Source organism: Nitratireductor sp. GZWM139 (assembly GCF_030068685.1).
Classification (GTDB): domain Bacteria; phylum Pseudomonadota; class Alphaproteobacteria; order Rhizobiales; family Rhizobiaceae; genus Nitratireductor; species Nitratireductor aquimarinus.
On the sequence record NZ_JAMQML010000010.1, the window covers coordinates 1 to 112,609 of the forward strand.

Annotated in this window: 107 protein-coding genes and 1 riboswitch (1 of these 108 cut by a window edge); of the genes, 50 read left to right on the plus strand and 57 right to left on the minus strand. The window is 62.3% G+C overall.

Annotated features, from left to right (window positions below; all coding sequences use genetic code 11):
* Nucleotides 1-99: 99 nt before the first annotated feature.
* Nucleotides 100-243 (minus strand): sugar phosphate isomerase family, encoded by a 144-nt coding sequence (locus NDI72_RS13275; RefSeq protein WP_283800672.1) that lies wholly within the window; start codon nt 241-243, stop codon nt 100-102.
* Nucleotides 234-965 carry a DeoR/GlpR family DNA-binding transcription regulator gene (locus NDI72_RS13280; RefSeq protein WP_283800673.1) on the minus strand — a complete coding sequence of 244 codons (732 nt, stop codon included), beginning with the start codon at nt 963-965 and terminating at the stop codon, nt 234-236. The genes NDI72_RS13275 and NDI72_RS13280 overlap by 10 nt, the downstream gene beginning before the upstream one ends.
* A 225-nt stretch (nt 966-1,190) precedes the next feature.
* Between NDI72_RS13280 and NDI72_RS13285 the strand changes: the two genes are divergently transcribed.
* From NDI72_RS13285 to rbsK, 6 genes are all read left to right on the plus strand, one after another.
* Nucleotides 1,191-2,237 carry an autoinducer 2 ABC transporter substrate-binding protein gene (locus NDI72_RS13285; protein WP_206994574.1) on the plus strand — a complete coding sequence of 349 codons (1,047 nt, stop codon included), beginning with the start codon at nt 1,191-1,193 and terminating at the stop codon, nt 2,235-2,237.
* Nucleotides 2,238-2,337: 100 nt separating this feature from the next.
* Nucleotides 2,338-3,834, plus strand: coding sequence for a sugar ABC transporter ATP-binding protein (locus NDI72_RS13290; protein ID WP_283800674.1), 1,497 nt, complete (start codon nt 2,338-2,340; stop codon nt 3,832-3,834).
* Between the two features lie 9 nt (nt 3,835-3,843).
* Nucleotides 3,844-4,821, plus strand: a complete 978-nt coding sequence (locus NDI72_RS13295; RefSeq protein ID WP_113156821.1) for an ABC transporter permease — start codon at nt 3,844-3,846, stop codon at nt 4,819-4,821.
* An 11-nt stretch (nt 4,822-4,832) separates the two neighbouring features.
* Nucleotides 4,833-5,843: an ABC transporter permease gene (locus tag NDI72_RS13300; RefSeq protein ID WP_283800675.1), complete on the plus strand. Its 1,011-nt coding sequence runs from the start codon at nt 4,833-4,835 to the stop codon at nt 5,841-5,843.
* A complete protein-coding gene (locus tag NDI72_RS13305) occupies nt 5,840-6,946 on the plus strand; it encodes an aldose 1-epimerase family protein (protein WP_283800676.1) in 1,107 nt (368 codons plus the stop codon). Before NDI72_RS13300 ends, NDI72_RS13305 begins: the two co-directional genes overlap by 4 nt.
* Nucleotides 6,947-6,949: 3 nt before the next feature.
* Complete coding sequence (gene rbsK / locus NDI72_RS13310; RefSeq protein WP_206994572.1) at nt 6,950-7,894, plus strand: ribokinase; 945 nt, start codon at nt 6,950-6,952, stop codon at nt 7,892-7,894.
* 39 nt (nt 7,895-7,933) lie between these two features.
* Here rbsK and NDI72_RS13315 read toward each other — a convergent pair whose 3' ends face one another.
* On the minus strand, nt 7,934-8,368 hold the full coding sequence (locus NDI72_RS13315; protein ID WP_206544924.1) for a YbaN family protein: 435 nt from the start codon (nt 8,366-8,368) through the stop codon (nt 7,934-7,936).
* A 296-nt stretch (nt 8,369-8,664) separates the two neighbouring features.
* Here NDI72_RS13315 and NDI72_RS13320 point away from each other — a divergent pair, with 296 nt between their 5' ends.
* The 10 genes from NDI72_RS13320 to NDI72_RS13365 all read left to right on the plus strand — a co-directional run bounded on the left by NDI72_RS13320 (nt 8,665) and on the right by NDI72_RS13365 (nt 16,470).
* Nucleotides 8,665-9,417, plus strand: coding sequence for a GntR family transcriptional regulator (locus NDI72_RS13320; RefSeq protein WP_206544923.1), 753 nt, complete (start codon nt 8,665-8,667; stop codon nt 9,415-9,417).
* Nucleotides 9,414-9,935 carry a cupin domain-containing protein gene (locus NDI72_RS13325; protein WP_206544922.1) on the plus strand — a complete coding sequence of 174 codons (522 nt, stop codon included), beginning with the start codon at nt 9,414-9,416 and terminating at the stop codon, nt 9,933-9,935. Before NDI72_RS13320 ends, NDI72_RS13325 begins: the two co-directional genes overlap by 4 nt.
* Nucleotides 9,935-10,252 (plus strand): NIPSNAP family protein, encoded by a 318-nt coding sequence (locus NDI72_RS13330; protein ID WP_206544921.1) that lies wholly within the window; start codon nt 9,935-9,937, stop codon nt 10,250-10,252. The genes NDI72_RS13325 and NDI72_RS13330 overlap by 1 nt, the downstream gene beginning before the upstream one ends.
* 12 nt (nt 10,253-10,264) lie before the next feature.
* Nucleotides 10,265-11,170 carry a 3-hydroxyacyl-CoA dehydrogenase NAD-binding domain-containing protein gene (locus NDI72_RS13335; protein WP_206544920.1) on the plus strand — a complete coding sequence of 302 codons (906 nt, stop codon included), beginning with the start codon at nt 10,265-10,267 and terminating at the stop codon, nt 11,168-11,170.
* Nucleotides 11,170-11,727 carry a TRAP transporter small permease gene (locus NDI72_RS13340; protein WP_222510470.1) on the plus strand — a complete coding sequence of 186 codons (558 nt, stop codon included), beginning with the start codon at nt 11,170-11,172 and terminating at the stop codon, nt 11,725-11,727. The genes NDI72_RS13335 and NDI72_RS13340 overlap by 1 nt, the downstream gene beginning before the upstream one ends.
* Nucleotides 11,728-11,729: 2 nt before the next feature.
* Entirely contained in the window at nt 11,730-12,995 is a 1,266-nt protein-coding gene (locus NDI72_RS13345; RefSeq protein ID WP_206544918.1) for a TRAP transporter large permease, read from the plus strand.
* Nucleotides 12,996-13,017: 22 nt separating this feature from the next.
* Nucleotides 13,018-13,992: a TRAP transporter substrate-binding protein gene (locus NDI72_RS13350; RefSeq protein ID WP_206544917.1), complete on the plus strand. Its 975-nt coding sequence runs from the start codon at nt 13,018-13,020 to the stop codon at nt 13,990-13,992.
* A 70-nt stretch (nt 13,993-14,062) separates the two neighbouring features.
* On the plus strand, nt 14,063-14,896 hold the full coding sequence (locus tag NDI72_RS13355) for an alpha/beta fold hydrolase (protein ID WP_206544916.1): 834 nt from the start codon (nt 14,063-14,065) through the stop codon (nt 14,894-14,896).
* 6 nt (nt 14,897-14,902) lie between these two features.
* On the plus strand, nt 14,903-15,655 hold the full coding sequence (locus tag NDI72_RS13360) for an SDR family oxidoreductase (protein ID WP_206544915.1): 753 nt from the start codon (nt 14,903-14,905) through the stop codon (nt 15,653-15,655).
* On the plus strand, nt 15,652-16,470 hold the full coding sequence (locus NDI72_RS13365) for an aspartate dehydrogenase (protein WP_283800677.1): 819 nt from the start codon (nt 15,652-15,654) through the stop codon (nt 16,468-16,470). Before NDI72_RS13360 ends, NDI72_RS13365 begins: the two co-directional genes overlap by 4 nt.
* On the opposite strand, the gene NDI72_RS13370 is transcribed toward NDI72_RS13365, so the two are convergent.
* Nucleotides 16,443-17,369: a LysR family transcriptional regulator gene (locus NDI72_RS13370; RefSeq protein ID WP_283800678.1), complete on the minus strand. Its 927-nt coding sequence runs from the start codon at nt 17,367-17,369 to the stop codon at nt 16,443-16,445. The two genes, NDI72_RS13365 and NDI72_RS13370, sit on opposite strands and share 28 nt — an antisense overlap.
* 231 nt (nt 17,370-17,600) lie before the next feature.
* Between NDI72_RS13370 and NDI72_RS13375 the strand changes: the two genes are divergently transcribed.
* A complete protein-coding gene (locus NDI72_RS13375; protein WP_283800679.1) occupies nt 17,601-18,488 on the plus strand; it encodes a serine hydrolase in 888 nt (295 codons plus the stop codon).
* A 51-nt stretch (nt 18,489-18,539) separates the two neighbouring features.
* Nucleotides 18,540-20,132 carry an ABC transporter substrate-binding protein gene (locus NDI72_RS13380; protein WP_283800680.1) on the plus strand — a complete coding sequence of 531 codons (1,593 nt, stop codon included), beginning with the start codon at nt 18,540-18,542 and terminating at the stop codon, nt 20,130-20,132.
* Between the two features lie 69 nt (nt 20,133-20,201).
* Here NDI72_RS13380 and NDI72_RS13385 read toward each other — a convergent pair whose 3' ends face one another.
* From NDI72_RS13385 to wecB, 5 genes are read right to left on the minus strand one after another with little or no spacing between them, the layout of a single operon-like run.
* A complete protein-coding gene (locus NDI72_RS13385; RefSeq protein ID WP_283800761.1) occupies nt 20,202-22,493 on the minus strand; it encodes a bacteriophage N4 adsorption protein A in 2,292 nt (763 codons plus the stop codon).
* Nucleotides 22,493-24,634 carry a glycosyl transferase family protein gene (locus NDI72_RS13390; RefSeq protein WP_283800681.1) on the minus strand — a complete coding sequence of 714 codons (2,142 nt, stop codon included), beginning with the start codon at nt 24,632-24,634 and terminating at the stop codon, nt 22,493-22,495. The genes NDI72_RS13385 and NDI72_RS13390 overlap by 1 nt, the downstream gene beginning before the upstream one ends.
* A 14-nt stretch (nt 24,635-24,648) precedes the next feature.
* Nucleotides 24,649-26,394 carry a cellulose biosynthesis cyclic di-GMP-binding regulatory protein BcsB gene (locus NDI72_RS13395; protein ID WP_283800682.1) on the minus strand — a complete coding sequence of 582 codons (1,746 nt, stop codon included), beginning with the start codon at nt 26,392-26,394 and terminating at the stop codon, nt 24,649-24,651.
* A complete protein-coding gene (locus NDI72_RS13400) occupies nt 26,337-26,888 on the minus strand; it encodes a hypothetical protein (RefSeq protein ID WP_283800683.1) in 552 nt (183 codons plus the stop codon). Before NDI72_RS13400 ends, NDI72_RS13395 begins: the two co-directional genes overlap by 58 nt.
* 37 nt (nt 26,889-26,925) lie before the next feature.
* Complete coding sequence (gene wecB, locus NDI72_RS13405; RefSeq protein WP_283800684.1) at nt 26,926-28,059, minus strand: non-hydrolyzing UDP-N-acetylglucosamine 2-epimerase; 1,134 nt, start codon at nt 28,057-28,059, stop codon at nt 26,926-26,928.
* 422 nt (nt 28,060-28,481) lie between these two features.
* Here wecB and NDI72_RS13410 point away from each other — a divergent pair, with 422 nt between their 5' ends.
* A complete protein-coding gene (locus NDI72_RS13410; RefSeq protein WP_283800685.1) occupies nt 28,482-29,201 on the plus strand; it encodes a helix-turn-helix transcriptional regulator in 720 nt (239 codons plus the stop codon).
* 62 nt (nt 29,202-29,263) lie between these two features.
* On the opposite strand, the gene NDI72_RS13415 is transcribed toward NDI72_RS13410, so the two are convergent.
* From NDI72_RS13415 to NDI72_RS13425, 3 genes are all read right to left on the minus strand, one after another.
* Entirely contained in the window at nt 29,264-30,724 is a 1,461-nt protein-coding gene (locus NDI72_RS13415; RefSeq protein WP_113156836.1) for a glutamine synthetase family protein, read from the minus strand.
* Nucleotides 30,725-30,815: 91 nt separating this feature from the next.
* Entirely contained in the window at nt 30,816-32,051 is a 1,236-nt protein-coding gene (locus NDI72_RS13420; RefSeq protein WP_206548570.1) for an NAD(P)/FAD-dependent oxidoreductase, read from the minus strand.
* Nucleotides 32,048-32,368, minus strand: a complete 321-nt coding sequence (locus NDI72_RS13425; protein ID WP_224873290.1) for a 2Fe-2S iron-sulfur cluster-binding family protein — start codon at nt 32,366-32,368, stop codon at nt 32,048-32,050. The genes NDI72_RS13420 and NDI72_RS13425 overlap by 4 nt, the downstream gene beginning before the upstream one ends.
* A gap of 341 nt (nt 32,369-32,709) precedes the next feature.
* Between NDI72_RS13425 and NDI72_RS13430 the strand changes: the two genes are divergently transcribed.
* Entirely contained in the window at nt 32,710-34,068 is a 1,359-nt protein-coding gene (locus NDI72_RS13430; protein ID WP_206544905.1) for an aromatic ring-hydroxylating dioxygenase subunit alpha, read from the plus strand.
* Between the two features lie 96 nt (nt 34,069-34,164).
* Here NDI72_RS13430 and NDI72_RS13435 read toward each other — a convergent pair whose 3' ends face one another.
* The 8 genes from NDI72_RS13435 to NDI72_RS13470 form a co-directional block, all read right to left on the minus strand.
* Nucleotides 34,165-34,554 carry a RidA family protein gene (locus tag NDI72_RS13435; RefSeq protein WP_283800687.1) on the minus strand — a complete coding sequence of 130 codons (390 nt, stop codon included), beginning with the start codon at nt 34,552-34,554 and terminating at the stop codon, nt 34,165-34,167.
* A 115-nt stretch (nt 34,555-34,669) separates the two neighbouring features.
* Nucleotides 34,670-35,836, minus strand: a complete 1,167-nt coding sequence (locus tag NDI72_RS13440; protein WP_206994561.1) for a hypothetical protein — start codon at nt 35,834-35,836, stop codon at nt 34,670-34,672.
* A gap of 122 nt (nt 35,837-35,958) precedes the next feature.
* A complete protein-coding gene (locus tag NDI72_RS13445) occupies nt 35,959-36,819 on the minus strand; it encodes an ABC transporter permease (protein WP_206544902.1) in 861 nt (286 codons plus the stop codon).
* 8 nt (nt 36,820-36,827) lie between these two features.
* Nucleotides 36,828-37,655, minus strand: coding sequence for an ABC transporter ATP-binding protein (locus tag NDI72_RS13450; protein WP_206544901.1), 828 nt, complete (start codon nt 37,653-37,655; stop codon nt 36,828-36,830).
* A 34-nt stretch (nt 37,656-37,689) separates the two neighbouring features.
* Nucleotides 37,690-38,937: an NAD(P)/FAD-dependent oxidoreductase gene (locus NDI72_RS13455; protein ID WP_283800689.1), complete on the minus strand. Its 1,248-nt coding sequence runs from the start codon at nt 38,935-38,937 to the stop codon at nt 37,690-37,692.
* Nucleotides 38,938-38,978: 41 nt separating this feature from the next.
* Nucleotides 38,979-40,373 (minus strand): FAD-binding oxidoreductase, encoded by a 1,395-nt coding sequence (locus NDI72_RS13460; protein ID WP_283800690.1) that lies wholly within the window; start codon nt 40,371-40,373, stop codon nt 38,979-38,981.
* Nucleotides 40,370-41,668 (minus strand): cytosine deaminase, encoded by a 1,299-nt coding sequence (locus NDI72_RS13465; protein WP_283800691.1) that lies wholly within the window; start codon nt 41,666-41,668, stop codon nt 40,370-40,372. The genes NDI72_RS13460 and NDI72_RS13465 overlap by 4 nt, the downstream gene beginning before the upstream one ends.
* Nucleotides 41,665-42,459, minus strand: a complete 795-nt coding sequence (locus tag NDI72_RS13470) for a creatininase family protein (RefSeq protein ID WP_283800692.1) — start codon at nt 42,457-42,459, stop codon at nt 41,665-41,667. The genes NDI72_RS13465 and NDI72_RS13470 overlap by 4 nt, the downstream gene beginning before the upstream one ends.
* Nucleotides 42,460-42,656: 197 nt before the next feature.
* Here NDI72_RS13470 and NDI72_RS13475 point away from each other — a divergent pair, with 197 nt between their 5' ends.
* From NDI72_RS13475 to NDI72_RS13485, 3 genes are all read left to right on the plus strand, one after another.
* On the plus strand, nt 42,657-43,154 hold the full coding sequence (locus NDI72_RS13475; protein ID WP_206548575.1) for an ureidoglycolate lyase: 498 nt from the start codon (nt 42,657-42,659) through the stop codon (nt 43,152-43,154).
* Entirely contained in the window at nt 43,151-46,522 is a 3,372-nt protein-coding gene (locus tag NDI72_RS13480) for a hydantoinase B/oxoprolinase family protein (protein WP_283800693.1), read from the plus strand. The genes NDI72_RS13475 and NDI72_RS13480 overlap by 4 nt, the downstream gene beginning before the upstream one ends.
* 106 nt (nt 46,523-46,628) lie before the next feature.
* A complete protein-coding gene (locus tag NDI72_RS13485; RefSeq protein ID WP_113156849.1) occupies nt 46,629-47,408 on the plus strand; it encodes an IclR family transcriptional regulator in 780 nt (259 codons plus the stop codon).
* An 18-nt stretch (nt 47,409-47,426) separates the two neighbouring features.
* Here NDI72_RS13485 and NDI72_RS13490 read toward each other — a convergent pair whose 3' ends face one another.
* The 10 genes from NDI72_RS13490 to NDI72_RS13535 all read right to left on the minus strand — a co-directional run bounded on the left by NDI72_RS13490 (nt 47,427) and on the right by NDI72_RS13535 (nt 58,637).
* The gene (locus tag NDI72_RS13490) at nt 47,427-48,152 is read right to left on the minus strand and encodes a GntR family transcriptional regulator (RefSeq protein WP_283800694.1); all 726 of its coding nucleotides are present in this window, start codon (nt 48,150-48,152) and stop codon (nt 47,427-47,429) included.
* A 3-nt stretch (nt 48,153-48,155) separates the two neighbouring features.
* On the minus strand, nt 48,156-49,442 hold the full coding sequence (locus NDI72_RS13495) for a TRAP transporter large permease (protein ID WP_283800695.1): 1,287 nt from the start codon (nt 49,440-49,442) through the stop codon (nt 48,156-48,158).
* Nucleotides 49,435-49,959 (minus strand): TRAP transporter small permease subunit, encoded by a 525-nt coding sequence (locus tag NDI72_RS13500; RefSeq protein ID WP_283800696.1) that lies wholly within the window; start codon nt 49,957-49,959, stop codon nt 49,435-49,437. The genes NDI72_RS13495 and NDI72_RS13500 overlap by 8 nt, the downstream gene beginning before the upstream one ends.
* 46 nt (nt 49,960-50,005) lie before the next feature.
* The gene (locus NDI72_RS13505) at nt 50,006-50,995 is read right to left on the minus strand and encodes a TRAP transporter substrate-binding protein (RefSeq protein ID WP_283800697.1); all 990 of its coding nucleotides are present in this window, start codon (nt 50,993-50,995) and stop codon (nt 50,006-50,008) included.
* Between the two features lie 44 nt (nt 50,996-51,039).
* Complete coding sequence (locus tag NDI72_RS13510) at nt 51,040-52,701, minus strand: hydantoinase B/oxoprolinase family protein (protein WP_283800698.1); 1,662 nt, start codon at nt 52,699-52,701, stop codon at nt 51,040-51,042.
* Complete coding sequence (locus NDI72_RS13515) at nt 52,698-54,779, minus strand: hydantoinase/oxoprolinase family protein (protein WP_206552829.1); 2,082 nt, start codon at nt 54,777-54,779, stop codon at nt 52,698-52,700. Before NDI72_RS13515 ends, NDI72_RS13510 begins: the two co-directional genes overlap by 4 nt.
* Before the next feature lie 156 nt (nt 54,780-54,935).
* Nucleotides 54,936-56,153, minus strand: a complete 1,218-nt coding sequence (locus NDI72_RS13520) for an alpha-hydroxy-acid oxidizing protein (RefSeq protein ID WP_283800699.1) — start codon at nt 56,151-56,153, stop codon at nt 54,936-54,938.
* On the minus strand, nt 56,154-56,831 hold the full coding sequence (locus NDI72_RS13525; RefSeq protein ID WP_283800700.1) for an RraA family protein: 678 nt from the start codon (nt 56,829-56,831) through the stop codon (nt 56,154-56,156). It lies immediately after the preceding gene.
* A complete protein-coding gene (locus tag NDI72_RS13530) occupies nt 56,828-57,763 on the minus strand; it encodes an NAD(P)-dependent oxidoreductase (protein ID WP_283800701.1) in 936 nt (311 codons plus the stop codon). The genes NDI72_RS13525 and NDI72_RS13530 overlap by 4 nt, the downstream gene beginning before the upstream one ends.
* Complete coding sequence (locus tag NDI72_RS13535) at nt 57,732-58,637, minus strand: NAD(P)-dependent oxidoreductase (protein ID WP_283800702.1); 906 nt, start codon at nt 58,635-58,637, stop codon at nt 57,732-57,734. The genes NDI72_RS13530 and NDI72_RS13535 overlap by 32 nt, the downstream gene beginning before the upstream one ends.
* A 267-nt stretch (nt 58,638-58,904) precedes the next feature.
* Between NDI72_RS13535 and NDI72_RS13540 the strand changes: the two genes are divergently transcribed.
* The 4 genes from NDI72_RS13540 to NDI72_RS13555 all read left to right on the plus strand — a co-directional run bounded on the left by NDI72_RS13540 (nt 58,905) and on the right by NDI72_RS13555 (nt 62,759).
* On the plus strand, nt 58,905-59,861 hold the full coding sequence (locus NDI72_RS13540) for a tripartite tricarboxylate transporter substrate binding protein (protein ID WP_283800703.1): 957 nt from the start codon (nt 58,905-58,907) through the stop codon (nt 59,859-59,861).
* 167 nt (nt 59,862-60,028) lie between these two features.
* Complete coding sequence (locus NDI72_RS13545) at nt 60,029-60,487, plus strand: tripartite tricarboxylate transporter TctB family protein (protein WP_162742435.1); 459 nt, start codon at nt 60,029-60,031, stop codon at nt 60,485-60,487.
* A gap of 1 nt (nt 60,488) precedes the next feature.
* The gene (locus tag NDI72_RS13550) at nt 60,489-62,003 is read left to right on the plus strand and encodes a tripartite tricarboxylate transporter permease (RefSeq protein ID WP_206548586.1); all 1,515 of its coding nucleotides are present in this window, start codon (nt 60,489-60,491) and stop codon (nt 62,001-62,003) included.
* A gap of 111 nt (nt 62,004-62,114) precedes the next feature.
* Entirely contained in the window at nt 62,115-62,759 is a 645-nt protein-coding gene (locus NDI72_RS13555; RefSeq protein WP_162742436.1) for a GntR family transcriptional regulator, read from the plus strand.
* A gap of 44 nt (nt 62,760-62,803) precedes the next feature.
* Here NDI72_RS13555 and NDI72_RS13560 read toward each other — a convergent pair whose 3' ends face one another.
* From NDI72_RS13560 to NDI72_RS13605, 10 genes are all read right to left on the minus strand, one after another.
* A complete protein-coding gene (locus NDI72_RS13560; RefSeq protein ID WP_283800762.1) occupies nt 62,804-63,808 on the minus strand; it encodes a linear amide C-N hydrolase in 1,005 nt (334 codons plus the stop codon).
* A 201-nt stretch (nt 63,809-64,009) separates the two neighbouring features.
* Complete coding sequence (locus tag NDI72_RS13565; protein WP_113156865.1) at nt 64,010-64,405, minus strand: CBS domain-containing protein; 396 nt, start codon at nt 64,403-64,405, stop codon at nt 64,010-64,012.
* Nucleotides 64,402-64,572, minus strand: coding sequence for a (Na+)-NQR maturation NqrM (gene nqrM, locus NDI72_RS13570; protein ID WP_113156866.1), 171 nt, complete (start codon nt 64,570-64,572; stop codon nt 64,402-64,404). The genes NDI72_RS13565 and nqrM overlap by 4 nt, the downstream gene beginning before the upstream one ends.
* Before the next feature lie 9 nt (nt 64,573-64,581).
* Nucleotides 64,582-65,559, minus strand: coding sequence for an FAD:protein FMN transferase (locus tag NDI72_RS13575; protein ID WP_283800704.1), 978 nt, complete (start codon nt 65,557-65,559; stop codon nt 64,582-64,584).
* A 3-nt stretch (nt 65,560-65,562) separates the two neighbouring features.
* Nucleotides 65,563-66,783 (minus strand): NADH:ubiquinone reductase (Na(+)-transporting) subunit F, encoded by a 1,221-nt coding sequence (nqrF, locus tag NDI72_RS13580; protein WP_283800705.1) that lies wholly within the window; start codon nt 66,781-66,783, stop codon nt 65,563-65,565.
* Nucleotides 66,780-67,391, minus strand: a complete 612-nt coding sequence (gene nqrE / locus NDI72_RS13585) for an NADH:ubiquinone reductase (Na(+)-transporting) subunit E (RefSeq protein ID WP_113156870.1) — start codon at nt 67,389-67,391, stop codon at nt 66,780-66,782. The genes nqrF and nqrE overlap by 4 nt, the downstream gene beginning before the upstream one ends.
* Complete coding sequence (locus tag NDI72_RS13590) at nt 67,388-68,053, minus strand: NADH:ubiquinone reductase (Na(+)-transporting) subunit D (protein ID WP_206544884.1); 666 nt, start codon at nt 68,051-68,053, stop codon at nt 67,388-67,390. Before NDI72_RS13590 ends, nqrE begins: the two co-directional genes overlap by 4 nt.
* A 3-nt stretch (nt 68,054-68,056) precedes the next feature.
* Nucleotides 68,057-68,857 carry an NADH:ubiquinone reductase (Na(+)-transporting) subunit C gene (nqrC, locus tag NDI72_RS13595; RefSeq protein ID WP_206548590.1) on the minus strand — a complete coding sequence of 267 codons (801 nt, stop codon included), beginning with the start codon at nt 68,855-68,857 and terminating at the stop codon, nt 68,057-68,059.
* Nucleotides 68,850-69,626 (minus strand): RnfABCDGE type electron transport complex subunit D, encoded by a 777-nt coding sequence (locus NDI72_RS13600; RefSeq protein WP_283800706.1) that lies wholly within the window; start codon nt 69,624-69,626, stop codon nt 68,850-68,852. The genes nqrC and NDI72_RS13600 overlap by 8 nt, the downstream gene beginning before the upstream one ends.
* Entirely contained in the window at nt 69,623-70,894 is a 1,272-nt protein-coding gene (locus NDI72_RS13605) for a Na(+)-translocating NADH-quinone reductase subunit A (RefSeq protein WP_283800707.1), read from the minus strand. The genes NDI72_RS13600 and NDI72_RS13605 overlap by 4 nt, the downstream gene beginning before the upstream one ends.
* 119 nt (nt 70,895-71,013) lie before the next feature.
* On the opposite strand from NDI72_RS13605, the gene NDI72_RS13610 reads away from it, so the two are divergent.
* The 14 genes from NDI72_RS13610 (at nt 71,014) to NDI72_RS13675 (ending at nt 86,390) form a co-directional block, all read left to right on the plus strand.
* Complete coding sequence (locus NDI72_RS13610; protein WP_283800708.1) at nt 71,014-72,213, plus strand: cytochrome C; 1,200 nt, start codon at nt 71,014-71,016, stop codon at nt 72,211-72,213.
* 120 nt (nt 72,214-72,333) lie between these two features.
* Complete coding sequence (locus tag NDI72_RS13615; RefSeq protein WP_113156875.1) at nt 72,334-73,473, plus strand: M20 aminoacylase family protein; 1,140 nt, start codon at nt 72,334-72,336, stop codon at nt 73,471-73,473.
* Entirely contained in the window at nt 73,473-74,381 is a 909-nt protein-coding gene (locus NDI72_RS13620) for a LysR family transcriptional regulator (protein WP_283800709.1), read from the plus strand. Before NDI72_RS13615 ends, NDI72_RS13620 begins: the two co-directional genes overlap by 1 nt.
* Before the next feature lie 110 nt (nt 74,382-74,491).
* Nucleotides 74,492-75,379, plus strand: coding sequence for an NAD(P)-dependent oxidoreductase (locus tag NDI72_RS13625; protein WP_283800710.1), 888 nt, complete (start codon nt 74,492-74,494; stop codon nt 75,377-75,379).
* On the plus strand, nt 75,372-76,916 hold the full coding sequence (locus NDI72_RS13630) for an aldehyde dehydrogenase family protein (RefSeq protein ID WP_283800711.1): 1,545 nt from the start codon (nt 75,372-75,374) through the stop codon (nt 76,914-76,916). Before NDI72_RS13625 ends, NDI72_RS13630 begins: the two co-directional genes overlap by 8 nt.
* Before the next feature lie 86 nt (nt 76,917-77,002).
* Nucleotides 77,003-77,827 (plus strand): DUF3100 domain-containing protein, encoded by an 825-nt coding sequence (locus NDI72_RS13635; RefSeq protein ID WP_283800712.1) that lies wholly within the window; start codon nt 77,003-77,005, stop codon nt 77,825-77,827.
* Between the two features lie 2 nt (nt 77,828-77,829).
* Complete coding sequence (locus NDI72_RS13640; protein WP_113156880.1) at nt 77,830-78,306, plus strand: hypothetical protein; 477 nt, start codon at nt 77,830-77,832, stop codon at nt 78,304-78,306.
* A 280-nt stretch (nt 78,307-78,586) separates the two neighbouring features.
* Nucleotides 78,587-79,801, plus strand: a complete 1,215-nt coding sequence (locus NDI72_RS13645; RefSeq protein ID WP_283800713.1) for an ROK family transcriptional regulator — start codon at nt 78,587-78,589, stop codon at nt 79,799-79,801.
* Nucleotides 79,798-81,057, plus strand: coding sequence for a M20 family metallopeptidase (locus tag NDI72_RS13650; RefSeq protein WP_283800714.1), 1,260 nt, complete (start codon nt 79,798-79,800; stop codon nt 81,055-81,057). The genes NDI72_RS13645 and NDI72_RS13650 overlap by 4 nt, the downstream gene beginning before the upstream one ends.
* 40 nt (nt 81,058-81,097) lie before the next feature.
* Nucleotides 81,098-82,156 (plus strand): substrate-binding domain-containing protein, encoded by a 1,059-nt coding sequence (locus NDI72_RS13655; protein WP_283800715.1) that lies wholly within the window; start codon nt 81,098-81,100, stop codon nt 82,154-82,156.
* Between the two features lie 164 nt (nt 82,157-82,320).
* Nucleotides 82,321-83,385 carry a substrate-binding domain-containing protein gene (locus tag NDI72_RS13660; protein ID WP_245447825.1) on the plus strand — a complete coding sequence of 355 codons (1,065 nt, stop codon included), beginning with the start codon at nt 82,321-82,323 and terminating at the stop codon, nt 83,383-83,385.
* Nucleotides 83,386-83,443: 58 nt separating this feature from the next.
* Nucleotides 83,444-84,403 (plus strand): ABC transporter permease, encoded by a 960-nt coding sequence (locus NDI72_RS13665; RefSeq protein ID WP_283800716.1) that lies wholly within the window; start codon nt 83,444-83,446, stop codon nt 84,401-84,403.
* A 22-nt stretch (nt 84,404-84,425) separates the two neighbouring features.
* Complete coding sequence (locus NDI72_RS13670; protein WP_283800717.1) at nt 84,426-85,631, plus strand: alanine racemase; 1,206 nt, start codon at nt 84,426-84,428, stop codon at nt 85,629-85,631.
* A 3-nt stretch (nt 85,632-85,634) separates the two neighbouring features.
* Nucleotides 85,635-86,390 carry an ATP-binding cassette domain-containing protein gene (locus tag NDI72_RS13675; RefSeq protein ID WP_206544875.1) on the plus strand — a complete coding sequence of 252 codons (756 nt, stop codon included), beginning with the start codon at nt 85,635-85,637 and terminating at the stop codon, nt 86,388-86,390.
* Nucleotides 86,391-86,457: 67 nt separating this feature from the next.
* Here NDI72_RS13675 and NDI72_RS13680 read toward each other — a convergent pair whose 3' ends face one another.
* Nucleotides 86,458-87,798, minus strand: coding sequence for a sodium-dependent transporter (locus NDI72_RS13680; RefSeq protein ID WP_283800718.1), 1,341 nt, complete (start codon nt 87,796-87,798; stop codon nt 86,458-86,460).
* Nucleotides 87,799-88,186: 388 nt separating this feature from the next.
* Here NDI72_RS13680 and NDI72_RS13685 point away from each other — a divergent pair, with 388 nt between their 5' ends.
* Together NDI72_RS13685 and scpB are read left to right on the plus strand one after the other, a co-directional pair.
* Nucleotides 88,187-89,140 (plus strand): DUF1403 family protein, encoded by a 954-nt coding sequence (locus NDI72_RS13685; RefSeq protein WP_283800719.1) that lies wholly within the window; start codon nt 88,187-88,189, stop codon nt 89,138-89,140.
* A 4-nt stretch (nt 89,141-89,144) separates the two neighbouring features.
* A complete protein-coding gene (gene scpB, locus NDI72_RS13690; RefSeq protein ID WP_206544872.1) occupies nt 89,145-89,807 on the plus strand; it encodes an SMC-Scp complex subunit ScpB in 663 nt (220 codons plus the stop codon).
* A 10-nt stretch (nt 89,808-89,817) separates the two neighbouring features.
* On the opposite strand, the gene eutH is transcribed toward scpB, so the two are convergent.
* From eutH to NDI72_RS13705, 3 genes are read right to left on the minus strand one after another with little or no spacing between them, the layout of a single operon-like run.
* A complete protein-coding gene (gene eutH / locus NDI72_RS13695; RefSeq protein ID WP_113156890.1) occupies nt 89,818-91,050 on the minus strand; it encodes an ethanolamine utilization protein EutH in 1,233 nt (410 codons plus the stop codon).
* A 58-nt stretch (nt 91,051-91,108) separates the two neighbouring features.
* The gene (locus NDI72_RS13700; RefSeq protein ID WP_283800720.1) at nt 91,109-93,568 is read right to left on the minus strand and encodes a GcvT family protein; all 2,460 of its coding nucleotides are present in this window, start codon (nt 93,566-93,568) and stop codon (nt 91,109-91,111) included.
* Nucleotides 93,565-94,476, minus strand: a complete 912-nt coding sequence (locus NDI72_RS13705; protein WP_283800721.1) for a phosphotransferase family protein — start codon at nt 94,474-94,476, stop codon at nt 93,565-93,567. Before NDI72_RS13705 ends, NDI72_RS13700 begins: the two co-directional genes overlap by 4 nt.
* Before the next feature lie 162 nt (nt 94,477-94,638).
* Here NDI72_RS13705 and NDI72_RS13710 point away from each other — a divergent pair, with 162 nt between their 5' ends.
* The 5 genes from NDI72_RS13710 (at nt 94,639) to NDI72_RS13730 (ending at nt 98,762) form a co-directional block, all read left to right on the plus strand.
* Complete coding sequence (locus NDI72_RS13710; RefSeq protein WP_283800722.1) at nt 94,639-95,400, plus strand: DeoR/GlpR family DNA-binding transcription regulator; 762 nt, start codon at nt 94,639-94,641, stop codon at nt 95,398-95,400.
* Nucleotides 95,401-95,516: 116 nt separating this feature from the next.
* Nucleotides 95,517-95,629, plus strand: a riboswitch (TPP riboswitch).
* Complete coding sequence (locus NDI72_RS13715; RefSeq protein ID WP_113156894.1) at nt 95,623-96,231, plus strand: YkoF family thiamine/hydroxymethylpyrimidine-binding protein; 609 nt, start codon at nt 95,623-95,625, stop codon at nt 96,229-96,231. It overlaps the preceding riboswitch by 7 nt.
* A 4-nt stretch (nt 96,232-96,235) precedes the next feature.
* Nucleotides 96,236-97,024 carry an ABC transporter permease gene (locus NDI72_RS13720; protein WP_113156895.1) on the plus strand — a complete coding sequence of 263 codons (789 nt, stop codon included), beginning with the start codon at nt 96,236-96,238 and terminating at the stop codon, nt 97,022-97,024.
* The gene (locus NDI72_RS13725; RefSeq protein WP_283800723.1) at nt 97,021-97,776 is read left to right on the plus strand and encodes an ABC transporter ATP-binding protein; all 756 of its coding nucleotides are present in this window, start codon (nt 97,021-97,023) and stop codon (nt 97,774-97,776) included. The genes NDI72_RS13720 and NDI72_RS13725 overlap by 4 nt, the downstream gene beginning before the upstream one ends.
* Complete coding sequence (locus tag NDI72_RS13730) at nt 97,773-98,762, plus strand: ABC transporter substrate-binding protein (RefSeq protein ID WP_283800724.1); 990 nt, start codon at nt 97,773-97,775, stop codon at nt 98,760-98,762. The genes NDI72_RS13725 and NDI72_RS13730 overlap by 4 nt, the downstream gene beginning before the upstream one ends.
* Nucleotides 98,763-98,826: 64 nt before the next feature.
* Here the strand turns inward: NDI72_RS13730 and NDI72_RS13735 are convergent, their stop codons facing one another.
* The 8 genes from NDI72_RS13735 to NDI72_RS13770 form a co-directional block, all read right to left on the minus strand.
* Entirely contained in the window at nt 98,827-99,750 is a 924-nt protein-coding gene (locus tag NDI72_RS13735) for an esterase-like activity of phytase family protein (RefSeq protein WP_283800725.1), read from the minus strand.
* A gap of 78 nt (nt 99,751-99,828) precedes the next feature.
* The gene (locus NDI72_RS13740; RefSeq protein WP_283800726.1) at nt 99,829-101,442 is read right to left on the minus strand and encodes an inorganic phosphate transporter; all 1,614 of its coding nucleotides are present in this window, start codon (nt 101,440-101,442) and stop codon (nt 99,829-99,831) included.
* A gap of 31 nt (nt 101,443-101,473) precedes the next feature.
* Nucleotides 101,474-102,262: a polyphosphate polymerase domain-containing protein gene (locus NDI72_RS13745; protein WP_113156900.1), complete on the minus strand. Its 789-nt coding sequence runs from the start codon at nt 102,260-102,262 to the stop codon at nt 101,474-101,476.
* 23 nt (nt 102,263-102,285) lie between these two features.
* Nucleotides 102,286-102,867 carry a DUF4956 domain-containing protein gene (locus NDI72_RS13750; RefSeq protein WP_113156901.1) on the minus strand — a complete coding sequence of 194 codons (582 nt, stop codon included), beginning with the start codon at nt 102,865-102,867 and terminating at the stop codon, nt 102,286-102,288.
* A gap of 235 nt (nt 102,868-103,102) precedes the next feature.
* A complete protein-coding gene (msrA, locus tag NDI72_RS13755; protein ID WP_206544863.1) occupies nt 103,103-103,609 on the minus strand; it encodes a peptide-methionine (S)-S-oxide reductase MsrA in 507 nt (168 codons plus the stop codon).
* Nucleotides 103,606-104,052: a peptide-methionine (R)-S-oxide reductase MsrB gene (gene msrB / locus NDI72_RS13760; protein ID WP_113156903.1), complete on the minus strand. Its 447-nt coding sequence runs from the start codon at nt 104,050-104,052 to the stop codon at nt 103,606-103,608. Before msrB ends, msrA begins: the two co-directional genes overlap by 4 nt.
* Before the next feature lie 147 nt (nt 104,053-104,199).
* Entirely contained in the window at nt 104,200-104,964 is a 765-nt protein-coding gene (locus NDI72_RS13765) for an anti-sigma factor family protein (RefSeq protein ID WP_283800727.1), read from the minus strand.
* 37 nt (nt 104,965-105,001) lie between these two features.
* Nucleotides 105,002-105,493: an RNA polymerase sigma factor gene (locus NDI72_RS13770; RefSeq protein WP_113156905.1), complete on the minus strand. Its 492-nt coding sequence runs from the start codon at nt 105,491-105,493 to the stop codon at nt 105,002-105,004.
* Between the two features lie 110 nt (nt 105,494-105,603).
* Between NDI72_RS13770 and NDI72_RS13775 the strand changes: the two genes are divergently transcribed.
* Nucleotides 105,604-107,085, plus strand: coding sequence for a S8 family serine peptidase (locus NDI72_RS13775; protein ID WP_283800728.1), 1,482 nt, complete (start codon nt 105,604-105,606; stop codon nt 107,083-107,085).
* A gap of 116 nt (nt 107,086-107,201) precedes the next feature.
* Nucleotides 107,202-107,645 (plus strand): PACE efflux transporter, encoded by a 444-nt coding sequence (locus NDI72_RS13780; protein WP_283800729.1) that lies wholly within the window; start codon nt 107,202-107,204, stop codon nt 107,643-107,645.
* A 6-nt stretch (nt 107,646-107,651) separates the two neighbouring features.
* Here the strand turns inward: NDI72_RS13780 and NDI72_RS13785 are convergent, their stop codons facing one another.
* The 5 genes from NDI72_RS13785 to NDI72_RS13805 all read right to left on the minus strand — a co-directional run.
* Nucleotides 107,652-108,575, minus strand: coding sequence for an NAD(P)-dependent oxidoreductase (locus NDI72_RS13785; protein WP_206544858.1), 924 nt, complete (start codon nt 108,573-108,575; stop codon nt 107,652-107,654).
* Between the two features lie 21 nt (nt 108,576-108,596).
* The gene (locus NDI72_RS13790) at nt 108,597-109,439 is read right to left on the minus strand and encodes a fumarylacetoacetate hydrolase family protein (protein WP_283800730.1); all 843 of its coding nucleotides are present in this window, start codon (nt 109,437-109,439) and stop codon (nt 108,597-108,599) included.
* Nucleotides 109,440-109,467: 28 nt separating this feature from the next.
* Entirely contained in the window at nt 109,468-110,202 is a 735-nt protein-coding gene (locus tag NDI72_RS13795) for an SDR family NAD(P)-dependent oxidoreductase (protein ID WP_283800731.1), read from the minus strand.
* Between the two features lie 123 nt (nt 110,203-110,325).
* Entirely contained in the window at nt 110,326-111,117 is a 792-nt protein-coding gene (locus NDI72_RS13800; protein WP_113156910.1) for a GntR family transcriptional regulator, read from the minus strand.
* 113 nt (nt 111,118-111,230) lie between these two features.
* On the minus strand, nt 111,231-112,609 hold the 3' portion of the coding sequence (locus tag NDI72_RS13805) for an IlvD/Edd family dehydratase (protein WP_283800732.1). The gene runs 439 nt beyond the window's last position; 1,379 of the gene's 1,818 nt are visible here — the last part of the coding sequence; its start codon lies beyond the right edge, outside the window; it ends in the stop codon at nt 111,231-111,233.

Genomic DNA, 112,609 nt, shown 5'->3' on the forward strand with positions numbered 1-112,609 from the left:
CAGCCAAAACAGATGTCCCATCCAAGCCTCCAAATCACTGATTTGGCGAATTGAATCTGATTTGCTGCGTCAAATCAATGCTATCAACGGGTTTTGACCCTAATCGCTCTCCGGCTTGCCGATCCAGAGTTCGAACTCGTCCAGCTGAGCGAATGTGGCGGGGCGCAGCTTGCCCCATTTGGAGGCGTCAGAGACGAGGAAACGCTTTTGGGAGCGCGCCATGGCGGCGCGCTTCACGGCCACTTCGTGGANTCGCTCTCCGGCTTGCCGATCCAGAGTTCGAACTCGTCCAGCTGAGCGAATGTGGCGGGGCGCAGCTTGCCCCATTTGGAGGCGTCAGAGACGAGGAAACGCTTTTGGGAGCGCGCCATGGCGGCGCGCTTCACGGCCACTTCGTGGAAGTGAAAACAGGTCACGCCTTCGTTTTCATGAATGCCGGCGGCGGAAAAGAAGCCTTTGGTGATGTTGATCTCCTGAAGCATCTTGAGCGCCGTGTCGGAGCTGAAACTGCCGCTTTCCGGGTGATAGAGACCGGCGAGCAGAACCAGTTTCACCCCATTCAGCCGTGACACGATCTCGGCGATGTTCAGAGCCTGCGTGACGACGGTGATGTTTGCATTCTGGGGCACGTTGGCCGCCAGATGCTGAAGCGTGGAGCCGCAGTCGACGAAGATGGTGTCTTCGGGTGCGACCATGGCGACCGCCTGTCGCGCAACGAGGGTCTTGGCCTGTGTGTTGGTGCCCTGCGCGTGGGAGAGCGAATAGCGCTCGCCCTTTTCGCTGGCGGACATGATGTAGCCGCCCAGGCACAGAATGCCGTTTTCGCCGTCACCCAGGTCGCGGCGAATGGTTATCTCGGATGTGTTCAGCTTCTGCGCCGCTTCGGCGATGTGCAGAATGGCGCCTGACGCGCAGAGCTTCCTGAGTGCCTCAATCCGCGCTGCCCGCCCTGATGGTCTCGCCACATGATTCTCCAAGCCTTTGAGGTTTCAACAATACTTCATGGCGCAAGCCGTTGTCCGCAAGTGTGATGAATGCATTTGCAAAGGGTTGCAGGTTTTGATTGGATATGATCATATTGAATGGAATTGATCAATATTAGCGCATAATATTGAGTTAATTCAATCATATGCGTTCCCGCCACGCTGTCTCGTTCAGGGTTTCGGCGGAACCGAGGAGGAGGAAAACCAATGAAATCTCTGCTGACCGCAGCTTCTTTAGCGCTCTCTTTGCTGGGGACATCCGCGCTGGCCGACCAGATTGTGGATACGTCGAACCTCAATGAGGAGCTGATCGCAACGAAGGACGACAAGAAATACACCATCGCCACGGTCGTGAAGGTTGACGGCATCGCCTGGTTCGACCGCATGCGTGACGGTGTCGAGCAGTTCAAGGGCGATACGGACCATGACGTCTGGATGGTCGGCCCGAGCCAGGCTGACGCAGCCGCGCAGGTGCAGCTCATCGAGAACCTGATCGCACAGGGCGTCGACGCCATCACCGTTGTGCCGTTCTCCGTTGAGGCGGTGGAGCCGGTGCTGAAGAAGGCGCGCGACCGCGGCATTGTGGTGATCTCGCACGAGGCGTCCAACCTGCAGAACACCGATTACGACCTCGAAGCCTTCGACAACCTCGCCTATGGCGCCAACCTGATGAAAGAGCTTGGCAAGTATACGGGCGGGAAGGGCAAATACGTCACGACCGTCGGCTCGCTGACTTCCAAGAGCCAGATGGAATGGGTCGACGGCGCTGTTGCCTACCAGAAAGAGCATTTCCCGGACATGGAAATGGTCGGCGACCGTCTCGAGACCTATGACGATGCGGCCACCGACTACACCAAGCTGAAAGAGGCAATGACCACCTATCCCGACATCACGGGCATTCTCGGCGCGCCGATGCCGACGTCTGCCGGTGCGGGGCGCCTGATCGCCGAAGGCGGTCTCAAGGACAAGGTGTTCTTTGCCGGTACGGGCCTGCCTTCGGTGGCTGGCGAGTATCTCGGCAATGGTGACATCCAGTACATCCAGTTCTGGGATCCGGCCGTGGCCGGCTACGCCATGAACATGCTGGCCGTTGCTGCCCTTGAGGGCAAGGGCGACCAGATCAAGTCGGGTCTGAACCTCGGTCTGACGGGCTACGAGTCCCTCACGACGCCGGATGAGGCGAACCCGAACCTGCTTTATGGCGCAGGCTGGGTCGGCGTTACGGCTGAAAACATGGACAAGTACGACTTCTGATTTCGTACGAAACTGACGCCCGGTTCCGGGCGTCAGTTTTCAACCGTGCCGGAGCCCGGGTTCTGACCCCGGGCGACCATTTCAGCCTGCCGGGAAAATCATGTCCGAATATCTGATCGAGCTGAAGAACATCAGCAAGCGCTTCGGTGGCGTACGCGCACTGGACGGCGTCTCCATTTGCATCCGTCCCGGCGAAATCCACTGCCTTGCCGGCGAGAACGGCTCCGGCAAATCCACCGTCATCAAGGTGATGTCGGGAATCTACACACCCGAAGAGGGTGGAATCCTGATCGATGGCACACCAGTCTCGCGGCTTGACCCGATCATGGCCGTGCAGAAGGGGGTGCAGGTCATCTATCAGGACTTTTCCCTGTTCGGGAATCTGACCGTTGCCGAGAACCTCGCGCTCAACACCTATCTTCTGGAGGGGCGTTCCAGAATGGACTGGCCCCGCGCCCGCGAGATGGCGCGCGAGGTTCTGGCCCGCCTCGATGTCGAGATCGATATCGACGCCGAAGTCGAGACGTTGCCGACTTCGGGAAAGCAGATCGTCGCGATTGCGCGCGCGCTTCTTGCCCGCGCCCGGCTGATCGTCATGGACGAGCCGACCACGGCGCTCACCGGCCATGAGGTCGATGCGCTGTTCGGCATCGTTCGCGATCTCCAGAAACAGGGTATCGCGGTCCTCTTCGTCAGTCACAAGATGCGCGAGATGCTGGAAATCTCGGAACGCCTGACCGTGTTCCGGAATGGCAAAAAGGTTGCCGAAGGCGCGATGAGCGAATTCGACGAACCGGCCATCACCCGCGCCATGACGGGCCTTGAACTGGACGACGAGCCCTATGAGCCCGAAATCCCCGCCGGCGCGGCGCCCGCGCTGGAGGTTGAGGGGCTCACTGTTTCCGGAAGCGTCGATGATGTGAGCCTGACGCTGCGGCCAGGAGAGATTGTCGGCATTTCCGGCCTGATCGGTTCCGGCCGAACCGAACTGGCGCGGGCGCTGTTTGGAATGGAAAACGCCAGTGCCAGACGGTTTCGCGTTGCGGGAAAGGATGTTCTTCCCCGTTCTGTGCAGGAGGCGATCAGCCTCGGCATCGCCTATGTGCCGGAGGACCGGCTGAGCGAGGGCCTTTTCCTGACGCAATCCATCGAGCGCAACATGGTTGTGAGCATTCTGGACCGTCTGCGGCGTGGCCTCTTTCTCGACCGTGATGCGATGCGCGGGAAGACGGAAGAGATGTTCGCGGCCATGCAGATTGCGGCCCCGTCGCCTGAAACGGCGGTGGGCAATCTGTCCGGCGGCAATGCGCAGCGCGTCATGCTGGGGCGCTGGCTCCTGACCGGCGCGAAGGTGCTGATCCTCAACGGTCCGACGGTGGGCGTCGACGTCGGCTCCAAGGCCAAGATCCACCACATCATTCGCGATCTGGCGCGCGAGGAAGGCGTTGCCGTCCTGATGATTTCGGATGACGTGCCGGAGCTGACCGGCAACTGCAATCGCATTCATGTCATGCATGAGGGGCGTTTTGTCGGCGCATTCTCTGGCGCGGAGATGACCGAAGACGCCATCAACGACAGCCTCAAGGCACTCAAGTAAGGCGGTATGATGAAAAGGTTCCAATCCACGGAGGCCGTGATTGCCCTCGTCCTGCTGGCGGTGATGGTGCTGATCGGCCTGATCAATCCGGCTTTCTGGGGCGTCGCCAATCTGTTCAGCCTGGCGAAGGCCAATGTGGTCATCGGCATCATGGCGCTCGGCGTGCTGCTGATCATGATATCCGGCGGCATCGACGTTTCGTTCCCGGCGATTTCGGCGGCGGCCCTCTACATCACGGTGCGCACCATGGTCGCGCTCGATTATGACGGCGTCCTGCTGCCATTCATCGCTGCGTCGGTGATCGGTGTGCTGCTCGGCGCGTTCAACGCCTTCATCATCGACCGGTTCAAGATGATCCCGCTGATCGTCACGCTGGGCACCGCCTCCATCATTCGCGGGCTGGTGCTGGGCCTGCTCGGCACCTCCATCGTGAACATCAACAAGATGCCCGATGCGCTGATCGAATTCGGCAAGCAGGATCTGACGACCGTCACCGCGCAGAACGGGGCGACGGTCGGGCTGACGGCAATGATACTGGTCTATCTGGCGATTGCGCTGGTGATCCACATCATCCTTCGCCACACCATGACCGGCCGTTCTGTCTACGCCTATGGCGGTGATCCGGAATCGGCGCGGCGCGCCGGCGTCAACACGCGGCGCACCATCTTCTTCGTCTATTGCACGGCGGGCCTTCTGGCGGGCTTTGCGGGGCTTCTGCACAGTTCGATGATCTGGCAGGCCAACCCGCGCGACTTCATGGGGCTGGAGCTTGATGTGATTGCGGCCGTCGTGCTTGGCGGCGCGTCGATCTTCGGCGGGCGCGGTTCCGTGCTCGGCACGATGATCGGCGTGTTCACGCTCGTCATGGTCAAGAACTCGCTGATCCTGATGAAGGTGGACACCACCTGGCAGCGTGTCGTCGTCGGCATGATCATCATCGCAGCGACCGCCATCACCGCATGGCGCGACCGGAAGAAACTGGCTTGAGGGGAGACGATATGACTGCCAAAGCCGAAGAGAAGAGCCTGGTTCAACGGCTCCTTGGGAATGACGCTTCCATCGCGCAGCTGGCCATCATCACCGTGGTGATCTTTGTGCTGATGGCCGGGCTCAACCCGGACAAGTTCCTGCGCTACTACAATTTCGAGTCCATCACCTACATCATGCCCGAGCTGGGCATTCTGTGCATTGCCATGATGGTGGCCATGCTGACGGGCGGCATCGATCTGTCCATCGTCGCTATCGCCAATATGGCTGCGATCACGGCGGGGGTCTATTTCCGCCATCCCGTTGTCGCCGAGGCGCTTGCGGCGGGCGGCGTCGGTCTTGTGCTCCACACGGCGATGGGCGTGATCATCGCGCTTCTGGTGGGGCTCGCGGCGGGGCTGGTCAATGGCGTCCTGATCGCGCGACTGCGCATCATTCCCATTCTGGCGACGCTCGGCACCGGGCAGGTGTTTGCGGGCCTCGCGCTCGTTCTGACCGGCGGTCCGGCCATTGTCGGCTTCCCGCAGACCTGGAACTGGATCGGCACCGGCAAACTGCTTGGTGTGGCGACGCCGTTCTGGATCCTGATCGTCGTGGCGTCCGTGGTGGCCATTCTCTTGCGCCGCACGCATCTGGGCGTGAACCTGATGCTGATCGGCACCAATGCGCGCGCCGCCGTTTTTGCGGGCATCCGCAGCTCCCGCATGATCCTCTACAGCTACGCGTTGACCGGGCTCATGGCGGCGATTGCGGGCATTCTGCTCTCGGGCCGCACCAACTCGGCCAAGGCGGATTTCGGTGCGTCTTATCTGTTGCAGGCCGTTCTCATCGCTGTGCTTGGCGGCACGAACCCAGCCGGCGGCAAGGGGCGTGTTCTCGGGGTGCTTCTGGCGCTGGTGGCGCTCATGTTCCTCTCGTCCGGCATGCAGATGATGCGCGCCTCCAACTTCCTGATCGATGCGATGTGGGGCGGCTTCCTGGTTCTGGTGATTGCAATCAACTATCTGAGGTCGTCGAAATGAGCGCTCGTGACAGCGATACCGTCTTCAACCTTTCGCCCGAAATGTTCCCTGCACGCGGCGACCTTGTGCTGGCCACGGGCGACGGGTTCACTGTAACGGCGTTCCGCTATCCTTCGTCCGTCGAGGGGCTGCGGATCGAGAACCGGCGCGGGCAGGTTACGGTTCTGCCCTATCTGGGGCAGATGATCTGGGATGCCGTGTTCGACGGGCGCAGGCTCACCATGGGGAATGTGTTTCCCCATCCGCGCAAGGGCGCGTCGATCATCGAGACCTATGGCGCTTTCGCCTACCACGCAGGCGTTCTGCGCAATGGCGCACCCGGCCCGGAAGACGATCATCCCCTACATGGCGAAATGCCGGTCGCCGGCATGGACAGCGCGCATCTGCGCTTCGGGTGCGATGATGCAGGCGCATTTGTCGAGCTGTGCAGCGAGACCGAATATGTGATGGGCTTCGGGCCGCATTACATCGCAAGGCCGCGGGTTCGGCTGCGCGCGGACAGCGGGCTGATCGAGGTCGAGATGGCGGTTGAGAACCTGTCGGCGCATCCGATGGAGCTCATGTACATGCTGCACGCGAATTTCGATTTCGTGGCGGGCGCGCAGATCCATCAACCGGCGGCGTTTTCACCGGAAGGCACGGTCGTTCGCAGGACCATCCCCGGTCATGTGACGCCCTCGCAGGCGTTTCTGGATCTTCTGGATGACCTTTCGGGAAACCCCGCGCGCATGCAGACGCTGGACGAGCCGGCGCTCTACAGCCCGGAGCAGGTGTTTTACGTGCGCGGGCTTGGAACGAATGCCGAAGGCAGAACCCGGCTGGTGATGGCGCTTCCCGAGGGTGACGCCTGTTCCGTCAGCTACCGCCCGGAAGATCTGCCGCACTGTGTGCGCTGGATCCTGAACGATGGCGATGCGCAGGTCGCAGCCTTTGCGCTGCCCTCCACCTGCGAGCCGGAAGGCTACACCGCCGAGAAAGCCAAGGGGCATGTGCGCATTCTGCCGCCGGGTGAGACCGCGCGTTTCCCCGTGACGCTTGGATATCTGAGTGCGCAGGAAGCGCCCGCCGCAATTGCCGAAGTCAACCAGATGAGCAAGGACTGAGCCATGACGTCAAACAGCAGAACCGGTCGCATTGCCGTTGTCGGCTCCAACATGGTCGATCTGATCACCTATGTCTCCCGCATGCCGGCGCCGGGCGAAACGCTGGAAGCGCCAAGCTTTGAGAGCGGGTGCGGGGGCAAGGGTGCAAACCAGGCCGTTGCGGCTGCGAAGCTCGGTTCGCAGGTGAGCATGGTCTCAAGGGTTGGCGATGATCTGTTCGGCGACAACACGCTCCGGAATTTCTCCGATCACGGGATCGATATCCGTCATGTCGCCAAGGTCGCCGGAAAGTCATCCGGCGTTGCCCCCATTTTTGTCGATGAAAGCGGTGAGAACTCCATTCTCATCGTGAAGGGTGCGAATGAAGACCTGCTCCCGGCCGACGTCGATGCCGCAGAAGATGTGCTGCGCGATGCGGACCTCATTCTGATGCAGCTGGAGATCCCGCTGGAGACGATCTACCACACGGTTCGCCGCGCGGCGGAATGGGGCGTGCCGACCATCCTGAACCCGGCGCCCGCGACTTCGGCGCTGAGTGTTTCTGACCTCAAGAGCCTGAGCTTCCTCGTTCCAAACGAAAGCGAGCTTGCGCTTCTTTCAGGCATGCCCACGGACACGGAGGAAGAGATCATGGCGGCCGCGCGCAGCCTGATAGAGAAGGGCATTGGCACCGTCATCGTGACACTCGGCTCGCGTGGCGCGCGCCTTGTGACAGCGGACCGTTTCACGACCATCGAGCCTGTGAGCGTCACCCCGGTGGACACGACTGGCGCGGGCGACGCCTTTATCGGCTCTTTCGCGCATTTCTTTGCAGCAACGGGCGAGACCGAGACGGCGCTCAACCGCGCGGCCCGCTATGCAGCCTATTCCGTGGGCCGGCGCGGGACACAGAAGTCCTATGCATCGGCCGACGATTTCGACGCGTTCTGCGAAGCGCTTCCACAATAGTGCCTCTTGCGCAGTCGGGCAGATGACTGCCCGGCCGGCTCAGCCCTCCGGGCGGCTCACGATCCACACGGCGATGGCGGCCATCGCCACGGCGAGGGCGATCGCGAGGGGCAGGCCCGGCTGATAGGCAAAGAGGGAAATGACGTAGCCGCAGCTGATGCCGGTGACTGCGAAGAGCTTCGCGCGGCGCGGGACGATGCCGTGATCGCGCCAGCCGCGCAGAACCGGACCGTAGCTCGGATGTTCCATAAGCCTGCGCTCAAGCCTCGGCGATGAGCGCGCGAAGAACCATGCGGCGAGGATCAGGAAGATCGTGGTCGGCATGACGGGAAGAAACGCGCCGATCACGGCGAGCAATAGCATCACCAGCCCCAGAAGGAGCAATATTGCACGCTTTGCATTCTCGAATGCGGGCGCAATTCTCAATGACCGATCTCCGTCGACAGGCAGATCCGCAGACCTTTCCACCTCCATTCCGATACACCGAAAACTGCGGAAATCCTATGACCGCAGCAGTGCGCTTCATTGAAGCATGTTCGTGGTGATGGGGGCGCGTTGACCGGATTCACAAGGGGGTCATGGTCGCACGAATCCGCTTTCACGATCTCCAGGCAGGCTGCCGGATCGAGAGTTTCAACGAACCGAAGCAAGGAGAATTTTCCGTTTTATTACAATCCATTAGGAGGCGTCAGCATGACATTTTCAGACTGTATTTGCATTAAAAACAAAACTGTATATAGTTTGCCGCGAGCATTGGGAGGATGTTGCAAATGACGTCTAAGGGAGAGAAGGCGACCAGCCGGCGCAAAAGGCCCGGCACGATGGTTGGTTTGATCCACGACCATCTGCGCTCGCTCATCATTGAATTTCAGTTGCGGCCCGGTGATCGTATCAACGAGGTTGAGCTGACCGAGCGGCTGAAAGTCAGCCGCACGCCGCTGCGCGAAGCGATCAATCGCCTGCTCGCCGAGCAGCTTGTCGAGTTCCGTCCCAATCAGGGCTTTTACATCCGCCGCGTCGACGTCAACGAGATCGTCAATCTCTTCGAGGTTCGCACCATTCTTGAAACGTCCATGATGCGGCTGGTTGTCGAGCGGGCAAGCGATGAAGAGCTGCAGAGCCTGTCCGCGTTCTGGGAAGACGTCATGGGACGGTATTACAAGACCGGTTCCGAGGCGCTGGTTCACTCCGACGCCATCTTCCATGAGCGGCTGGCCGAGATCGCCAAGAACCCGTCTCTGCTCTCCTTCCTGCAGGACATCAATTCGCGGATCCATTTCGTGCGCTGGGCCAATCTCTATGGCGAGCATCGCAAGAGCACCTTCAGCGAGCACGAAACGATCCTGAAAGCGTTGATGGAACGCGACGCCGAGAAGGCCGCGAGCCTGATGGAAGAGCATATTTCCCATCGCAGTGGCGGGCTTCAGCGCGCAATCGCCGATGGCCTTCTTCACGGGATGTCCAAGCCCACCGGCCCGATCCCGCCAATCAATCTCGAAAATCCCGGAGAGACCATCAAATGAGTGAAGCCAAGACGGGCGAGGTGCTTGTGCGCCACCTGGAAGACGGTGACAGCTTCTGGCAGCCAGTGCCGGCCAACGGTTTCGTGCGCTGCCTTCTGTCGAGCGCCGAAGTGGGCGCGGAGAACAATTTCTCAATCGGCACGCAGACCATCGCGCCGGGCGGCTGCTTCGTGCGCCCGCACGCCCACGATCGCCATGAAGAGGTTATCTTTTTCATCTCCGGCAGCGGCCGCATCGAGCTTGATGACGCAGAAACGGTGCATGACGCCGCGCATGGCACCATTGTCTATCTCGGCAAGAACCGCCGCCATTCCTTCGTCAACACCGGCGATGAGCCGCTGACCTTTCTGTGGCTTCTGATGCCTGAGGGCATCGAGAAATTCTTTGCCGAAATCGGTCGTCCGCGCACGCCCGGTCAGGAAGCGCCCACGCCGTTCCCACGCCCCGAGAACATCGCCGAAATCGAAGCACGCACAGTGTTTGCCGTTGCAGGCAAGGCGCAGGGAAAGAACGACTGATGCGGGTTATCGAAGAACGCGACTACACCATCAAACCGGGTCGGTCGGGCGAGTTTGTGGCGCTTTACGAGGCGCATGGGCTGGAGATCCAGAAAGAGCTTCTTGGCGAGTTCCTTGGCTATTTCATCTCGGATGTGGGTGAACTCAACCACGTCGTGGCGCTGTGGGCCTATGACAGCCTGGATGAGCGGATGCGCCGCCGGTCCGAGATGATGAAGGATCCGCGCTGGCAGGACTATCTGGACAAGGTTCTGCACCTGATCGACAGCCAGCAGACCCGCTTCCTGCTGCCCACCGGCTTTTCGCCGATCAAGTAGGAGGGACTGGCATTGCGTATCGGGATCATCGGTTGTGGCATCATTGGCTCGTCCTGGGCCTCTGCGGCGCTTGCGGCCGGACATGATGTGCTTGCGTTCGAAGCGTCGCGAAAAGAGACGACGCTTGAGACGCGGCTGGAAGAGGCCTTCGCCAGAAGCGGGCTTGATCCAAGCGGACGGGGCAGGCTTGTCGTCGCCGAAAACCTGAGCGCATTCGCCAGCGGCTGCGATTACATCCAGGAATCCATCATTGAGGATCTGGAAATCAAGAAGGCGCTGCATGCCGAACTGGACGCGATCGTCGATGGTGGCACGATCATCGCCACATCGTCTTCCGCCATGCCGGCCAGCACTCTGATGAGCGAACTGAAGCAGCGCAGCCGTTGCATCGTCTCTCATCCGGCGGCTCCGCCGCATGCCCTCCCGGCCGTTGAAGTGGTGCCCGCGCCCTTCACCGATCAGGCGGTCACGGAACGCACCATTGAAATCCTGACGGCGCTTGGCCAGAAGCCGGTTCTTCTCAACCGCGAGGTTCCCGGTTTCGTCATGAACCGGCTGCAGGGCGCAATGCTGCTGACCATGCTGCAAATGGTGCGCGACGATGTCGTTTCACCCGAAGCCGCAGACACGCTCATCCGTGACGCCTTCGGCATGCGCTGGGCGCTGCTCGGGCCGCTGGAGGGCGTTCATCTCAATGCGCCCGGAGGCATCGCCGACTACTTCACCAGCTACCGTTCCATGTTCATGGAAATGATCGAGGCTCCCGCGCCAGATGAGAGCGTTCTTGCTCCAGAGGTTCTGGAAAAGTTGCAGGCTGCCTGCGCGGGGCCGGTGCCGGTCGACCAGATCGCAGCACGCCGTGAATGGCGCGATGCCGCCCTTATGGGGCTGCGCAAATGGCGCGGGCAGGCCGGATGATGAAAACACTGGCAGACACATTTCTCACCCTGACCGATTGGCTGAACAGGCTCGTGGGCCTGCTGCTCGGTCTTCTTCTGATGGTCATGACGGTCGCCACCTTCGTGCAGGTGCTGGTGCGCTTCGTGTTCACCGCAGCCGGCATGAACCTCTCGGCCCCCTGGACCGAAGAGATCGCCCGCTATGCAATGATATGGGTGATCTTTCTCGGCATGGGGCTCGGCTTTCGCTATGGCGCGCTGATTGCCCTGACATTTCTCAGTGACAGTCTCGGCCGCGTTGTCGGGCAGGGCATCAAGTATTTCGCCTACATCATCAGCGGCATATTCGTTGCCATTCTCGTGAAACTCGGTCTCGACTTCGTCGCTTTCGGTGCGGTGGAGCGCTCGCCTGCGCTGTCCATGCCCAAGGTCTATGTCTACTGGGCCATGCCCGTGGGCGCTGTGCTGTCGATCATCAACATTCTCGCGCTGTTCGTTGAAACCGCCCGCAACGGTGGAGACATCCGCCTTCCCGGCGAGGTCGATGCGGCCGGACCGGACAGCAAGGCAGATTGATCATGGCTCTCACCCTCATTCTCATCCTCGTCCTGTTCTTCATCAGTGTTCCGATTGCGCTTGCGCTTGGCATCGCGCCGCTGGCGGCGCTGTGGGAGCGCGGCATGCCGCTCATCGTCGTGCCACAGACGGTTTTCGAGGCGCTCGACAGCTTCGCCCTGATGGCCGTGCCGTTCTATGTGCTCGCCGGCAAACTGATGGATCAGGCGGGCATTGCGCAGCGCCTCATCAACTTCGCCTATTCGCTGGTGAACTGGTTCCGTGGCGGGCTGGGAAGCGCTTCGGTGCTCTCCACGATGTTCTTCTCCACGATTTCCGGCTCGTCTTCGGCAACGGCGGCGGCAATCGGCACGGTTCTCATCCCGCGCATGAAGGCTGTCGGTTATCCAAAGCCATTTGCTGCGGCCATTGTCGCGTCGTCTGCCGAGCTCGGTGTTATTCTGCCGCCTTCGGTGCCGATGATCATCTATGGCGTGGTGACGGGCGTCTCGATCACCGACCTGTTCATCGCCGGCATCATTCCCGGCATCATGATCGGCGTATCCCTGATCCTCACCGTGGCGGTTGTCGCGCGGCTGCGCAAATACGGAAAAGCCGAGCGCATGGGCAAGCGCGAATGGGCCGGTAATGTGTGGGCCTCGTTCCGCAAGGCGCTGCTTTCGCTCTGCATGCCAATCATCATTCTTGGTGGCATCTATCTCGGCGTTTTCACCGCCACCGAGGCGGCCGTCGTTGCGGTGGTCTTCGCCTTCATGGTCGGTAAGTTCGTCTACGGCTCGATCGCCTGGCGCGATCTGCCGGGCATCTTTTCGTCTGCCGCGCTCACCTCGGCCGTGGTTCTGGTGATTGTCGGGTTCGCTGCGGTGCTCGCCTATGCACTGTCGCTGTTCCGCGCGCCGCAGCAGGTGGCGGAGCTGATGCTGTCGGTCTCTGAAAACCCGCTTGTGTTCCTGCTGCTGGTCAACATCCTGCTGCTGGTCGTGGGCATGTTCATGGAGACCTTCGCCGCGATCATCGTGCTTGCGCCGGTTCTTGCGCCGGTTGCCGCGCTCATGGGCATCAACCCGATCCATTTCGCGCTGGTCATGATCACGAACCTTGCCATTGGCATGGTGACGCCGCCTGTTGGCGTCAATCTATTCATCGCCTGTTCTGTCGCTGGAATACGCGTTGAAGAAATAGTGAAACCGCTTCTGATCTTCCTGGCGGTTTTGCTGGCAAACCTAATGGTAATTACTTACGTGCCGATGTTCGGTTTGCCGTTCTGACAAAAGGAAAAAGGGGAAAATTGTGAACAAACTGAAATACGCCCTGGCCGGTCTCGGCCTTCTCGGAACCACCTTTGCGGCGAATGCGCAGACCGAACTGAACATTGCTCACGTTCTGGGAGAGACTTCCAGCTACGAAGTTGCTTCCCGCAAGCTTGCCGAACTGGTGGCTGAAAAGTCGGGCGGCGAGCTCGTCATCAATGTCTACAATCAGGGCGCGCTGGGCGGTGAGCTGAAGCTCACGCAGGGACTGCGCACCGGAACCGTCGATCTCGCGTTCATCGCAACCGCATCGCTGGAGAACACGGTGCCGGAACTGAAGCTCTTCTCGCTTCCGTATCTCTTCGATTCCCATCCGCAGGCGCTGGAAATTCTCGGCAGCGATGTGGGGCAGGAACTGCTCGGAACGCTTGAGCCCTACAACATGATCGGTCTCGGCTGGGGCGCGGTGTATGAGCGCTCCACGCCTTCCATTCCCGCGATCAAGTCGGTCGAAGATCTTGAGGGCACCAAGATCCGCGTGATCCAGTCGCCCGGTTATGTCGCTACCTATGAGGCGTTTGGCGCACAGGCCACGCCGCTGGCCTATGGCGAACTGTTCCTCGCGCTGCAGAACGGCATTGTTGACGCCGCCGAACTCGCGCCGGACCAGACCATCGGCGACGGCTTTGGCCAGGTCATCAAGAACTACACGCTGACCCGTGTGCACCAGTTGCCGAGCATGCTTCTGGCTTCTCCGGCGCTGAAGGCGCGCCTGAGCGATGAAGAGTGGGCGATGATCGTGGAAGCTGCTCCCGAGGCGCTGGACGCGGCCATCAAGGCGCATGCCGAGGCTACCGCAGCTGGCCTTGAGGAGATGCGCAAGCTCGGCATCACCGTTCACGAGCCGGACCTCGCGCCTTTCAAGGAGAAGGCCCGCGGCTCCTGGGAAACGGTGATTGCCGACATCCCCAACGGCCAGGCGCTCGTCGACAGCATCGAAGCAGCCAAGAAGTAACCTGCTTCAGGAAAGACATGCGGGCGGCGTCCTTGGCGCCGCCCGCGTTCTCCAGTGAATTGATTGCGAAATGTCAGAATTCGGTATCGCAGAGATCAATGGCGGTGCGATCCGCTACAGGTTAACCGGGGAGGGCGCGCCGCTGCTTCTCGTGTCCGGTCTCGGCGGCACGGCCGGATTCTGGGATCCATTCTGCGATGCGCTGCAGGGGCCATGGCGCATTCTTCGGTTCGATCAAAGGGGCTGTGGCCAAAGCCCGCCTCCGAAGGGCGCGGTTTGCGTCTATAAGCTCGCCGGGGATGCGCTTGCGGTGGCGGCACATGTTTTCGGCGCTCAACCCTTTCATGCAATGGGCCATTCCACGGGCGGCGCGATTGTGCAGGCCATGAGCCTCAGGGCTCCTTCTCTGCTGCGCGCCTGTGTTCTGAGCGGCACCTGGATCAGAGCGGATGCCTATATGCATGCGCTGTTCGCCCTGCGGCAGGATATTCTGCGCAAAGCCCCCGAACTCTATGCTCCGCTGACAGCGTTGAGCGCTCGCGCGCCCCGCGCGGATGATGATCCCCATCTTTGGCAAAAGGCGGTTGCTGGGCGGGAAAACGCTCCGGATGCAAGCTTCGTCGCGGTGATGCAAGAGCGCATTGCTGCACTTCTCGCCTTTGATGGAACCGCCGCTGTGGCTGCGCTTGAAGCGCCGGCGCTGGTTCTGGGCGCGCGCGATGACGGCATCGTTCCATCCTATCACCAGCAGGCGCTGCATGAAGCGCTGACCGGTGCAGCGCTTCACATGTTCGATGATGGCGGACACTTCTTTCCCGCCACCCGTGCTGCCGATACGGCGGCGGTGGTCGGGGACTGGCTCTCGCGGCAAGCGGCCGCAAACGGATCCCACGACAAGGAATGACCTTAAATGAAATTAACGGGTAAGACGGCGCTCATCACCGGGGGCGCTCAGGGCATCGGCTATGGCATTGCGAGCCTGTTCCATGCCGAGGGCGCGCGGATCGAGGTGCTCGACCGCAATGGGGATCAGCTGGCAAAAGCCTTTGCAGACAAAGAACGCGTCGGCCTGCACGTGGCTGACATGTGCAGTGAGAATGATCTGGCTGCGGTCTTCGAAAATACAGGGCGCGTTGATGTGTTGGTGAACTGCGCCGGCATGGTGCTGAACGGAAACATCGAGGCATGCAGCCGTGCGGAACTGGAGCAATCCCTGTCCTTGAATGTTGTCGGCTCCTATGAGGCGAGCCGCGAAGCGATTGCCCGCGCCGTGACTGATGAGAAACCGCTCTCGATCATCAATATCGCCTCGATCATTTCGTCGGTAAGCGCTGCGCCCAACCGCTTTGCCTATGGAACGAGCAAGGCGGCCATGATCGGCATGACAAAGTCGATTGCAGTCGATTATGTGCGCAAAGGCGTTCGCTGCAATGCGATCTGCCCAGGTACCATCGACAGTCCTTCGCTGCAGGCGCGCATCGCCGATGCGGCAGAAGCGCATGGTGGTCTGGACAAGGCGCAGGCCTATTTCAATGATCGCCAGCCTATCGGCCGTCTGGGCACTGTTGCAGAAGTTGCCGATCTCGCGCTTTATCTCGCGTCTGACGGTTCAGGCTTCATGACTGGTGCGGTTCTCAATCTTGATGGAGGCTTTTCGCTGTGACGCAGAGTGCTCCCATCTCGGTTACCATCGCAGGGCTCGGGGCGATCGGGTTTGCCGTCGCGCGGGCCATTGATGAAGGCAGGGTGCCGGGTGCTCGGCTTGCCGCTGTCAGCGCCAGTGATCTGGAAGGCGCAAAGGCGCGCCTGTCCGGCTTCCGCACGCCGCCGGCGATCCTGCCGCTCGACGAGGCCGTCTTGCAGGGCGACATCGTGGTCGAGTGCCTTCCGCCGGCGCTTTTCCGTGAGGTGGCGGAGCCTGTGCTCAAAGCCGGGCGCACCGTTCTTGCCGTCAGCGTCGGGGCGCTTCTCGCCAATGACGATCTGCCGCAGATTGCTGCCCAGAATAGTGGAACGCTGCTCTTGCCGAGCGGTGCGGTGGGCGCGCTGGATGCGGTTCGCGCGGCCTGTCAGGGTGATGTGCGCGATGTGCTGCTGACCACGGAGAAACCCGTCTCCGGTTTCCAGCAGTCGGATTATCTGACTGGCAAAGGCATTCAGCTGTCTGAGATTGCCGAGCGCACCTGCCTCTTTGAAGGCTCCGCAAGGGAAGGCATCGCGCATTTTCCGAAGAATGTGAATGTCGTGGCCGCGCTGGCGCTCGCGGGCATTGGGGCAGACAGGACGCGCCTGTCGCTCTGGGCCGATCCGGCGCTGTCATCCAACTGCCATTCCGTGCGCGTTGAGAGCGCTGCGGCTGAAGTCAGTTTCCGCATCTCCAACCTGCCTGATCCGGCAAATCCGCGCACAAGCGCGCTGACCGCTCATTCCGTCGTGGCGGCGCTGTGCAATCATGTTTCGGCGATGCGTTTCGTATGAACCTGAAGCGCATCGTCCGGGCGTTTGCCGGCTTCCGCCTGCAAAAGATGGTTCAGAAGATCCATCACCGTGGCGCTCAGGGGCTCGTCACGCCGGTAGAATGCGATGATCGAGATGTCCGATAGGTCGCTGATGGGGCGCCAGGTCAGACCCGGCGTCGCAAGGTTTCTTGCTGTCATCGCATCGACGATGCCCACCCCGCCGCACGCACGCACCAATGCGCATACATTCGCGCAGTATGGCGCGGTGCAGACCGGGTCGTAATGCAGATCCCGGGCTTTGAAGGCCGCGCGTATATGCGCCCCCATGGGTGACCAGTCGGCATCATAGCAGACCAGCGGATGCGCTGCGATTGCCTTGCATTTGAGCTGCTTTGCTCGGGCGAGCGGGTGGTTCTCGCCCATGATCGCGACCAGCGAGCTGCGCCCGACCATATGGGCCTGAAACTCCGCCTTCGGCGGCAGGGCCATCTGTAATCCGAGATCCGCCACGCCGTTGCGAAGATCTTCCTCCGGCGCGTGAATGCGCAGGTCGAGACGCTTCTTCCAGTTTGCATAGCCGGCTTTGACCAGAAGGGGACCGAGAAACCCCTCCACCAGAGCCGGTGTCGCGGAAATCACGGCTGGCCGTGAGGCGTGATCCCGCAGGGATGGCAGCTTGGCGCGGACCTGCGAATGCGTGGTGAAGATGGGACCGGCCAGAGAGAAGATTTCGCGGGCCTCGCGGGTGGGTTCAAGCCGGTTGCCCGCGCGGTGAAACAGCGGAATGCCCAGCTTGCTTTCCAGCCGTTTCAGCTGCGCACTGACGCCTGGCTGCGAGATGCCGAGCAGGCGTGCGGTTTCGGTCGTCGTCCCGACCCGCATCAACGTTCCGAAGAGTTCCATTTCACGCAGGTTCATTATCAGCTCAGTAATAGATACCCATCTATTTATCATTATTCCTATGCTTCGCCCTTGTCTAACCTGAACTCCGGATTGCAGATGCGTCTGCCTCTGGCCTGCCTCGGGCGTAGAAGGGCAGGCGGGCGATGCGGAGCGCGGTTTGTGCTTTTTCCGGCAAGTTTGGCGAAGAAAGAAGCCTTGATGTTTTTTGAACGGGATGCCGCGTGGACACGCCGGTGCGAAGCGGCGGTGTCGGAGATTTTTGACAGGTTCGGTTCCTTTGGACTGACGGACGAGACGTTTGGCCTTGTCGCACTGCAGGAGCGTGCAGATGGCGGCAGGCCCGCAGGATTTGCGCTCAATGGCGACTGGCGGTGCTATCCGTGCAGTGTCGTGAAGGCCTTCCATCTGGTTCACGCGCTCAACAGGATCGAGCGGGGGCAGATGGCGGTTCCCGATGATCTGGATCAGGCGCTTAGCGACATGATCACCTGGTCGTCGAATACGGCGACCAATTACGTGATCGACCTTCTGACCGAAACCACCGGCGACACGCTTCTGGAGCCTGAAGCCTATCGCGAATGGTCTCACAGGCGTGAAGGGCTCAATCGCTTCTTCCGGGATCTGGGCTGGCCCGAATGGGACGGCTGCAACATCGCGCAGAAGCTGATGGGCGATACGCGCTATGGACGCGAAGCGCAGTTCGCGGGCAGGGACGGAAGCTATCTGAACGTGCTCACGCCGCTCGTTTCCGCGCGGCTTTTCCTGGAACTTTTTGCCGGCACCCTGCCGTTGAACCCGCAGTCGCAGAAACGGGCGGAGGAGATCCTCCTGCGTGACCGCAGCCGCGCGGATTCACATCTTCTGAGCTTCCAGATTGATGAGTTCCTTGGCGGTGGTGTTCCCGCAGAGGCGCAGGTCTGGAGCAAGGCCGGCTACACGTCCTGGACGGGCAACCCGCGCACATCCTACTACCGTCATGACCTGATCCGCATCGCCCTTCCGGGGGCAGCGCCGGTCATTCTCTCGGTCATGACGCAGGGAAAGAAGATCACGGAAAACGCCGCAACCGTTTTCCCCGGCATCGGGCGCGCGCTCTGCGACAACCTGCTCGCCGCAGAACCGGTTCCGGCATGAGGCGCGCTGTGCGCGCGGAAGTCACGACTTGCAGATGAAAGGGAGAAACCAATGTCCATGAAACTGAAAATCAGCGCCATCGCGCTGCTTGCAGCACTTGGAACGGCGCCTGCCGTCGCCAAGACGCTGGTCTATTGCTCCGATGCATCGCCGGAAGGGTTCGACCCGGCGCTCTATACCTCGATCACCACGTTCGATGCGTCGTCGCGCACGGTGTTCAACCGGCTCGTGGAGTTCGACACCGGCACCACCAATGTCGTGCCGGGGCTGGCAGAAAGCTGGGAAGTGTCCGACGACGAGCTGGAGTACACGTTCAATCTCCGCAAGGGCGTGAAATTCCACGCCAATGACAGCTTCACGCCGAGCCGGGATTTCAATGCCGACGATGTGATCTTCAGCTTCAATCGCCAGCGGCTGGAAGACCATCCGCATCACAAGACTTCGGGCGGCGGCTGGACCTATTTCGGCGCGATGGGGATGGGCGATCTCATCAAGGACATCGTGAAAGTCGATGATTACACGGTGAAGTTCGTTCTGAGCCGCCCGGAAGCGCCAATGCTTTCCAATCTGGCGATGGATTTCGCGTCGATCCAGTCGAAAGAATATGCCGACCAGCTTATGGAGGCCGGGAAGCCCGAAGAGCTCAATCAGGCTCCCGTGGGAACCGGCCCCTTCACCTTCGTTGCCTACCAGAAGGATTCGGTGATCCGCTATGCGAAGAACCCGGATTACTGGGAAGGCGCTACGCCGCTCGACAATCTGGTGTTCGCCATCACGCCGGATGCTTCCGTGCGCTATCAGCGTCTGAACGCCGGCGAGTGCCACATCATGCCCTATCCGAACCCGGCCGATCTGAAGGCGATGCAGGCCGATCCGAACATCAAGGTGATGGAGCAGGAAGGTCTCAATCTCGGTTACCTGGCCTACAACACCAAGGTGGCGCCGTTCGACAATCCGAAGGTGCGCAAGGCGCTGAACATGGCCATCGACAAGGAGGCGATCATGGAGGTCGTCTATCAGGGCTCTGGCCAGATCGCCAAAAACCCGATCCCGCCAACCATCTGGTCGCACAATGACGAGGTGCAGGACGATCCCCACGATCCGGCAGCCGCAAAGGCCATGCTGGAAGCCGAAGGCGTGACGGACCTTTCCATGAAACTGTGGGCGATGCCCGTGGCGCGTGGCTATAACCCCAATGCACGCCGCATGGCCGAGATGATGCAGGCCGATCTGGCCGCCGTCGGCGTCGATGCCGAGATCATCTCCTATGAGTGGGGCGAGTATCTGGACCGTGCGCGCGACATCGACCGCGATGGCGCAGCGCTGCTGGGCTGGATCGGCGACAATGGCGATCCGGACAACTTCCTTGCGGTGCTTCTGGGCTGCGATTCCGTGGCTGCGTCGAACACGGCGCAGTGGTGTCACGAGCCTTATGAGAAGCTGATCCAGAAGGCGAAGGTCACCTCGGACGTTGAAGAGCGCACGCGCCTTTACAAGGAAGCCCAGGTCATCGCCAAGGAGCAGGCCCCGATCATGCCGATTGCGCATTCGGTCGATTTCATGCCTATGTCGCCGAAGGTCTCCGGCTACAGGATCCACCCGATGGGCACGCACATCTTCTACGGTGTCGATATCGCCGAGTAAGGCGACATGGCGGCGTCCGTTTGGGCGCCGCCAGTTTCAAAGGCAGGTGTCGATCAACCCCGGCCTCGATCAATAGGAGAGGCTTATCCCGGCGAACAGGCCTTCGCCCCTGTTGTCTCCGGCCAGTCTGGCGCGATACTGAACCGTCAGGTCGATATAGGACATGGGAGCCGTGTATTTGTCTTCCCGGAACCAGTAGCGCGCGTTAAGGCCCGGCCCGGCGCTCAGCGTGAACTGGTCCGCCAGTTCGCTGTCATAACCCGCATTGACGCCGATATAGGGGGTAAGGACCAGCCGGTCATCGATTGCATCCATGCGGAAGCTGCGGCCGATGCGAATGTCGTCGGAAGCGATGGTCTGGCCGGATTCCAGATAATGCCCGATCTCGCCATAATACTGCGCCATCCACCAGGACGGCACATCCACACGCAGATCGGAGCCGATGCCCTTGGAGAAGGCGGCGCGTATCAGCGTGTTGTTGCGGCTGTGCTTGCCGACCTTGAAGAGCTTGCTCGCCTCGAAAACGAGATTGTGCTGCGCGAAGGGTTTCCAGCGCGCGCCGACACTGCCCTGCGTCGTCGAAGAGCCGGTCGCACCATCCAGTGAATCTCTGAGCGTGGTGAACTGGCGCGCAAACAGTTCGAACGTCGCGCCGTCCCGGTAGCCGATGCCCTGCGGCCGCCAGTAGATCTCCGAACCGAGTTGCATGGATTCGCCACTGCTGCCCTGCGGCAGGAGCGAGTTGCTGGCAATGCCCATGCCGCCATGGGTCAACGAGACATAGGCTCCATATTCGCGCTTCAGCTCGGCCACTTCCCGGCGCAGGCCGAAAAGCGCCTGCGGCGCCAATGAGAAGTCACCGCGTTCTTCCGCATCAATGGCGCGGTGCATCAGAGCGATTGCATCATCGTTCTGATAGGCCCGCCGCGCCGCATAAGCGGCATCAATGAACTGGCGACCGCTAAGTGCGCCATTTCTGTCGGCGGCCTGAAACCGGTCATAAGCCATGGTTCTTTCGCCGGCCTGCCCGGCGAGATAGGCAAGGTCGAGATCGCTCATGGACGCAAAGCGTCCCTCATCGAGCGTTTCCAGGAAGAGCCGGGATGCCTCGGCTTTCCTGTCCTCATCGTTCAGGAGGCGCACGCGCGCCGCAATGGCCTGATCCTGCTCGCGCGGGTTCGCGGTGGTTGTTTCCGCCAGAGCAAATGCGTCGTTCGCGCCTGCGAAATCCTTCATGGCCTGCAGCGCTTGGCCCCGCTTCATCCAGACCGCGTGATCGGCGCGCCGTCCCAGCGGGGCAAGCGCTTCATACGCCTGTTCCGGCCGGTCGGTGGCAAGCGCCGCCTCGGCAAGGGAAAGGCGCAGGAAACGTTCGTCCGCCGGTGAACTGGAATAGCGCAGCGCAGCGCTGAAATCGTCGAACGCTGCGTTCTGGTTGCCCATTGACGCCTGCAGGACACCCCGTTGCCGCAACAAAGCGGCATCACGGCCGAAGCGCTTCATGGCGCGGTCGGTCTCGCTCAGGGCCTCGGATTGCAGTCCGTTCTGCACGAGCGTCTGGATCAACAGAAGGCGGAAGCTGCGATTGCCCGGGGCCTGTTGAACAGCCCTGCGCGCCAGACGAAGGGCTTCGCCATAGCGTTTTGCGCGTATGGCGTCATAGGCCATGTTGGCCGCGCCTGCGCCCGGTGATGCGTTCGAACCCTGTTTTACGGACTGCTGTGCGCTGGAAAGTTTCTGCGCCGCAAGAGCGTTGTCGAGCAGGCTCCGATAATCCCGATTGCCCGGTGTCAACCGCAGTGCTTCTTCGGCTTTTGCGACCGCCGTATCGTAATCGCCCCGGTCATAGGCTCGATAGGCTGCATCTGCCGCCAGATAGGCGGGATCCGACTGCGAGACCGCTTCGCTGGAGGCTGCAAGCGCAGTGGCGAGTGCGGCAAGCTCCTCACGGGCCGTGTCGGTCAGGCGCTTATCCTGCGCGCCTTCCTGCGCAGCGCTTCGCGCTTCATCTTTTTCGCCTGATGCATCAAGCGCACGGACGAGAAGGGTTCTGAGACGCCCGACATCCGGCCGCTGCCGCACGGCTTCGCGGGCTTTCTCTGCCGCGACTGCATAGTCTCCATTGGCATAGGCCTCGTAGGCTTCGGTTGCCACTTCGTAGGCTGAACCCACCAATGGGCGCTCTTCGCCAGTGTTTTCCGCAGGCGCGCTCTGCACTGGTGCGGGATCGGATGTCTGCGCGCCGGCAGGCAATGCCCCCCATGCAAACTGAAGGGCAAGCAGCCCTGCCGTGCCGCGCAGCCAGCGGTTCCGGGCGCTGGTCTTGCGCCCTTGGCTTCCGTGGCGTCCAACAATCGTCATCACGCGGCTTTTCCCTTAAGTTCGTTTGCGGCAGCTTCTGCGAGCCTGCGCTGTTCATCCAGCGCCCACTGCAACAGGTTCTGGTCAATGGCGTTCTGCGCCACGAGATAGCTGCCCACCGGACCGTCCGTGTCGGGTGAATAGTTCGCCATGGCCTCTTCAAACGCCTCATGTGAGATGTCGCCGCGCTGTGAAAGCAGATCGCCAAGAAGCGGCACGCGTTCGCCGAGCTGTTGCGGATTGTCTTTTCCCTGCGCGGCAAGCAGGCGCAGGCCGGCCGTGATGTCCCGGTCGCGCACGATGAAGAGCGGCGGCATGTGGCCGAGTGCCTTGCGGATCTGTTCACTCGCGCGCTCGGACAGCGGAGCGGCTGCGGCAAGCCGAATTGCGCCATTTTCACTGTCTTTCATCGCCAAAACGCGCCAGCGAATGCTCAAATCGACGGGAAACGCGTCTTTTGCGGCAAGAATTTCGGCTTCACTGACAGACGTGATTTCGAGCCCGGACTGGAAGGCGACGGCTTCTGCCAGAACCTCTTCCGTCAGCCATCCTTCCTGCACGAGAATGCGGCCGAATGGCTGTTTCCTCTCGCTCTGCTTGTCCAGCGCTTCCTGAAGGTGGCCCTGATCAATGGCCTGCCACGAGACAAGCAACTCACCGAGCCTTGCGCGCTCTTCCACCAGCCCGTCCGCCGACGGGAAGTCGTGCATCGTCTTGTCCCAGGCAAGGCGCGTTCCGAAAATGAGATGCGAAAGATACTGTTTCCACGCGCGCGCCATGGCCATGAAGTTCACGAAATTGCCGATGATCATGCGCGGGATTGACAGGATGCCGTGACGCCAGCCGAAAGTGCGGGCGGTGAAGTAATAACGCTGGGTCACACGCAGGATGAACGCGATGCCGTTCAGTCCAAGCAGAACGGCGATCCATCCATTGGTTGCGATGAGGGGCGGGTAACTCATCGTCAGCAGGCCGGTCGTGAAGGCGAGCTGAAACAGGATGTACTGTACAACCAGAATGTAAGCGAAAATCGCCACGAATGCGGTCACCGCGCCCTTGCGGTCGCGCAGCAGAAAATAGCGGTCGACGATGGAGCCATGCCAGCCGAAATAGGCCCAGCCCTGAAAGCAGATGCCCAGCGACCAGCGGGCCTTCTGACGATAGGATGTGCGGAACGTGTTGGGGAAGAACTCGCGCACGCTGAGCGGCATTTGGAGCGTTTTTTCCTGCACCGCATGGCCCTTGAACCAGGACGTTCGTTTCACGCGGTATTCGACCGGAAACCGCGCCAGAATTGAGTGCATGCCGTGTGCTGCAAGCCGCACACCGATGTCGTAATCCTCGGTGAGCGTTTGCGTGTTGAAGGGCTGATTGTCCGTCTCGGATGCAAGCGTTAGAAGGGCGCGGCGCGAGAAGCAGGTGCCGACGCCGGCCGAAGGCACCGTCTTGGCGAGGCTTTCGCGCACGACGATGTCCTTGCCGTGGGACTCGGCAAATTCGTCCATGTAGACGCCGGCGACCAGCTCGTACCACTCGCGCTCCAGCGAGCCGACGGGGATCTGGATGAGATCCTTGCGCGGCAGAAGATAGTTGAAGAACTGCAGTTCCAGCGGATGCAGTACATCTTCACTGTCGTGCAGGACAACACCTGCAAAGCTGATGTTGTGTCGGGCTTCGTGGGCGAAGATCGCCTGCACGATCCAGTTCAGGCAATCGGCCTTGCAGGTGGGACCGTCATGGGGAACCTCCACACGCACCAGCTGCTTGTAGCGGCGGCGCATGCGCTCGACTTCCCTGATCGTGGCGGCATCGTTGCAATAGGTGCCGACAAAGATGGTGTAGGACCGATAGTCGATCACCCGCACCATGTTTTCCAGCATTGGCGCGATGACGTCATATTCGAGCCACGCCGGGATCATGATGGCGATGTGCTGCTCCGGCCGGTCGCGCAACTGCTCCGGCCGAAGCGGCTTGTAGCGCCGCTTGACCGTCAGTGCACGCCTGATTTCCCGCATCCAGTAGCGGGCGTCGATGAAGAGATCATCAAGGCTGGAAATCAGGATGATCACGGCTGTTGCGACGGCTGTGTATTCCAGCCATCGGTAATAGTCCGCGAAGAGGTAGGGCCAGTAGAGCGACATCGAACGTTGCCCGCTTATCCCTGATCAGAGCTTTGACGCTTCTTGGCGCGGCGCGCAAAGAAGATCAGCAGGAAGAACGCAAAGCCGAGGACGCCGGCCACGACCAGCGAGAGATTGTGCATCCAGAATGCCGGATCAAGCAGTCGCTCCCATGTGAAGGGCGCATCGCCGCGCTGGCTTCCGTCTTCGTTGAGATAAAGCGGCGCGCCGCGGCTGTTGACCGCTGCAAGAACCCCATCGTCTCCCAGTACGGCAATATCGCCGCCGGCAAGCTGGAAAGGCGTATCGAAGACAGGCGGCGTTCCGACACTCTGATAGCTGACGCCCGGCTCTTTTGAGCCGGATACGGCCTGTATGACGGCAATCCGCTCGAGACCCGAAACGTCATAGAACGTCTTGCCTTTGGCATCGGTAATCGAGACCCGGTCACCGGAGACCTTCACGGTATCGCGGGCGCCTTTGACGGGCGTGTCAAAGGCGAGATACGGCGTTTTCGGCTCGATCTCCGCGTCGCCTTCTTCAAAGCTCAGCGTCGCGCGGGATGGCGAGACCCCGACCGTGTCAGCGAGCTGAATGATCGTCGGCAGAGACCGGGTCGCATCGAGACGCCAGTTCGTCGGAACGAACAGGCTTGCATCGCCGGCGAGCCGCGCCGTCATTTCTGCGAAATTGCCGAGCTTTGGCACGGATTTCAGGAAAATCCGGCTTTCCGGCAGCACCGCAGCCGGGAAAGGCTGGGGCGTTTCGCGGCATTCGTCACTTGCCGGCTGGCGTTGAATGCGCACCTGCATCGTGTTGCGGGGAAGGAGGGCATAAGACGGAATATCGACGGAGATTTTCTCCGCCTTCCCGTCGGCGGTGAGGCGCTTTGCGCCAAGAAGATAGTCGTTGATGAAGATCGAGGCGACGGGCGCCGTCGCTGTCGCGCCGGGAGCGGCCGCGACATAGACATCCATGCTGGCGGGAACTTTGCCCTCGGGCAGGCTGGTGCCAAGGTTGAATGACGTCGTCCAGTCGCCGCGTGCAACGACATCCAGATTTCCGGCCGCCTGATTGAGCGAGGCCAGAGCGATGCTGTCTGTGTCGGTGTCGGGCCTTGCGGCCGTGTCGAGAACAAGATGATCCGTGCTGGCGGTGCGACGCCAGAAACCGTCGAGCAGACCGGAGGCGGCGCGTGCGGCATCTGGCGCGACTGCGATCACGGGCCGACCGGTGAGCGTGGCAATCTCGATGCTTTTTGGCTCGCTCGCCATTGCAAGCGCGTTCTTGCGCACCACGAGGGTGTCGATTGCATCGACGGCTGCGGCGTCTGCCCGTTCGAGTTCTTCGGCGACCGCTTTGAGGGCGGTCGTCAGCCCGCCTGCCAGCATCTGGTCGGCAACCGCGATATGCGCGTGCAGCTGCGGTGCATCTAGCAGGATAAGGGCCCCGATTTCAGCGTCGCTCGACAGGGTGATGACACCGCCACCGGCAAGCGCTGCAAATGCGGGAACGCGCTTGAGAGCCGGGGGGATTTCGAGCCCGCTGACATCGAATTCGCTGCCGATTGTCGGAAGCGCTGCAACATCCACCGTCTTGCCGGCGCGCTCGAGCGTGACGCCCAGACGCCAGGCGGCATCGAAGCTCTCGCTTGCCAGCTCGTCGCTGGAAACCAGAAGCACCACACGCTGGGGCAGGGCGGACCAGGCATCCGCAATGGTTTTCACGTCGCCTGCATCATAGCTGTATTCCAGATGGGAATCCGGCGAGATCTGCAGCATGTTTCCGATGGGGCGGGCATCGTCGCAGAGAAACCGCCCCGTGGCCGAAGACCATGCGAGCCCCATCCGCACAAACCCGGACGGGCGCGGTGCCCCCTCAACATCGACGCTGATCTCGACGTCTCCCTGAGGCGCGGTTGGCGACTGGGCGGCCACGACCGTGCCATCGACTGCAAGCGTGTAGGTCGTCTGTCCGCCATCGGCGCGCAGATAGCGGCGTCCACGACCAGGCGCGGCCCGGACAGCTCGATATTCGCGGGCACCGGCAGATAGATGTCGCGACGCGCATCGCTGGAACCGAGCACGACCGGTTCGGTGAGGCCAAGCGCCTTCAGGCTGACCCGCTCGCGGATCTCCGTTTGCTGCGAAAGCGCGGTGATCGCATCGGCGATTTCCGCAGCCTGCGCGGCATTGCCGCCATGCATGATGATCAGCCCGCACGCCCCGCTCAAAACGGAAGACAATATGGCGCTACGGCGAGATGAGACGGTCATGATTAACCCGTTTTCTGAAATTGGATGGGGATTGCGATCAGGCGGCGAATGCCGCGCTCGATCTGCCCGCCAGAGCGGCGGCGATGCGGGTTGAGGCATGCCCGTCCCCATAGGGATTGAGGATGCGCGCGAAGCTTGCGTAATGGGCCGCGTCATCGAGAAGCTGCTCGACCTCGCTGACAATCCGCGTTGTTCGGGCTCCGACCAACCGAACGCCGCCTGCCGCAACGGCTTCAGGGCGTTCAGTCACATCGCGCATGACCAGAACCGGCTTCCCGAGCGACGGGGCTTCTTCCTGCACACCGCCGGAATCGGTCAGGACAATGTCCGCCCTGTTCAGGAGATAGACGAAGGACAGATATTCCTGCGGGTCGATGAGCGAAATGTTCGAGTTCTTGCCGAGAAGCTCGTGGACCGGGGCGCTGACATTGGGGTTCAGATGCACCGGATAAACGATCTGCAGGTCGTCGCGCCGCGACAGGCTGGCCAGCGCCTTGCATATGTTCAGGAAACCATCGCCGAAGCTCTCGCGGCGATGCCCCGTGACGAGGAGGAGTTTGCGCGAGGGATCCAGAAAGGAGAACCGGGCATCCAGCTGGGCCTTCAGCTCCGGCGTGGTCCTGATCCGCTCGACGGTTTCCATCAGGGCGTCGATGACCGTGTTGCCCGTGACAAGGATTTCACCGTTCAACCGCTCGGAGCGCAGATTGGCGGCGCTTGTCTCGGTCGGCGCGAATAATTTTGTTGCGAGGACATCGATCGTGCGCCGATTAAACTCCTCCGGCCACGGCTTTGACAGATCGTAGGTGCGCAAGCCAGCTTCCACATGTCCGACCGGAATGTTCCGATGGAACGCGGCCAGACTGGCGGCCATTGCGGTCATGGTGTCGCCATGGGTCAGCACATAATCGGGCTTCTCATCGGCGAGAATGGCGTCCAGACCCTCGATTACCCTGCCTGAGAGACCGTTAAGCGTCTGGTTGGGTGTCATGACCGAAAGATCGTGGTCCGGCTTGATGCCGAAAAGATCGAGAACCTGGTCGAGCATCTGGCGATGCTGTCCGGTCACGCAGGTAATTGGCTGAAGCCCGCTTTCGGCAGCCAGCGCCTTGATGACCGGAGCCATCTTGATCGCTTCCGGTCTCGTGCCGAAAACCGATAAAATTCTCATTGAAACAATGCCCTGAAGTATCTGATCAGAATCGTGGGAGGGGCGCCGGCATCGTGTCGTAAGACAGTCCGTCGGGCGCATCGGCAGCTTTTAAAACCGGTCTCACGTCTCATTGGAGACAGCCGGCTACTCTGGGGAAGCCAGTTTTAGGAGGGGCGATCCTGATGCTGCGGGCCCGCTTTCTGGCTTCTCCTGCAGCAAGACCCGGTAGCCATTAGCCGCGCAGGCAGCTGAAAGCCTTCGGAAACGTGCAGGCGACGCCGGACAGCGAGTTTGTGCGTTTTCATCAGAAACGAACCCTTTAAATGATTCCGATGTACGAATAAGTCGCCTAAGTATATAGGGTGAACTGGTAAGTTTGTCAGTCGCCTAAGTTTTTTTGTCGCACTACCCGCTGCAAGTTTCGGATTTTATCTGGACCCATGTCGATCTTTCACACCGTCGATTGCGCTGTTGCATCGATTTGCGGCGCTCAAAACAAGTCTCAACTCGTCTCCGCGCTTGGTGAGGGTATGGCGGCTCTTGGCTTTCAGAGCTTCAACCTGTCATGCAACAAGGCCGATGTACGGGAGTTCATGACATCGCCGACGCTGACGAGCTGGACTTCGGAGGATCTGGATGCCTATCACAATGAGCACTGGAGTGCCCGAGATCCTCTGCTTGAACTGTCCGGGCAGCCCGGTCTGCGAAAGCTCTGGACACCAGACGACTGGACGCGGGACGCGGATACGCGGGCATATGCGGAATATATCGACTTCTCTGGCATACGCAGCGGCGTGACCGCATCAGTGGGGGGCGCGACAGATACCGTGAGCGCCATCACTGCGCTGTCATTTTCAGATGTGATCGTGGACCCTGATGTTCCCCATGCGGTGGCCATTCTTGCGCAGACAGCGCTCACCCGGGCGGCTGTGCTCGGCGTTCCAAGCATCGGGCTGCCGGCCATGGCGCAGTCGCTGAAGGAACTCTCTGGCAAGCAGATAGAGATCCTCAAGTGGGCAAGTCAGGGAAAATCGAACCGCGACATCGCGACCATCATGGGGTCGTCGAAACGGACAATCGATTATCACATGTCCGAAATTCTGCGGAAGCTGGATGTCGCCAGCCGGGCGCAGGCGATCATCATTTTTTCCGGTCAGTGATCGTCAGAACCGTGGCGCGGACGCCACGGCAGTCGGATATCGCGCCAGAATGAACCGGCCCTTTAGAAGAGAGAGAAGTATTCCTTCTGCTCCCACTCTGAAACCGTCATCAGATAGCGGTTCCATTCCGCGCGCTTGATGTGGGCCAGATAGGCGACGAAATCCTCGCCGATGGCGCTTTTGTAGAAATCGGACTGTTCGAACCGCTCGATTGCCGCGATCAGGCTCTTGGGCAGGAACTGTGAATTGTTGTCATATGGACGCTCCACGGGAGCGGGGGCTTCAAGACCCCGCTCCAACCCGTCGAGCCCCGACAGGATCTGTGAAGCAAAATAGTAGTAGGGGTTGGCCGCCGGCTCCGCGACGCGGTTTTCGATGCGGCTTGCCCTGTCGCCCTGCGCGAAGAGGGCGCGGATCATCGCTCCCTTGTTGTCGCGGCCCCACTGCACGCGATCCGGCGCGAGCTGGAAGGGCTGATAACGCTTGTAGCCGTTGACCGTCGGCGTGGTCAGAAGGCAACTTTCGGCAGCGTGTTCCAGAAGGCCCGCGATCCAGGCGCTTGCGGTGGGCGACAGGTCTTCGCCTTCACCCGGCATGAACATGTTGCGCCCGCTTGCGCGCTCGACCAGAGACTGGTGCAGATGCCAGCCGCTTGCCATTCCATTGTCCACCTTCGGGCGGCACATGAACGTGGCGTGCAGCCCCATGCGCGCGCAAACCTGTTTCACGGTGGAGCGGAACAGCATCATCGTGTCGGCATGGTTCATCGGCGTGTCCGGCTCGAAGGTGAACTCGAACTGGCTTGGACCGAACTCCGCCTCGACCGACCGGACCGGCATGCCGAGTTTCTGGCACGCACGGCGCAGTTCGTCGGCCACGGGCTCCAGCGCGTCGTAGCGGGACTCGGTCAGATACTGGTAGCCATGGGAGATAAGACTCGTTTCCGGGGGCAGGGCAGGCATGCCGCCATCTGTGTGTTCCAGACGCGGGTCATCCACACGGAACACGTAGAACTCGACTTCCAGTCCGCAAACGAGGTCGAGACCGCGCTGGCCAAGACGACTGACGGCATCGCGCAGGATGCCACGCGGCGAATGGGGGAAGGGCCGCCCGTCCTTGTAATAGACATCGCATAAAAGCCAGCCGCTATGGGGCGACCAGGGAAGCTGGCGGAAGGTTTCAGGGTCGGGAACGATCATGACATCGCCGGCGCCGGTGAGTTCTCCCGCGCCATTGTTCTGGCTCTCCTCCCAGACGGAGAACACGGTGCGATGCGATGTGTCCTTCAGGAGAAGCGTCGACGTCATCGCCATGCCGTTGCGGAACAGGGAATCGACCTTGTCGGCAACAATGGTCTTGCCGCGCAGCACGCCATGCTGGTCGGCAAACGCCAGACGCACGGTCTCCAGCCCGCGCTCGCGGATGAGCGCCAGCACTTCGTCTGCGCGTTCAAACTGCTCGTCGCTCAAGAGGTTTTTCGCTGCGACGAGGCCGCTCTTGAGTTTGTCCAAATTGCCCGACATGCCTGTCTCTTCCCTCTGGTATGGCTGCTGCCGAATTGTTGGTCTTGTTGTGTGGCGTGCGGGCGGTTCTCTCGCCCACCGCTCTTTCAGGCTAGGATACGGCGGCTACGGCAACCGCCTTCATCAGCGGTGTGTCGATGTCTGCAGCCATACGCTGATCAATGCTCTGGCCTGCGGCGATCAGTTTGCGCGAGGCCATGTGATCGGCGGCGCGGTTCACCGAATAGGCCGCCACCAGACGGTCTCCCTCCATCTGCAATATGCTGAACGCGCCGCTTTCAGGATCTCCGCGAAGAAGCTCCGTCGTGCCAGGTCTCGGCAGGCCGGCCATCTGCACTTTCAGGTCATACTGATCGGTCCAGAACCATGGAACAGCGCCAAGCGGCGCATTGCCACCGGCAATGTGCTCGGCGGCAGACTTTGCCTGATCGACAGCGTTTTGCACGGATTCAAGCCGCATGGCCCCGTTCGCATAGGCGTTGTGGAAGGCTGCAACGTCGCCCAGCGCATAGATATCGGGGGCGCTGGTCAGGCCGTGCGCGTCCACCTCTATGCCGCCTGCAATGGTTTTGAGTTCGAGCGGCTCGATCAGCGCCATGTCCGCGATGCCGCCCACGCCCACAAGCACGAGATCGGCGGGAAGGGTGGTTCCGTCGCCAAGCTGAACGCCGCTCACCCTGCCGTCATCGGTGGTGGTGTAGCGCTCCGGCAGCGCGCCGTAGCGGAACATTGCGCCCTTCGCCGTGTGATAGCCGCCGATAAAGGCGCTCAGCCGTTCTGGCAACGCGCGTGTCAAAAGGCGTTCCTGCGCCTCCAGAACGACGACGGATTTGCCCTGCTTGACCGCAGTGGATGCAAATTCCAGTCCGATGAACCCGCCGCCGATGATGACGATGTTCTCTGCATCCTGCATGGAGCTACGCAGGTGGCGTGCATCGGCGATGGAGCGGAGCGTGTGAATGCCGCGCGCCTCGGCGCCGGGCAGGGGCAGGGTGCGCGCCTTTGAGCCGGTGGCGAGAACGAGCTTGCCGTAGTCGAGCCTGCCCGATGCGGTGACCACCTGTCGCGCATGAGGATCGATGCTCAGCGCCGGCTCGTTCAGGCGCAGGTCGATTCCCTGATCGCGATAGAAGTCGGGGGCGCGCAGGAGAAGCTGCTCCTCGTCCTTTTCGCCCGCAATATAGGCCTTCGAGAGGGGCGGGCGGTGATAGGGATAATCGCCTTCCGCGGAAAGCAGGACGATGCCCTCCTGCCAGCCCTTTTGCCTGAGCGATGCGGCGGCCTGTACGCCGGCGTGGGATGCGCCGACGATGACGACCGCGCTCAAAACTGGTTCTCCGGGATGATGAAGACGGCATCCTTGAGCTTTTCACTGACACGAAGCTGGCAGGAAAGCCGGCTGGTCGGTCGCCGCTCGGCGGAGGCCATGTCGAGCATGTCGTCTTCTTCCGAAGACATTTCGCCGACCGTGCCGTCCTCGAGATTGTCGCAATACACATGGCAGGTGGCGCAGATGCAGGCACCGCCGCACTCCGCTTCGATGCCGCCCACATTGTTCATTACCGCGGCTTCCATGACGCTTACGCCCGGGCGCGCCTGAACTTCAATCTGCTCGCCGCCGCTGGTTTCGAACTTGATGGTGATGGCTTCGCTCACGGTTGACCTCCGATTGGTCGAATAACGAACACAATATCATTTATCGACCAATTGATCACATGGATCATGGAAGCCTGTCAACAAATGCGGGAAGCAAAATGGTGAAATCATTGGGCGGGAGCGCAATCGACCCATTTCCGGAATTCCGCTAAAGCTCTTGATTGCGTGTTCTAATAGAATATAATCGCACAATGGATCGATTATCGACCAATTTGGCGATCGATCTGGAGGCCGCTAGCATTGATCCGGTCTGACTGGGTGGAGGCGAGCATGCGCTCGAGCAGTGGGATTTCAGCCAACGCGCGGAAGAGAAGGGAAGAGACACAGCCATGATGAGCCAAGAGCAGAACGATCTTATCACCAGGATCGGTCCTGACGCACCCGCTGGAAAGCTGATGCGCAAATACTGGCAGCCGGCAGCCCTGGTGGATGAACTGGAGGGCGACCGCCCCATCGTCCCCGTCAAGCTGCTTGGCGAAAACTTCGTGATGTTCCGCGACGAGCAGGGGCGCTACGGACTGGTGGATCGCGACTGTCCGCACCGCGGCGCGGATCTGGCGTTCGGCCGTCTGGAAAATGGCGGTCTTCGCTGCGCATTTCATGGCTGGCTGTTCGACGTTGAAGGCAATTGCCTGGAAACGCCGGCCGAGCCCGCCGCTTCGAACCTGTGCAAGAACATCAAGCAGCGCGCTTACCCGGTTGTTGAGAAGAGCGGCATCCTGTGGGCCTATCTCGGCGGTGACGAGCCTCCGGCATTCCCCGAGCTCGACTGTTTCGTGGCGCCCGGCACCCACACATTCGCCTTCAAGGGCCTGATCGAGTGCAACTGGCTGCAGGCGCTCGAAGTCGGCATCGATCCCGCGCACGCCTCCTTCCTGCATCGCTTCTTCGAGGATGAGGACACGTCGGAAGCTTACGGCAAGCAGTTCCGTGCCGCGTCCGCCGACAGCGATCTGCCGATGACGAAGATCCTGCGCGAATATGACCGCCCGATCATCAATGTGGAGCGCACCGAATATGGCCTGCGCCTGATCGCGCTGCGCGAGATCGACGAGGAACGCACGCATGTGCGCGTGACCAACCAGCTCTTCCCGCACGGCTTCGTCATTCCGATGAGCGGCGACATGACCATCACCCAGTGGCATGTGCCTGTCGATGACGAGACCTGCTACTGGTACGCGATCTTCACCAGCTATGGTGCGCCGGTCGACAAGAAGAAGATGCGCGAGCAGCGCCTCGAGCTCTACGAGCTGCCCGACTATGTATCGCGCCGCAACAAGGCCAACGACTACGGTTTCGATCCGCATGAGCAGGCGACCGAGACCTATACGGGCATGGGCCTCGACATCAATGTTCACGATCAGTGGGCCGTTGAATCGATGGGCCGCATTCAGGACCGCACCCGCGAGCATCTGGGGCAATCCGACAAGGCAATCGTTCAGTATCGCCGCCTGCTCAAGCAGGAAATCGAAAAGGCGGTCAATGGCGGCAAGCCGCTCCTGACGCTGGACGAAAAGCATGCCCGCAGCATTCAGGGTCCGGCCACGATGGACGGCATCGGCCCGACACGCGGCTGGGAGACCTACTGGATGGAGGTCGATGTGAAGCGCCGCCGCGCAGCACCCTGGGCTGCTCCCGTTCCAGAAGAACTGGCGGAGAAGGTGCCGCATGTTTCGGCAGCCGAGTAAGGCGCTTTACGCCACGCCGGATTGAACTCGACACACGAAAAGGCCCGCCTCAACAATGAGGCGGGCCTTTTTCAATGAACGATCATTTGGAAACGATCAGTCGCGCTTCGCGGCCAGCACTTCCACCTCGACGGTGAATTCGGGCTTTGTGAACCCGCTCACGATCATCAGTGTGGATGCGGGGTAGGGCGCAGGGAACAGGGCATTGCGCACATCCATATAGGGCGCCATGTGCTCGCGGCCCGTGACAAAGGCGTTGATGCGCACCACATCCTCGAAATCCATATCCGCGTCCTTAAGAAGCTTGCGGATATTGTCGAAGCATATGCGGGCCTGTTCGGCCGTATCGTCCGGGATCGTGCCGTCCGGGCGCATGCCAAGCTGGCCGGAGCACACGAGAAGACGCGCGCCTTCCGGCACCTGCATGGCATGGCTGTAATTGGAAAAGGGTGGCGGAAGATCACCGGGGTTCACGGGAATGGCCAAGCGTCTCTCCTTCTGACAGATGGGCGGCCGCCATGATGCATGGCAAACCGCGAATGAAATCAGCCGCCCCGTTTCCGGGGCGGCATTTCTGGTCTCGACGGGAGCGAGCGACGGGTTATTTCAGGCCGATGCTGGGATCAATGAACCGGTTCGTCACGACGCTCTGCGGATCGAGGCCTTCCTTGGCGCGCTCATCCAGCCAGGGCTGAACGATATCGAACATGACAGCCACGCGCTCCGTGTCGAAGTCGGCGATCGTGTCATTCGAGCCATTGCCCATGATGCCGCGCTCCTTGAGCGTCTTCCAGCCATATTCGAGCTTGTCCATGGACAGCTTCCACCAGGATGTGGCGTAGCCGCCCTGGGTGAAGTCGTGGATGGTTTCCAGAACCTCGGCCGGGTCGTCCATATAGTCGACGACGGCCTGCTGGATGATCGGCACGAGCTTTTCAAGGCAGGGTGCGAGTTCATCCATCCGGTTTTCCGCAACCGACAGCATGCCGCTGTAATTGGGATAGCCCAGTTCGCCGACGGTGACTGCGTCGATGGGCTTGCCCCAGTTGTTGCCGGTGGAGAATGCATAGGGTTCGCTGGTGACAAAGCCCTGGTTCAGCCAGGTGCCATTATTGGTGACGAAGTTCTCGCCGTCGCCACGGTAGCCCTCGACAAAGACGTCCTGGGAGACGCCGGACTGCAAGAGGTAGAGGCCGAAGGTGCGCTGAATGGTCGAGACGTAGATCATGCCCTTTCCGGACTCGCCGAAGGCAATGATGTCATCGATGCTGTGGAAGCCGTCCGGATAGGTCTCGCGATCCCAGAACAGGCCCTGCGGGGCGATGTTGAGCGGCGCGACGACACCAACCACCGGGAAGCGCTCGGAGAAGATGAAGGCATTGTCCAGCTCCTGGTAACCCAGATGCGGACGCAGGCCGGCCTTGGAGTTGCCCATGTAGAGGGCCGAATAGGCGGTCTCGCCGTCACCAAGGCCCATGCCGCCGCCGCCCTCGAGAATGACGAGGTCGATGCCGGTGCTGCCCAGCGGGCCGGTATAGCGGCCGCTTTCCATTTTACCGCCGCCACCGATCATCTGGTAGAGCGCACCGTGTTCGGCCTGGGCAAGCCAGTCCTTCTGCACGATGAAGGGATTGGGACACACATCGGCCAGCGGCGTGGTGTAGGCCTTCTTGGCGAAATCGCCCGGCTCCTGAGCCAGGGCCGGCTGCGCAATGGCGGGAAGCGCGGCCATCGCGGTTGCCAGCAAAGCAGTCTTCAAGCTTCTCATTTTCAGTTCCCTCATTGTTGTTGTGGGTCGAGAAGGCATCGGCTCGCGGCGGGAAACCAATGCCAGGCGGAAATGCGGGCGGGCGAAGAGAGGCTGCTCTTCGCCCGCCCGTAGAATTGGCGTCAGGTCTCCTTGCCGCCGGATTCATGCCAGTCCGAGAACAACCAGTGCCCGAGCCAGGTGAAGGCGATGTAGACGCAGACCGACAGGAAGGTCGCAGTCATCAGCGCCGCATACATCTGCTCATATTTGAAGTCGATCTTGGAGTTGATGATCATCTGGCCAAGGCCGCCACGGCCGGCCAGGAAGAACAGCTCCGAGACGATGGCGCTGATGACGGCGAGGCTTGCCGCGATCCGCAGACCGGCGAAGAGCGCTGGCGCTGCAGACGGAAAGCATGCCTTGACCAGCGTCGTGCGCCAGCTCGCGCCCTGCAGGCGGAACAGGTTGATGATGCCGCGGTCAACGCTCTTGAGGCCGAGGAGAAGGGTGATCGGGATGGCGAACATGGTGAACTTGGCCACGATCAGAACCTTCGGCAGCGTGCCGAAGCCAAGCGCCGTCTGGATCAGCGGAATGATGGCGAGCGTCGGGATCGACTGGAACGCGACGATGTTCGGGAACATGGCGCGTTCGAGAATCGTGGCGCGAAACATGATCACGCCGAGCAGGATGCCGACCGGGATCGAGATGCAGAGGCCGGCGAGCGCGATGCCAAGCGTGGTGAGCGAGCGCGTCAGGAGTTCCCAGCGCACGTCCGAAAGGCCGAACGCTTTATCCCAGAGTTCATAGCCCGAGGGCATGAGGAACTGGCGGTGCGGCTCAAGGTTTGCGCGCACCATCGCGTATAAGAGAATGAACATGCCGAACAGGACGAGCGGCGGCACGAGCAGCATGAGGAGGTTTCCAAGCGTCCCGCGCTCTGCCGTGAACGGAACCGGCGAATGTGCAGTGAGATTGGATGAAGGCTGTGTCTGTGTCATCGATCGTCTCAATTCTCGATAGCATTTCGCAGGGATACGGAGACTTCGCTGCAAAGGGTTGCGAACTCGGGCGTGTAGCGAAGCTCCGGATCGCGCGGATAGGCGAAGGGAATGTCGAACACTTCGAGGATCTGTCCCGGGCGGCGCGACATGACGACCACCTTGCTGGACAGATAGACTGCCTCTGAAATCGAGTGCGTGATGAACAGGCCGCTGAAGCCATTGCGCATGAACAGCGACACCAGCTCGTCATTGAGACGCTCGCGGGTGATCTCGTCGAGCGCCCCGAAGGGCTCGTCGAACATGAACACGCTGGGGTTAAGCGCCAGCGAGCGGGCCAGCGATGCGCGCATGCGCATGCCGCCGGAGAGGCGCTTGGGATAATGCTCGGCAAAGCCGTCGAGCCCGACCAGGCTGATCTGCTCCATGGCGATCCTGCGGCGCTCTTCAGGCGAAAAGCCGCGCAGCTCCATCAGAAGCTCCACATTGCCGAGCACCTTGCGCCACGGCAGAAGGGTCGCGTCCTGAAACGTGTAGCCAAGCTGGCTGCGATCCACCTTGACGATGCCCGAGGTCTGGGGGAACAGGCCGGAAGCGATCTTCAGAAGGGTGGACTTTCCGCAGCCCGAAGGGCCGACGATCGAGACGAACTCGCCCTTGCGGATGGTCAGCGAAACATCTTCAAGCGCCTGCGTTCCATCGGGGAACTGCATCGAGATGTTCTCGAAAGAAAGCGCGACATCGTTCCCGGCAATCGGAAGACCGGCGGGAGAACTTGCGTCTCCGGTCCTGCCTCCAGTCCTGTCCGGGGGCTGAGGAACAGCCTGCAATGTCATTATGAGTCCTCCCAGTTGAAATGCGGTGCGCCCGCTAGAAGCGGCTCACCGAAAACGGCGATAGGTCGATCTTGGGTGTTTTTCCCGCCATCAGCGCTGCGACGTGCCTGCCTGTCGGTCCTCCCGAGCAGATGCCGACGTGCTGATGACCGAATGCAAAGACGGTGTTGGAGAAGCGTGGCGAACGATCGATAACCGGCAAACTGTCTGGAAGACAAGGCCTGTGGCCCATCCATTTGGATTGTTCGGTCGTATCGAGTTCGGGGAACATCTCCCGTGCGATTTCTGTCAGTTTGTCCGCGCGCGCATAGTTGGGCGCGGCCTTCAGTCCGGCCAGTTCCACGGTGCCCGCAATCCGCAGGCCGCAGTCCATCGGATTGATGAAGACGCTGCGGGTGTTCCACATCACGGTGCGGTTCACACCGATCTGCGGATTGGGGAATGTGACGTGGTAGCCCCTCTGGGTTTCCAGCGGCACTTTCGCGCCCAGTTTGCGCGCCAGTGGCGACGACCATGCGCCGGCCGCCAGCACCAGCCGGTCGACGGGGAGCTGACCCTCAGTGGTTTCCAGCGCAACCGGCCCATCCGGCCCCAGTGTGACGTCCTTGACCTCGGCGGTGACGAATTTGCCGCCATTCTTCTTCACCTGGTCGGCAATGCTGTTGACCAGAAGATAGGGGTCGACGGTCGAGCCGTTCTCCGGCGCAAAAATGCCGATGTCGAAGCGTTTGTTGAGGGCCGGCTCGAACTGCCGGATCTCGTCGCCGCCCACTTCGATCATTTCGGCGCCGAGATTGCGGCGCAGGTCGAGCGACCATTTCGCCGCCTGAAGCTCCTGGCGGCTCTCATAGATGTAGAGGCAGCCATTCCGGCGGATCAGCTGGTTGAACCCGTCGCCGGTGAGGATGTCGCCATAATCGTCGAACACCGTTTCCATGAGCGAGCGCATCGCCGTGGCCACACGAACGCATTCCTCACGCGTGGCGTGGCTGATGAAGCGGGCAAGCCATGGCGCGATCCACGGCAGATAGGACCAGCGAACCGTGAGCGGACCAAGCGGGTCCATCAGCCAGCCGGGGATCTTCTTCATGACGCCGGGCATCGCCACCGGCAGGATGGCGCTGGGCGAGACCGAACCGGCATTGCCGAACGACGTGCCGAGCCCCGGCTCCAACCGGTCCACCACCGTCACGCCAAAACCCTCGCGCTGCAGGAACGCGGCGCAGCTCACGCCGACAATGCCTGCGCCTATGATGGTGACATGTCCCTTGCTGACGGTCATGTGTTCATCTCCCCCCGGTCAAATCCAGTCTGTGATGGAAATCATTCGGCGAAGAGGTAGGTCTTGCCGGGAGAGGGGGACCAGTCGGGATCCTTCCAGGCGATCATCTTGCCGGGATTGAGAAGCCCCTTCGGGTCGGCCTGTTTCTTGAAGGCCAGCTGATGGGGGTTGGTCTTCTTCATGCCGCCTTCTTCCAGCGTGATCCGGTGCGGATTGAAGACCGGCAGGCCGAGTTCCAGCTCGAGTATCTGGATGATTTCCTCAAGCCGCTCATTGCTGGTGTGCCGCACGATCGGAATGCCCACGGGCGAGACAACGCCATCGAACCGGGTGAATTCGAAATGCAGCAGCAATTCGTCTCCGAACCGCTCTTTCACCTCGGCGAGTTTTTCGAACATCACCGGGCGCGGGATCATCATTTGCAGATAGGTGATGGTCGGATCAACGCGCAGCGCGCGCAGCGTCGTGTGGTTCCACGCAAGCTCGAAAGCCGCCGGCAGCTTCACGCCCTCTTCCAGCTGGTCATAGCGCAGCCTGAGCGTCGCACCGTCGAAGCCTTCGACAACCTCAACGAGCCGGTCCAGCGTTTCCGTGGAGACGGTCACGGCCACAACGGCCTCGCTTTCCTCCAGATAGGGGCGGTGCCTGCGGAAATAGTTGAACGGAATGGGCGCCTCGAAATTCGAAAGCATGCGCTTGCAGACCGTGTCGTCGTCGCCGATCTCGAGCGCCAGCCTGCAGGAGTTTTCGAATGTGTCGACGCCGATGATCACGTCGACCCAGTCGGTCGCCGGATCGGCAGGCATTTCCACCTCGACGATGACGCCATTGACGCCATAGGCATGAGCGGCCTTGCTGATGTCGCTTGCGCCGACCAGATCAATGATTTGCGGCGTCTCTTCCATGGTGACGAGGCGCAGACGGCGGATATTGGCCGGATTGCGCAGACCGCCCCAGCGGATCGCACCCACACCGCTGGACCCGCCGGCGATGAAGCCGGCGATGGTTGCCGAGCCCATGGTCGAGGGGAACAGGCGGATTTCCTTGCCGACCGCGCGCAGCGAGCGCTCGATATGCTCGATCACCGTGCCGCCCTGCGCCACGAAATAATCGTCGCCGATCTCGAGGATCTCGTTCATGTGCTTCATGTGCAGAACGACGCCGCCGGAAAGCGGCATGGCCTGACCGTAATTGCCGGTTCCGGCCCCGCGCGTGGTGACGGGAACGTCATGCTTCCAGCAGGCGGCGAGAATTTCGACCACTTCTTCCACGCTGCGCGGCGCAATGACCAGATCGGCCGTCACGTCGTCGAGCTGTTCCTTCAGGATCGGGCTGTACCAGTAAAAGTCACGGCTCTTCTGGCGCACCGTCTGGGGATTGTCGTCGATGTCGAGATGGGCCAGCGCCTCGCGGCACGCTGAAATATCTGCAGTCATGAGTACTCCATCGCGAAAAGATCGCGCAGATTGAAGGGAAGCGGTTGAAGCGGCACGCCACCGCGCAGAACGACGCGGCCGGCCGAAGAACGGCTCATCAGGTCGAGCCAGTCGCTGGCATCGAGAATGATCAGGTCGGCAGGTGCGCCTGCCGCAACAAGGCCGTGCTGGCCGAAGCCGCAGGCCTTCGCGGCCTCGCGGAACTGGCGGGCCGCCCAGCTGCCGATGTCGGTTTCGAGATGCGCTGTCCGCACCGCAGAGCGGAAAACGTCGACCATGTCGAAGTCGCCGTAGGGATAGAAGGGATCCTGCACATTGTCGGAGGCGAAGTGCACGGATGCGCTGCCCGCAGCCAGTTCGCGCACGGTGGTCATGCCGCGCCGCGACGGCGTTGCGCCATTGGAGCGGTCCTGCAGGAACAGGTTGGAGTGCGGGAGCGAGACGATATGCACGCCGGCCCGCGCCACTTTATCGATGATGCGGTCGCGGTCTGCCATCGGCATGGAGCTGAGCGAGCAGCAATGTCCGGCCATGACCGGGCTCTTGAAGCCGGCGCGCAGAATGCTGTCGCAGATCAGTTCGAGCGCCATGGCGTCGGGCGCAAGCGTTTCATCGACATGGAAATCGACCGCGAGCCCGGTTTCGCCGGCGCAGGAAAACAGCGCATCAAGGCGTTCCGGCGTTGCCGTTTTCGGCGCTATGAACGCGCCCAGAACGCCGCCGAGACGGCTGATCTGGCGGCAGCGTTCGATGAATTCCGCCTGTTCGACGCGCTCCAGCGCCATCAGCGCGACGGCCTGAAGCGCAATGCGGCCCCGCCAGTCGCTGCGCATTTCGTCAAAAACGCGCCAGGCTTCGCTCTCATCCGGCATGACCGGCGTGTCGAGATGGGTGCGGATCGCGGACGTGCCATGCAGATAAGCGCGTTCAAGCGCCTGACTAATGCGGCTTTTCAGGTCGGTCTGCGACCAGTTGGCGGCATCCGCGCCGGAAAGCTTCACGGCGTCCAGAAGTCCGCCATGGGGAATGCCCGTCCGCCTGACGATATAGGCCTTGTCGAGATGGACGTGGGAATCGATGAATGTGGGCAGAACCATCCGCCCTGCGAGATCCAGTTCAGCGCCGCCATTGTTCTCCGGCGTCAGCGCGCCATCCGCCGTGATGCCGAAATCCATGGTGGCAAGGCCGCTGTCATGATCCAGCGCACGGAGCGGAAACCCCTCTGCCAGAGCAACCGGGACGCGGGCATTGGTGAACCAGCGGCTCTTTTGTGTCTCGCAGGCGCGGATGTTCATACGCGCGGCGCTCCGAAGGGGATCGCATAGCGCGCCACCTCTTCGAGAAGCCGGGCATAACGTGTGGCTGCATGCTCGACGAGCGCCTTGCCCGTTTCCGGCGTCGCCAGCGCGGCATTGCCAGCGGCTCCATCGGCGTTGAGATCCTTCATGGTCCAGCCCGTGGAAACGGGGCCGAGCAGGCGCAGAACATCATTCGACTGGGCGACCGTACGGGAGGCCGGTACGAAGTTCTTCGCCTTTTCCATGGAAACCAGATCGGGGCGCAGATGCAGCATGGCGGCAGTCTCCACCAGTCCGCCGTGAATGCCGTCGCGCAACTCCTCCTCAGGGATCAGGCCGGGCGGATAGCCCATGCTCATCCAGCCGGCGGCGACGCAGAACATCTCTTCTTCAAGGCGCAGGGCGCGCGCTGCGATCTGCAGCACCGGCACATTGCCCCCATGCGCATTGAGGAAGACAAGCCGGCGAATGCCCGAACGCGCGACGCTTCTGCCGATCTGCATGAGCACGGCCTGAAGCGTTGCTGCGTCGAGGGTCAGAACGCCGGGAAAGCCCGTGTGTTCATCGGATTTGGCGACGGCGACCGGCGGCAGAACCAGCACCTGCGCGTCCTCCACGCGCTTCGCCGCTTCCAGTGCAATCCCCTCTGCAAGCGTGGTGTCGGTGCTGAGCGGCAGGTGGGGACCATGCTGCTCAATGGCGCCCACAGGCAACAATGCGACAGTCGCATCATCGACCAGTGTTTTCAGGTCGTCAGCAGAAAGCTCGCTCCAGAGACGAAAGGCCATCAATTCACCGATTATCGAACATTAGTTCGCTTAGCGTTGCAAGAAAGCAGTCGGACGTCAAGCAGGTTTGTGCGATCCCGAGCCGCTGAAAGCGCGAAATTGAAAGGTTCGGCATTTGGAATTGACAGAGAAGCGGTCAGCTGTCGTTATAATAATTGATCAAAAGTTCGATTATCGAATAAAATATGAGAGCGGGAATGATTGCAGTTCGACAGCTGAACAGCGCCAGTTTTGCACCCTATGGCCATGTTGCCTGCGCGGGGCAGGGGATAACAAAGTCGATCCGGGCCGATACGGTGCTTTTGACGAAGTCTCCTTCTGTCTTCCAGCATGATGCCGAGGCGGTCGATCTCGCTCTGGATTTCTATGATGTGCAGCCTGAGGGCGATGTCGTGCGCATCAACCAGGCCGAGCGCCATGAGCACAGTTCGCAGATGTTCGTGCCCATGTCCGTCACCCGCTACCTCGTGATCGTGTGGGAAGGCCATCCCCATGAAAGCGCCGCCCATGGCTTCATCGGCGGGCCGAAGGATGTGGTTATCTACAATCCCGGCGTCTGGCATCACGGCATCATCGCCCTTGATGGGCCGGGGCATTTCGCTTCCACCATGTGGCGCACGCGCGGCGGCACGGACGTGGAATTCCTGCCGCTTGAAACGGCGCTCGAAACCCGACTGCAAGAGGCCGTCTCTTGAGCGCTCTGGGCATCGATATCGGAGCCTCGACCGTCGACCTCGCGCTGTCGGCGAACGGCGTCCTGCGCACCGGAAAGATGACGCGGGGCGCGGGAGCGGTGGCCGAAGAGATCGCGGCTGCGATCCGGCATTTTTCACAGCAATGGGCGTTTGAACCCACAGCGCTTGAAGAGATCCGCCTGGGCTCAACAGGCGCGGTGAACATGCTTCTTGGAAAGCAGGTCGCCCGGGTTGGTCTGATCACCACCAGCGGCTTTGCGGACACGCTGGCGCTTGCCCGGCAGAACCGTTCCGAGCTTTACGACCCGGTCGCGCGCTCGCCATCCCCCACATTTCTGGTAATGCCGGACGGCATCCACGAGGTGGAAGGCCGGCTCGACAGGAACGGCGCGGAAATCGTCCCCCTGTCGGTCGATCAGATCCGTGCGGCGGGAGCAGCACTTCGCGATCAGGGCGTGGAGGCCATTGCGGTCTGCTTTCTGTTCTCCTTCGTCAATCCGGCGCATGAGCGCCTCTGCGCCGATATTCTTTCAGAAGTCGCGCCCGGCGTTCCCGTCATCCTGTCGCACACGGTCGACGGCAATGCCCGCGAATATGAACGCACGGTCTCGGCCTGTCTGGAAGCCGCCCTTTGCCCGGCGCAGCAGGTAAATGTGGACCGCATCGCAGACGAACTTGAAGGGCTCGGCTTCTCGGGCCGCCTCTCCTTTGCGGATTCGCGTGGTCATCTCGTAACGCCAAAGCTGGCTCGCACTGCGGCTGGCCGGCGGTTGATGGGCGGTCCTGCGGCCTCTGCGCTTTTCTCCGCATCACTCGCAGAAATGGCAGGTTCCCGGCAGGCGCTTGCGCTCGACATGGGTTCCACCAGCACGGACATTGTGCTGCTGGAAAATGGCGCACCGGCCCTGACGCATTACAGCGTCGTCGCCGGCGTGCCCGTGCGCAATCCCATGGCCGACATTCAAAGCGTCGCTCTGGGCGGCGGCGCGCGGGCACAGTGGGCGGGCGCTGCCGGCATCCGCTTTTCAGGCGATGCCAATACCGATGCGCCCACGCTTACCGACGCGCTCGTTTCGCTGGGGCAATTGCCCGCCGCACTCGCGCCGGATGCGGGCAACCGCATTGCCCGCCTTGCCGAAGAGGCGGCCGTCGGGCGTGACGAACTCGCCGCGATGATCCGGGACGCGGCGCTCGACAGCGTCGTGGCCGCCCTTGTTCGTTACGCGGTCGACCGAAATGTCGACCCGGCAGCCGTGCCGCTGATTGTCGGCGGCGGCCTTGGCGGTGTCATGGCGCATGCGCTGGGCGAGCGGCTTGGCGTCAACCGCATCATTGTTGATGAACTCGCCGCAGTGTCGGGCGCTGCCGGTCTTCTCCTGGCCCGGCATGTAAGCGAAGCGTCGGAAACGCTGAACGCGCCCCTCAATGGACTGACCGACGAGCGCCTCCGACAGGCGCTCGACACACTCCGTGCAGAGGCGCCAGCCGCCAGCAAGGGTGTTGTTCAGATCACGATAGCGCCGAACGCCTTCATGCACCCCGTCACGCTCACCCTTGATGAGGGGCAGCCGACGGTGGAGACCATTCGCGAAGCCTTCACTGCCTATCACACCGAGCGATTTGGCAATCCGTCGCGCGAGGCGGGGTTCGTGTTCAGGATCGGGCGTTTCCTCCTTGAAGAACAGAAGGCGCTGGAAAAGAAGCTCGCCGGGGGCGAGGCCATGGGCCTTCAGCCTGCCCCTGGCTGGGAGCGCGTCATCGAAGGCGGGCTGGTGTCCTTTGTCAGGCGCAATTCAGCCGCCGTGGCGCTGCGTCCCGAGACATTGCAGATGCGCCTGAATGCCATCGCCCAGACCATGCAGGAAATGCTCTTCCGCACGGCGGTCTCGCCCGTGGTGCGTGAAGGAAACGATGCAGCCGCAGCACTTTTGACCCCCACCGGAGAGCTTCTGGCGCTTTCCGACGCCATTCCGCTTCTTCTCGGGGCGCTTGATGGCTCCGTGCGTTCAATGCTTGAGCATTTCCCGGTCGAGACGATGCGCGAGGGCGATCTCTATCTCATGAACGACCCTTTCCTCGGCGGGACGCATCTGCCCGACCTGACGGTGATGCGGCCGGTCTTCGCAGAAGGAAAGGTGATCGCGCTCGCGGCGAGCATTCTTCATCATCAGGATATTGGCGGCATGCGGGCAGGCTCCGTGCCGCCGGATGCGGTGGACATTTTCCAGGAGGGTATGCGCCTGCCGCCGCTTCGGATGGGCGCAGGCGACCGGATCGACCCTCTCGTGGTCAATCTCATCAGCGCCAATTCACGCGCGGCCGACACGGTGCTTGGCGATCTCTCCTCGCAGATCGGCGCGGCGGTGAAAGCCGGTTCGCTTCTCGGCAGTCTGGCTGAAGAGATAGGAATGGATGCCTTCGCCACAGGCATCGTGACCTGTCTGGAGCGGGGTGCGGCGCTCGCCCGCGACACGATTTCCGCCATGGCTCCGGGGCCACATGTGGCGAGCGGTCAGCTCGATCCTGCGCCGGGCCTGCCGGAAGTGCGGATTGCGCTCAGCCTCGACTGCGGCGACGGCCTTTTCCGCGCAGATTTCACCGGCACGAGCGGGCAGGTGGCCGCACCCATCAATTGCGTGCGCTCAGGCCCGTTCGCGGCTGCATTCTACAGCCTGCTCAGCGCGATGGGCGATACGGTGTTCCGCAATGGCGGCGTGGTGCGGACCATGGAACTGGTCCTGCCGGAAAACTGCGCGATCAATGCCTCGCCGCCGGCAGCCGTCAATGCGCGCATGGGCATTGTGCGCAGCACCACATCGACGCTTCTGCAAGGGCTCGCCCGGGCTTTGCCGGAGACCATGCCGGCAGCCAATTCGGGCATGTCCTTTGTGCTGGCCTTTTCGGGCGCGGGCGCAGATGGAAAACGCTTCATCGCCACGGAGATCATCGCCGGCGGTGCCGGCGGCGGCCCGCAGAGCGATGGCGTTTCGGGCATATCCACCGATGTCGGCAACGCGATGAACATGCCGGGCGAAGCGCTGGAATCGCAGATCCCCGTGCGTCTGGTAAGCGCCTCTATTCGCCGTGGCTCCGGCGGGGCGGGGCGCTATCGCGGCGGTGATGGCATCCAGCGCCGATATCTCGCCCTGCAGGACGGCATCAATGTTTCGCTGCGCGGCGACCGGTTCAGACATGTTCCCGATGGACTTCTGGGTGGCGGTGCGCCGCAGCCTGCCGCCGCCCGCGTCGTGCGGGCCGATGGAACGGTGGAGGAACTGGGCAGCCGTTCAGCCCCGGTTCTTCGCCGCGGGGATCAACTGGTCGTTGAAAGCTGTGGCGGAGCCGGGTATGGCGTGCAGGAAGGATAGGCGCTGCTGATCGAAGCGCCTGCCCGCAGGGCGGCATACTGTTTGAATTTCGGATACGATAAGATCGCGGATAAGCGCCGCTGGGGCGCTGGAGGCCAGCTTAGTCATGATACTGCATCACCTGCTCGACAAGGACGACAAGGAAGTATCCCTGACGTTCGGCAAGGGCCTGTCCGTTATCATGGCTTTCGAGGGGCGTAACAGCGAACTCACCATTTCGGAAATCGCCGAGAAGGTGGAGCTGAACCGCGCGGTGACACGGCGTCTCGTGCGCACGCTGGAGCAGCTCGGTTTCGTGGCCCATGATCGCGGGCGCTATCAGCTAACGCCGCGCGTGCTGCGGCTGACGCGCGGGTTCCTCGAAACCCGCAGCATTCCGCAGGTGGTGCAGCCAGTTCTGCGCAACGTCTCTCACGAGATCGGAGAATCGGTATCCTTCGCCATGCTGGATGGCGACGAGGCCGTGTATGTCGCCCATGCTTTCGTGCCGAGCCGCTTCACGCTCAACATGGTCACTGTCGGCAGCCGCGTGCCGCTGACGCCGACTGCCGCCGGCCGCGTCATCCTCGCATTCCTCGACAGGGAAGAGCGCGAAGCGATCCTCGATCGCCTCAGCCTGTCTGCCTATACGGAAAAAACGCTGGTCGAGCGCCGGGAGTTCACCGACCTTTTGAACTCCATCCGGTTCAGCGGCTTCTCGTTCAGTGAATCGGAATATGTGGAAGGCGTCAGCTCGCTCGCCCTTCCGGTCTTTGACCGCGACAAGCGTGTCGTGGGCGCGGTGTCGATCATCTTCCCGCAGGGCCAGTATGACGAAAACGACCTTCACGACCGCTTGATCGAAAAACTGCTGCGCTGCACGAACGACATCGGTGCGGTGTTCTAGAACGAACGCAATCCGGCTTCAGTCCATCCAGACATCTGTGCGCAGCCGGAACCGGTTGGGGTCGTAGATCGCGTGGGTGATCTCAACGAGCCTGCCATCTTCGGCGTAGAGCTCCGCATCGAGCGCAATGACGGGCATGCCCGCTTCCAGCCCGATGGAGGCGGCGGCCTGCGACGGGCAGGCAAGCGCCGTCACGGACTGGCGCAGCCGCGTGATCTGCAGATCAAAGAGACCTTCGATCAACTCGAAGACCGAGCCGCCCACCCGGTCGAGAACCGGGTCGATCCCCGCAAACGCGCCATCGACAAACATGACCAGCCAGCTGACCGGCTTTTCGGACTGGCCGAGAAAACGTTCCGCCGTGATCTCCAGCCAGAAGCCGGTGGAGCTTTGATGCTTGCCCAGAAACGGGCTTTCGCCATCGGCCACGTGACGCGTCTTGAGCACCTCAAGCCGTGAACTCTTCGTCAGGCTGAGCAGTTCCGGGAAACCGCTGGTCGCCATGCGCAGGCTCTTTTGCGGCTGGTTGGAGACGACAATTGTTCCAAGCCGGCGGCGTCTTTCGACCAGCCCCTCGCTTTCCAGCTCGGCCATGGCGCGGCGGAGCGTGGTGCGGCTCACATTGTAGTCGGCAGCAAGATCGACCTCCGGCGGCAGCCTTTCGCCCAGTTTCAGCGCGCCGGACGTGATGCGGTCGCGCAGCGTCTGGGTGAGTTGGGCGTGGCGGGGAAGAGGTGCATTCATCGATCAGATACTGCTCGGCAACCAGAGGACAATTTGCGGAAAGACTGCAAGTAGAATGGCAAAACCCAGCATGATTAGGAAGAAGGGAAACACCGCTCTGAAGAGAAACGACATCGGAAGACCGGTGCGCGACTGAATAACAAACAGATTGAAGCCGACCGGTGGCGTGATTTGCGAAATTTCGACGGCGATCACGATGAAAATGCCGAACCAGACCGGATCAAACCCGGCTGCGACCACCAGCGGCAGGGTGATCGGCAGGGTCATCACGATGATCGACGTGCCGTCGAGGAACATGCCGATCAGCACATAAAACGCCAGCAGGAAAACGATCAGCATCATCGGCGAGAGCTCAAGCAGTGCTATCTGCCCTGCAATCGCCTTCGGGAGCCCCAGAAAGCCGAGCGCTGCGTTCAAGAGGGCCGCGCCGGCAAGGATCAGCCCCATCATGGCGCTGGTTGCTACGGCGCTGCGTCCGGCCATCGCCAGCCCCTTGAAGGTCAGGCCGCCGCGCACCCAGGAAAGGATCAGCGCGCCCAGAACACCGGTCGCGGCAAGTTCGGTCGGGCTCGCCAGCCCGAAATAGAGCGCGCCCATGATGCCGCCGATAAGCGCGACCATCGGGCCGATTTCCCTCAGGCCGCGCCATCGGTCCGCCCAGCTGTAGCGCGCGCGCTCTTCCTGCCGCCCTGAAACCGTGTGCGCCACGGCAATGTAGGACACAAAGATCGTCGCCAGAAGAATGCCGGGAACGATGCCTGCGATGAACAGTTCGAGAATGCTCTGCTGCGCGGCCACGCCATAGATGATCATGATGATCGAGGGCGGGATCAGGAAGCCGAGCGTGCCGGAGCCGGCCAGAGAACCGACGGAAAGCCGCCGGTCATAGCCGCGCGCTTCAAGTTCCGGCAGGGTGACGCGCCCGACAATGGCCGTCGTCGCCGCCGATGAGCCGGAAACGGCGGCAAACAGGGTCGATCCGGCGACATTCACATGCAGCAATCCACCGGGCAGGCGGGTCACCCATGGTGCGAGGCCGGAAAACAGCGACTGGCCGAGCCGCGCCGTCACCAGAATATCGCTCATCAGAATGAAGAGCGGCAGCGCCAGCAGTTCCTGTGCGGTGAGCGACGACCAAAGGAGTTTGCCCGTATAGGCAATCAGCGGCAGGTTGGGCTTGAAGACGGCAAGCAGCGTGAACGCAACGCCAAAGAGCGAAAGCCCGACCCAGACCGAGCCCAGCAGAAACGCTGTAAACAGAAGAAGCGTGAGGAGCCCGATCTCAAGCATCGGCTTCCTCCTTGGCAAGCGGCTGTTCGGCCGGCAGGTCGAGCCATAATCGGATCGTGCGGGCGCACAGGTCCAGTACGAGCTGCGCGGCACCCAGAACCGCAAGCGCTTGCGGATAAATGAGTGGCGTGTTCGTGTAGCTCGACTGACGCAGGCCGCGCGCCCATGAATTGGCGAAGAGAGACCAGAAGGAAATCAACACAAGCAGCGCCAGCGCGATGCCGACAACCGTCGCTGCAATGTTTAGCCAGCGCTGTCCCTGCGGTCCAAGAAAGCCTTGCGCAAGCGTCACCCGCACATGGCTGCCGCGCCGCAGCGCCGGGCCGGCGCCGAGCAGGAAGACCCCGGCCATCGCAAAGCTCGAAAATTCCCACGACACCGCCAGGCTGGTGGCGAGAAAGCCACGGCTGAAGACTTCCGCCAGCATCAGGAGGCAAAAGCCGTATAGCAGGATGCTGGCCAGCGTTTCGGCCAGCCACGACGTGGTGTCGGAGAATTTCAGAAAGCCGTGCAACATTGGGCCCCCGGAAGCGGGCGTCCCGATGAAGGACGCCCGGAACTGGCTATTTGCCGGCTGCCTTGGTGTAGGCTTCGATCACCGGGCCTGCCTCGGGCACGCGCTCGATGAACTCGTCCCACATGGTGCGGCCGCTCTCGCCCATCAGCGTCATGAGGCTTTCGTCCGGCTGAACGATGGTCATGCCGTTTTCGGCCAGAGTGTTGCCCTTGGTTTCGTCTTCGGAGGCCGAGAGCGCCCAGAACTCACCCTGCATCTTTGCAGCCAGTTCCTCGATCTTTGTCTGCTCTTCCGGCGAAAGTGCGTTCCAGGTGTCGAGATTGACGGTGACGGCGTCCGAAGAGGTGGACCACTGCATGGGGCTGAAAAAGGCGGTGAGATCCCACAACTTGCCATCCACGCCCGAGGAGGTGGAGGTGGCCACGCCGTCGATGGTGCCAGCGGCCAGAGCCGGCGCGACATCGCCCCAGGGCATTTCCAGCGGGGCTGCGCCAAGCAGCGTCAGGAACTGGAAGCTGGCCGGGTTGAATGCGCGAATGCGCACGCCTTCCATGTCTGCGGCGGAGCTGATCTTCTCGCGCGAGTAGACGCCCGGCGAAGGCCACGGAACATAGTAGAGGATCTTCTGATTGTGGCGCTCGGCGATCTCGTCATAGAGCGGCGATGCGGCTTCGAGGAAGAGTTTCATCTCGTCCTGTCCGCGGATCAGGAAGGGAAGGGTGTCCATCGCCAGAACCGGCTCTTCGCCAGCCTGAAGGAAGAGAAGGACGCTGCCCATCTGGACAATGCCATTTTCCACGGCTGCCAGAGATTCCGAGGCGGAAACGCCAATCTCGCTGCCCTTGTGCACGGTGATCTCGACGGAGCCGCCAGTGGCTTCCTTCACGGCTTCAGCGAACCTGTTTGCCGCAACGTTCTGGAAGTTCGTCTCGGGCCACGGCGTCGAGAAGTCCAGCTTGGTCTGGGCCATTGCCGAACCGCTCACGAGAGCAAGCGCTGCGCCTGCCGCCAGTGCCTTGAGTGAATATGCGATCATTGTCCGTTCTCTCCTCTTGAAGGTGCTATTGTCGGTTCTTCACTTCATTTCAAGCCATAGATCTCATGCGCGACAGCTTGCGTGATCATGCCGCGCCGCAGATCGTCTTCCACGCGTTCCTTCCCGCGTTCGGTTGCGGGGCCAAAGCCGCCACCACCCGGTGTGCGCAACACCAGCGCCTCGCCCGGTGGAACCCGGTAGAGCCCTTTCGACGTGATCTCCGTTCCGTCGGTAATGCGGGCAGCACCCGGCAATCCGGAAAGGCCGCCCTCCCGGCCTTCCGCACCGCGTCTCAGCCGCTCGAATGCGGCGGCGGACACGATCAGCGCCTGATCCTTTGCCGCGCGGATGCGGATCTCCTGCCCGAGCCCGCCACGCCATTTCCCCGCGCCGCCGCTGTCCGGTGCGAATTCCTTGCGCTCATAGATGAGCGGAGCGACGGATTCGGCCACTTCGACCGAAACCACACCGACGCCCGAAGGAAACGCGGTCGTCGACAACCCATCGGATGCGGGCCGTGCGCCCATGCCGCCAAGCGCCACATTGAGCGAAGCGAAACTGCGGGCTTCCGGCCCTGCATCTTCGCCGGAAATCGCCAGAACCCAGAGCGCACCCGCACTTTCGGCAAGGATCTGCCCCGGCATGGCCTGTGCGAGGCAGCCAAGCATCAGGTCCGGCAGGGCCTGCCCAACCACATGCCGCGCGGTGACCGGCGCGGGGCGCTCGGCAGAGACGATCAGACCGGAAGGCGCAGTAATGCGGATTGCCTCCAGCGAGGCGTGGTTGTTGGGCACATGCGGCGCGACCGCAACCTTGATGCCGAAGGAGGCATAGGCCTGACTATAGCCGAGCGGGCAATTGATGCCGCGCGGAGCGGCGGGCGACGAACCGGCCAGATCAACCTCGATCACCCCGTCGCCGATGGTCATCCGCGCCCTGATCTCGATAGGCGCATCGTAACCGTCAAGCGTGGTGTCGGCGCTGTAAGTGCCGGCAGGCAGCCGCGCGATGGCTTCACGCGTGGCCGTGGCGGAGCGCTCGAAGATGAACGCGGCCAGTGGCTGCAACGAGGTCAGCTCGTATTCGGCCATCAGGTCGAGCAGCCGCTTCAGCCCTTCATCATTGCAGCTCATCAGCGAAATGATGTCGCCCCGCGCCTCGCGCGGGATGCGCGAATTCGCCGTGACGATGCCAAGGAAATCCTCGTTCAGAACACCGGCCTTGCGCAGCTTCATCACGGGGAAGAGAACGCCTTCCTCCTGAACGGAGCGCCCTTCGGCCGACCAGCCGAGCCCGCCAATGTCGACCACATGGCAGGTCGAGGCGAGGTAGCCGACAATCCGCCCATTCACGAATGCCGGCGTGACGACGACGAAGTCGAACACATGGCCGGCACCCAGCCAGGGATCGTTGGTGACAAGCACATCGCCTTCGACCAGCGTATCTGCCGGAATGTGCTCCAGCATGGCGCAGACGGAACGCGCCATCGTGTTCACATGGCCCGGCGTGCCGGTGACGGCCTGCGCCATCATGCGGCCTTCCGCATCGAAAACGCCAGCGGAAAGGTCTCCGGATTCGCGAACGATCGCGCCGAAAGCCACACGCAGAAGCGCGTTGGCCTGTTCCTCCGAAACCGAAATCAGCCGGTTCCAGAGCACGTTCATGGCGATGATGTCTGCGTCGGAAAGGGGAGTGGTGGCGTTCATGGCCGCACCTCGCGGTCGAGAATGACATGACCGAAGGGATGAAGCGTAATCGCCCATCCGGTCGGAACGTAGGCGGTGGTCTGGGCTTCGCTCACCAAAGCGGGGCCGGGCAAGGGCTGGCCGGGTGCCAGCCCTTCACGCGGCACCAGCGCGCTTTCGACGAATTCGCCGCGCACCGGGTCAAACACCTTTACCGTTCCGGCAATGGTCGTTTGCTTTCCGGCGTCCGCTGCCGGCGCTTCCACCAGCGGTGCGGCCGGGCCACGGCAGATGAGCGACAGGGCGACCAGTTCGACCGGATTGTTTTCCAGAACGGTGCCGTAGGTGTCGCGGTAGAGCGTGATGAAAGCCTGCTCCAGCGCCTTTGCATCGGCGGGGTTTGCAAGCGGTTTTTCGAGAGGCACGCGCAGGGCATGTCCCTGTCCGCTGTAGCGCAGTTCGGCTGCAAGGCTGATCGTCGCCGGTTCTCCCTCGGCAAGGGCCGGCAGAACCACTGCGGATGCCTCCCTGCGCATCTCTTCCTGCAGCATGGCGAGACGGTTGAGGTCCAGGCGCTCCATTGGCGCAAGCGTCGAGCGGGCCACCTCATAGGCGACCGGCGCACTCAGGAAACCGAGGGCGGACCCCACGCCGGCAAAGGTCGGAATAATGACACGCGCAATGCCCAGCTTTTCGGCAATGCGCACCGCGTGCAGCGGGCCTGCGCCACCGGACGCCATGATCGTGTAGCGCGTCACATCCTTGCCCTGTTCGATGGCGTGAACGCGCGCGGCATTGGCCATCGCTTCCTCGCCCACTTCCAGAATGCCGGCTGCAGCCCATTCGGCAGAGCTCAGGCCAAGCGGCGTGGCGACATGCTCTTCAATGGCGGCGGTCGCAAGCTCCGGCTGAAGCGTGATCTTGCCCCCGGCAAAGCCTTCGGGACGGATCTTGCCGAGCACCACATTGGCGTCGGTGATGGCCGGCATGGCGCCGCCCAGCGCGTAACAGGCGGGGCCTGGAACCGAACTTGCGCTTTCCGGTCCGACCGCGAGCCGCCCAAGCGCATCGCGCCTGGCGATGGAGCCGCCGCCCGCGCCGATCTCCACCAGTTCCGTGGTCGGCACGCGAACCGGCAGGCCGCTGCCCTTGATGTCACGCCATGCGCGGGCGACTTCAAAGCGGCGGGTGGTGGCCGGAACGGCATCTTCAAGAAAACAGATCTTTGCAGTCGTGCCGCCCATATCGAAGGCGAGAAGCTTTGCCTCATCGGTCTCGCGCGCAACACGCGCGCCCAGCGCGACGCCGCCGGCCGGTCCCGATTCCACCAGTCGGATGGGAATGCGGGCCGCCTGTTCCAGCGTCGTCAAACCGCCGCCCGAAAGCATGAGCATGAACTGCCCGGCAAAGCCGCGCTCCCGTAATGCAGCGTCGAAGCGGTGCAGATAATGCGCCATGAGCGGGCGCACATAGGCGTTGGCGCAGGTGGTCGAAAAACGCTCATATTCACGGATTTCCGGCGAAACCTCGCAGGAAAGGCAAATCGTCACCTTGGCGGGCAGGTCTTCGCGCAGCCAGTCGTGAACCAGCTTTTCATGTGCGGGATTGACCGTGGCGTGCAGGAAGCCGACTGCGACCGCCTCAACGCCCTCGTCGCAAAGGCGCGCGGCGAGAGCCCGAACATCCTCGCGATCCGGCGCAGCCAGAACCCTGCCATCTGCGGCGATGCGCTCGCGCAGTGTGAAGCGCAGTTCGCGCGGAACCAGCGCCTGCGGAAGCTGCAGGTCGGTGTCGTACTGTTCAAAACGCTTCTCATAGGCCATCTCGAGGATGTCCCTGAAACCTTCCGTAGTGATGAACGCCGTCTTCGCGCCGCGCCGCTCGATCAGCGCATTGGTGGCAAGTGTCGTACCGTGGATGACCGTGCGCACATCGGCGAAGGAAAGACCCAGCTCCGAAACCAGAAAGGCGCTTCCCTCCAGCGCGGCCTCTTCAGGGGCGGCCGGCGTGGTGAGCAATTTATGCGAATGGATCGCGCCCTCGCGTTCGAGAACGACGTCGGTGAAGGTGCCGCCAATGTCGATGGCAAGTCTGGTCATCGGAACTTCCTAGTCTGTACGATTTTTAATAGTATGAACCTTTCGGTTTGCGCAAGGCTTTTGCGCGCCGGCCCGTTTCTGCCTGTGAGAAAGCGCGCATGGCTGGAGAGCGCCTCCGGTCGAAGGCGCTTTACGAATGTCGCAGTCGGTGACGGGTCAGCGGGGCAGGGAGAGTTCGGCGGCTTCGCGCATCTGCAATGGCGCGGTGATGCCGAGAAGGGCCATGTCGCGGTCCACTTCTTCGCGCAGCAGCGCCGCCACGTGTCGCACGCCGTCCTCGCCGTGGGTTGCCGCTGCATAGAGGAAGGGACGCCCCACGAAGACGAAGTCCGCCCCCAGCATGATCGCTTTCAGAACATCCGTGCCCCGGCGGATGCCACTGTCGAACATGACGGGCATCTCCGGCACGGCTTCCCGTATCGAGGGGAGAACCTGAAGGGGCGAAACGGCTGTGTCGAGCTGGCGGCCACCATGATTGGAAACGATCACCCCGTCGCAGCCCAGCGTCCGGGCCATGCGCGCATCATCCGGGTGCAGAACGCCTTTCACGATCAGGCGGCCCGACCATAGGTCGCGTATGCGGCGGATATCCTCCCAGCACAGCCGGTCGCGCTCGATGGTCGAGCGAACGAGATCGCGGGAGAAAAGAGGCGGGCCCTGAACGGCCTCCATGTTTTCGAAATGCGGCATGCCGCGCATCGCGATTTCACGCCCCAGCGTGCCGAGCGTCCATCGGGGATGGGTGATGCCCTGCCAGACAAGCTGCGGCGTGATGCGAAAGGGTGCATCGAAGCCGTTGCGCGCATTGTTTTCGCGATTGCCCGCCACCGGAACGTCGCCGGTCACCACAAGATGATCGAAACCGGCAGCGGAAACGCGTTTCAGAAGCGGCTCGATGCGCGCCATGTTGCCCGGTATATAGGCCTGAAACCAGCGGCTCCCACCTTCTCTGGCGACCCTTTCGAGCGGCGTCAGGGACGCTGCCGAGCAGATTGCGAAACTGCCGGCGGACGCCGCGCCTCTGGCCAGCACCACATCGCCGTCAAAGGCTGCCAGTGCGCTAAACCCCATCGGCGCAACGCCGAAAGGCACTGGATAGCTCTGATCGAACAGGCGCGTTTCCAGAGAACGCTGCGAAACGTCCTGCAAGATGCGTGGCTGGAGACCGATATGCCCGAAGGCGGCGCGATTGGCGCGCAGACTTGCATCCGTCTCCACGCCGCCGCTGACATATCCGAAAATCGACTTCGGCAGGAGCCGGCGCGCACTGCGCTCGAAATCATCCAGTGAAAGGTGCCCGCGCAGCCTGCGCGGCACCCTGGACGGCTTGCGCCGCGAAATGGAGACCGGGTCCGTGGAAGTCGTATCGTTCATCTACTCAAATTCGCAGCCGCGCGATTGCAGGCTTTCCATCACCCAGCCTCTTTCGACGCTGCCATCGGCAATCTTGGCCATTTCAACCTGTTCTGCGTCCTGTTTCCTGCGCGTCGCGGCGAGGATGGTTTCCGTCTGGTCGAACGGCACTGTAAGCACTCCGTCGCCATCGGCAAGGACCAGATCGCCAGGTTCGATGACCATGCCGTCGATTGCGATGGTGGTGTTCACCTCGCCGGGGCCGTCCTTGTAGGGGCCGCGATGGGTGACGCCCGCAGCGTAAAGCGGAAAATCCATGCGCCGGATCTCGTCGGCATCGCGGATTGCGCCATTGACGATGATGCCCGCGATACCGCGCTTTTTCGCAATCGCAACCATGATCTCGCCGAGGATCGCCGTGGTCAGGTCACCGCCGGCGTCCACAACGATCACGTCGCCCGGTTCGGCAATGTCGAGCGCATGATGCAGCATCAGATTGTCGCCGGGACGGGTGCGGACGGTCAGGGCCGGTCCTGCCAGAACGCTCTGGGCGTCGTGGATCGGCCGCAGCCGCGCGCCACCGGCATACATGCGCGACATGCAATCGCTCACATTGGCGACCGGCAGCTCACGAAACGCGTCAATAGTGCTCTGCTCCACGCGCCGCTGCCGTTTGCGCACACAAAAGCCGATGGTCATAATTCTACTTCCTTCTCAAGCAACAGGGCATTCAAGACTTTGTCGGCAATCATCATGCCGGTACGGCGCAGGCCGGCCTGCGTGGATGCGCCGATATGAGGGGTGCCGATGAAATTCAGGTCGTCCGCGAAAAGCAGCGCGTCAGGCGGAGGCGGTTCGCTCTCGAACACATCCGAGGCAGCGCCCGCGATCTGACCGGACCGCATGGCCTTCGCCAGAGCGGCTTCATCCACGATCCCGCCGCGCGCGCAATTCACTACGAATGCGCCGGGGCGAAGCTGATCCAGCGCCCGCGCGTCGATCAGGTGATGTGTCTCCGGCGTCAGCGGCAGGTGCAGGAAAAGAAGATCCGTTTCTGCCAGAAAGGCGTCGAAATCCGTTTTGCGCACGATGGTTTCCGGCCAAAGCTGCTCCGGCAGCACGGGGTCGTATCCGTGAACCTGCGCGCCGAACCCGTCCGACAGGCGCTTCGCCACCGCACGTCCAATGGCCCCGACGCCGAGAATGCCGGCGCGGCGCTCCGACAATTCGTAGCCGACGCGAACACCGTCATCGCCGTTTCGGCCTTTGCGCAAAGCCTGGTCATGCCGGTGCGGGCTGCGAAGCAGGGTCATGGCGTGCAGCACGGCCAGGTCCGCGACCGATTCGGCGTTCGCCCCTTCGGTCTTGAACACTTCAACGCCGCGTTCCGCCATCAGGGGCAGGTCGATATTATCCGTTCCAGCACCGTGCTTGCCCACGACGCGAAGTGCTGGCAGACGGTCGCAAAGCGTTCTGTCGATCGTGTTGGCGCGCACGATGATCGCCTGAACTTCGTCGCTGCGCGCTTCTGGAAGCGGGCCGGGGCCCAGGATTTCCGTGACCGCACCCAGTTTGTCGAGCGCGTCGGCGTGGATCGGTTCAGTGATCCAGATGACCGGGCGATTGCTCATGCCGCTCCTCACAGTCCGGTTGGGTGGTTTTCAGTAGCCAGTTGATCGCGTGATCGGGCGTTTCATCCGGACCGGCCCCAAAGGAGGCGGTTCTGGCGAACAGGCTTGACGCTGCATCAGCCATGATCGGCCGCATGCCGGCCTTCTCCATGAGGTCTGAAGCGGCAACGATCTCCACATGCCGGCGGGCTGCGTGTTTTGGATGGGTGCGCAGCATTTCGGCCAGGAAGGCATTGATGTCGACTTCCGAGAGGTCGGACAGGGCGAGCGGCAGGTTCTCGCTCTGGTCAAGCGCTGCCGCGGCAAGCTGTGTTTCCACCACAAGCGCTTCAAGGCCCTTCATGAAAAGCGAGCGCAGGAGTTTCAGTGTGCTGGCGTCTCCCGGAACCCCATCAAGGCAGGTCATGCGACAGCCAAGCGGAGCGAGGATATCGGCAACCGCCTGCGCCTTCTTGCCGGCAAGAATCATCGGTGTTGCAACGCCGCCAAGCCCGACAGCGCCCATCACCGTGCCGTCAACGAGCCGGTCTCCCAAAAGCTCCTGCGCCGCGTGCATCGCCTCGGGCGTCGAGGATGTGAGATCGAGCACGGGGCAGGCACCCGGCCGCTCGCCAATCGCTGCTTCGATCTTGAGGCTCACGGAGGCCGGCGTCAGAACGACAGTCAGGTCCATGCCGTCAAGTGTGTCAGGAAGCGTGTGCGATGTATCAATCCCCAGCCTGCCTGCCGCTTCCATGGCGGTTGCATTCAGTGCGGGGTCTACCGCAGTGACTTTTGCGCCTGCTTTTGCGAACGCCTCGCAATATACCCGGCCTGCGGCGCCGAAGCCGACGACCAGCAACCGGACACCGTGAGTGCCGGACGAATCATTCATTTCTTTGTCTCCTCCCGAGCGCCATATGGCATCGGATTGCCATTCAGGTTGATACAAAAAAAATACAAAAAGCAAGACAGAAACCAGAGCCGGCTTTCATTTTCATTTCTAGAACGGGGCCCTTCGCAAAATTTTAGCGCGTAAAAACAATAGGTTTTGATATTTTTGCATGAGCCGTGCAAAAATCTCTTTACGCTGGCGCATCCCTGAACTTAACGTAATATGTATCCATAATGCCTGTGAGGAGCACGGGCCAAGGGAGGAAACATGATCAAACTTGCCATCGCTTCGGCGCTCGTCGCCGGGTCCATCACTGCCGCACACGCCGAATATCCCGAGCGCCCGATCAACATGATCGTCGCCTACAGCGCCGGTGGCGGCACCGACATTGCCGCGCGCACGCTCGCGCCATTCATTGAGAAATATCTCGGCGAAGATGCTTCCATCGTTGTTCTGAACCGCCCCGGCGCAGGCGGCGAAATCGGCTTTACCGAGCTGGCGCAGTTCAAGCCGGACGGCTACACGATCGGCTTCATCAACACGCCGAACATCCTGACAATCCCGATTCAGCGCAAAGCGCGCTACTCGCTCGAGAGCTTCACGCCGATCGCCAATGTGGTCGACGATCCGGGCGCTTTCAGCGTGCTTCCGTCCAGCGGGATCAAGACGTTCGACGATCTGATCGCCTATGCAAAGGAAAACCCGGGCAAGCTGACCTATGGCTCCACGGGCATCGGTTCCGACGATCACCTCTCGGCGCTGGAGTTCGAGCGCATGACCGGCGTTCAGCTCAAGCATGTTCCCTTCCCGGGAAATGCCGATGTGCGCACGGCGACGCTCGGCGGCCACATCATGATGGCCAGCATGAACATCTCCGAGACGATTGCCGACGTTCATGAAGGCGCGCTGCACGCGCTTGGCCAGATGTCCAATGAACGCTGGGATGGCGCGACCGAAGTTCCGACCTTCAAGGAAGAAGGTTACGACGTGATCATGGGCTCCATGCGCGGCATCGCCGCCCCCGCCGGCGTTCCTGAAGATGTCGTCGCCAAGCTGGAGGAAGCGCTGAAGGCTGCCGTTGCGGATCCGGAATTCCAGACAAAGGCGAAGGAACAGCATCTGGCGCTGTCCTACATGAACGCAGCCGCGTACAAGGCGGAGCTCGAGTCGCTCGACGCGACGTTCCGCGAGCTTTGGGAGACGACGCCCTGGGTTCAGGAGTAGTCGCAAGACCGGTTGTTGTCGGCGGGGCCTGGGTCGTCATGCGTCCATTCGGATGCACAAAGGACGATCTCATCTGTTGATGAAGCATCGGAATAACCGAAAAGCGGTTTCCGTTTTTCGGTCCGATGCTCTGGCCCCGCCTTCACTGTTTGGAGTGGGAGGGGGATGTGAGACGAGCCGTTTTTGAAAGCGGATTCGCACTGGCGGCCGTTGTGCTGAGCCTGCTGGGTCTGCTTGAGGCCTGGAGATATTCGGGCGAGGGCGGTTTGATGCCGCGTGGCGTCATGACCCTCATGCTGGTTCTGTCAGGCTTATGGCTCGCCCAGTCCGTCAGCGCCCTGCGGCAGGCGGATGGGCCGATGCTTGCCCCCACTTCGGCGCAGCTGCGTGGCGCGCTCCTGCTGATTGTTGCAGGCGCAGCACTCCTCTTCGGCATGCGATTTGTCGGCTTCTACACGAGTGCGGCCATCATCGTGCCGACGCTGGCCTGGGGACTCGGATACCGAAACCTGAAGGGCCTCATCATCGGCACGGTGCTGTTCGTCTGTGTGCTGATCGCCGTGTTCCGTTTCTTGCTGGTGGTCCCCTTGCCGCCCGAGATTATCCTCTTGCCGTTCGGAGGCTGATATGGGGGACGTTTTTCAGCATATTCTTGACGCGCTGCCGCTGGTTTTCTCGCTGGGGACCATCATCGCGATGATCGGCGGAACGATCATCGGCATCGCGGTTGGCGCGCTGCCCGGCCTCTCGGCCACGATGGGCATCGCAGTCCTCATTCCCCTGACTTTCACCATGGAACCCGTGGTGGCGCTTGGCATGGTCGCGGGCATCTACAATGGCGCGATGTATGGCGGCTCGATCCCGGCCATTCTTCTACGCATTCCGGGCACGCCCGCGGGCATTGCAACCGTGTTCGACGGCTATCCCATGGCGCAGAGCGGCCATGCGAAGCTGGCGCTGCGCATCTCGCTGGTTTCTTCCAGCATCGGCTCTGCGGTCAGCGCAATTGCGCTTCTGTCGCTCGCGCCGCCGCTCTCGCTGATCGCACTGAAATTCAGCGCCGCGAACTATTTCTGGCTTGCCATCTTCGGCTTGATGACGATTGCCGTTCTTTTGTCCGAGAACCCGGTAAAGGGGCTTCTTTCCGCCTGTTTCGGTCTGTTTGTCGGCATGATCGGCATCGACATGATGACCGGTATGGAACGCTTTGCCTTCAATGAGCTGGAACTCCTCAGCGGCGTGAACATCATCGTGTTGCTCACCGGTCTCTACGCCATCCCGCCAGCCATCGATCTGGCATTGAGCCCGAAAAAGCCCGATGCCGAAGTAAAGGCGATAAATGAAGAGGAAATGGCCTTTCGCTGGTCGAGCCTGATCCCGGTCTGGATCCGTTCGTCGATCATCGGTGTCGTGACCGGCATCATTCCGGCACTTGGCGGCAATGTCGCCGCCCTGTTTGCCTGGAACGAACAGCGACGCAGCGATGCCGACAAGGACAAATACGGAAAGGGCGCACCGGAAGGCGTTGCCGCACCCGAATGCGCCAACAATGCCGACACGGCGGCAACGCTTATCCCGGCGCTGACACTCGGCATTCCGGGCAGTTCGGTGGCCGCCGTCATTCTCGGCGCGCTTCTCGTGCATGGCCTGATCCCCGGTCCGCAGCTTTTCCGCGACAAAGCCGAGATCACCTACGGTTTCATGCTTGCGATGCTGGTCACCTCCGGGCTGATGCTCATTCTGGGCAGTGTCGGCGCGCGGGCCTTCGTCAATGTCCTGAAAATGCCCACGCAGCTCCTGGCCCCCATGATCTTCGTAATGGCCACCATCGGCGTGTTCGCCATTCACAACAGCATGTTCGAAGTCTGGCTGATGCTGGGTTTCGGCGTGCTGGGCTATGCGATGGAGAAGATGGATATCCCGACGGCCCCGGCGGTTCTTGCGGTCATTCTCGGGCCGATTGCAGAAGAGAACCTGCGCCGCGCCCTCCTGATTTCGGGCGAGGGCGTGTTCTCGCTGTTTCAGGATGTTATTTCGCTGCTTCTGGTGGCGCTCATTCTCGCAACCACTGCACTGCCTCTCGCCATGAAAATGTGGAGGCGCAGAAGAAGCCGGATCGAAGCGCTTGCCAGCAGAGATTAGAAAGGCTGTCTTGCCAATTTCAGAAGGCTGCGCCATGCGCGGCCTTCTTCACGTATGATGGGGAGTAGTATGAGGAGGCCGGCAGAGTCGCGTGATGCAGGAGGTAGCAACATGAATGTGACAGACACCGTTTACGTCAAGCTGAGACGGCGCCTGATCTCTGGCTATTACGATCCCGGCACCAAGCTGAAAGAGGAAATGCTGGCAAGCGAGCTGGAGGTCAGCCGGACCCCGGTGCGCAGCGCCATTGCGCGGCTGATCTCCGAGGGGCTTCTCATGCCGGGCGAAAAGCGCGGTGCGCTGGTCACCCCATGGCGCGAAGAGAACACGGCCGATGTCTTCACATTGCGCATCCTTCTTGAAGGTCACGGGGCTTTTCTGTGCGCCCAGCATGCCACCGACGAGCAGATAACCCTGCTTGAAAACACCTGCGATGAGATGGAGCAGGCTTTTGCCGCGCGTTCAACGGGCTGGGTGAAGAAGCTCGATGCGGGCAACCGCACCATTCACGAAATGCTCTATGAGGGATCGGGCAGCGTGCATCTGCGCCTGTGCGGCCGGCATCTTCTGGAAATCCCGCAGGTGATCGGCGGCTTCTTCATCTATGAGGACGCCGATATCGAAGAGAGCCTTCGCCAGCACCGGGAGATCGTCAAGGCAATTCGCCTCGGGAATGGCGAATGGGCGCGGTCCGCCATCGCCTGTCACCTGAATGCTGCGCTGGAGCGCTTCAGGCGCCGCACCGGGGGCAACTGAGCCGCCCCCGGAAAATGCCCGTTAATTGAAAACCGCTCAGGCGGTTATTCGACGCCAAGGAAACGGAAGGGTTCGGCCTTCTGGAAATCCTCGTTGACGACGCCGGAATAGATGTTCGTCTGGTTCGGCCCGAGATCGAGCTTCATGACGCTGCCGGTTTCTTTCGAAAGATCCAGCTTGTTCATGTCGACCCAGAAGATGTTCGGGGTGAGCGCAGACTCGAAGAAGTAGAGCTTGCGCTCGTGATCGGCGACGGTGCGCCAGCGGGTCGAGGAAATGTTCGGCTGTTCGGGCGTGGAAATGCCGAAGGGAACCGAAGCATTGCGGATCACGCTGAAAGCGCTCGCGATGGTTTCGACCGCATTGTCCGTCTTCGGGATTGCGTTCACATAGAAGGAAGCGCGGGCGAAGCGGTCGGCTGCGCGGTTGGTGCCGGGCAGCATCACGGTGCCGCCAATCTGCTTCCAATACGCATTGAGCGCCAGCTGCTGATCGAAGGTCGGCGAATTGGTCATCACCTGATAGTCGCGGCTGTGGTGGATGACCTGCTTGCCGTCGATATATTCCACGATGGCGCTGTCGCCGCTCGCATCAGAGATCGAAAGATGAAGCGTTGCCAGCCGGGTTTCGCCGGGAACGTCTGCGGTGACGATGGTGTAGGGGTTTTTCTCCAGCGCCTCGACGGTTTCGGCAACCGTTGCGAAATTGTCGAGCACATACTGCGCCCATGCGCCAAGCGAGAGCGTGGGCGCATCGCCCTCAACCTTCGGGTATTCGGACTCGACCAGCCACAGAACATTGGCAACGAGACCTGCCTCGTTCATGCCATCCGTCGTGGAAACGTCGTAGCCGGACGTGATGACGCTGCCATATTTCGACGTCCACTGGATCGAGTTCGGGCCAGCTTCGCCGGAGCGCTCCATGCCGCGCGGAAACACCCAGATGTTGGAGCCGACATCGGTTTTCCAGTCCATGGAACGGGCAGTGATCACCTGATCGGCAGCACCCTGATAGACAAAGCGGGTGCAGGCCTCGGCCGAGGTGGGCATCAGAACGCTGCTTGCCACGAAAGCAACGACAAAAGCGATTATTCCAAGGATGATTGTCATAGAATCTCTCATTTCCGATAACTCCTCAGCCGAATAACGACTATACTGGAAACAAAACTATAAGATTCCGAAATGTTGTGCTTGTGACAGAGCGAAATAGTGTTTCGTCCTGTCTTCGCACATTTCCTCGAAGGATGAACTTCAGCCCAGCGCGACCAGCGCGGCCAGAACGTCCGAACGGCGCAACATGCCGACGAGGCGGGAGCCGTCGACAACGGGAAAGACCCGGTAGGGCTTTTCCAGAAAGGCTTCGGCAGCGCTCGTAAGATCGGTGGTCAGCGACAGGGTGACAACCTCGCTGCTCATATGATCGGCGACGGTGCCTTTCCATTCCTGATAATAGCTCGCATTGAGCGCAGGCCGAAAACAGTCTTTCTGCGTGACGATGCCCATGAGCGCACCGCTGTCGTCGACCACCGGGGCGGCAGCCGCATCGGCCTCGACAAGAAGCGCGACGGCGCGGCGGATCGGCATATCCGGTTTCAGAACCGGCATGTCCTTTTGCAGGATGGCTTCCAGGGTGGCGCCATTCGTCATTGCTGGCTCTCCTGCCGGCTACGGTTCGGGCAGCCCTCACAGGCGACATCTTTCAGGCAGGCCATGCCGCCGCAGGAGCCCTTCACGGGCCCACGCCCGGAAAACAGGCCGACGGCAAGGCCGGTTGCCGCGAGAAGAAAGATCGCCAGTGCGAGAAGGATCTCCATGCCCGTTCCTCAGATCAGGTGGCGGTCGAAACCGCCCGTGGTGACGGTCGAAAGTTGTGTGCCGTCCTGAAAGAGGAAAAGCGCTGCAATTCCGTTGCGCCGGGCGAGCGCGGGACCATCCGCATCCGCAGCGGTGAGCGCTGTGGCCCAGCCATCGGCCAGCATCGCGCTTTCAGCCAGAACCGAGACCGATGCAATCGTCCCGTCGACCGGCGCGGCATGGCGCGGGTCCATGATGTGGCTGTAGCGTCGTTCGCCGATCATATAGCTCTGCGCGCGCAGCCCCGACGTGGCGACCGCCATGCCGGAGGGCAGCCGAAGGCCGGCAACAGCGCCGATGGCGTCGGGGCGGGGATCTTCGATGGCGACCTGCCAGTCGCGTCCCGAAGGATGCTGGCCGAGCGCCTTGAGTTCGCCGCCAAGATCGACGAGGAAGTCGCTATGGCCCAGATCCGCCACGCGGCGCGCCACAAGGTCGAGCGCATGTCCCTTGGCGATCCCGCAAAGGTCCATGGTCAGGCCCGGCGCATCCTTGGCGAGACTGTTTTCCGTGGCCGCGAGCCCCTGCCAGCGCGGGGTCCTGTCGCCGCTGATCGGGCCGAACCCCCAGCGCGCGATAAGCGGACCGACGGTCGGGTCGAACCAGCCATCGCTCGCTCCGGCAATGCCGAGCGCAGCCCGCGCGACCAGCGCGGTCGCCGCCGAAACCGGCGTTTCTTTGGGAGCGCGGTTGAAGGCGCTGATCTCGCTGTCGTCCCGCCAGGGCGACATCTGCCGGTCGACCTGCGCAAGGAGCGCATCAACGGGCGCGCGCAGCGTCCCGGCATTGTTGCCGTCGGGCAGGGTGATACGCCACGCGCTTGCAAAGGCCCGGCCTTCAATTGTGCGCGTGGCCGGTTTTTCCATCGCCGCACGGGCCCCGCCTGCGGTTGCCAGTGTCGCGCCAGTCAGCGCCAGCATGTGGCGGCGGGTAAGGTTCAGACGCATCGTTCAGCCTCCGAAGTCGTCATTGTATATCATATGCGGCTCCACACCCAGTTTTGCGAGTGTGTTGAGCACTGCCGAGATCATCACCGGCGGGCCGCACAGATAGTATTCGCATTCCTCTGGCGCGGGGTGCCCGGCCAGCGTGGAACGCACCGTGTCGTGAATGAAGCCGGTCGCGCCGGTCCAGCGATCACCCGGTGCGGGATCGGAAAGGGCGGGCGTCCAGCGGAAGTTTGGATGCGCTTTTGCGATGGCGTCGAATTCCTCGACATAGAAGAGGTCCGCTGCCGAGCGCGCACCATAGAAGTAATGCATCTTGCGCTCAGTGCCGAGGCCGATCTGCTCGTGGATCATCGCGCGCAACGGGGCCATGCCCACGCCGCCACCGATGAAGACCATCTCGCGCTGCGTCGGCTGAACGTGGAAATCACCGAACGGGCCGGATGCTTCCACCCGGTCGCCGGGTTTCAGCGAGAAAAGCCAGGAAGAAACGATGCCCGGCGGAATATCCGTCTCGCGGCCGGCCGGCGGCACGGCCAAACGGATGTTGAACACCGCACGGCCCGCATCCTCTGGCCGATTGGCGATGGAGTAGGCGCGGGTAACAGACGTGTCGGAAACCGAGCGCATGTCAGGCCAGTCCGCAAGCCGCCATGTTTCACGGAACGCCTCGTCCACCTCCATGTCCTGAAAGTCGAGTTCATAGGGCGGCGCGGTGAGCTGCATGAAACCACCGGCCTGAAAGTCGAATGGCTGGCCTTCCGGCAGTTCCAGAACGAGTTCCCGGATGAGCGGGGCCAGCTGGCGATTGGAGACAACACGGCAGGTGAAGCCGGTCGCCCCCAGGAAGGCCTGCGGCACGGTAACGGCGCAGGAACCGCGCAGGGCGGTCTGGCAGGCAAGGCGCACATGCGCCTTGCGCTCCGCCGCTGAAAGAATGCCTTTTTCGGTCGCCTGCGGTTCGCCCGCGCCTTCGCCCTCCACGGTGACGCGGCACAGCCCGCATGTGCCCGAGCCGCCGCAGGCAGCGGGAATGCCGATGCCCGCGCCATGCAGCACACCAAGCAGCCGGTCGCCGCGTGCGGCCTCGATGGGCATGGTCTCGTTCACAGTGACCGTCAGCGCTTCCGCCGGAACCAGTTTGCGGCGTGTGGCCAGAAGCGCAAGCGTCAGCGCAACGATCAGTGCGACAATGATGACGGCGCCCAGAAGGATCTCGGTCATGACGCCACCATCTGCGCAAAGGCGGAAAAGCCGAGCGACATCATGCCGGCGATGATGAAGGTGATGCCAAGCCCCCGCAGCCCCTCCGGCAGGTTCGCATAGGAGAGCCGTGTGCGGATCGCGCCGAGCATGATCACGGCCACGGCAAAGCCCGTACCCGCTCCGAGCCCGAAGACGGTGGATTCCACGAAGTCGAAGTCACGCTCGACCATGAACAGGCTGCCGGCCAGGATCGCGCACTGCACGGTGAGCAGCGGCAGGAAAACACCGAATGACGCGTAAACCGCCGGGAAAAAGCGGTCGAGCACCATTTCGAGAAGCTGCACGGTCGCGGCGATCACACCGATGAAGGCGATCAGCGCGAGATAGGAAAGGTCGATGCCCGGCGAACCCGCCCAGGCCCATGCGCCCGGAGCGAGCAATGCATGATAGATCAGGTTGTTCAGCGGCACCGTGACGCCCAGAACGGCGATCATGGCAATGCCGAGCCCGACGGCCGATCCCGTGCGCCGAGAAAGCGCGATGAAGGTGCACAGACCGAGAAACAGCGTCAGCGGCATGTTGTCGACAAAGGCCGCGCGCAGGAAAAGGGCGGCAAGCTCGTTCATGCGCCATCCTCCCCGGTTTCCGGCGGCGTGAACTCACCGGCCTCCACCTGTTCGGGAAGAAGGCTGCGGATCGCCCAGACAAGGCCGCCCAGCAGGAAAAAGCCGGAGGGCGCAAGCAGCATCAGGTTGAGCGGCGTGAACCAGCCACCCTGATCGACCGTCGGCAGAAGCTGCCAGTCAAGCAGCGTTCCCGCGCCGAACAGTTCGCGCAGGCTGCCGATCAGCACCAGCACGAGCGAATAGCCAAGCCCGTTGCCCAGCGCGTCGATCATCGCGCGCCCCGGCGGATTGTGCCGGGCAAAGGATTCGGTGCGGCCGAGCACAAGACAGTTGGTGGTGATGAGGCTGACGAAAACGGAGAGCCGCTGGCTGATCTCGAACAGATAGGCCTGCAGCAACTGGTCGATGACGATGACCAGCGAGGCGACAATCACGATCTGGACGATGAGCCGGATAGAGGACGGAATGTGGTTCCGGATCACGCTGATAATGCCGGCGGACATGACCAGAACCGCCGTCAGCGAGGCCGACATGGTAAGCGCCGTCGCCACCGAAGTCGTGACCGCGAGCGCCGAGCAGATGCCAAGAATCTGCAGCGTTACCGGGTTCTGCCGGATCAGCGGTTCGGTGAATGTGGTCCAGAGGCGCGGCTGGCTCGACATGGCTCAGAATTCTCCGCGCCGGATTGCCGTCAACAACGGCGCATAACCATCGGGGCCAAGCCAGAACCGGACCATCCGCGTGATGGCGTTGGAGGTTCGCGTCGCGCCGGTGATCCCGTCGACCTCATATTCATTGCCGGCGCTGCCGCGCGCCACGGCGAAGCGAATGTCGCCGCGCGCATCGCTGATCTGCCTGCCGCTGAATTGCGCCAGCCAGGAGGGCTCCTCGATGCGCGCGCCGAGGCCCGGCGTTTCGGACTGGCCGGTAATCGCCATGCCCGCCACGGTGTTCATGTCGCCCTTGAGCGCGATGATCGCGTCAATCGGGCCGTTATAACCCGCACCGCTGATGGGCAGGAGGGCGAGCGAAATTGCCCCATTGGCATCGCGCAGGAGATAGATCTGGGCGTAGTCCGGGCGCTGACCGAGCCCGGCAAGATCCTCGCCGGCAGTGAGCGTCGTCCAGTTGGCGCTGTCTTCGAGCGCCGCAGGCAGCGTTTCCGGCGTCACCTCTTTTGCCGCCGCACCGCGTTCCAGATCGATCACCACCGTCGACAGTGCGCCACCTTCGGCGGACAGAAGGTCAGACATGCCGGGAATGCCCGCGATGAGGTTTTCCAGCCGCGCCTGCTGTTCCGCGGCGCGGTTTGCCGCCTGAATGGGGCGCAGCACGACCGTTGCCCCGCTCACCATCAGCGCGCATATGGCCGACACGAGAAAGGCGACGATCAGCGTCTTGGCGCGGCTTTCATTGGGCAGCGCCAGAAAGCGACGCCACAGGGCGATCGGGTTCAACTCAGCCATGACGTCTTCTCCTGCGCGCCGTCCAGAGCGCAATCGCAATCTCATCCAGAAGGGGTGCTGCCAGCGAGGCGAGCAGCGCTGCCGAAACGGCCACCTGCACCGGCGCTCCATGGCCCCAGCCAAACGCAAAGAGTGTCACCAGCGCGCCATAGAGCGCGCCGTTCAGCCAGCCGCCGGTGCGGGTGGAGGCGCTTGTCACCGGGTCCGTGACCAGAAGCGCCAGCACAATGCCGAATGCGGGCAGAACCGGTGCAATGGGCAGGCCTGCAAGCCATGCGATCAGGATGACCGCCAGTGCGCCGACGATCAGCCGGGCCGACATCACGCCAAGCAGCATGCCCAGCGCGAGCGCCGGTATGGCGGCCCAAGCGACCGGCAGGGCAAAGTCCGGCCATGGCGCGGCGGGAAAGCCAAAGCCCAGAAACGCGATGGTGACGGTCGCCGGGTTCAGGACATTCCGCCCCCAGCCGCCGAAAATGAGTTCCGCCATCACCGAGCCGAAGCTGATGCCCAGAACGAGCTGCAAAAGGCTGAGTTCCTGCGGCGCGAGCATGGCCACGGCCAGCCCTGTCAGCGCACCGGCAAAAGACGGGGGCTGTGCGCGCGCCAGCATGAAGATCACGTGCCAGAGGCCCGAGATCAGCAGCACGAACAACAGCCTTCCGACCGCTTCCGCACCACCGAACCACAGCCAGGTCAGCGCCATCGGCATCAGTGCGAGCAAGAGCAGCATTGCCACCATCTCGCGGTCCCAGAGCCCCCTCGTCACGCCGGCGCCTCCTCGGCTTCGATGCGGTTCAGGATGATGCGCAGCTGCTTTGACAGCCGGGGCCGGGCGCCCGTTGCATAATCTGAAAGGGCCAGATCCTCTTCGACCAGCGAAAGCGCTCCCAGCCGGACGGCCGTTTCTTCATCGCCAGACGCGATGGCCCGCAAAAGAGCGGCGGCAGGCATGTCGCCGCCCATGGCCTGATCGAGCGCGGCGGTGGGAATGACGTGCAAATGCCGCGCCGCTTTTCTGAGCGCGGTTCCGAACCAGTGGTGCTTCACCGCACCGGTCTCGCGTGGTGAAACCGTGACCTGCCGGTCCCGCGCGCCGAGCCAGTGTGCGGGGCGTCCGTCCAGCGCAGAACCGCTCAGAATTTCGTGCGCACCGGGCCGCACGACAGGCTGGCTGAGGCCGCGCAGATCCGCGCCATGCTGACAGCGCACAAGCCGCCTTTCGCGCAGCGCCGAACCGGTCACCGAAACAAGCCGCGTGCCGGGCAGAAGTCCGGTTGCAAGCAGCGCCCCGAGATCGGCTACATCCTCAGCCTCGATATCCCAGACGCGAATCTCCGGCGCGGCCGGTCGATGACGGTGGATCTGGATGCCGGCAAGGCCCTGCGGATGGTTGCGCCCGCAGGAAATGCGCGAGAGGCCGGCAGGCACTGCACCACCAAAGTGCTTGCCCGCTGGTTCGCAAAGAAACAGCCGGTCTTTCGTCAGTTGCGAAAGGGCTGCCAGCCCGCGCGAAAAATCTTCCTCGCGCCCCTCAAGGGCCAGCGATGGCGCAGGCGCGCCGGGTCGGCTGTCCACCGCCATGACGAAGATCGCGGCAGGGGCCTCGTCAGCGTGCGGCATGCGTCCGAACGGACGGCTGCGGAACATCCGCCACAGGCCGGAAGACTGGAGAAGCGCTCGCAGCGCATTGCCATCGACTTCCGCGTTTCCGGTCTCGAACAGATGACGCCCGCCATCGGGTTCATGAAAGAGAAGAAGCTGCGATAGCCGCCGCCCGGACTTCAGATCAAGCGAGGCGATTCGCCCGGCCATCGGCGCGACAAGCGCGATCTGCGGCGCGTTTCTCAGGCGCAGAAGCGGTTGCCCCTGCGCGACGAGTTCATCCTCGCCCACCAGCGCTTCAACGCGCAGTTCTTCACCGGGAGATGGCGTCAGCGCCGCCTCTTCGGTCAACACCTCAACAGGGTTTTCCGATTGCAGGGGCACCCGGTCATGCGGGAAAACGAGGCCTGCGGAGAAGGCCGGGCCGAACATGCTCCATCTCCGATGGATTTTCGACGTTGGACCGGCGTTTGAGGTTTGCCGGAATGCGTCGAACTGATTACCATTCTTTACGGCGACAGTTTAGAAACATACCGGCGGGGTGGAAAGCCATGTTTTTCAAAACGAAGAACTTAGTCACGACAACTATCGCCCTTGGCGCGTTTGTTTCTATTCTTTCGTTCGCCGCCGTGTCGCAGGAACAGGCGGCTCCCGCAAATTCCGAATCATCCGAGATCGAGGAAATCGAAAAGGCGCTTGCGCCCTATGTGATGCCCGAGTCCGGACCGTTCCGCCCCGATCAGATCGAGATCGCCAACAAGGCCGCGATAGCCGCCTGGGCGCGCTCGGCTCATGCGGATGCGCGTTCAGAGTCTTTCTCGCACTGGAACGAAGACGGGGCCATCCCGCCAAATTGCGCGACCTGCCATTCGGGCGAAGGGTTCCGCGCCTTTCACGGTCTTGATGGAAGCGCACCCGGCCTGCCGGAAAACCCCATCCCCACGGGCGGCGTTGTGGACTGCGAAACCTGCCACAATCCGGGCCTTTCCGCGATCAAGGAAGTCAAGCTTCCAAGCGGTCTGTCGCATCCAGTCGCACCGGGCGAGGCCTCCTGCATCACCTGCCATCAGGGCCGCGCGGCTGGCGTCACCGTTGCCACTGCGGTGGGCAAAAAGGATGAGGACACGCCGGACAAGGAACTGCGTTTCATCAACCCGCATTACGCAGTGGCTGCGTCCATGTGGCTCGGCGGCTATGCCGCATCCGGCTATCACTATCCGGGGAAGGAATATTCCGGCCGCTTCTTCCATGCACGTCCGGTTTCCACCTGCGTTTCCTGCCATGAACCGCACACGCTGGAAGTGTCGGAACAGACCTGCATGACCTGCCATGAAAACGCGGCTCTGGACGATATTCGCCTGTCGCGCGCGAGTTTCGATGGCAGCGGCGATGTTAAAAAAGGCATCCGCGCCGACATCGCAGCCAATGCCGACCGGCTGAAGGGCCTGATGACCGCCTACGCAGCCGAAGTCGCCGGCGCGCCGATGATCTATGACGGCCATCGCTATCCCTATTTCTTTGCAGACATGAACGGAGACGGGCGGATCGACGAGGCCGATGGAAGGGCGGTTGGCTATAACGCCTGGACCCCGCGTCTTTTGAAGGCCACCTATAACTGGAAATTCGTCACCGCCGACCCCGGCGCATTTGCGCACAACCCGCATTATGCGCTCGAGCTTCTCTATGATTCCATCGAGGATCTCGCCGGCGCGCTGGGGCAGGACATGACGGCCTGGAACCTTCAGCGGTAACCGAACAAGGCGGGTCTGAGGACCCGCCGCGTTCTTGACAAGCGACCGTTCCTCTTACACGAGCTTTCCGATACGCCACCCTCCATGGTGGCCGGCAAAGAGTTCGGAAAGGGTAGGAACATGTTCGACAGCGCTCACATCGCCGAGGCCGTTGCCTGGCGTCACGACCTGCATCGTCACCCCGAATTGGGGTTTCAGGAAGAGCGCACGTCGAAACTGATAGCCGGGTTGTTGCAGGGCTGGGGCTGGCAGGTGCACACCGGTCTGGCTGAGACCGGCGTGGTTGCGCGGCTTGGCGAAGGCGGGCCTTCGATCGGCCTGCGCGCCGATATCGACGCCCTGCCAATTGAGGAAGCCACGGGCCTCGAATACGCTTCGACCCATCCGGGAAAGATGCATGCCTGCGGGCATGACGGCCACACCGCCATGCTGCTTCTGGCTGCACGCCAGATCGCAGCCGAGGGCGTGAAGGACGGAAATGTCACGCTGATTTTCCAACCGGCGGAGGAAAATGACGGCGGTGCGCGGGTGATGATCGAGGAGGGGCTTTTTGGCAAATTCCCCTGCGACACGGTGTTCGGCATTCACAACTGGCCGGGTCTTGCGCCCGGTCGGCTGGTCGCCCGCGACAGCGAGATGATGGCCGCATTCGCCATCTTCGAAATCGTGATCGAGGGGCGCGGTGGTCACGCCGCCATGCCAGAGCAGAGCGACGGTGTGGTGGCTGCGGCAGCGCGGATGGCGGCGGCTCTTCAGGAATTGCCTGCACGCCGCCTGTCACCGCTGGTGCCGGGCGTTGTGTCGGTAACGCAGATCCACACCGGTTCCGCCTTCAATGTCTGCCCGGACCGTGCGGTTGTCAGCGGCACGGCCCGCTGGTTCCAGCCGGAGGCCGGTGACGAGATCGAAAAGCGGCTGAGCGAAGTGGTGCAGGGCGTTGCCGCCGCCCATGGCTGCCGCGCCCGCGTCGATTACCAGCGGCGCTATCCAGCGACGATCAACAGCGCCGCCGAGGCGGCTCTCGTGCGCCGCGTCGGGGACACGATGGGGCTCGATACGGGCGAGACCGGGCCGAGCATGGCGTCCGAGGATTTCGCTTTCATGCTCAACGAGAAGCCGGGTGCCTATATCTGGCTGGGCGCTGCGCGCGAGGGCGACAATCCCGGCCTGCACTCGCCCCATTTCAACTTCAATGATGACGTGCTGCCGACCGGTTCGGAATTCTGGGTGCGGCTCGTGCGGCAGGCGCTGGCCGCCTGATGGACGCGCTGGACAGCCGTTTCCTGCGCGAATTTCTGATCGTCGCCCGTGAGGGTTCGATCCGTCGCGCAGCCGAACGGCTGAACATCGCGCCCTCGGCGATCAGCCGCAAGCTGGCCGAGGTGGAGGCGCGGCTGGGCGTGGCGCTGGTGGCGCGCAGCGCACAGGGCATCACGCTCACGGATGCCGGGCGTCTGGTGCGCGAACATGCGCTGGTCCAGCAGGACGAACAGACCTTTCTGCTCGACCAGATCGGCAAGTTTCGCGAGGCCGGCGGCCAGGTGGTGCGGATCGCGGTTGGCGAAGGCTTCGCCGCCGATCTCATGCAGAACGGCCTGGCCCCGCTTGGCGCACGCCACCCGCATCTGCGTTTCCGCATCGATCTTGCCGGAACCGAAGAGATCCAGCGCCGCGTGGTCGAGGGCGAGGTTGATCTGGGCATTGCCTACAATCCCGTGCCGACCGAGGCCACGCGCTCCGTCGCCTTTGCGCGTCAACCACTCTGCGCTGTCGTGCCCGTCGGCTCGCCGCTGGCGGCGCGCGAACACATCCCGCTGGCCGAGATGCTTGTCGAGCCTCTGGCCATGCTCGATGCGCGTCACGGCATCCGCACGCTGGTCGCGCGGGCGGCAAGCGATCTGGGACTGGCGCTGCGTCCGCAGGTGGAAACCTCCTCCATCGCGGCGCTGATCCGCTATGTGGGCGCAGGCATGGGTGGCACATTTCTTCCCCGCTTCTCCGCCTCCATTCAGGCCGAGCGCGGCGAGGTCGCCATTGTCGATCTTGATGAAGAGAGCCTGCAGCATGTCAGCGCGCATCTGATGGTGCGCGCCCGCCGGCGACTGCCGCAATCGGCGGCTGTGACCGTCGATTATCTGGCTGCGCAAATGGTCGCCTTTCGCGATTAGATCGCCGTTCAGTGTTGCGATAATCGCAACACAACGTGCCTGTTTACGGGGCTACTCAACAACACGCTGTCACCGCAATGTCATGAAAGCCAAATGAAACGGGAGGTATCATGACGCAGTCGGTCGGTGTGATCGGTCTTGGAGCAATGGGAATGGGCATGGCCCGGTCCCTGTCCGCCGCAGGCTTTTCAGTTGCAGCCTATGATCTTTCCGCAGAAGCCATGGCCCGCGCTGCCGAAACCGGCATCGTCACCCATGAGACGCCCGCAGCGGTGATCGCGGCAAGCGACGCCATCGTGCTTTCGCTGCCTCTGGCGAGCCATGTCGAGGCGACCGTCGAGGCGGGGCTGGCGGCAGGCGCATTCAGCGAGCCGAAAATCATCATCGATACGTCCACCTCCGAGGCGGCGGTGAGCCGCCGGCTTGCCACAAGGCTTGCAGACCTGGGCCATGGCTTTCTCGATGCACCGGTGAGCGGTGGTCCCCAGGGAGCAGCAAGCGGCGCATTGTCCGTGATGCTCGGGGGCGATGAACAATGGGTCGCAAGGGCGCAGCCGGTTCTGGATGCGATTGCCGCCAAGGTGATCCATGTCGGGCCGAGCGGCGCCGGCAACATCGCCAAGCTCGTGAACAACATGCTGGTCGCCTGTCACATGCTGACCACGGCTGAAGGCCTGCGCCTTGCCGAAGCTTCCGGCCTGCCGGCGGAAGACGCGATACGCGTCATCAACAGCGCCACGGGCCGCAGCGCGCTGAGCGAGATTCATTTCCCCAACTGGGTTCTGAGCGGCAGCTTCGACAGCGGGTTCTCCGCCGGGCTGATGCGCAAGGATGTGCGGCTGGCGCTCGAACTGGCGCAGGAAAGCGGTTGCGCCATGCCGGTGTCAGAGCTGGTCGCCAGCCTCTGGTCCGAGGAGAATTCGGGCGTTTCCGACAATCAGGATTTCATGCTGCTTGGCCGCGTTGAGGCCGGGACGAAAGAGAAGACGAATGGCTGACGACATGATCCCCGCAACCGATACGCGCGCCGAAGTCGCACACTTGCTGACCGGGCTTCTGGGCAGCGCCGACGTGCAGAACCATGTGGGCGGACAGCTGATGCCGGGCGATGGCGAAACGCTGGCGCTCACCGACCCCGCGACCGGCCGGGTTTTCGCCGAGTTCCCGGATGCCGGTGCGGCGGTTGTCGATGCCGCCGCCGAGGCGGCCATCGCGGCGCAGCGCGAATGGTGGGGCAAGACGGCCTCCGAGCGCGGGCGCATCATGTTCGAGATTGCGCGCCAGATTCGCGCGCATGCCGAGCCGCTTTCGCGCCTTGAAGCGATTTCCGCCGGGCGACCGATCCGCGATGCAGCCGGTGAGCCGGCCCGCATGGCCGAGATGTTCGAATATTATGCGGGCTGGTGCGACAAGATCACCGGCGATGTAATCCCCGTGCCTTCGAGCCATCTGAATTACACGCGTCACGAACCCATCGGCGTCGTGACGCAGATCACCCCCTGGAATGCTCCGCTCTTCACCTGCTGCTGGCAGGTTGCACCGGCGATCTGCGCCGGCAATGCGGTCATGCTGAAGCCTTCCGAGCTGACGCCGCTCAGCTCGCTCGTCATCGCCGCGCTGTGCGTGAAGGCGGGAGCGCCGAAGGGGCTTGTCAACGTGATTGCGGGGCAGGGGCCGACCGCAGGCCAGAAGATGATCGAGCATCCGGCAACGGGTCTGGTGGTCTTTGTCGGCTCGGCCACGGGCGGCGCAGCCATCGCGTCCGCAGCCGCGCGCCGCCTCATACCGTCCATCCTGGAACTGGGCGGCAAGTCCGCCAACATCGTCTTCGGCGATGCGGATATCGACCGCGCCGTTGTCGGCGCGCAGGCGGCAATCTTTGCTGCGTGCGGCCAGAGCTGCGTGGCCGGCTCGCGCCTTCTGGTGCATCGCAGCGTGCATGCCGAGCTCGTCGGCAAGCTGGCGGAAGCGAGCGCGCGCATCCCGGTCGGCATGCCGCTCGACATGGCAACGCAGATCGGCCCGGTCAACAATGCCCGCCAGTGGGACAAGGTCGACGGTATGGTGCGCACTGCCGTTTCCGAAGGCGCACAGCTGGCCACCGGTGGCGGCAGGCCGGAAGCCCTCGGAGAGAGCGGCGGCTTCTTCTACGCTCCGACGATCCTGGACGGCGTGTCCCGCGACATGGAAATCGCGCGTGAAGAGGTGTTCGGACCCGTCCTCTCCGTTCTCTCCTTCGACGACGAAGAAGAGGCTGTGGCGCTCGCCAACGACACGCCATACGGGCTCGCAGGCGCAGTCTGGACGCGCGATGTGGGGCGTGCGCACCGGGTTGCGGCGAAAGTTCGCGCTGGCACATTCTGGATCAACAGCTACAAGACCATCAACGTCATGTCGCCCTTCGGCGGCTTTGGCCAGTCGGGCTACGGGCGCTCTTCCGGTCGGGAAGCGCTCGCCGCTTACACGACAACGAAATCTGTCTGGGTCGAAACCGCAGCCGACCCGACCATCGGCTTCGGTTACGCGCCGGGCTGAATCGTATGGGCGGCCCCCTCGGGCCGCCTTTTGTTCCATCCGGGGCCGCAGAAAGAACGGCCCCCGGATCATGAGAGGGGATCTCTATGGAGAAGACGAAAGATATTCTTTTCGACTGGCGCCTTCATTTGAGCGTGCTGGTCATCACCGTCATTGCGGAGGCCGTCGGGGTCATCGCAGTGCCCATTGGCATCGGCTCGATCCTGCTTCTGCCGCTGCTCTACGCCTTCGTGATGGGGCTGATTCTCAACCCCAATGTGATCAGCAAGATGAAGGGCTGGATGGGGCAGCGCGAGGTTCGCGCAGCATCACCGCTGATCGTGATCGCGATCATGCCATTCATCGCCAAATTCGGCACGATCATCGGACCGTCGATGGAGAAGATCATCGCCGCCGGTCCGGCGCTGATCCTGCAGGAGCTGGGCAATCTGGGCACCATTCTGCTCGCCTTCCCGATCGCCGTTCTGCTGCTCGGCATGGGGCGCGAAGCGGTTGGCGCAACCTTCTCCGTCGCGCGTGAGCCGAACATCGCGATCATCGCCGACAAATACGGCCTGAAGTCCCCCGAAGGCGCGGGCGTCATGGGCGTCTATGTGATCGGAACGCTGTTCGGCACCTTCATCTTTGCCATTCTGGCTTCGCTTCTGGCGACGTCGGGCTGGTTCAGCATCGAGGCGCTGGCCATGGCCTGCGGCATCGGCTCGGGCTCCATGATGGCCGCCTGTTCCGGCGCGCTGACCTATGCCGTGCCGGCAATGGAGGAGCAGATCCTCGCTCTGGCCGGGGCCAGTAACGTGCTGACCTACGCAACCGGTCTTTACCTCTGCATCTTCGTCGCCCTGCCAGTGACCGAGAAGCTTTATGACCTTCTGGGCCGCAAAGAGCCCGCCACCAACAACGCCGGAGAATGATCATGAGCACTGCTGAACTCCCCGTTGATTACGAAGCCGAGGCGAAGCCGGATCTGGCAGAACACGCTGTTCTGCTGCTCGTTGTTTCCCTCGTTGCGCTGGTGGGCAACACGGTCGCGACAGACGCAACCGTCCTGCAGGGGCTGGCCGGACTGGCCGTCCTTTACGTGATCGCCATGGTGGGCCTCGTCCTGACCTATGTGGTGCCGCTCAAGCTGCCATCCGTTGCGTGGATCTCGCTCGTCGGCATTCTGGTGACCCTGCCATGGACACCGGGCAGCGCCTGGGTGCTCGACAAGGTGAGCCATGTGAACTTCCTCACGCTCGCCACGCCCTGTCTGGCCTATGCCGGTATCGCCATCACCAACCGCGAAATCAGCATCGCCAAGTCGTCCGGCTGGAAGATCTTCATCGTGGCGGTCTTCGTGATGACCGGCACCTATGTCGGGTCGGCCATCATCGCAGACCTGTTCCTTTGACCAGCGCCCTGCGGCCGGTGCCCTGAGGGCAAAGCGGCCGCAGGAATACAATACGAGAGCGGCTTTCGAGCGCCGGAATGGCCCTCGGAAGCCGTTCTCTTTTTGTCGCTCGGCATGAGCGGATGAACCCTCCTTTATTTCAATGTGATCGACGCGCTTCCCAAAGCACCTTCCAGTCTTGCGCGGGGCTTCGCGGAAGGCCGTTTCGATCATTTCATTTGACGGCATTTTTAAAACAACTTAATAAGTTCGGTAACAGAACGAACTAAAAGAAGACGCCGTGAACGAAGCTCCGCGCATCTCCCGTCAATTCTCCCTCTGCATGGTCATGGAGGCGATCGTTCATTGCGGTCCGATCTCCCGCGCCAGCATCGCCAAGCAGACCGGTCTCTCCAAACAGACGATTTCCGAGATCGCCCGTCAGCTCGAGGAAGATGGCTGGATACGCGAGACGGGGCGCACCACGGGGCATGTCGGGCGCAGCGCGGTCACATATGAGATCGTTCCGGATGCGGCCTGCATCGCAACCGTCGATCTGGGCGGCACCAAAGTGCGTGCGGCCATTGCCGACCTGTCGTGCCAGGTGCTCGCGGAAGTGACGGAACCGACCGATGAACGCGGCGGCATTCATGTGATCCGCCAGATGGCGCGTCTCTGCCGCGAGGCCGCCGATCTCAACAACATCGCTTACGAAAAAATGCGCATGGCCGTGGTCGGCGTCCCGGGCGCTCCCGATCAGGAAAAAGGGCGCATCGCGATGTCGCCCAATGTGACGGGCTTCGACACACTTGATGTCAGAGCGACGCTTGCAGGCGAACTCGGCGTCGAGGTTATTCTGGAGAACGACGTCAATCTCGCAGCCATTGGCGAGCACTGGATCGGCAGCGTCGCCGGCGTCGATGATCTTGCCTATATCGCGATCGGCACGGGCATTGGCGCAGGCCTCATGGTCGGTGGCGAACTGGTGCGCGGTTTCGGGAACGCAGCCGGCGAGCTTGGCTTCCTGCCCTTTGGCACCGACCCGTTCGAGGCGGAATCGCTGCAGGTCGGCGCTCTGGAACGTGTAACCGCAACGGTCGGCATTCGCAGGCGCTACAAGGAATTGTCCGGCACTGAACTCGACGTTCCCGGCATTTTCGATGCCCTGCAGGCGGGTGACGCGCACGCCGTAAAGGTGCTCGACGAGACCGCCCGCTATGTGGCGCGCGCGGTGGCGGCAATCTGTGCCATCACCAATCCGGGCAAGGTCGTTCTCGGCGGTTCCATTGGCAGCCGCATGGAGCTTGTCGAACGTGTGCGCGAACTTCTGCCGCTGTGCTTCCCGTCTCCGGTGGAACTCGATGTTTCCGAGCTAGGCGCGCGCGTTGCCATCGTTGGCGGCGCAGCCGTCGGGCTGACGCATCTTCACGCCACGCTTTTCTCCGGTGGCATCCCCGGCGCGGAAATCACGCTGCCGCCGGCCCGCGTTGTGAAACTGGTGGAGGCAGCGCAATGACAGGCGGCAACACGCTTCAGGAGAGGCTGAAGAGCGCTCTGGACGCCGATGCGGCGGTGGCGCTGCTCAAAGGCGCGATCACACGCGAGAGCGTGACCGGCAACGAAGCGAACTTCGTGTCCTACCTTCAGGAGCAGATGCAGACGCTCGGTCTTGCACCGCAATCTGCCGACTTTCTTCCCGGTCGCCCGAATGTATGGGGAGCGCGCAAGGGCCGCGGCGAAGGTCCACGCCTTCTCTTCATCGGGCACACGGACACGGTTCACGTGCGCGGCTGGGCCGAACACTGGAAAGGCACCGAGCGCGAAGACCCGTTTTCGGGCGCCGTCATCGATGGCGAGATCTGGGGCAGGGGCTCCGGCGATCTGAAGGCCGGCATCACCGCTTCGCTTTCGGCCCTCGCACTTCTCGACCGCGCCGGCATCAAGCTCAAAGGCGATGTCGCCTACGCCTTTGTCGGCGACGAGGAAAGCGGCGAACCCGACACGGGCGTGAGCGCCGGCATCAAGGATCTGACGCAGCGTTTTGAAAGCGGTGAGATCGAGAAGCCGGATTTCGCTGTCTATGTCGAGCCGACACAGCTTTCCATCTTTCCCGCCCAAATGGGCTTTTTCATCGCGGATGTGACGATCACCGGCAAATCGGCCTATTTCGGCGTGCCCGAAGAAGGCGTCGATGCGCTGAAGGCCACGCATCGGGTTCTCGAAGCAATCTGGCGGCACTCCGACGCCATTGGCGCGCGCGCCAGCCATCCGCTCGTCGGCAGGGCCTTCGCTCTCGTAACGGGCATCGAAGGCGGCGGTTACATCGCGGTTCCGGGCGAATGCCGCTTCTCGCTGATCCGCAAGCTTCTGCCCGGCGAGGCGCTGGACGATGCCGTCGGTGAACTCGAAAGCGTGATCAACGAAGCGATCTCCGGCACCGGCACCACCGTGGCGGTCAACTATCCCGCCGGGCGTGACCATCCCCATGGCGGCTCGCCCACCGAGGTCGATCCCGAGCGGGCCGACATTCAGGCGCTTGCCGCTTCGATGAACGGTGCGCTTCCCGGGCGCGGCGCGATTGCGGGCGCGCCTTACTGGTCGGAAGCGCCGTTCCTGATCGAGCGGCTCGGCTGTCCAACGGTCTATTGCGCGCCGGGCGACATCACGAATTGCCACACTTTCGAAGAGCGGGTGAGCGTGGAGGAATACCTCGCCGGCATCGTCGGGTTCGCCAGTTTCATCGCCGGCTATTGCGGCACTCAAAACGCATAAACGCCCAAAAGGGCAAAGCAAAGGGGAAGAGGAGAACACAATGTCTATCGTCAATCTGCTTCGCGCAGCATCTTTGTCTGCGCTACTCGCTGCCGGTGCGGCTCACGCACAGACCGTTGGCCCGCAGGGCGAAACCGCCACGCCGTCCGGTGAGATATCCGTGCCCGACGACAGGGTGGATGCACTCAAGAACGGCAAGCATCGCGCGGCCCTTCTCTGGCACGACCAGTCCGATTTCGTGAACGCCGTCACCGCCGGCGCAAGCGATGAGTTCGCGCGGCTCGGCATCGAAGTCGTCGCCACCACCAGCGCCGGTTTCGACGCAGCCAAGCAGCGCAGCGACATCGAGACCGCCATGGTCAAGTCGCCCGACATCATCCTGTCCCTGCCGCTCGATCCGGTAACCTCGGCAGCCGCATTCGAAGAAGCGAAGGAAAAGGGCGTAAAGCTCGTTTTCCTGTCGAACCTGCCGAAGGACTATGTGCACGGCACGGACTATGCGGCGGTCGTGACGGACGATCTGTTCCAAATGGGCAAACAGGCTGCCGACGCGCTGGCAAAGGCGATGGACAGCAAGGGCACGGTCGGCTGGATCTACCATGATGCCGATTACTACGTGACCAACCAGCGCGACAACGCATTCAAGACCACCATCGAGAACGACTATCCGGATATGAAGATCGTTGCCGAACAGGGCATCAGCGACCCTGCGCGCGCCGAGGAAATCGCCAACGCGATGCTGCTGAAAAACCCGGATCTGGGCGGCGTTTTCGTCACCTGGGCAGGGCCGGCCGAGGGTGTTCTCGCGGCGTTGCGCGCCAATGACAACAAAACCACCAAGATTGTCACGCTCGACCTGAGCGAGCCCGTGGCGCTCGACATGGTGCGCGGCGGCAATGTCACGGCCATCGTTGCGGACGAAGCCTATGAGCTTGGCCGCGCCATGGCTGCGACCGGCGCGCTTGCCATTCTGGGCGAGGAAACGCCCGCCTTCATCGTCGCACCCGCCGTCACCGCGACCGCCGACAATGTGGGTGAGGCCTGGCAGCAGTCGCTGCACGTCGATGCGCCGAAAAGCGTAATGCAGGCCGGAAAATAAGATCAGCGGGCCAATGGTCGGGGGGCCGGCCCGCACAGAGCATCGGACCGAGAAGTCGAGCCCCGTTTTCGGTTCGATGCTCCATTCAAAAGCCCGGATCGGCCTTTGTGCGTCTCAATGGACGCAGCGATCCGGAATCTCGCCGAAATCTCGGAGGAAATGAAATGAAACTCAGGGCTTTGCTTGCCGCGATGCCGCTTCTCGCAACCAGTGCGACGATGGCCTTTGCCGAACAGCCAAAGACTGTCGGCCCGAACGGTGAAGCGCCGACGCCGGCCGCCTCGCTCACACTGAGCGACGCGGACATCGAGACCATCAAGTCCGGTGGCCACACGGCGGCGCTCGTCTGGCACGAGCTTTATGACTGGTCCAACGCCGTTGCCCAGGGTGCGAAGGATGAGTTCGCCCGGCTTGGCATCGAGATCGTTGCCGAAACCGATGCCGGGTTCGACACGGCCCGTCAGAAGGCCGATGTCGAGACGGTGATGGCCCGCGAACCGTCGATCATCGTGTCGCTGCCCATAGATCCGCCGACGGCGAAATCGGTCTACGGTGTCGCGCGCGATGCCGGTGTCAAACTCGTGTTCATCGACAATGCGGTTGAGGGCTTCACCCATGGTGAGGACTACACCACCGTGGTGTCGGCCGATCTCTTCCAGATCGGCAACAAGGCCGCAATCGCCCTTGCCGAAGCCATGGGGGGCAAGGGCAAGGTCGGCTACATGTTCCATGATGCGGATTTCCCGGTCACGAACCAGCGCGATGGCGCGTTCAAATGGACCATCGAGAACGATTATCCGGAAATCGAGATCGTCATCGAGTCCGGCATGACGGACCCGGCAAACGCCGAGAACATCGCAAGCGCGATGCTCTCCCGCAATCCCGATCTCGACGGCATCTACACGCCCTGGGCCGAGCCCGCTCTTGGTGTTCTGTCCGTTCTTCGCCAGCAGTCCAATGACCACACGAGAGTGGTCACGATCGACCTGAACGAACCGGCTGCGCTCGACATGCTGAAGGGCGGCAACATCGCGGCGATTGTTGCCGATGAAGCCTACCAGATCGGCGTCACGGCGGCGCGTGCGGCGGCCGCTGGCCTTCTCGACAAGCCGGTCGAGCCGTTCCTCGTCGTGGATGCGCTCAGCGTCGGCTCCGACAATGTCGTCGATGGCTGGATGCAGTCCATGAACCGGCAGCCCCCGGAAACGGTCAAGGCAGCCGCCCGGTAATCGTCCCGGCAGGCCGTTTCGGCGGCCTGCCAGTCAGCACAGTTTTCAGAGACATCACATGTTCCAGCGCACTCCCGCGATTGCCAGAAAGTTCGATCTGCAAGGCAGTGTCATCTATCTGGGTTTCATTGCGATCTTCCTCTTCTTCGCGGTCACGCTTGCAGATGACGGCTTCCTGACAACCAGGAACCTCTCGAACATCGTGCTTCAGACCGCGCCCGCGACGATCATGGCCATCGGCCTCGTCTTCGCGCTGTCGGCAGGCGAGATCGATCTTTCCTTCGGCTCCATCGTTGCCGTTGCCGCACTTTCCGGCGCCGTGGTGATGCAGGAGCACTCCATGTTCCTCGGCATTCTTGCCGGGCTGGGAGCCGGTCTCGCCATCGGCTGGATCAACGGAGTTCTGGTGGCCTATCTGCGCCTGCCATCCTTCCTGGTGACACTGGCGACCATGGGCCTGTTTGCCGGCGTTGCACGCTCCATGACGGATCTGCGCTCCATTCCCGTGCTCAACGACACGTTTGCAGGCTTGTTCGGCTCAGGAACGCTCTTCGGCATTCCGTCGCTTGTTCTGTGGACACTCGGCGCAGTGATCGTGGGCCATCTGGTCTATCGCGAAAGCCGTTTCGGCGCGCATGTGATCGCGACCGGCGACAATCCGCGCGCCGCACAGGTCTCCGGCATCAAGGTGCCGCGCATCCGGCTTGCGGTTCTGATGATCAGCGGCGGCTGCGCCGGCCTTGCCGGCCTCCTTTACGCAGGGCGGCTTCAGGCAGCCAAATACACGCTTGGAGAAAGCGATCTCATGACGGTGATCGCGGCCGTGATCGTCGGCGGAACCGCGCTCAATGGCGGCAAGGGGTCGATCATCGGCGCTCTCGTCGGCTCGCTTCTGATGGGCATGCTCAACAATGGGCTCATTCTGATGGGGCTTGCGGTTTCCGATCAGATGATCGTGCGTGGACTGATCATCCTCCTGGCCGTCGCCATTTCCCTGCGGGACACGACCCGCGCCTGACCCGAATTTCTGGAGAGATCTCATGTTTCTCGATGTTCTGAGACGCCGCAACCCGGCCTTCATCGAAGCGGCCATCCGCCTCCATCAGGAAGGCAGGATTCCTGCCAATGCCTATGTTCTCGATCTCGATGCGGTCGAGGACAACGCCCGTCACTTCCGCGCAGCAGCCGACAGGCACAGCCTCAAGGTCTTCGCGATGACCAAGCAGGTTGGCCGCAACAGCGGCTTCTGCAAGGCAGTCATGCGCGGCGGCATTTACCGCGCCGTGGCGGTCGATATGGCATGCGCCGTCGCCTGCGACCGGGCCGGTCTGAAAACCGGGCATCTGGGCCACCTCGTTCAGGTGCCGCGTCACGAGGCTCCCATGGCCGCCTCCCATCTCGCCCCCGATTACTGGACGGTTTTCAGCCGCGAGAAGGCGCAGGAAGCAGCACAGGCGGCAAAGCGTGCCGGGCGCACGCAGTCGCTCCTTGCGCGCATCCACACGCAGAGAGACACGTTCTACCGCGGACATGAGGGTGGTTTCCCGGCAGAGGAAATTGCCGAAGTGGCCGCGATGATGGATGCGCTCGACGGTGCGCAATTCGCCGGTCTCACCACGTTTCCCGCACTCCTTTACGATCAGGAGAAGAAGAAGGTTCTGCCCACACACAACCTCACCACGCTGGCGCGTGCGGCGGAAGCTCTGGCAAAGGCCGGACGCAGCGACATCGAGGTCAATGCGCCGGGCACCACCTCGTCCATCGTTCTGGACATTCTTGCCGAGGCCGGTGCCACGCAATGTGAGCCGGGCAATGGCCTGCACGGCACCACGCCGCTGCATGCAATCGAGGATCTGCCTGAGCAGCCCGCCGTACTCTACCTCTCCGAGGTTTCGCATCTGCACCAGCAGCGGGCTTACTGTTTCGGCGGCGGTCTCTACATCGATCCGGTCTTCCCGGATTACGATGTTCAGGCAATCGTTTCCGGCACCCCCACCGTGGCGCAGAACGCCATTGCGAGCGTTGAAATCCCGCCGCCCTCGGCAATCGATTATTACGGCATGATCGACACGACGGGTTCGGCGAAACCCAAACCGGGCGACAGCGTCGTGTTTGGCTTCCGCGGTCAGGCTTTTGTCACCCGTGCCTTCACGGTCGGCGTTTCCGGCATTTCAAAGGGCGATCCAAGGGTCGAGACCATCGAAAATCCGTTTGGCGTCGTGCAGGACTGGCCGGAGCTGAGGTAAATCATGACCGCACATTCCGAAAAAGAAGCCGGCCCCGTTCTGGAGCTTGAGAACATTCACAAGGCGTTCGGTGGCGTCGTCGCCATCGAAAACTTCTCGCTGGACCTGAAAGCCGGCGAGATCGTCGCGCTCGTGGGTGACAATGGTGCAGGCAAGTCGACCCTGATCAAGATCATCTCCGGCGTACACGCCCCCACTTCGGGTACGATCCGGCTGGATGGCGAAGCGGTCAGCTTTTCCGATGCCAGCCAGGCGCGCTCGAGCGGTATCGAGGTGGTCTATCAGGATCTCGCCCTTGCCGATCAGCAGCCTGTCTACATGAACCTGTTCCTCGGACGCGAGAAGGTCCGCAAGCCCTTCGGCCTTCTGGACCGTCAGGGGATGATGCAGGAGACGCAGGCGCTGGTGGACGAGCTGGATGTGCGCATCCCCTCGGCGAGCGCAACGATCCGCGATCTTTCTGGCGGTCAGCGTCAGGGCGTTGCCATTGCCCGCGCCACACATTGGGCGTCCAAGCTCATCCTGCTTGATGAGCCGACGGCCGCGCTGGGCGTTGCCGAAACCGCCAAGGTGGAACAGATCGTGCAGTCGTTGCGCGAGCGCAATCTCGCGATCCTGATCATCAGCCACAGTCTGGATCAGGTGTTCCGTCTGTCGGACCGGATCTGCGTGCTGCGGCGCGGCGTTCAGATCGGCATTCGCGAAACCGCGAAGACCGACAAGAACGAAATCGTTTCGATGATTACCGGTCTCGCATAGAGGCCGTCTGGCCGGCGGGGAGCATGCCTTGCACAACCCCGCCAGCCTTTCCCGTTAAGGAGCGTCTCTAAATAAGGCCGAGCCCGTTCACCAGGATCAGAACGATGGCAAGCGGCGCGACATAGCGGATGATGAAGTGCCATGCGTTGACCAGAACCGGCGCAATTGCCGAGCCATCAACCAGTTCCGCGACGGCCGTGCGCCTGAGCGTCCAGCCCACGAAGATCGCAACCAGAAGACCGCCGAGCGGCATGGTGATGTTGTTCGTGAAGAAGTCGAGCGCATCGAGCAGGCTCTTGCCCCCGATCGTGTAGCCCGACCAGATGCCGAGGCTCAGCGAGGCGGGTACGGCCAGCGCGAAGGTGACCACGCCGATGATCAGCGCCACCTTGCGGCGGTTCGCTTCGCCTTCATCCACGAAATACACGATCACCACTTCCAGAAGCGCGACTGCGCTTGTCAGCGCCGCAATGGCGAGGAGAAAGAAGAACAGCGCGGAGAACAGAGCGCCGAAAGGCATCTGTGCGAAGATCGAGGGTAAAGTGATGAATGTCAGGCCGGGGCCAGCCGAAGGCGTTGCGCCGAAGGCGAAGACCGCCGGCAGGATCACAAGCCCGGCCAGCACGGCGACCGCCGCATCGAGAAGCGTTACCGCCACTGCGGATGTGGCGATGTCGTCATGCCGGTTCAGATAGGAGCCGTAGGTGATCATCGCGCCCATGCCGAGGGAGAGGGAGAAAAACGCTTGTCCGAGAGCCGCCAGAAGCGTGTCCCAGGTGACCTTGGAGAAGTCGGGTTTCAGGAAGAAGGCTAACCCTTCGCCCGCACCTTCCAGCGTCAGCGAACGGAACACGAGAACGAGAAGAATGAGGAAGAGAGCCGGCATCAGAAAGCGCGCCGCGCGCTCAATGCCGCTTGCAACACCGCCCAGCGCAACGAATACGGTAAGCGCGATAAACACGGCCGTATAATACACCGGTTCCAGCGGATCCGTGATGAAGGCGTTGAAGGTGCTTCCAACCTGATCGAGATCGGATACGAGGATCGATCCGGTGATCGACTTGACAGTGTAGGCAAGCGTCCAGCCTGCAATCACGCAATAGAAGGAGAGGATCAGGAAAGCGGTCAGAATGCCCATATAGCCGACCAGCGGCCACGCGCCGCCCGCCAGTTTCTTGAATGCCCCTGCGGGATCTAACTGCGTCGAGCGCCCGATAATGAGCTCTGCGACGAGGAGCGACAGGCCGATGGAAAACACCATCGCCAGATAGATGAGAAGAAACGCTCCGCCCCCGTTTTCACCAGTAATGTAAGGAAAACGCCAGATATTGCCGAGGCCGACAGCCGAGCCGGCCGCTGCCAGGATGAACCCCATTCTTGAGGTCCAGTGTTCGCGATTATGTGCCATTTGATTTTTCAACGAATGAGTTAAATGAATACGGTCCTGCCGAAGAGGGCGGCATCTGAAACCATGTGTCGCCAGAGAGATCGCTCCCTGCCGATGCCAAGTGCGGTTGCGGCGAACACCATAAAAGGCGCATTCCAGAGGTCATCGACCGGCTCTTCCTGCAGCAGGGATTTCACACTACGGCTGGGCGTTCGTCAGGTTTCGTTTAGCGCCAAAACGGCGTTTACAGCCCAATTCCGGCAGCTGCATAATCACATTGGCCGTCAGTTGGCAACAATCGCTGATCTGAGAAGGCGCTTGGCGCGCCTGATCGCAAAGTTGTCGATAGCTGCGGCGCTTATGTTGCTCATCGATTGAATGAAGCGCCGTGCTCGCACAAGCTGAAAACATGATTCGACCCGCCCCCCTGCGCACACAGACAGCTGCGGACACACCGCCGGGCGTTTGCGCGCCCCGCATTCCCGACTGGTTGCGCCGGGCTGCAAAGGCGCCAGCCTTTCCGAATATGGAGTTCGCGGCAGGGGCCGCACTGGGCGCGCTCGACATGCTTGTGCGTGGCGACATGGCCGCGGCGCAGGCATGGCGCTGCCGTCTTGCGCTTCGGGCTGCCGCCATCTCATGTCAGCGCGTCCGGCGGCCGGAAGATGAAACAGCCCTGCGCGATGCGCTGGCCCTGACCCGGCCAGGCGATGATGTCGGCCCCGCCGGCCGCATCCTACTTGCCTGGCGGATGCTGGTTTCCAGACCCTCCGTCGCGCTTGCCAGCGAGGAAACGCTCCGCGCAATGGTCGAGGCCTGCGGATACGGTGCGGAGGGCCGCATTGCCGACCTGCGTGAGATGATGCTGGAAGCGGGAGAGGAGGGGCATGATGCAATCGCTGCCGCCGAACGGCTTTTCCTCTCGGTTCGTCGCCTCTTTCCGGAATTCGAAACGGTGATCGCACCGCTCCTTTGCGATGCGGTCGTGGCGCGCGCGCTTGGCTGGTCCCATGCCGTTCCCCTGTTTCTGCTTGCCGCAGAGGCGGGTGCAGCGCAAGCTGATCCCACCATGCTGCGCGCCATGATAGCCCGGCGCTATGCCCGTGCTGCGCTCGACGCAGTCGATCTGGCCATCACGCTCGAACGCCGGGCAGGCCAGCTCCTGCAGGTCGCGCCGAAACTGCGGGCAAAGGGCGCACAGCCGGTGGTGCAGGCGTTTCTGGAAGACGACGCCGTTGGCTCTTCCAGCCACTTCCCCGGTATGAGCGACCGCGGACTCCGCCGCCTCTACACCCGGCTCGTCTCGCTTGGCGCGGTGCGCGAGCTGACCGGCCGCGACAGCTTCCGCATTTACGGATTGTGATCTCATGAGCGCGCAATCCGGAAAGAACGGCAAGAGTGAAAAGGCGGGCGCACCGCTCTTCGACCGCGAGCTGGAACATCTTCCGCAGGCCCTGCGCTGGCGGGAATGGATGGCTCGGGTGGAGGCGGTCATCTTCGCGGCCCCAGAACCGGTCTCGCGCGAGACCCTCACGCAGGTCATCGGCCGGGATTGCAGTCTGGATCTGATCATCGAGGACATCAGCGCCGAGCTCGCCGACAGGCCCTATGAGCTTGTCCGCGTCGCCGGCGGCTGGCAGCACCGCACACGCCCCGCCGTGGCGGATGCAATCCGCTCGGCATTCGGCATTGAGGAGCAAGGGGAAAGCCTGTCGGAAGCCGAAGCGCTGGTGCTCATGACCATCGGCTACTTTCAGCCCATCACGCGTTCGGAACTTTCCAGCTTCTTTGCCCGCGAAATCTCGCGGGATCTGATCGGCAAGCTGCGGCGTGCGGGTTTCATCGCCTCCGGCCCCAGAAGCCCGCAGCCCGGCGCACCCTACACCTATGTAACGACGCCCGGTTTTCTTGCCCATTTCGGTTTCGAAACCCTGCGCGACCTGCCGGATTTCGAAAAACTCGAAGATGCGGGCCTTCTCAACAAGGAAAAGCTCCTGGGAGATATCCCAGGAGCCATGGAACGCTGGTGATCTTTCCGATCTATTCGGCGGGCACCGGGCGCGCCTCTGCTCCCGCCTGCATTTCCCGGGAAGCCAGTTCCTCCGCTTTCGGGACCGAAAGCCAGATGGCGAGCAGGAACCCGGCAGCCCCGCCGAAGAGTTTGCCCAGGATCAGCGGCAGGATCATGCTCGGCTGGAAATTCGCCGAGAAGGCAAGGTGGTCGCCGAAGGTGAAGGCCGCACAGACGGCAAAGGCGATTGCCAGCACCTTGTCACGCGGCTGCATCTTGCCGACCAGCCGGTACATGGCGAGGATGTTCGCCGTTGCCGCCAGAAGCCCCGCGGCCCCTTCCGGCGAGACGCCGATGCGCGCGCCAAGCGCCTCCATCGGACCTGCCAGATATTTGGTCAGCAGGTAGACCATCGGAAACGCCCCGGCGAGCATGATGCCGATATAGCCGGCAATCTCCAGCGCACGGAACTGGTCCTGCTCATCCGCGATGATCGGGTCGAAGCCCCATGAGCCGAACACAGTGGTGAAGAAGCCCGTGAAATACTCGACGATGGAAGCGACCAGAACGAGCGTGATGCCGGCATACATGAGGCGGCCGAACCACAGAAAACCCGTGATCATCGCATCGGGTGCAAAGCGCAGCCCGAGCGCGATGGCGACGCAGAAGACGATCAACGGCAGAAGATTGCGCAGAATGTCCACCAGCGACAGCGCGATCTGGTAACTCGCATCAGCCGTCGTCGAGACATCCGGGCGAATGCCGAGCCCGGCAAGCGCGATCAACGCGCAGGCGATGAACACGCCAATCGGCACGCTCAGAATGCCGGACATGATGCCGAGCGCCATGTATTTGTGGTCGGCCTTCGCCAGCATCGCCAGTCCCACGGGAATGGAAAAGATGATGGTCGCGCCCGACATGAAGCCCACAATGGTGGCGATCATCCACGCATCGCGCGACTGGGCGAGCGTGTCGGCAAGCTGATAGCCGCCCATGTCGACGGCAATCACCGTAGTGGCTGCAATGGACGGGTCTGCGCCGATCATCGCGAAAAGCGGCCCCGCGACGAGGCGGATGAACTCCGAAAGATAAGGGATCGCGGCCATGATGCCGGCCACGGGAATGAAGATCGGGCCGATGGAATGCAGCCCCTCGATAAACTCTTTCCCGAGCCCGGTTTCAGGGTTTCGGATGGAGGCGATTGCGCCGGCGACGGCGCATGCCATGATTATGTAAATGACGTAGGTACCGATTGAAGCCATTTGCCTTCCCTCCCAGTGTGCGAAATGCGCCTCCGGCTTTTTGACGCCGGTTTTTCGATCAGCCCTTTACGCGTTCCCCCGGCGGATCGTAGAGCGGCGCCATGTGCACCGTGGCCGCGAAGCGTTCGTTCGCCACGATGAGTTCATAGTCTCCCGATGTCAGAAATGCGTCGTCGACGCCCCCGGCGGCGCGCACATAGCCGTAGCCGATGGGTTTGCCGACCGTGTAGCCATAGCCCCCGCTCGTCAGATAGCCGACCGGCTCGCCATTGCGCAGGATCGTTTCCCGGCCAAGCAGAACCGCGTCGGGGTCAGCCGTGGTGAAGCAGGCAAGGCGTTTGGTCAAAGGGCCGCCAGAAGCCGCCTCACAGGCCTCGCGCCCGATGAACGGCGTGTCACGGCGCAGCTTCACGGCCCAGCCAAGCCCCGCCTCGAACGGGTTGTCATTGGGCGTGACGTCCGAGCCCCAGGCGCGATAACCCTTCTCCAGCCGGAGCGACTCGATGGCGCGATAGCCCACGGGGCGGATCTCCTGCGCGCGGCCTTTGTCCATCAGCGCGTCAAACACGTCGCCCGTGCCCTCGATGGGCACATGCAGCTCCCAGCCCAGTTCACCAACATAGGTCACGCGCATGGCGCGCACGCGGTGCCCGGCAATGTCGATCTCCTGCACCCGGCCGAAGCGGAAGGCCTCGTTGCCGACATCGGCCCCGGTCACGGCGGCGAGAACTTCACGCGCCCGCGGCCCCATCAGGGAGAGCGTGCCATGTTTCTCGGTCACGTCGACAAGACGGGCGTTTGCGCCGGCAGGCAGGTGGTCTTCTATCCACGCAAAGTCGTGGGTGCGCGAGCCGGTTCCGGTCACGATGTAGAAGTGGTCATCGGCAAGACGGGCGACGGTCAGGTCGCATTCGATGCCGCCGCGCGAATTCAGGATCTGCGTGTAGGTCAGGCGTCCGGCGGGCTTGGCGACATGGTTGGCGCAGATGCGCTCCAGCGCTTCGGCCGCATCGGGGCCAGTCAGCTCATACTTGGCGAAGGATGACTGATCGAACACGCCAACCTTTTCGCGCACATGCGCATGTTCCTCACCGACGGGGCCAAACCAGTTCTGCCGCCCCATGGAATAGTCGTCCCGCGCGTCCATCCCCTCCGGCGCAAACCAGTTGGGCCGTTCCCAGCCGAGCTTCGAGCCGAACACCGCGCGGTGATCCTGAAGCTTTGCATAGAGCGGGGAGACGATGCGCGGCCTGCCGCTTTCATATTCCTCATGCGGGAACGCGACCGTGTAGTGCTTGCCATAGGCTTCGAGCGTGCGCTCCTCGACCCATTTGCGGTCCCGGTGCAGCTCCGAGAAGCGGCGAATGTCCACGACCCAGAGATCCAGCGGAGCCTCGCCGCGCACCACCCATTCCGCCAGCACCCAGCCCGCACCGCCGCCTGCGGCGATGCCGAAGGCGTTGAAGCCGGCCCCGACAAACATGCTGGCGCATTCCGGGGCCTGTCCGAGAATGAAATTGCCGTCCGGCGTGAAGCTTTCAGGCCCGTTGATCATCTGCCTGACGCCTGCTTCGGCGAGTGCCGGAACACGCTCGATGGCCTGTGTCATGTGCTGTTCGAAATGGTCGAAATCGTCGTCGAACAACTGGAATTCGAACCGGTTGGGCACATCTCCGCCCGGCAGGCCGGTGGCCCAGCTCTGCGGGTTCGGTTCGTAGCCGCCCATGACGAGGCCGCCGACCTCCTCCTTGAAATAGATGCGGCGGTCGGGATCGCGCACGGTCGGCGTGTCGGAAGAGAGCCCCTCGATCTTCTCGGTCACGATGTACTGGTGCTTGACCGGTTGCAGCGGCACCGAGACCCCGGCCATCGCACCGATCTGACGGGCCCATTGGCCGCCGCAATTGACCACTTTTTCGCAGGCGATCCTGCCACGATCCGTCTCCACGGCAACGATGCGGCCGCCCTCCATCTCGAAGCCGGTCACCTGAACGCCTTCAAAGAGCCGCGCCCCGTTCATGCGCGCGCCCCTGGCGAGTGACTGGGTGATGTCGGACGGGCTGGCCTGCCCATCCGTGGGCAGCCAGGACGCGCCGATCAGGTCGGACGTGTCCATGAGCGGCCACATCCGCTTCACTTCCTCCGGCCCGACAAGCTCCATCTCCATGCCGAAGCTGCGCGCGGTGGTGGCAAGCCGTCTGAACTCGGTCCAGCGGTCTTCATTGGTGGCGAGCCGCAGGCAGCCGGTCATTTTCCAGCCGGTCTCCAGACCCGTTTCCTCGTGCAGCCTTTTGTACAGATCCACCGAGTATTTCAGCACGCGCGTGATCGACGCCGACGAGCGCAGCTGACCGATCAGCCCGGCGGCATGCCAGGTCGAGCCCGATGTCAGTTTGCCCTGTTCCAGAAGAATGACGTCGGCCTTGTGGTCGCGGGCAAGGTGGTAGGCTGTCGAGCAGCCGATGATGCCGCCTCCGATGACGACGATCTGGGCATGCGAAGGCAGGGTCTGGGTCATCGTAATGCGCGTCCGTATTGGGTGTAGAAAGTGTCCAGTGCGGCCTCGAGCCGCGAGAGGTTCTCATGCGTGTAGGCAACGTAGTCGGTGCCCGGCGCGTCGAGATAAAGCTCGGAGGTCATGCTCCACATCGCCTCGCGCAACAGCGAAGCGCACTGCATGGAGGCCAGCGAACGCCGCAGGTCCCAATCGGGCGTGCGGTCGAAATAATAGCCGAGCAGCGCTTCGGACTCTTCGTCCGAAAAGCTGGCGTTGGAGGAGAGACCCGCCAGATCGAACATCGCCGTCGAGAAGCCGGCATATTCGAAATCGATCAGCCACAGCCGCTTGCCGTCATCCAGAAGGTTGGCTGGCAGGAGGTCGTTGTGACCGAACACGATTGGAAGCGGCGTCTGTACGGCTTCCAGCTCATCGGCCAGCGCAAGATAGGCCGGCAGCTGCTCCGTCATCCGGCTCCCGCCTTCCTTCAGGGTGCGCGCATAGTCGCGGATGACGTGAAACGGCCAGAACATGAAGCCCGGCCCTGAAACATGGTGCGGCATGTCCTGATGAAAATCGCGAACGATCCTGGCGACGCGTTCAATGTTGGCGCGCACATCGGCTTCGCCGTATGTTTTCGCATTGAGATGTCTGCAAACCATCACGCCGGGCGCCGCATGCTCGACGGCTGGTGCAAGAGACGCTAACTCGGCGGCGCGCGCGGTCATCAATTCGCGGTCGCGGATAACGTGATGAAAGGGATAGTCCTTGCCAAAACGGACCACATGGCCGCCGGCATCGTCGGTAACGAGCCAGCTTTCATTGCTGATGCCGCCGACAAGCGGCTCTATCGTGATTGCCCCCTGCCATAGGGGTAGTGCCGCAATCCGATCAGAGCCCGGGGCGGTGATTTCCCGTGCTGCCGTCATGTCTCCTCCCGCAGCCTTTGGCTGTCGATTTTGAGGAAGAATTGATGGGCATCTGTGTGAAGTCAACAGAAAAATGTTGAAGTTTGACCGATTTGCATCTTCTTGAATTTCAAATCAGTCATGATAGGGCATAAACGGGCATAACCGGTAAGGGCAACGCAGATGAACTATTCCCCCCGCCATGGTCGGATTCTGGATCTTCTGACAGAGCAGGGCACAATGGGCGTCAATGATCTGGCGCAGCATCTGGAGGTGTCGGTGGAAACCGTTCGCCGCGATGTGAAGGCGCTCGCCGGGCGCGGCGCCATCGTGCGCATGCATGGCGCCATCGCCTTGCCGTCCGTGGTCAGCGAAGCGCCGTTCGAGCGGCGCATGCGGGAGAACCGGCAGGCCAAGGAGACCATCGCCGCACTGGCCGCCGCGACGATCCGCGATGGCGAGTCCGTGATGCTCGACACGGGCACCACCACCAGCCTTCTGGCGCGCGCGCTGCTGGACCACCGGCAGTTGACCGTCGTTACCAACTCATCCGACATTGCCCGCACGCTGGCGACCGTCAATGGCAACAAGGTCTACATGGCCGGCGGGGAGTTGCGCAGCGACAGTGGCTCCGCGCTCGGCTTTTCCGCCATCGAGTTCGTCAGCCGTTTCAGCGTTGATCACGCCATCATTTCCGCCGGCGCGGTGAACGCGATGACCGGCATCATGGATTACGATCTGGAGGAGGCGCAGTTCGGCAATGCGGTTCTGGCGCGTGGTCGCCGCCGGGTTGTCGTGACCGATGCTTCCAAGTTCGGCCGGAAGGGGCTGGTGCGCGTCTGCTCCTTTGCCGAAGTCGATTCGCTGATCGTCGACAGTATGCCGCCGGAAGACCTGTCCGAAGCGCTCCGTCAGGCCGATGTGACGGTTACCTGCCCCGCCTGACGGGGGCGTTCAGCCCACCGGCGCACCACGCCTGTGGGAAAGCTGTACATTTGTTCTCCGACCAAACAGTTCCTGCACAATCAACTTGCTTTCCGTCTCGGGATTTGGTTCGTTCCGCGCATCCACAGGGGTGCCGCGTATCGCCGCGGCTGAGATGAGGGTGCAAATCCTCGGGCCCTAGAAGCTGATCTGGGTAATGCCAGCGGAGCAAGGAGGACAATCATGTTCGCAGGTGCGCAGCTTTCCCTTTATCCGATGACCGACAATTTCGTCGACGTCATCATGTCGTCGCTCTCCGCGTTCGATCCTTACCGGGACCGGTTGCGGATCGAGACCGACGATATCTCCACGCTCGTCGTCGGCCCGCCCGAAGTGCTGTTTCCGGCGCTGCGCGATTTCTATGTCGCCGCCGCATCCACCCGCCATCATGTGGTGCTGCGCGCCACGCTATCGCGCGGCTGCCCCGGCGAGCCCGACGATCCGATCTGCAGCACCTCTGCACTCGCCAATCCGTCGGAGCCGCTCGCCGAACGGCAGAAGGCGGCGCTTGCAGCAGTGGCCAATGCCAAGACCACGTCGGAAATCGCACGCGCGCAGTTCTCGCTTTACGTGATGGGCGCCGGCGATCACATGGCGGAGATCATGGGCTGCATCGACTTCCTGAAGTCGAGCGGCGTCTTCGATCGTTCCAAGAATTTCTGCAGCCGTCTCACCGGCGATGCAGGCCCAGTTTTCGCAACGCTCGAACAGGCTTTTTGCCGGTTTGGTCCGCCCGAAGGCCATGTGACGGTCGATTTGACCGTTTCCGCCAACAGCCCCTCCACGGCCTGACCCCATGTCTCAGGGTCGGCCCCGTCCTGCGGGCGGACGGCTGGTGCGCGGCTTGCCTGCCCTGGCAAGCGTTGCCGGTGCAATCCTCCTTTGGGAAATCTATGTGCGGCTGTCGGGCATTTCGCCGCTGGTTCTGCCTGCGCCTTCGCGCGTCATCGAACAGATGGGCGTCAACCGCGCCCTCCTGTGGGAGAACACGCTGCCGACGCTGAGCGCGACGCTGACCGGCTTTGCCTTCTCCGTCAGCATCGCCTTTGCCCTCTCGGTGGCGCTCGATTTCCTGCCGAAGCTGCGGCGGGCGCTGTTCCCGATCTTTGTCGTCAGCCAGACCCTGCCGCTGGTGGCCATCGCGCCGCTGGCCGTCCTGTGGTTCGGTTTCGGTCTCACACCGAAAATCCTGCTCGTGGCGCTCGTCACCTTCTTTCCCATGCTGGTGGCGCTGGTCGATGGCTACGAATCCACCGATCCCGAAATCGAAACGCTGATGCGCTCCATGGGCGCGTCGCGGTGGAAAGTGTTCCGGGCGGCGCGTTTTCCCTCGGCCATGCCCTATTTCTTCGCCGGCCTGCGGATCTCCATCACCTATGCCGTGGTCGCCGCGATCTTCTCCGAATATGTCGGCGCGCGCGCCGGGCTCGGCATTGTCATTCTCAACGCCAAGAACAGCTTTCGCCCGGATCTCATGCTGGCAGCGGTCGTGGTCAGCTCCACGCTGACGCTGGTGCTCTTCGGCGTCTCGGCGCTTCTGCAACGCGCGCTGCTGCGCTGGCGTGAAGCGGGGCAAACACGATGAGCGCCCTCGAAATGCGCAATGTGGGCGTGATGCTTGGCGAAACCGCCGTGCTCGACGATGTGTCGCTGCATGTGGGGCAGGGGGAGTTCGTCTCCATTCTCGGCCCTTCGGGAGCAGGCAAGTCCACCCTGTTTCGCCTGCTCACCGGCGCGCTTGCGCCGGATCGCGGCGAGATCCTGCGCGATGGCGCGCCGCTGAAGCGCGATGGCCAGACCTTCGCCTTCATGCCGCAGCGCGACGCGCTGATGCCCTGGCGACGCATCATCGACAACGTCATTCTGGGGCTGGAAGTGCAGGGTGTGCCCCGCGCCGAGGCGCGCGCCCGCGCGCTGCCGCTATTCGCCGAATTCGGGCTGGAAGGCTTTGAGCAGCGCTATCCGGCGGAACTCTCGGGCGGCATGCGTCAGCGCGCAGCCCTTCTGCGCACGGTCATTCAGGCCCGCCCGATCCAGCTTCTCGATGAACCCTTTGGCGCGCTCGACGCACTCACCCGCGCGCAGATGCAGCGCTGGCTGGAAGACCGCTGGCGCGCTGCACGCTGGACCACGCTGCTCGTGACCCATGACGTGCGCGAAGCAGTGGCCCTTTCAGACCGCATCTATGTGCTGTCGCGCCGTCCCGCCCGCGTGATTTCCGAAGTCGTCGTCCGCGCCCCGCGCCCGCGCCTTGGCGCGCCCCTGCCGGACGAAGCCCGCGCGCTGGAAGAAGATCTTTTGAACACCTTGCTCAGTCAGACAGGAGAAAGACCATGAAGAGCCTGATAGCCGCAGCCCTGATGCTCGGCGCGATGGCGCTGCCGGCAACGGCGCAGGAACGCCTGAGCGTCGCGCTGGACTGGACGCCCAACACCAACCATGTGGGGCTCTACGTCGCCCAGGCTAAGGGCTGGTTCAAGGATGCCGGCCTTGATGTCGAAATCCTGCCCTACACCGACACGTCCTCCGGCACGCTGGTCGCCACGGGCGTTGCCGAATTCGGCATTCTCAGCTCCATCGGTTTCTACAGCCAGCGCGCCACGGGCGCCGACCTCACGGTGGTCATGGCGGTGATGCAGCACGAGACGGGCCGTCTCGTCTTCAACGGCGAGCGTGAAGACATCCAGCGCCCGGCCGATCTCGATGGCATGACCTATGCCGGTTTCGGCAGCGCATGGGAGCAGGCCCTCATCTCCACCATCATCCAGAACGATGGCGGCAAGGGCGAATTCGAGACCGTCACGCTCGGCACCTCTGCCTATGAGGCGCTTGCCAACGGCACGGTCGATTTCACGCTTGAGGTCAGCACCTGGGAAGGTGTGAACTCCGTGCTCCTCGACCGCCCGCAGCGCGCATTCCGCTATGCCGATTACGGCGTTCCGGATCAGCACACCACCTATCTCGGCGGCAACGGAACCTGGCTGAAGGCCAACCCGGAGACCGCGCACGCTTTCGTTGAAGCGGCTCAGCGCGGCTATGCCTTTGCTGCCGAGAACCCGGAAGAGGCAGCCGAAATGCTGATCGCCGAGACCGGCGGCATGCTGTCCAACCCGGAGCTGGTCCGCGCTTCCATGCAGGCCATCGTGGATGGCGGCTACCTGCAGGACGAAGGCGAACCGGTCGGCCTCATCGATGCGGACATGTTCGGCAACATCACGAAGTTCATGTTCGAGGCGGGCGTCATGCGCGATGCCGACGGCAAGCGCCTTGAGGAAATGCCGGACGTCTCCACCTGGTTCACCAACGCGTACCAGAAGCAGTAATTTCTGACGCAGTTCAGAGATTTACGGGCCCGAAAGCCCCAGGAGGTTTTCGGGCCGTTTTCATTCAGGGCATGGCCGGAAACGTCACGTCCACCAGCGCGAACACCGAGCGTTGCTCCTTCTTGATCCTGTCATCGCTGACCAGCAGAAAGAGTGACGGCGAGACCGCGACAATGCCTTCGAAATCCGCATCGTCGACACCAGGAACATCAAGCCGAACCGCCTGCGTTTTGCATAAGGTGTCGGCCGCGCAGACCGCAGGGTCGACAAGCCGCAGATAGGGAACGAGCGCCTTGTCTTCCTTGATGCGCTCCAGCACCAAAAGTCTGCCATCGGGCAGCGCCGTCATCGCCTTCACCCGCGACGCGCCGATATCCTCGCTCGACCACGAGAGCGTTTCGCCACCTTCCGCATAAAGCGTGTGCGCGGTGCGCGGCGCGGGCTCAAACGGTTCTTCGGGCAGGGTCACAAGGCCAAGCTCCGGGTGATGGGCTATGGATTCAAGGCCGCGGTTCTTGCCCGCCTGTCGGCTGCTGTCACGCACCGCCGATGGCAGCTCGATCTCTGCCAGCCATCCCCCGTCACGCTTGAAAAGTGCGGCGCGCGGTCCGCTTTCGCTCAGGATCGCGAAATTCAGAGCGCCCGTTTCATCTGGTCGTAGCATCAGCGCTTCCGGCCCGAACCCCTGTTCGGCAAGCGCATTGCCATCTGCGTCGGTCAGCGCCGCAGCCGCCTGCGGCTCAAGGGCCGTAATCGTCTCGCCATCGGTCGAAAAGGCGAGACTGAACAGCGTGGCCCGGTCGGAAACCGCGTAAACGGTCTGCGTCTGCGGGTCGTAAGCGAGGCCGGATAACTCGGCCATCGTCTCGCCGTTCACATCGATTTCGGGCATCACCCGATGATCGAGAACCCGCGCCGACATCGGCTCGGCATTGACTGCAAGCGTGGTGGCGAGGGCGAGGAGGGGTGTCAAAAGAATGGTTCTCAAGGTTCAGACCTCATTTCTGGCGGAAATGCTTCTGGCAGACGGCAGGGGCGCCCCGGATTTTCCGGAGCGCCCGCTGCCTCACAGCATGATCCCGCGAAGGGTGAAGTAGATCACGGCGGAGATGAGCGCCGTCAGCGGAACGGTTATGATCCAGGCCGACAGAACCTTGGTCATCAGCGCCCGGTTCACGAGAGCTTCTCCCCGGTCGGTTGCCGCAGTGCTGCCGCACACGCTGGCGTCAGACTGCCTTTGCGCATGTTCCCTGCGCAGCCCATCGATCATGGCCCTGCGCTGCGCGAAGGGGCTTGCCTGCATGCGGGCGATGAAAGCGTCGCATTCCGCCTCATCACGACCGGCATGCAGTGTGCGGATATCGCTGACGATCCGCGCATAGCGGCGCTTCAGCCACTCCCGCAGAAAGCCCACGCCAAGCACCGCGCCCACGGTCACATGGGTCGTGGAGACCGGCAGGCCAAGCTGGCTGGCCGTGATCACGGTGATGGTTGCCGCCATGGCGATGCAGTAGGCGCGCATCGCGTCCAGCCTGGTCAGCTCCCCACCCACGGTCTGGATGACGCGGGGGCCGAACAGCAGGAGGCCGATGGCGAGGCCGGCAGCGCCGAGCCCCATGACCCAGAACGGAATGATGGCCTTTTCCTGCATCGCGTCATTGGTCAACACATCATAGATACCGGCCAGTGGCCCGATCGCGTTTGCCACGTCATTGGAGCCGTGCGCGAAGCTCAAAAGCGCTGCCGAGAAGATGAGCGGCAGGGCCAGAAGCTGGTTCACCGCGGATTTGTCATTCTGAAGTTTTGGCAGCCGGCGTGCGATCAGGAAGCGGGAGACAGCCCATGCCACAAGAGCGATGAGCGCGCTGGCCATGGTCGCCTCAAGCAGGCTCGCGGACCACACCTTCTTGAACCCCTTGAGGATCAGATAGGTGCCGAACGACCAGGTCATGGCGGCCACGAGAAGCGGCACAATCCTCTGCGCGGCCTTCAGCACCTGCGGCTCATAGGTCACGAAGCGCTTGATCGCATAGAGAAACAGCGCAGCAAACAGGCCGCCCAGAAGCGGGGAGATGATCCAGCTTGCGGCGATGTTGGCCATCACCGACCAGTCAACGGCCGAAAGGCCCGCTGCCGCAATGCCGCCGCCCATCACGCCACCCACGATGGAATGGGTCGTGGAGACGGGCGCGCCGAAAACGGTGGCGAGGTTCAGCCAGAGCGCCGCAGCCAGAAGTGCGGCCATCATCACCCAGACATAGACGTTCCGGTCAGCAAGCGCCTCCGGCATAACGATGCCGCCGCGCACGGTGCTGATGACCTGGCCGCCGGCAATAAGCGCGCCGCCAAACTCGAACACCGCCGCCATGATGAGCGCGCCTGCAAGCGGGATCACCCTTGCGCCGACCACGGGGCCGATATTGTTGGCGACATCATTTGCGCCGATATTGAGCGCCATATACGCGCCGAAGCCGGCGGCCGTGGCGATCCACAGCGCGAATTCGGGATTGCCGCCATTCTGGGCGCGCACCAGCGCATAGGCCATCGCCGCAGCGACGAAGGACAGGGCGATGAAAAGACGTCCGAGAAACGGAGCAAGGTCTCTGAGGTCCGACCTGGCTTTCGCGAGGCTCGCCATATAGCCGGATTCAGGCAAAGCGGGGCTGACATGCGTACGCATGGTCCTCTCCTTTCGATGGCAGAGTTGAAGCTCAGGCGGGGCTCAGGGCCCGGCCGTCGAGAAGCTGCAAGCGACGCAGCGCGGGCAGGAAGCGGTTGTGCCGCTCCACCTGGCCCGTCGCGGCCATGCCCACGCAGTATTTTGAGCAGCGTTTTGTCGGGTGGACGTGCAGTCCCCGGAAAATCGCATCGGCGATGCCGTTGCCGCGCGCCGACTTCGTTTCCACGATGGAGATATCGGGCCGCACAAGGCGGCGCACATCGCCAGCCTTGAACGAGAGCTGCGTGTCAATGGTCATGCGCTCGCCGCCCTCCTTGGCCACCAGCGTGATGCGCATATACTGCATCTCGATCACCGGGGCCAAAGGCCGGTCGAAGGGGCTGTCATAGATCTCGCGGTGGCACGTATCGATGAAACTTTCACCGGAGTGGTCGAGGCCCGAACCGGGTTCCTGCAGCTTCAGGCGTTTTTTGACCGTAATCTGCCGTTTGCTCTTCAGCTTCACTTCCAGATAGCTGAGGCCAGTGTCCACGTAATCGCGCACCCGCACCTTGCAGCGTTTGCGACGCCCCTGATGGTGGTCGTAATAGCTGCGCAGATCGTCATCATCATAATAACGGGTGGCATAAGTGAACGCGCGGATGCCGTCGATTTCGAGCACGTCGAACAGGTCCGAAAAGGCGTGCAGCGCGGGGCGGAGCCGGTTGGCCGGGACGATATACTTGTTGTCCAGCCGTTCCAGCATGGCGGCCTTGCCGTTCAGTCCCTCAAGCGAGATCGGGCGGAAGCCGGTCAGTTCATTTGTGATGGAATGATCCATTGGAGTGTCTCCTTCCCGGCAGGTCAATGCCGGGGCTTGCGGAAGAACACGTTCATCCGGGCCATGTCGTTGATGTAGTCGAGCGCGGTGATCTGGTAGGACATCACGTCCACGCCAAGGCGCTCGGAGAGGTCGCGGCGCATCTTCTCAGGCTGCGAAAGCGCTTCGTGATCGATCTTGTCGAGCGTGATCTTCACACCGTCGGACGAGCGCAGGATGGCCGGGTGATCGAGGATGTAAGCGCCCAGAAGCACAAGCGCGACAACGGCAAGCACGATGGCCAGAGGCGTTCCGGGAATGGCGCAGATCACGGCGATGGAGACCGAGCCGAAGAAATAGGTGATTTCCACCTTGGAGATCTGCTCCGAACGCAGGGTGAAGAGCGCCAGGATCGCGAAGAGGCCAAAGCCGGCGGCCAGCGAGAATTCGACAGCCGAGAGAATGGAAAGAACGCCAAAGGCAAAGATGTTGAACAGCGATGCCGCCGTCACCAGTTCCTTGTCGCGGTAGCGCCGGTAGTAAAGGCCGAAGACCAGGATCGTCATCGACACGACGTCGATGCCAAAGCGGATTGGGGTGTCACCGAATGCGAATGTTTCCAGCATTGTTTTCCTCATTTGTTGGTCACGGCCTCTGTCAGAAAACTGTCGTAAAACTGTCAGAAAGCCGTCTCTGGTGTCGGAAAACGTGAGGGAATTGGATCTATTCCATCGGCATTGATTTTATTTCTCCCGGGTCCGCTGAAACCCTTGCCGCATATGAAAAAACTCCCCCCGGATTTTTTCCGGAGGGAGTTCATCTTTGTCGTTTCGGTCAGATATCTGCGCCTGATCCGGCGTTCTATTCCGCCGCGTCGCGCCGTGGCAGCACCCAGTCGGGGCGCGGGAAATGGCAGGTATAGCCATTGGGATAGCGCTCGAGATAATCCTGATGCTCGGGCTCTGCTTCCCAGAAATCGCCAACCGGCTCCAGTTCCGTCACCACCTTGCCCGGCCACAGGCCGGAGGCGTTCACATCGGCAATGGTCTCTTCGGCCACGCGCTTCTGCTCGTCGCTTACATAGTAGATCGCCGAGCGATAGGACATGCCGACATCATTGCCCTGCCGGTTTGCCGTGGTCGGGTCATGGATCTGGAAGAAGAACTCCAGCAGCCGGCGATAGCTCGTCTTGTCGGGATCAAAGGTGATTTCAATCCCTTCCGCATGGGTTCCATGGTTGCGGTATGTGGCGTTCGGCACGTCGCCTCCGGTGTATCCCACACGGGTGCTGACAATGCCGGGCAGCTTGCGGATGAGGTCCTGCATGCCCCAGAAACAGCCGCCAGCCAGAACAGCGCGTTCAGTCATTGCACATCCTCCACCTGATCGAGATAGTCTCCGTAACCTTCCGCTTCCATCGCATCGCGATGAATGAAGCGCAGTGCCGCCGAATTGATGCAATAGCGCAGACCGCCACGGTCTCGCGGGCCATCCTCGAAGACATGGCCAAGATGGCTGTCGCCATGCGTGGAGCGCACTTCCGTGCGGATCATGCCGTGGGTCGTGTCCCGCAGCTCGCTGACATTGGCCGGCGCGATGGGTTTGGTGAAGCTCGGCCAGCCACAGCCGGACTCATATTTGTCGCTGCTTGCGAAAAGCGGTTCGCCCGAAACGATGTCGACGTAGATGCCCGGTTCTTTGTTGTTCAGGTGCTCGCCGGTGCCAGGGCGTTCCGTGCCGCTTTGCTGCGTCACGTAATATTGCTCCGGGCTGAGGCGGGCCAAGGCTTCTTCGGTCTTCCTGTAGTTCATCGGCAGCTCCGGCTTCCTGATCGTTCAATGGTGATCGGTCTCGGCATCGCGTCGAAACACGGTGCCTGCGGAGCCTCATCTAGGTATCGCGGCTCCGCGATCCCAATCATATTAGCGTGATCCGAAACGGAAGTCCGCCGGGACGCGTCAGCGCAGTGTGGAAAGCGCCGCGCTCTCGTCCTCGGCCGAAAGCGGCGCACCGGCCCTGGTGGCCATGAGAAACGCGTCCAGCGCTTCCAGCGAAGACGCGGGAACGAAATCGCCGTTCACATCCACCTGCGAGGCCGCAAAGCGCAGCTGCCAGGCATCGTTTTCCTGACAGGCGACAGCCACATGAGATGTGCCACGCGCACTGACCTCGAATTCCCGGCAAAGCGTGTCCGCGCCATCGCGATAAGTGGCAATCGCCTCGAAACGCGCATCCTCGCCAAGTTGCCTTGTCTCGCCCGACGGCGATACGTTCAGCGCTTCCACGATCCGGTCGTCTGCAAGGCCCGCAATCTCGATGCCGCCCGCCCGTTCGGGCTGACCGGCGGCCATGTAACCAAGCAACCCGCCCGCAACCATCGCCAGAGAAGCTGCGATGGGCAGGGCATGGCGCTGCGCGAACCCCTGTTGGCGCGGGGCGCTCCTTTGCCTGAAGGGAAGCACCTCCGCTCCGGAAGTGAATTCTTCCATCTCCGCAGCGCCAGCCATCTGTCGCACACGCGCTTCAAGATCGTCTGGCACGGAAACTTTTGCCGTTCCGAATGTGCCCGCCAGTAACGCGCGCGTCTTCATGAACAGGTCCACGCGCTCCGCGAGCGCAGTGTCCCGCCCGATGGCGTCTTCAACCTCAAGGCGGGTCTTCGCATCGAGCTCGCCATCGGCATAGGCCATCAGAACTTCATCGGTGAATTTTTCTTCATGCATCGTGTTCTGTCCTGTCGCAAAAGGTCATGCGGCCCTGTCAGTTTAGATCAAGTTTTCCGGCGAGCGTGGTCCGGGCGCGGGCAAGCCGGCTCATGACCGTGCCGATGGGAATGCCAAGCGCGGCGGCAGCTTCCTTGTAGGAGAGCTCCTCCACGCAGATCATCATGATGATCTCGCGCTGGTCCGCCGGCAGTTCCTGCAGCGCACTCGCCACATTGCCGAGCATCAGATGCGTTTCCGTGTCATGCGCACCATCGGTGAAAATCGCATCGGGCCGGTCGACAATGTCCACGCTTTCGCCGCGCGTCCTGTCGCGCCGCACCCGGTCAATCCAGGTGTTGCGCATAATGCGTATCAGCCACGCGGAAAGGTTCGTGCCCTGGGCATAGCTGCTCCGGCTCGCAAAGGCTTTCTCGCAGGTCTGCTGCACAAGATCGTCGGCCACGTCCAGCGAGCGGCTCAGCACGAAAGCATAACGTCGCAGGTTCGGCAAAAGGTCGACGATTTCATCCGCAAAGGTGGATTTCATGTTCCGGTCCGGGCGCCTTCTCCGTGAATGATGTGGAATAAACGTTGGGCTCGCCCGTTTATTCGCCTGCATTCCAAAAAATGCTAATGAGGCGTCGAATGGAAGGGTTCATGAACGCAAAACACAGCTATCGCTGCTTCGTCCGTCTATTGTTCATCGCGCTTTTGGGATTGCCCATGGCGATCGCGCCCGTGCTGGTGAATGACCCGGCCGGCTATGCATTTGCCGACGATGACGATGATGACGACGACGATGATGATGACGATGATGACAACGGCGGCGGTGGAGGCGGCGGCAGCAGCGGGGGAACGAGCTTCAGCGGAAGCTCCTCCGGCGGTTCATCCGGGTCGTCCCGGCGCTCGGGCTCTTCCGGCAAGACACTCTTCGAAGCGCTGAAACAGCGCCTCAATCCCCGCAAGAGCGCACCGCGCCGCAGCAGGCCCGCTGCCCGGCGCGCCGCACCGCCCCCCGCCATCCACGCCGACCGTGAGGTCATCGCGCTGGGACTGAGCCAGGGAGACATAGAGGCGCTCGTCGACGATGGCTTCGCCGTCCTGGAACAGATCGACCTCCTGTCACTCACGGCAACGCTATACCGGCTGCGCATCCCGGCGGAACAATCGCTCGATGCAGCCCGCGATACCGTACGCGCACTCAGGCCCGATGCCCTGCTCGATCTTAATCATCACTATCGCCCGTCTTCACGCGGTGGTGCAGATGGCGCCGGGCTCATCGGTTGCGAAGGTCCGCACTGTCCCGACAGGGCGCTGGTCGGATGGGTCGAGCCCGGCGGGCAGGATCCCGCCTGTGCGAGCCCTGTTCGCGTCGGCATTGTCGACACCGGCATCAACCCCGAGCACACCACCTTCGACGGCGGCGAGATCGAGTTCGTCCAGATGGAAGTGTCGGGCGGCTCCGATTCAGGCCGTCAGCACGGAACGGCGGTCGCGGCGATCCTGATCGGTTCCGGCGAAAGCCGGTCGCCGGGGCTCCTCAATGGCGCGAAACTCGTCGCCGCCGATCCGTTTTACCGCAAGGCGGGCGACGAACGGGCCGACGCCTATCACCTGATCGCCGCCATCGATGCGGTGGTCGACCAGGAGGTCGCAGTGCTCAATCTCAGCCTGGCAGGCGCGGCCAATGAAGTGGTCGAGCGGATCGTCAACGAGGCGGCGCAAAAGGGCGTCGTCGTCGTTGCATCCGCCGGCAACAACGGACCGCGCGCGAAGCCGGTCTATCCCGCAGCGTATGACACGGTCATCGCGGTCACGGCAGTGGACCGCGCAAAGCGCGTTTATCGCCGGGCAGGGCAGGGCGACCACATCGATTTTGCCGCCCCCGGCGTGCAGGTCTGGACCGCCGCTTCGGTTTCCGGCGCACGTCCCAAGACCGGGACCTCCTTCGCAGCCCCCTTCGTCACCGCAGCAGCGGCCATGCTCAAACGTCAGGATCAAAGCCTCGACCATCGGGCGGTGAAGGCAATCCTCGCGGAAACAGCGCTGGATCTCGGGGCTGAAGGGCGCGATCCGGTGTTCGGTCACGGCCTGTTTCAGGCCTCCGGCCTGTGCCCGGCGGCCCTGCCGGGCGAGTAATCTGAAACCATCCTTGCGTTGTGCGACACGCTTCCTATATTGCACGCCGAAGCGAGGACGACCTCCCCCATTCCGGGAACCATTTCGGGACGGCCCGAGTACCAACGGGGAGCAAGATGCGCACTGCCGCAGACCGTATTCGCCACGCCGTCAGTTTCGAGCTGATCGCCCTTCTCATCGTCACGCCAATCGCCTCGTGGCTTTTCGGCAAGCCCATGTTCGAGATGGGCATCGTCGTGGTCGTCAGCGCCACGGTCGCCACGGCGTGGAACTATATTTACAATCTGGGTTTCGACCATGCGCTGCGCCGTTTCACCGGCAGTGTCCGCAAAACGGTGCCAATGCGCGTCGTTCACGCCGTTCTGTTCGAGGGTGGCCTTCTGGTCGTCCTGATGCCATTCACGGCAGCACTTCTCGGCGTTCCCATGGTGGAGGCGCTCTTCGTCAACGCCTCTTTCGCGCTTTTCTATCTGGTCTACGCTTTCGTTTTCAACTGGGCGTATGACCTGATCTTTCCCGTGCCCGAAGTGCGTGCGGCTCCCGAGAACAGCCGGGCCTGATCACGCTCAGCCCTTGAGCGGCGGGGCCTTCGTCTCGCCGCTGCCGAGCCGCTTTCCGGGATTGATCGCCTCAAGCCACAGCAGATAGGCCGCATGGTCGTGTCGGCCCATCTTCATGTCGTGAACAAGTGCGCGAAACGCGTCGCGCGTCTGTTCCGTGAGCGGCAGCTTCAGCCTGGCCGCATCGGCCACTTCGAGCGCGTTTTCGAGATCCTTGAGATGCAGTTCAAGCGGGCCGCCGGGTATGAAGTTGCGCTCCAGCATCCGCTCTCCATGCAGTTCCAGAATGCGTGAGGTGGCAAAGCCGCCCATCAGAGCATCGCGCAGTGCAGCCGGGTCACATCCACCTTCCTGCGCCAGAAGAGATGCTTCGGCAATCGCGCCAATGGTGACAGCCACGATTGCCTGATTGGCGAGTTTCGCAACCTGACCGGCCCCGTGCGTGCCCACATGGGTTGCCCGCCCCATGGAGGAGAGCAGTTTCTCCGCATCGGCGAAGTCTCCAACATCGCCGCCCGCCATGATGGCAAGCGTTGCTTCGATGGCCCCTTTCTCACCGCCCGATACGGGCGCATCCAGATGTCTGTGCCCGCTTTGGGAGAGCATCTGCGCATGATCGCGGGCGACCGCTGGCTGGATCGACGACATGTCGATGAAAAGCGCACCTTTCGGCGCACGCTCCGCAATGCCGTTCCCGCCAAAATAGATCTCGGTGACGATGGGCGAGTTGTCGACCATCGTCACGATGGCGTCAGCCTGCGCCACGGCCGTCTGCGGGTCGTCCGCAACCGTTGCGACATCCGCAAGCGGCTCCGCCTTGGCGCGGGTGCGGTTCCAGACGGTCAGGTTGAAGCCCGCCGCGGCAATGTTGCGCGCCATGGGCGCGCCCATGATGCCGGTGCCGATGAGGGTGACATTCCTGATGCTCATGGCGGGCTCCACTTCCTGTAATCAGGCCTGAACGACTGTCTGGCGCTGTTCGCCGAGACCGGTGATGGAAAGCGTCATCACGTCGCCGGGCTTCAGATATTGCGGTGGCTTCATGCCCATGCCCACGCCGGGCGGCGTGCCGGTGGAAATCACGTCGCCGGGCATCAGCGTCATGAACTGCGAGAGGTAGGCAATCACGTAGGGCACGTTGAAGATCAGCGTGTTCGAATTGCCCGTCTGACGGCGCTCGCCATTCACATCCAGCCACATGTCGAGATTGTGCGGGTCGGCCACTTCGTCGCGCGTGACAAGCCAGGGCCCGAGCGGGCCGAACGTGTCATGGCTCTTGCCCTTGGTCCACTGGCCGGAGCGCTTGGTCTGGAAATTCCGCTCCGAGACGTCGTTCATGATCGCGAAACCGGCGACGTGATCCATCGCATCCGCCTCGCTCACATATTTCGTCTTCTTGCCGATGATCACGGCCAGCTCCACCTCCCAGTCGAGCGCCGTGGAGCCACGCGGCATTTCCACATCGTCATTGGGGCCGCACAGCGCGTTGAGCGCCTTGGCGAAGATGATCGGCTCTTCCGGCGGCTCAGCGCCGGTTTCGGCTGCATGGTCGGAATAGTTGAGACCGATGCACACGATCTTCTGCAGACCGGCCACGCATGGGCCAAGGCGCGGCTCTCCCTCAACCACAGGCAGGGACTGCGGATCGATAGCGCGCAGGCGCTCCAGCCCCTCTGGCGAAATGACGTCGCCGGCAATGTCGGCAACAGTGCCGGAAAGATCGCGCAGCGTACCGTCCGCCGCGAGCATGCCCGGCTTTTCCTGCCCTGCAGGGCCATAACGCAACAGCTTCATGTCATCGTTCCTCTGTATTTATCTCGGATCAGTAGACCGCGCGTCCGCCGGAAATATCGAACACGCCGCCGGTTGTGAAGGAGCACTCTGCCGAGGCAAGCCAGGCGATCATTGCCGCCGCTTCCGCCGGTTCGAGAAAGCGCTCCAATGGAATTTTCGAGAGCATGTAATCGATATGCTCCTGGCTCATCTGGTCGAAGATCGGGGTGCGGGCGGCCGCCGGCGTCAGGCAGTTCACGATAACGCCCGTCTTGGCCAGTTCCTTGCCCAGCGATTTGGTGAGCCCGATCAGCCCGGCCTTGGAGGCCGAATAATGCGAGGCGTTGGGGTTGCCTTCCTTGCCGGCGATGGAAGCAATGTTGACGATGCGGCCATAGCCACGCTCGATCATGCCCGGTATCAGCGCCCGGCAGGTGAGGTAGGGCGCGACAAGATTGACCTCCACCGTGCGCCGCCACACATCGGACGCAAGCTCCCAGGTCTTGCCGTTGCCGCCCGTGATGCCGGCATTGTTGACGAGTATGTCAATCGCGCCGGCCTGCCGTGCAGCTTCGGTCACCGCATCTTCCTCGGTCAGTTCCACCACGCGACCGGAGGCCTTCTCCCCCAGTTCCGCCACGGCCTTGTCCAGCATGTCGGCATTGATGTCCCAGAGGATCACCTCCGCACCGCTTTCGATAAAGCGCTCCGCCGTCGCCAGTCCAATGCCCTGAGCACCGCCGGTGATGATCGCTCTTTTTCCCTCAAGATCGATGTGGTTCATGAAATGCCCCTCCTCATTTCGTTCCGCTGACTGTCTTGGCACAGACATCGGCAAATCACAATGTATACATTGTTTCTGAACGTCTTAAGTCCCGGTTCTGGCCTCACTGGCCGCAAAGACGGTTTAAAGCTCTGTCGGTGTCGTGCCCCGCTGGCGCAGAAGCGACAGCAATTGCTGGTCGGCGCGGTCGCGGTGCGCCTGATGCAGCCGGGTCGCTTCCTCCGCATTCCCCGCCGCGATGGCGTCGAGAATTGCCCGGTGCTCGCGGTCGGAGACGAGCGGCAGCGGACGCAGCTTCGTGATTGCCCGGCGGGCGTGATACTGCATGTCCCAAAGCTGCCTCAGCATGGAGAGCAGGCGCGGGTTGCCACACAGCCCCACCAGTTCCGAGTGGAACTCGTCATCAAGCTCCGACCAGCTTTCAATGTCGCCACGCTGCGAGGCGCGTTCCATCTGGGTGAGGATGCCATCCAGCCGCTTGTGATCTTCGGCGCTGATGCCACGCCGCGCTGTCAGCTGCGCCGCCTTCACCTCGAGCGCTGAAAAGACCTGATAGATCTGCTCGATTTCATCGACCGTCAGCGCCTTGACCGTGATCCCGTGGCGGGGCCGCACATCGACCAGCCCTTCTTCCTCTAGCCGAATCAGCGCTTCGCGCACGGGCGTGCGGCTGAGCGAAAGAAGGCTGGCCACTTCCGTTTCCAGAAGCGTGGTGCCCGGCGGTAGCCGGCCTTCGAGAATGCGGAATTTCAGCTCGTGATAGGCGCGGTCGCGCGCCGGCATCTTGCCGATCCCCTGCAGGCTGGGGCGCGGGCGCGAAACGGCAACAGCCGTTTCAGCGGCCCTGTTCCCGGGTGCCTGCTTTGCGGTCGCCGCCTTCTTGCCTTCGGTCTTGCTCAGAGCTCCCTCCCTCAATGCCTTCCGTGCCGCAAACCTGTCGGTGCGCCTGTCATGGTTGGCAGATGTTCGCTGCCAGATACAGGCGTTTTGGCTCTCCGCAAACAGATCTTCATGTGCCGGTCTTGCCCCTAGTGATTGTCGCGTGGCACGGGAGGCATTTTGCCATCCTTGCCGCCCTGCGCGAGACGCTGATAATTTACGGCCGGCTCAAGCACCATTCCGGCATCCAGCTGCGCAACCATGCCGCGCTGGATTTCCTGCCAGGGTGTTTGATGCGCCGGGTAGGCATAGCCTCCGGCTTTCTCAAGCTCCGTGCGACGCCTGTCGAGTTCATCCTCCGGCAAAAGCATGTCCGCGGTGCATTTGTTCAGGTCGATGCGCACGCGGTCGCCTGTTTTCAGGATCGCAAGCCCGCCATTGGCGGCCGCTTCCGGCGATGCGTTCAGGATGGAGGGAGAACCCGAGGTGCCCGACTGGCGGCCATCACCCACACAGGGCAGGGAGGTCACGCCGCGCTTGATCAGGTAATCGGGCGCGCGCATGTTCACCACTTCCGCCGCACCCGGATAGCCGATCGGGCCTGCGCCACGCATGAACAGGACGCTGTTTTCATCGATGTCCATTGCAGGGTCATCAATGCGCGCGTGATAGTCCTCAGGCCCGTCAAACACGATGGCGCGTCCTTCAAACGCCATCGGGTCGTCAGGGTTGGAGAGATAGCGCTCGCGGAACTCGTCGGAGATGACCGACAGTTTCATGATCGCGGAGCCGAACAGGTTTCCCTTCAAAACGCGGAAGCCCGCATTTTCCCGGAGCGGGTTGTCGAAGGGACGGATCACCTTTTCATCGGCAATGGCCGCCGTGCCGCAATTCTCGCCAATGGTCTTGCCATTGACCGTCTTGGCATCCTCATGGATCAGCCCTGCGGACATGAGCTGGTTCACCACCGCCGGCACACCGCCCGCATGGTAATAGTCCTCGCCCAGATACTCACCCGCTGGCTGCAAATTCACCAGGAGCGGCACTGTCTCGCCATGGGTCTGCCAGTCATCAATGGAGAGTTCGACGCCCAGATGGCGCGCAATGGCCGTCAGATGGATCGGCGCATTGGTCGACCCCCCGATTGCGGAATTGACCCGGATCGCGTTGAGAAACGCCTCGCGCGTCATCACATCGCTTGGCTTCAGGTCTTCATGCACCATGTCGACGATGCGCAGGCCCGTGCGCCAGGCCACTTCCTGCCGGTCGCGATAGGGTGCGGGAATGGCGGCGGAGCCCGGCAGCTGCATGCCCAGCGCTTCCGCCAGCGAGTTCATCGTGGTCGCCGTGCCCATCGTGTTGCAATAGCCGGTCGATGGGGCGGAAGAGGCGACAAGGCGCACAAAACCCTCATAGTCGATCTCGCCTGCGGCCATCATCTCGCGCGCCTTCCAGACGATTGTACCCGAGCCCGTGCGCTCGCCCCGGAACCAGCCGTTCAGCATTGGGCCGACCGAAAGCGCGATGG

Bases quoted from the DNA above. Each gene is read 5' to 3' on its own strand.
- NDI72_RS13710 (WP_283800722.1), top strand. From the start codon at position 94,639: ATGAACTATTCCCCCCGCCATGGTCGGATTCTGGATCTTCTGACAGAG.
- NDI72_RS13325 (WP_206544922.1), top strand. From the start codon at position 9,414: ATGAGTGAAGCCAAGACGGGCGAGGTGCTTGTGCGCCACCTGGAAGAC.
- NDI72_RS13770 (WP_113156905.1), bottom strand. From the start codon at position 105,493: ATGAAATCCACCTTTGCGGATGAAATCGTCGACCTTTTGCCGAACCTG.
- NDI72_RS13475 (WP_206548575.1), top strand. From the start codon at position 42,657: ATGATTGCAGTTCGACAGCTGAACAGCGCCAGTTTTGCACCCTATGGC.
- NDI72_RS13470 (WP_283800692.1), bottom strand. From the start codon at position 42,459: ATGGCCTTTCGTCTCTGGAGCGAGCTTTCTGCTGACGACCTGAAAACA.
- NDI72_RS13670 (WP_283800717.1), top strand. From the start codon at position 84,426: ATGTTTCTCGATGTTCTGAGACGCCGCAACCCGGCCTTCATCGAAGCG.
- NDI72_RS13445 (WP_206544902.1), bottom strand. From the start codon at position 36,819: ATGACACAGACACAGCCTTCATCCAATCTCACTGCACATTCGCCGGTT.
- NDI72_RS13430 (WP_206544905.1), top strand. From the start codon at position 32,710: ATGATGAGCCAAGAGCAGAACGATCTTATCACCAGGATCGGTCCTGAC.
- NDI72_RS13605 (WP_283800707.1), bottom strand. From the start codon at position 70,894: ATGTTCGGCCCGGCCTTCTCCGCAGGCCTCGTTTTCCCGCATGACCGG.
- NDI72_RS13485 (WP_113156849.1), top strand. From the start codon at position 46,629: ATGATACTGCATCACCTGCTCGACAAGGACGACAAGGAAGTATCCCTG.
- NDI72_RS13650 (WP_283800714.1), top strand. From the start codon at position 79,798: ATGACAGGCGGCAACACGCTTCAGGAGAGGCTGAAGAGCGCTCTGGAC.
- NDI72_RS13285 (WP_206994574.1), top strand. From the start codon at position 1,191: ATGAAATCTCTGCTGACCGCAGCTTCTTTAGCGCTCTCTTTGCTGGGG.
- NDI72_RS13535 (WP_283800702.1), bottom strand. From the start codon at position 58,637: ATGAATGATTCGTCCGGCACTCACGGTGTCCGGTTGCTGGTCGTCGGC.
- NDI72_RS13520 (WP_283800699.1), bottom strand. From the start codon at position 56,153: ATGAACGATACGACTTCCACGGACCCGGTCTCCATTTCGCGGCGCAAG.
- NDI72_RS13765 (WP_283800727.1), bottom strand. From the start codon at position 104,964: ATGCATGAAGAAAAATTCACCGATGAAGTTCTGATGGCCTATGCCGAT.
- NDI72_RS13400 (WP_283800683.1), bottom strand. From the start codon at position 26,888: ATGACCGTCTCATCTCGCCGTAGCGCCATATTGTCTTCCGTTTTGAGC.
- NDI72_RS13685 (WP_283800719.1), top strand. From the start codon at position 88,187: ATGATTCGACCCGCCCCCCTGCGCACACAGACAGCTGCGGACACACCG.
- NDI72_RS13655 (WP_283800715.1), top strand. From the start codon at position 81,098: ATGTCTATCGTCAATCTGCTTCGCGCAGCATCTTTGTCTGCGCTACTC.
- msrA (WP_206544863.1), bottom strand. From the start codon at position 103,609: ATGACTGAACGCGCTGTTCTGGCTGGCGGCTGTTTCTGGGGCATGCAG.
- NDI72_RS13515 (WP_206552829.1), bottom strand. From the start codon at position 54,779: ATGACCAGACTTGCCATCGACATTGGCGGCACCTTCACCGACGTCGTT.
- NDI72_RS13780 (WP_283800729.1), top strand. From the start codon at position 107,202: ATGCGCACTGCCGCAGACCGTATTCGCCACGCCGTCAGTTTCGAGCTG.
- NDI72_RS13355 (WP_206544916.1), top strand. From the start codon at position 14,063: ATGTCAGAATTCGGTATCGCAGAGATCAATGGCGGTGCGATCCGCTAC.
- NDI72_RS13500 (WP_283800696.1), bottom strand. From the start codon at position 49,959: ATGTTGCACGGCTTTCTGAAATTCTCCGACACCACGTCGTGGCTGGCC.
- eutH (WP_113156890.1), bottom strand. From the start codon at position 91,050: ATGGCTTCAATCGGTACCTACGTCATTTACATAATCATGGCATGCGCC.
- NDI72_RS13510 (WP_283800698.1), bottom strand. From the start codon at position 52,701: ATGAACGCCACCACTCCCCTTTCCGACGCAGACATCATCGCCATGAAC.
- NDI72_RS13530 (WP_283800701.1), bottom strand. From the start codon at position 57,763: ATGAGCAATCGCCCGGTCATCTGGATCACTGAACCGATCCACGCCGAC.
- NDI72_RS13625 (WP_283800710.1), top strand. From the start codon at position 74,492: ATGACGCAGTCGGTCGGTGTGATCGGTCTTGGAGCAATGGGAATGGGC.
- NDI72_RS13715 (WP_113156894.1), top strand. From the start codon at position 95,623: ATGTTCGCAGGTGCGCAGCTTTCCCTTTATCCGATGACCGACAATTTC.
- NDI72_RS13620 (WP_283800709.1), top strand. From the start codon at position 73,473: ATGGACGCGCTGGACAGCCGTTTCCTGCGCGAATTTCTGATCGTCGCC.
- NDI72_RS13415 (WP_113156836.1), bottom strand. From the start codon at position 30,724: ATGTCGGGCAATTTGGACAAACTCAAGAGCGGCCTCGTCGCAGCGAAA.
- NDI72_RS13450 (WP_206544901.1), bottom strand. From the start codon at position 37,655: ATGACATTGCAGGCTGTTCCTCAGCCCCCGGACAGGACTGGAGGCAGG.
- NDI72_RS13740 (WP_283800726.1), bottom strand. From the start codon at position 101,442: ATGCGTACGCATGTCAGCCCCGCTTTGCCTGAATCCGGCTATATGGCG.
- NDI72_RS13390 (WP_283800681.1), bottom strand. From the start codon at position 24,634: ATGTCGCTCTACTGGCCCTACCTCTTCGCGGACTATTACCGATGGCTG.
- nqrF (WP_283800705.1), bottom strand. From the start codon at position 66,783: ATGACCGAGATCCTTCTGGGCGCCGTCATCATTGTCGCACTGATCGTT.
- NDI72_RS13615 (WP_113156875.1), top strand. From the start codon at position 72,334: ATGTTCGACAGCGCTCACATCGCCGAGGCCGTTGCCTGGCGTCACGAC.
- NDI72_RS13590 (WP_206544884.1), bottom strand. From the start codon at position 68,053: ATGTCGAGCCAGCCGCGCCTCTGGACCACATTCACCGAACCGCTGATC.
- NDI72_RS13440 (WP_206994561.1), bottom strand. From the start codon at position 35,836: ATGAGAAGCTTGAAGACTGCTTTGCTGGCAACCGCGATGGCCGCGCTT.
- NDI72_RS13320 (WP_206544923.1), top strand. From the start codon at position 8,665: ATGACGTCTAAGGGAGAGAAGGCGACCAGCCGGCGCAAAAGGCCCGGC.
- NDI72_RS13675 (WP_206544875.1), top strand. From the start codon at position 85,635: ATGACCGCACATTCCGAAAAAGAAGCCGGCCCCGTTCTGGAGCTTGAG.
- NDI72_RS13460 (WP_283800690.1), bottom strand. From the start codon at position 40,373: ATGACTGCAGATATTTCAGCGTGCCGCGAGGCGCTGGCCCATCTCGAC.
- NDI72_RS13665 (WP_283800716.1), top strand. From the start codon at position 83,444: ATGTTCCAGCGCACTCCCGCGATTGCCAGAAAGTTCGATCTGCAAGGC.
- nqrC (WP_206548590.1), bottom strand. From the start codon at position 68,857: ATGGCTGAGTTGAACCCGATCGCCCTGTGGCGTCGCTTTCTGGCGCTG.
- NDI72_RS13305 (WP_283800676.1), top strand. From the start codon at position 5,840: ATGAGCGCTCGTGACAGCGATACCGTCTTCAACCTTTCGCCCGAAATG.
- NDI72_RS13360 (WP_206544915.1), top strand. From the start codon at position 14,903: ATGAAATTAACGGGTAAGACGGCGCTCATCACCGGGGGCGCTCAGGGC.
- NDI72_RS13370 (WP_283800678.1), bottom strand. From the start codon at position 17,369: ATGAACCTGCGTGAAATGGAACTCTTCGGAACGTTGATGCGGGTCGGG.
- NDI72_RS13345 (WP_206544918.1), top strand. From the start codon at position 11,730: ATGGCTCTCACCCTCATTCTCATCCTCGTCCTGTTCTTCATCAGTGTT.
- NDI72_RS13315 (WP_206544924.1), bottom strand. From the start codon at position 8,368: ATGGAGGTGGAAAGGTCTGCGGATCTGCCTGTCGACGGAGATCGGTCA.
- NDI72_RS13380 (WP_283800680.1), top strand. From the start codon at position 18,540: ATGTCCATGAAACTGAAAATCAGCGCCATCGCGCTGCTTGCAGCACTT.
- NDI72_RS13490 (WP_283800694.1), bottom strand. From the start codon at position 48,152: ATGAATGCACCTCTTCCCCGCCACGCCCAACTCACCCAGACGCTGCGC.
- NDI72_RS13290 (WP_283800674.1), top strand. From the start codon at position 2,338: ATGTCCGAATATCTGATCGAGCTGAAGAACATCAGCAAGCGCTTCGGT.
- NDI72_RS13730 (WP_283800724.1), top strand. From the start codon at position 97,773: ATGAAGAGCCTGATAGCCGCAGCCCTGATGCTCGGCGCGATGGCGCTG.
- NDI72_RS13560 (WP_283800762.1), bottom strand. From the start codon at position 63,808: ATGCCCACCTCGGCCGAGGCCTGCACCCGCTTTGTCTATCAGGGTGCT.
- msrB (WP_113156903.1), bottom strand. From the start codon at position 104,052: ATGAACTACAGGAAGACCGAAGAAGCCTTGGCCCGCCTCAGCCCGGAG.
- NDI72_RS13785 (WP_206544858.1), bottom strand. From the start codon at position 108,575: ATGAGCATCAGGAATGTCACCCTCATCGGCACCGGCATCATGGGCGCG.
- NDI72_RS13505 (WP_283800697.1), bottom strand. From the start codon at position 50,995: ATGATCGCATATTCACTCAAGGCACTGGCGGCAGGCGCAGCGCTTGCT.
- rbsK (WP_206994572.1), top strand. From the start codon at position 6,950: ATGACGTCAAACAGCAGAACCGGTCGCATTGCCGTTGTCGGCTCCAAC.
- NDI72_RS13725 (WP_283800723.1), top strand. From the start codon at position 97,021: ATGAGCGCCCTCGAAATGCGCAATGTGGGCGTGATGCTTGGCGAAACC.
- NDI72_RS13790 (WP_283800730.1), bottom strand. From the start codon at position 109,439: ATGAAGCTGTTGCGTTATGGCCCTGCAGGGCAGGAAAAGCCGGGCATG.
- NDI72_RS13300 (WP_283800675.1), top strand. From the start codon at position 4,833: ATGACTGCCAAAGCCGAAGAGAAGAGCCTGGTTCAACGGCTCCTTGGG.
- NDI72_RS13385 (WP_283800761.1), bottom strand. From the start codon at position 22,493: ATGACGATTGTTGGACGCCACGGAAGCCAAGGGCGCAAGACCAGCGCC.
- wecB (WP_283800684.1), bottom strand. From the start codon at position 28,059: ATGAGAATTTTATCGGTTTTCGGCACGAGACCGGAAGCGATCAAGATG.
- NDI72_RS13660 (WP_245447825.1), top strand. From the start codon at position 82,321: ATGAAACTCAGGGCTTTGCTTGCCGCGATGCCGCTTCTCGCAACCAGT.
- nqrM (WP_113156866.1), bottom strand. From the start codon at position 64,572: ATGGAGATCCTTCTCGCACTGGCGATCTTTCTTCTCGCGGCAACCGGC.
- NDI72_RS13705 (WP_283800721.1), bottom strand. From the start codon at position 94,476: ATGACGGCAGCACGGGAAATCACCGCCCCGGGCTCTGATCGGATTGCG.
- NDI72_RS13575 (WP_283800704.1), bottom strand. From the start codon at position 65,559: ATGCGTCTGAACCTTACCCGCCGCCACATGCTGGCGCTGACTGGCGCG.
- NDI72_RS13525 (WP_283800700.1), bottom strand. From the start codon at position 56,831: ATGACCATCGGCTTTTGTGTGCGCAAACGGCAGCGGCGCGTGGAGCAG.
- NDI72_RS13775 (WP_283800728.1), top strand. From the start codon at position 105,604: ATGAACGCAAAACACAGCTATCGCTGCTTCGTCCGTCTATTGTTCATC.
- NDI72_RS13395 (WP_283800682.1), bottom strand. From the start codon at position 26,394: ATGCTGCAGATCTCGCCGGATTCCCATCTGGAATACAGCTATGATGCA.
- NDI72_RS13455 (WP_283800689.1), bottom strand. From the start codon at position 38,937: ATGACCGTCAGCAAGGGACATGTCACCATCATAGGCGCAGGCATTGTC.
- NDI72_RS13330 (WP_206544921.1), top strand. From the start codon at position 9,935: ATGCGGGTTATCGAAGAACGCGACTACACCATCAAACCGGGTCGGTCG.
- NDI72_RS13410 (WP_283800685.1), top strand. From the start codon at position 28,482: ATGTCGATCTTTCACACCGTCGATTGCGCTGTTGCATCGATTTGCGGC.
- NDI72_RS13795 (WP_283800731.1), bottom strand. From the start codon at position 110,202: ATGAACCACATCGATCTTGAGGGAAAAAGAGCGATCATCACCGGCGGT.
- NDI72_RS13495 (WP_283800695.1), bottom strand. From the start codon at position 49,442: ATGCTTGAGATCGGGCTCCTCACGCTTCTTCTGTTTACAGCGTTTCTG.
- NDI72_RS13550 (WP_206548586.1), top strand. From the start codon at position 60,489: ATGGGGGACGTTTTTCAGCATATTCTTGACGCGCTGCCGCTGGTTTTC.
- NDI72_RS13640 (WP_113156880.1), top strand. From the start codon at position 77,830: ATGAGCACTGCTGAACTCCCCGTTGATTACGAAGCCGAGGCGAAGCCG.
- NDI72_RS13610 (WP_283800708.1), top strand. From the start codon at position 71,014: ATGTTTTTCAAAACGAAGAACTTAGTCACGACAACTATCGCCCTTGGC.
- NDI72_RS13635 (WP_283800712.1), top strand. From the start codon at position 77,003: ATGGAGAAGACGAAAGATATTCTTTTCGACTGGCGCCTTCATTTGAGC.
- scpB (WP_206544872.1), top strand. From the start codon at position 89,145: ATGAGCGCGCAATCCGGAAAGAACGGCAAGAGTGAAAAGGCGGGCGCA.
- NDI72_RS13745 (WP_113156900.1), bottom strand. From the start codon at position 102,262: ATGGATCATTCCATCACAAATGAACTGACCGGCTTCCGCCCGATCTCG.
- NDI72_RS13750 (WP_113156901.1), bottom strand. From the start codon at position 102,867: ATGCTGGAAACATTCGCATTCGGTGACACCCCAATCCGCTTTGGCATC.
- NDI72_RS13540 (WP_283800703.1), top strand. From the start codon at position 58,905: ATGATCAAACTTGCCATCGCTTCGGCGCTCGTCGCCGGGTCCATCACT.
- NDI72_RS13340 (WP_222510470.1), top strand. From the start codon at position 11,170: ATGAAAACACTGGCAGACACATTTCTCACCCTGACCGATTGGCTGAAC.
- NDI72_RS13630 (WP_283800711.1), top strand. From the start codon at position 75,372: ATGGCTGACGACATGATCCCCGCAACCGATACGCGCGCCGAAGTCGCA.
- NDI72_RS13565 (WP_113156865.1), bottom strand. From the start codon at position 64,405: ATGACGAATGGCGCCACCCTGGAAGCCATCCTGCAAAAGGACATGCCG.
- NDI72_RS13680 (WP_283800718.1), bottom strand. From the start codon at position 87,798: ATGGCACATAATCGCGAACACTGGACCTCAAGAATGGGGTTCATCCTG.
- NDI72_RS13720 (WP_113156895.1), top strand. From the start codon at position 96,236: ATGTCTCAGGGTCGGCCCCGTCCTGCGGGCGGACGGCTGGTGCGCGGC.
- nqrE (WP_113156870.1), bottom strand. From the start codon at position 67,391: ATGAACGAGCTTGCCGCCCTTTTCCTGCGCGCGGCCTTTGTCGACAAC.
- NDI72_RS13700 (WP_283800720.1), bottom strand. From the start codon at position 93,568: ATGACCCAGACCCTGCCTTCGCATGCCCAGATCGTCGTCATCGGAGGC.
- NDI72_RS13555 (WP_162742436.1), top strand. From the start codon at position 62,115: ATGAATGTGACAGACACCGTTTACGTCAAGCTGAGACGGCGCCTGATC.
- NDI72_RS13465 (WP_283800691.1), bottom strand. From the start codon at position 41,668: ATGAACATCCGCGCCTGCGAGACACAAAAGAGCCGCTGGTTCACCAAT.
- NDI72_RS13295 (WP_113156821.1), top strand. From the start codon at position 3,844: ATGAAAAGGTTCCAATCCACGGAGGCCGTGATTGCCCTCGTCCTGCTG.